The sequence below is a fragment of the Sphingomonas sp. So64.6b genome, assembly GCF_014171475.1.
GTDB classification, from domain to species: domain Bacteria; phylum Pseudomonadota; class Alphaproteobacteria; order Sphingomonadales; family Sphingomonadaceae; genus Sphingomonas; species Sphingomonas alpina_A.
Map to the genome: position 1 here is coordinate 1,994,564 of NZ_CP048817.1, position 114,338 is coordinate 2,108,901.

Consider the following 114,338-nt stretch of genomic DNA (forward strand, 5'->3'; position numbering starts at 1 on the left):
GCTCCGCCCATCCCCGCTCAGACTGTTACTATGAATTACCTGTATCAACAGAAACGGTCGGATACCGTCGAGGAGCGGGATATTGGCGGAATCGACAAGATTGTCGGCTTCCATATCCGCCTCGCGCACGGTGCGGTGTATCGCCATTTCACCGAGACTTTCACCGATCTTGATCTGACGCAGAAACAGGTTTCGGTGCTGTGGCTGATCGATGACCATCCCGAGATCGCCCAGGCCGATATCGGCCGACGGCTCCAGATGGACCGGGCAACCGTGATGGCGATGGTCAATCGCCTTCAGGAACGGGGCTTTGTCGAACGCAACCCGTCCAAGATCGATCGGCGACGCCAGACGCTGCACCTGACCGAGGCCGGTCATGCCGCTTTGCTCGCCGCGCGCGAATGCATTCTCGATCACGAAGACTGGCTCAAGGCGCGCTTCACTCAGGCGGAGACCGCCTTGCTGGTCGAGTTCCTGCGCCGGATCCACGAATAACACCCAGCAACCGCGCCCCTTCGAGCCCGCTCTCAATCGAGATAATCGCCGATCGCGTCGAGTCGCGCGCCGCCGAGCGTCGCCAGCCGCGCCTCGACTTCGGCACGAGCCTCAAGTTCCGCCAGGAAAAAGCGCGCAGCCGCCTTGATCCGGCGCCCGACCGCATCGTCTCCGGCGAAGCGGGCGAGACGAGTCGCGACCCATCCGCCGACCGCCAGTCCGCATAAGTCGAGAAAGGCGGTCGCGCCGGCTTCCGCATCGCGTGCTTTATCCTGCCAGCCTGCAAGGACCCCCGCGACATTTTCCAGGCGATCGAGCACCGGCCCGAGCGTCATTCCGTCGGCATCCACCGAAATGTCGGCGCGCGCCAATGCCAAGAAGCGATTTAGGCCGTCCCCGCGCTCCCGCCACAGCCGGCGATGGAGCAAGTCGATCGCCTGGATACCGGTCGTACCCTCGAACACGCCGAACACGCGCGCGTCGCGGAGCCGGCGTTCGACCGGCCATTCCCGTGTATATCCGGCGCCGCCCAGCACCTGGAGCGACTCGCTCGCTACATCGAACCCGAGTCGCGCTGAATAATCCTTGGCGATCGGCAGCAGGAATTGCGCGAGCGCCAGCCAGCCGGCGCGTGTGCCGGCATCGGCGCACCGCTCACCAAGGTCCATCACCACCGCCGCGGCAAGCGCGATGCCACGCCCAACTTCCACTCGCCCGGCCATGCGGAGCAACTGACGCTGGACATCGGCATGCGCGACGATCGCCACCGGGGGCGCCGCGGGATCGCCGCCCTGCCGCCGATCCCGGCCATAACCTGTCGCTGTGGCCAATGCGGCCTCTGCGACGCCCACACCCTGTGGTGCGCATGACAAGCGCATCAGCAACATCATGTGGAACAGTGTCTGGAGCCCGCGTCCTGCTTCGCCAACCAGCGTCGCTTCGGCCTGTTCGAAGCCCATAACGCAAGTCGGCGAACCGTGCAGGCCCAGCTTCTCCTCGATCCGGCGGACATGGACGCCATTTGCCGCGCCGTCGTCGCGCGTGTTCGGGACAAGGAACAGGCTTAGCCCTCGCACGCCAATTGCATCCGAACTTCGTGCCAGCATGCAATGGCCGATCCGCGCGGCTAGGTCGTGATCGCCAAAGGAAATCCAGCATTTCTCGCCGGTGACGCGCCAGATGCCGTCGCGTTCACAAGTCGCACGCGTCCGGATACGCCCGACATCGGACCCCGCATCGGGTTCGGAGATGCAGATCGTCGCGGTCCATTCGCCCGATGCCAGCCGCGGCACCCAGGCGGCGCGGGTGGCGGGATCGGCCGCATTCTCCAGCAACGCGGCGGCGGTACGATTTGGCGTGGGTAGCATGGTGAAGGCGGGCGAAGCGCGGTTGAACAATTCCTCGCATGCCGTGAGCAGCACCAATGGCAGCCCCTGCCCGCCTGCCGCTTCGGGCAAGGCCAAAGTGAGCCAACCGTCATCGGCAAAACGCCGCCACGCGGCGGCGTGGCCGTCGGCCGTCACCACGCGCCCGTCGCACAGGCTGGCGCCCTGGCGGTCGAGTGCGGTATCGAGCGGATCGATCACCCCTTCAGCAAAGCGCGCCGCCTGCGCGACGATCGCCGCCCAGGTTTCGGGGTCGACGCTGCCCGGCGCTTCCGCTTCGAGCACATCCAGAAAGGGTGCGATCTCCAATTGGCGGACGAGCGCCTCGGTCTGTCGGCCATAGGACATGGTGAACGACGCTATTTCGCGCCGTCGAAGCGCAACTTCACCCCGGCGAGCGCGAAGGCGGCAATCAGCGACCCCAATGCCAGCGCGATCGCCACGCCGGCGAGCGGTAGCCCGGCTTGAAACAGGACGCCGGCGAGGATCGGTGACAGCGCCGCCCCGCCCCGTCCGACGCCGATCGCGAAGCCCGTGCCGGTCGCGCGGACATGCGTGGGAAAGGCACGCGCGAAGATCGTGTAGAGCCCCACCACCGCGCTGTTGGTGAACAGTCCCGAGGCGCAGGCGAGCGCCGCCAGCCCGCCGAGTGAGCGCACGCCGGCCGCACCGAACAGCGCAACCATGACCGACGAAATGGCGAGAACCACGATCGTCATCGGCTTGAGCGCAAAGCGTTGCGCAAGGAGCCCGAAGATCGCGCCGCCGACCGCGCCGCCGACATTGGCCCACACCAGCACGTCCGCCGCCTGTGCCGGCGGATAACCGAGATCGACGACGATCTTCGGCACCCATTTCAGGATGAAGTAGAAGCTGACGATGTGCGCGAAATAAGCGAGCGTCAGGAGCAGCGTGATTCCGCGCAATCCGGGCTTCAGGATATCGGCAACCGATCCGCGCTCCTCCTCCCGTGTCGGGGCGGGAAGTGCATCGACCGGTTCATGCCCCATGCGCGCCAGCGTGCGGTTGACCTTATCGAGCGCACGCGCCGGGCGACGCGAGACGAGGAACTGGACCGGCTCGGGCACGAAGAACCACACAAGTGGAATGAAACAGGCGGTGACGATCGCGCCAAATTCGAACACCGCGCGCCAGTCGCCATCCTGTAGCAGAACGGCCGAGAACTTGCCGCCGATGACCGCGCCGATCGGATAGCCGATCACCATGATTGCCAACGCCAGGTTGCGACGGCGGACATTGGCGAATTCGGCGGTGACCGCGTTGATCGCGGCGAGCATCCCGCCAATGCCGATGCCAGTCAGAACACGCCAGATCGACAGCGATACGATCCCGCTCGCATGTGTCACCATCAACATGCCGATCGCCATTACGACAAGACAGCCAAGGATCGTCCAGCGCCGTCCGATGCGGTCGGCGACTCCGCCGAGCAACACTGACCCGACCGCCATGCCGATCAACTCCATCGACAGCACGATGCCAAGCGCGGCGCGGTTGATTCCCCATTCCGCGGCGATGCCCGGCGCGGCGAAACTGATCGAGAGCACGTCGAACCCGTCGAGTGCATTGAGCCCGAATGCGACCGCGATCGCCGCGATCTGCAATCTGCTCATCGATGCCTGGTCTATGATCGTGCGTGGATCGTGCGTCATAATCGATCTCCCCTGTCTGGCCCTATTAGCACCGCGCAGCATTTTACAGCCTGAACAGCCATTCGGTTATCGTCGGTCGCGCCTGGCGACCCAAGTTTCGACACTGTCGGCAGAATTTCCCGGCATTAGCGGCCGAATTTATTGTATGTAGTACATACGATTAATTGCGACTTATAGATGGAGCGGAATCACCTCCTGCCAAGCCGACTATTTGCCTGCCCCAATCGCAATGGCCTGGCAGATTCGATGAACATGACTGTGTAAAATATCACTCAGACTAACAGGATGAAGAATGACATTATCGGGGCCAATCCGACCCCGACTACCATCATTCGGAGTTGGGTCGGACCGGTGCATGGGCATGAGCATTGCCGTTAGAACCAATAGGCGATCGCGCGTATCTCGATCGACGCACGCGGCGGGACATCCGGGGGACAATCGGGGTCATCGAACGCCACATGCGGCACGCAATGTGCCCGTGCCGGATCGCTATCATTGGTCTTGAAGACGATCGCCTCGTCGCGACTCAGATCGCGGAACCAATGCCAACGATGGTCGTCCGAATGGGCCACCACCAGCCCCTCGAACGACCAGACATCGACCCCGTCGCGGTCGAACACGGCGTCGGCCGCGATCAGGTCTTCCGGACCGACACTGCGCGCATCACATAGCGCGAGCGGCACATCCTGCGGCGGCGCTGAAAGGGCACGCCATATATTATAATGTACTGTTCTTCTGGCACTTTTCTCTGTTCCAGGCTGCGACCGGAGCGCGAATTCGGCGGCCGTTCGATCCGACACATCGACATGAGCGAAGCGCGCCGGGCGTGAATTATCCAGCGCGCCGGAGAGCGACGAGCGCTCCGCGAAGCGCCGCACCCCGGTTCCCGTGATGATGATCGCATCGGCCCCGGTGAGGTCGCGGAGCAGAGCCGTGATCTCGTCCGGATAGACGCGATTGACCTCATCGACATCGGCAAAATCGGTGACCGCGCTGCGATGACCAACGAGCTGAAAACCATTTCGATCGAGCTGCATATCCTGGTCGCGCGACTCGGTGATTGTCATTGCCCGGGGTGCCAAAACGACCGTGTCGCGAGTCGAATCATTGGCAAAATAGCGCATTCGCGTCGGGGTCTGCGCGACATAATTGATCATCGCCTGCACGATTTCATCCTCTCCGAATTTACCGTTCGACTTATGCCCAACCGTATGCTTTTCATACACTTGATGCCCCGCCAGCCAGCGCGGCGCAAGGGGCGTCGAGGTGCGTGCGGCGCGTTATGATTGCGCCACAAAAAAGGGTCTCTTGCCAGCCGAGAAATTGTATGCCTTACTAACAATCGACGCTCACAAGAACGTCGCGGCCGGTCGCGTTTCAATCAGAAGCGGATCGTAGCCAGATTCAGGAGAGGAACCTCAAGATGCAGAACATCGATCGTTCGCGCTTTCAACGAATCCTGCTCGCCTCCGCATCGGTATCGGCGATTTTCGTCGGGAGCCCGGCGCTAGCGCAGAGCGCGGATCCGCAAACCAACAGCGCCCCCGTACAGACCGTCGCTCCGGTTCAGGCCGCCCCTGCTCAAGCGGAGGCACCGCAAGCAGCGCCGGAGCAAAACACCGAAGCCGATCTGTCGACGCAGGACATCGTCGTCACCGCGCAGTTCCGCGAGCAGCGCCTGCAGGATATTCCGATCTCGATCACCGCGGTCAACGCAGCGCAGCTTGAGGCGCGCAGCCAGACCAATCTGGCGCAGGTCGCCGATGCCGCGCCGAACGTCTCGCTGAAGCCGCAGGGCGCCTCGTTCGGCCCATCGATCAGCGCATCGATCCGCGGTGTCGGCCAGACTGACTTCAACCCGGCTTATGAACCAGGTGTCGGCATTTACATCGACGATGTCTATTATCCGCAGCTGACCGGCGCCGTCTTCGACTTGCTCGATGTCGACCGGGTGGAAATTCTCCGTGGGCCGCAGGGCACGCTCGCCGGTCGCAACTCGGAAGGCGGCGCGATCAAGCTCTACTCGCGCAAACCGACCGGTGAAAATGGCGGCTTCGTCGAAGCCACCTACGGTTCCCGCAACCGTATCGGCCTGCGCGCCGCAGCCGATTTCAAGATCACCGATACCCTGTCGGGACGCCTTTCAGGCGTGTTCAAGCAGCAGGAAGGGTTTGTCGACCGGATCGATTATGGCTGCGCCAATCCAGGGAGCGGCGTCGCCACGGCTCGGGCACCCGGCGATTGCACAATCAGCAAACTGGGCGGCGTGGGTTATCAGGCGATCCGCGGCATCTTGCGTTGGCAGCCGAGCGACAAGCTCGAAGTCACGCTGATCGGCGATTATACCCATGACGAACACACGATTGCCGGTGAAGTGCTGCTGACCACTGCGACCGTGAACTCGCCGAACACCAATGCGGCGCCCGGCGTCCCCTATGACAATCGCTTCGTCTGCGGCCCATATTGCAATTATATCACCACCGGTCAGCCGGCGGGGACCTTTTCCGCACCGCCAGTTGTCCCCGGCGCGAACGGCAAAGCCCTCGCCGCGACCTCGGGCACCGATCGCAGCCTTTACGACGGCTGGGGTGTGTCGGGGCAGATCAATTATAATGTGAACGACACGATCTCACTCACATCGATCACCGGCTATCGCTCATTCGACACGAGGTTCGACAGCGACGACGACCTGTCGCCGGCGAACATCGGCTTCGGCACGAACCACCTGACCAACTGGAGTTTCAGCCAGGAGCTGCGCGCGAACGCGAAGGTTGGCGATACGATCAACCTGACGCTCGGCGGCTATTATTTCAAGCAGGAGTCGGTCTATGACTCAGTCCAGGATATCCGCTACGTGCCGGTCTATCCGCTGCAGTTTCGCCAGCCCGATCCCACCAATGCCGAGGCCAAGGCGCTGTTCGCCCACGCCTCTTGGGAACCGATCGAGAACCTGACGCTCAGCGGCGGTTTGCGTTACACCAGCGAGACTAAGGATCAGACCTATTACCGCCTGAATTATGACGGCACGATCAACCGCTTCCTCGATCCGTTCGGCGCTACTTATGGCTTTGGCTATTCCGGACCCGATACCCTGGATGCCAACGGCAATGGCAACACGACCGAGACCGTCACCGCTCTGTCCGGGCTGACTGCGCATTACGAAGCGAAGCGCTGGGACTATCGTCTCGCAGCGGACTATCGCCTGTCCGATGCGCTGTTGGTCTATGCAAGCTTCTCCACCGGCTTCAAGGGCGGTGGCAGCAACCCGCGGCCGTTCAATGCCAACCAGGTCATCCCCTTTGAACCCGAAAAACTGACCGCTTATGAGGTCGGATTCAAGAGCGATTTCTTCGACCGCAAGATGCGCTTCAATGTCTCGGCATTCCTCAACAACTATAAGGACATCCAGATACCGGTCAGCCTGTGTCCGGGTGCGCCATGCGCAGCGCGTTTCAATGCGGGTGATGCCCGGGTGAAGGGTTTCGAGGCCGAACTGACCGCCTTCCCGGTCCCGGGCCTCGCGATCGACGCATCGCTCAGCTATCTCGATTTCCATTATATCGCGTCGAGCCTCAACCCGCTCGCCGCTTATCCCACCAATCCCGGCGGCGTCGTCGCGGATGACCCCTCGGGGGCACCAAAGTGGAAATTCAATGCCGGGGCGCAGTATAAGATCGACCTGGGCGAAACGGGCAGCCTGACGCCGCGCTTCGACCTCAATTATCAGGACAAGCAATATACCGGTCCGACCGTGATTGCCGGCACCCGCATCCGCAACTTCATTCCTGCCTATGCGCTGCTCAATGCACGCCTGACCTGGCAGAATGCCGACAAGGATCTCGAGGTGTCGCTGGAGGGCACCAACATTACCGACAAATATTATATGCTGACGATCTTCGATCTTCGCGCCACCGGCGCCGGTTTCCGTAAAGGGCGGCCGGGAACGCCAAGGGAGTGGGCGCTCTCGGTCAAGAAGAAGTTCTGAAAAGGGGCGACCGCCCGGCAAGGGCGGCCGAGATGGTGACGGTCGCTAGGGCGGCCGTCATCGTCTGGTTTTTCCCACCCGCGTTATGACGAATATATTCCGGGAGCCCGTTTTCGCATGACAGATGTCACGCTCTACCACTGGGAGCCGAACGCCAATTCGGGCAAGCCGATGCTGGCGCTGATGGAGAAGGGCGTCGCGTTCGACAGCCATTATCTCGATCTGCTCAATTTCGACCAGCACAAGCCCGACTATCTCGCGGTCAACCCGCTCGGCACCATCCCGGCCATGACTCATGGCGGCCGGGTGCTGACCGAATCGACCGCCATCATGGAATATGTCGATGAAGCGTTCGACGGACCCCGGCTGATGCCCGACGACCCGGTCGATCAGTGGCGTGTGCGCTGGTGGATGAAGTTCATGGATCAATGGCTCGGGCCGAGCTTTTCGATGATCGGCTGGAGCGTGTTCATCGGCCCGTCGGTGCGCCAGAAGGATCCCGCCGAACTGGAGGCGGCGATTGAGCGTATCCCGATGCCGGAGCGACGCGTGGCGTGGCGCAAGGCGATCGGCGGCACTTTTTCGGCCGAGGAGATGGCTGAATCCCAGCGCCGGGTCGGGCTCGGCATCACCTTTCTCGAAGAGGCGCTAGGCAAACGCGCCTGGCTCGCCTCGGACAGTTACAGCCTGGCCGACATCAACGGCTTCAATCTCGCTTATGCCCTGCCGCTGTCTCAGCCGACGCTATCGAACGATGAGCTGACGCCCAACATCATGCGCTGGCTCCGCACGATTTATGCGCGCCCTGCAACCAAGGCGTGCTGGGCGCTGGGCAAGACCGACATGGCGAAGCGCGTGACGATCCTGGAGAGCGAACCGGCATGACGACCAGATTATATCATGGCGAGCCGAACGGTCCGTCGCTGACCGTGCTCGCCGCCGCCTTTGAAAAGCAGGTTGATGTCGAACTGGAACGGATCGATCTCGCCGCCGGCGAGCGTCATTCCGACCGCGTGCCGCACGGGTTTGAGGTCGATCAGTCGATCGAGGGTGAAGGTCCCGTGCTCGTCGTCGACGGCATCGCGATGACCGACAGTGTGTTCGTCGCTTGTTATCTCGACGATGTCGGCAGCGGCCCGGCATTGCGCCCCGCCGATCCCTGGGAGCGGTGGCAGACCATGGCGTGGTGCCGTCACATCATCGAGCGTGTCGCGCCCGCCGCATCCTATCTCGGTCTCGAACGGACGCCGCCGGTGCATGTGCCGACCGGGATCACCAGCGTCGATCTGGCCGCGCGTTGGCGCGATGCTCAGGCCGGTCGGTTCGACCAAGCCCAGCTGACTGACAGTCGCGCCAAGATCGCCCATGCGGCCGACAAGATCGAAGGACAGGTCGCCGACGGTCGCGACTGGTTGATGGGGCCGTTCGGCATTGCCGATCTCGAAACCTATGCCTGGCTCGCGGGGATGCCCTCGCTCGTGCCCGACGCGTTTGCCGGCAAGCCGCACACCGCCGCCTGGCTGGCGCGCGTTGCGGCGCGCCCGTCGGTCGCGCGCGCTCTGTCACTGGCGAGCGTCGATGCGCCGGAAACGGTCTGGGCACCGGGTCCTGAAATCAACCGCTGGGGCTGAGATGCGTTCAATCGATTATTTCGACCGCGGGCATGACCGCGATCCGACACGCGCCTGCCTGATCGATACCGCCAGCGGCGAACGGCTAACCTTCGCCGAGGTCAAGGCGCTGACCGAGCGGATCGCGACCGCAATGTATGCGAACGGCTTCCGCAACCAGCAGCCAGTTGCGCTTTACGGCCCGAACAGCGCAACGATCATGGTCGCGTTGCTCGCGATCTGGCGTGCCAATGGCCAATGGGTGCCGGTCAACACCCGCAACGCGATCGATGCCAATGCGGGTTATCTCAACTATGTCCGCTGCGGCTGGCTATTCTACCATTCGAGCCTTGAGGCGGATGTGGCGGCATTGCGCGCGCAGGCGCCCGTACTGACTCGCTTCGTCTGCCTCGATCGCCCGTGCGGCGATGATCCTTCGCTCGACCAGTTCATCGCCGACACGCCGGCGGGCGCCCTGCCCGACATGTCCGATCCGTTCGGCAAGCCCGACGATGTGGTCGGCCTGTTCCCGACCGGGGGTACAACCGGGCCGTCCAAGGGTGTGGTCGTCACCAACCTTGGCTGGGGAACGATGATCGAGACGCTGGGTGATGCGGTCGGCGGGCGGACCGACGATCCGGTGTCGCTGGTGGTGGCGCCGGTCACTCACGCGGCGGGGCCGGTCGCGCTCGGCACGATGGCGCTCGGGGCGACTCAGGTGATCCTGCCCGGCTTCGATGCCGATACCGTGCTGAAAACCATCGCGGCGCACCATGTGACCCATATGTATCTGCCGCCGACCGCGCTTTACGGGCTGCTCGCTTCGCCCGAACTCGGCCGGCAGGATACCAGCTCGCTCAAGATCTTCATCCTGGTCGGCTCACCGGTGTCGCCGGAGAAACTGCGCCTCGCGGTCGAGAAGTTCGGACCGTGCATGTGCCAGTCCTATGGTCAGGTCGAATCGCCGATGATCACCACCTGGCTACCGCCCGAAGTGGTCGCCGCGGCGGCGGCGGGCGATCATCCCGAACGGTTGGCGAGTTGCGGCCGGCCGACCCGGTCGGTTCGTGTCGGGCTGATGGACGATGCGGGCAATCTGCTGCCCGATGGAGAACGCGGCGAGATCGTCGTGCGCGGGGTGCTGGTGTCGAAGGAATATTTCGAGATGCCCGAAGCGACCGCCGAGGCGCGCCAGTTCGGCTGGCACCACACCGGCGATGTCGCCTATCGCGACGCGGACGGTTATTTTTTCATCGTCGACCGCAAGAAGGACATGGTGGTAACCGGCGGATTCAACGTCTTCACCGCCGAGGTCGAAGCCGTGGTGACTGAACTGGCCACGGTACGGGAGTGCGCCGTGATCGGAGTCCCACACGAGAAATGGGGCGAATCTGTCCATGCCATCGTGGTCGCCGACGGGGTCGACGAAGCGGCGATCATTGCCCATGCCAAGGCACGGCTGGGGGGCGTCAAGGCGCCCAAGAGCGTCGCCTTTGTCGACTCGATTCCGCGCACGGCGGCTGGCAAGATGGACAAGAAGACGCTCAGGACCGCCTATTGGGGCGACGGTCGGATGGTGAATTGACCGGACGGCGGAAAGCGCCGCCGGTCCTTGAGAGGATGCGGATGATGCGGATCGACCGGCAACGCGCGGGTATCGGAGTGCTGATGGCGGTGGTTTCCCTGGCGCTGGCGGTGGCCGGATGCGGGGGGCCAAAGGACGCGGGCGAGGTACAGGCCGGTGGCGTGGATGGCGCGCGGATCGCCGCCGGCGCGCCGGGCGAGTGGTTATCGACCGGGCGCACCTATGACGAACAGCGTTTCAGCCCGTTGACGCAGATCGACCATGACGATGTCGGCACGCTCGGCCTGGCCTGGTCGGCTGATCTCGACACGGCGCGCGGGCAGGAAGCGACGCCGCTGATGATCGATGGCACGCTCTATGTGTCGACCGCGTGGAGCATGGTGAAGGCGTATGACGCGCGAAGCGGCAAGCCGCTATGGTCCTATGATCCCGAGGTGCCGCGCGAGACATTGGTCAAGGCGTGCTGCGACGCGGTCAATCGCGGTGTCGCCGCCTGGGGCGACAGGATCTTTGTCGGCACGCTCGATGGGCGCCTGATCGCGCTCGACCGCGCCACCGGCAAGGCGGCATGGAGTGTCGTTACCGTCGATCAATCCAAAAACTATACCATCACTGGCGCGCCACGCGTGGTCGGCGGCATGGTGCTCATCGGCAATGGCGGGGCTGAATTCGGCGCGCGCGGTTATGTCACCGCTTATGACGCCGCGACCGGCCAGCAGAAATGGCGCTTCTACACCGTCCCTGCGCAACCCGGCACCGAACCGAACGAGCCCGCCTATCTCAAGGCGGCGGCATCGACCTGGTTCGGCGATTATTGGAAACAGGGTGGCGGCGGCACGGTGTGGGACGCGATGGCGTATGACCCTGCGCTCGACCTGCTTTATATCGGCGTCGGCAATGGCAGCCCGTGGAACCAGGCCTATCGGTCCGAGGGCAAGGGAGACAATCTCTATCTGTCGTCGATCGTCGCGATCAAGGCGAGCACGGGGCAATATGCCTGGCATTATCAGACTACACCGGGCGATTCATGGGATTTCACCGCGACCCAGCATATCGTGCTGGCCGATCTGACGATCGACGGCAAGCCGCGCAAAGTGTTGATGCAAGCGCCCAAGAACGGCTTTTTCTACGTTCTCGATCGCACCAACGGCAAGCTCCTGTCGGCGAAGAACTTCGTGCCCGTGAACTGGGCGACCGGGGTCGATATGGCGACCGGACGGCCGATCGAAACGCCCGAGGCGCGCTATTACAAGACCGGCAAGCCGTTTATCGGATCGCCGGGCGCGACCGGCGCCCATAGCTGGCAGCCAATGGCGTTCGACCCGAAGAGCGGCCTGGTGTTCATTCCCGCGAACCTCGCCGCTTTCCCCTATATCCCTGAAACGGGCTGGAAGCCGTCGAAGCTTGGCTTCAATGTCGGGGTCGATATGGGCAAGGCAGCGATGCCCGCGATCCCAGCGGTTCGCGATGCGGCCGCGGCGGCAACGACCGGCGCGCTGATCGCATGGGATCCCGTGGCGCAGAAGGAACGCTGGCGCGTCGCTTATAAGGGCCCGTGGAATGGTGGCATATTGGCAACTGGCGGAGGCCTCGTTTTCCAGGGTAATGCGACCGGCGAATTCGCCGCCTATTCAACCACTGACGGACGGAAACTATGGTCGTTTGCGACCCAGACCGGCGTGGTCGCCGCGCCGATCAGCTATGAACTCGATGGAGAACAATATGTCGCGGTGCTTGCCGGTTGGGGCGGTGTTTGGGCGCTGGCGCCGGGCGTACTGATCGACAAGAGCGGACCGAACCGCAACATCAGCCGGCTGCTCGTCTTCAAACTTGGCGCGAAAGGCACCCTGCCCTCTGCCCCGCCATTCGACAAGACTCCACTCGATCCACCACCATCGACCGCTTCACCGGCTGTGATCGCCGCTGGTGGCGAGCATTTCGCGCGCTATTGCGGCGTCTGCCACGGCGATGCCGCCGTGGGCGGCAGTCTCGTGCCTGATCTGCGCCGCAGCGCCGTTCTGAACAACGCCGCGACATGGCGTCAGATCGCCCATGACGGCGCGCTCAAGGACAATGGTATGGTCGCGTTCCAGTCGGTGATGACCCCGGAGGAAATCGAGACGATCCGCGCTTATGTCATCAAGCGTGCCAATGAGGACAAGGCGCTGGAGAATAAGGCGCTGAAGAACAAGCCGGTCGGAGTACGCTGACGGTGGACTAAACTGTATCCAAGGGATACTGTTTAGCGTATCGGATCACGTGAAGGCGCCAGTGCCATAGGGCGGGGCCGCACGATGGACAGGAGAGATGCGATGAACGAGATGACCCAGGTTTCCTATGCGCAGCACGCCTATTCGGACGGCGCGAAAAAGGCGTTGAGCCGTCGCCCGCAGCTGTTCATCAATAACGAATGGGTCAATTCCTCGCACGATGCGACGCTTGCGGTGATCGATCCGTCGAGCGGCAAGGAAGTCACCCGAATCGTCGACGCAAGCGACCAGGATGTCGATCGCGCGGTGGCCGCCGCGCGCACCGCGTTCGACGATGGCCGCTGGTCCGATCTGCCGCCGATCGTGCGCGAAGGGATGATGCACAAGCTCGCCAGCCTGATCGAACGGCACGCCGAAGAATTCGCCGAACTCGAGGCGATCGATAACGGCAAGCCCAAGGGCATGGCGGCGGCGGTCGATGTACCGGGCGCAATCGGCATGCTGCATTATATGGCCGGTTGGGCATCGAAGCTCTCGGGCGAGATGATCGAACCGATGTCGGCACCGCGTGGCGCATTCCATAGCTACGTTCGCCGCGAGCCGGTCGGCGTCGCCGCGCAAATCGTGCCGTGGAACTTCCCGCTGCTGATGGCGGTGCTCAAGATCGCGCCTGCACTGGCGGCAGGCTGCACGCTGATCCTCAAGCCAGCCGAGCAGACCTCTCTCACCGCGCTGCGCCTCGCCGACCTGATCGCCGAGGCGGGCTTTCCCGCCGGCACGATCAACATCATTACCGGCAATGGCCACACCGCGGGCGACCGGCTGGTCCGCCATCCCGATGTCGACAAGGTCGCGTTCACCGGGTCGACCGAAGTCGGCAAGATCATCAACCGCACCGCGACCGACACGCTCAAGCGCGTCACGCTCGAACTCGGCGGCAAGTCGCCGGTGGTGGTGCTGCCCGATGTCGATGTCGAGGCGACCGCGCCGGGTGCGGCGGGGGCGATCTTCTTCAATTCGGGTCAGGTCTGCATCGCCGGTTCGCGGCTTTATGCACACCGTTCGATCTTCGACAAATTGCTCGAAGGCGTCGCCAACGCCGCCGCCTTCTGGGCGCCGCGTCCGTCGCTCGATCCGGCCGGCCATATGGGGCCGCTCGTCTCGTCCGAACAATTCGATCGCGTCATGGGTTATATCGACGCGGGCAAGAAAGCGGGTGCCAGCGTTGCGGTCGGCGGGGATTCTCCCTCGTCGGACGGCGGTTATTACGTCAACCCGACGGTCCTGGTCGATGTGCGCCCCGACATGAGCGTGGTGCAGGAGGAAATCTTCGGCCCGGTTGTGGTCGCGCAGCGCTTCGACGATCTCGACGAGGTAGCGAAGTCCGCCAACGACACGTGCTTCGGGCTCGGCGCAGGTATCTGGACGCGCGATATCGCAGCGATGCACAAGCTCGCCGCGAAGATCAGGGCGGGCACTGTGTGGGGCAATTGCCATGCGGTGATCGATCCCGCGTTGCCCTTTGGCGGCTTCAAGCAATCGGGCCTGGGCCGTGAACAGGCACGTCAGGGTGTCGAGGCCTATACCGAACTCAAATCGGTCATCATCAAGCTGTGACCGTCACGCGCCCGATCGGGCGCGAACGAGAAGACTGAACACCATACCCCGCCGCCGCGAAAGGCGGCGGGCAAAAGGAGAGGCCATGCCCGTCGATCCAACCAAGGTCGTCGCGATCGACGTCCACGTCCATGCCGAGGTGTCGTGCCACGATCCGGAGGATCCGGTGATGGCGAAATACTTCGACGCGGCATCCGCTTATTTCAAGGCGGACCGCAAACGCCCGACCGTTCCCGAGACGATCGCCTATTATCGCGAACAGAATATCGCATTCTGCCTGTTTACGGTCGATTGCGAGAGCGGGATCGGTGCCAAGCGGGTGAGCAATTACGAGATCGCCGAACTGGCGGCCGAACATGATGACATCGTCATCCCCTTCGCCTCGATCGATCCGCGCAAAGGCAAATACGGCGCGCGCGAGGCACGCGACCTGGTCGAGAATTATGGCGTCAAAGGCTTCAAATTCCACGGCATCATGCAGGATTGCCACCCGGCGGATCGCGTCGCCTATCCGATTTATGAAGTGATCGCCGAATACGGCCTGCCGACGATCTTCCATACCGGGCATTCGGGCATGGGCACGGGCATGCGCGGCGGCGGCGGCGTGCGGCTGAAATATGGTCAGCCGATGCTGATCGACGATGTCGCGGTCGATTTCCCCGACATGAAGATCATCCTGGCGCATCCGAGCTGGCCATGGACCGATGAAAGCCTGTCGATGGCGCTGCACAAGGACAATGTCTTTATCGACCTGTCCGGCTGGTCGCCGAAATATTTCCCGAAACAGGTGATCCAGTACGCCAACACCCAGCTGAAACATAAGATGATGTTCGGCAGCGACTTCCCGTTAATCCGCCCCGACAAATGGCTCGCCGCCGCGCAGGAGGCCGGGTTCCGCGAGGAGGTGCTGCCGCTGATCATGAAGGACAATGCGATCCGCGTGCTCGGGCTGGCGTGATCGGTCGTCGCATCTTCACCAGAATCACCGTTGGAGGCTGAAACCATGACGCTCAAATATTATCATGCCGAACCGGTCGCCAATTCGCTCAAGTCGATGATCCCGCTGAAGGAGAAGGGCCTCGATTTCGAAAGCGTCTATGTCGATCTTCACAAGTTCGAACAGCATCAGCCCTGGTTCGTCGCGATCAACCCGGAAGGGCAAGTCCCCGTGCTCGACCATGACGGGACGATCATCACCCATACGACGGTGATCAACGAATATCTCGAGGATGCCTTTCCCGACGCCCCGCCGCTGCGCCCCAACACGCCGGAGGGCAATGCGCGGATGCGATACTGGAACAAGTTCATCGACGAGCATGTGATGAATTTCGTCTCTATGCATGGCTGGCACCGGATGGTCGGCGTGATTGCGCGCGGGGTCGATAGCGGCGAATTCGAGAAACTGGTCGAGCGCATTCCGCTTCACGAGCAGCGCGAGAAATGGAAAACCGCGCGCTCGGGCTTCAGCGAGGCCGATCTCGCCAATGCGACGCGCAAGATCGAGGTCGCGGTCGACAAGGTCGAAGCGCAACTGGGCGAAAACGACTGGCTTGCCGGCGAGATGTTCACGCTCGCCGATATCAACTTCTACGCGCATTGCGGGATGATGGTCGAACGCATGTTCCCGGAACTGGATATCGCCACGCGCACACCGCGTTTGGTCGCCTGGCGTGACCGGATGACCGCGCGGCCCGGCGTCGCCGCGGCACTTGGCATGCCCGATCACACCGCCCCCGGGCTGCGCACCTGGACGGGTCATGCGCGCTGATATTAGGGTCCGACGATAAGAAAGAGCGAGCCGGTGCAGGTCCGGCATAAGATACCAGACCACATGCCATGCCATGGTTGAATCACGACGCGCGACAAAGCTGAGAGGTTGAGCGGCAGGAGATATAGGACACCGGGAACGTCCCGTTTCTCAGGCTGCCGCTTCAGACGAAATCAGTATAATTCTTTATATATCATATATTTAAATTCAAACAGCCAATATTTGGCGGCACCAGCGTTTCAGGAGATATGGGACATCCCCGGAGTCGATCGGGCTCCTGCACGTCGAACCCAAGCGATCTCCGCTCAGCACGAGTGTATCGGATTAAACGCTGCTCCAAAGCCTCAATCGCCGAAGAAGTTCAGCTCCAGCAGCACCTGATCGGGATCGGCCACGAAGATCTGCCGCAGCCCGATCGCCGCGATATGGTTGCGGTGATGATCGAGCCCCATCGCTTCGATCCGCGCAAGAATATCATCATGACCGGTACAGCGCAGCGCGACATGATGCAGCGCGCCGGTCGGCCCCGGCGCCATATCGCGATCGACATGGCGCGGCGCATCGAGGCTGTTGAGGTGAAGCACAGCCCGCCCGCCCGCGTCGTACATCCAGCGCGCGGTCGCATGGGTCAGCGGCGGCGGCGCATCCCGACGCTCCAGCGACAGCAGGTCGCGATAAAAGCCCTCGGCGCGATCAAGGTCGCGCGTCACGATATTGATATGGTCGAGCGCTTCGACAGGCATGCGATCAGTCCCTGAATACCACGGTGCGCGATCCGTTGAGCAGCACCCGGTCCTCGATATGATAACGCACCGCGCGCGCGAGCACGCGGCGTTCGATATCGCGTCCCTTGCGGACCAGCGTGTCGGGGCTGTCCGAATGGCTGATCGCCTCGACATCCTGATGGATGATCGGACCCTCGTCGAGGTCGGCGGTCACGTAGTGCGCGGTTGCGCCGATCATCTTCACGCCGCGCTCATAGGCCTGATGATAAGGCTTGGCGCCCTTGAAGCCGGGCAGGAAACTATGGTGGATGTTGATGCAGCGTCCCGACAGGAAGCCCGCAAGGTCGTCCGACAGGATTTGCATGTAGCGCGCGAGCACGATGAGGTCAGCGCCGGATTCGGTCACCAGCCGCTGGATCTCACGCTCCTGTTGCGGCTTGGTATCGCGGGTGACCGGCAAGTGGTGATAAGGAATATCACCGAGCAAGGTGAGATTGAGCGCCTCGCGCGGGTGGTTCGAGATGATCCCGACGGGATCGATGTTCAGCTCGCCGATGCGGTGGCGATAGAGCAAGTCGCCCAGGCAATGATCGAACTTCGAGACGAGCAGCATCACCCGCGTGCGTGCGCCATTGTCGCGCAGCTTCCAGGTCATCGCAAACCGCTCGGCAAGCGGCGTGAAGGCGGCGCGCAGCGCGTCGAGATCGCAGGCACCCTCCATCCGCTCGAACACAGTACGGAGGAAGAAGCGCCCTTCGGGCACGTCACCGAATTGCTGTGATTCCAGAATGTTGCAATTCTGATCGGTGATCAGTCCGGCGACTGCGGCGACGATGCCGGGCTGATCGTCGCAGGACAGCGTCAGCGTGCATATGGTGGACATTGGTCTCCCCTCCGTGATCACAGCACGGGCCCATGACCGGACCTCGCGCGAAATTCGTTTGCGTTGCATACAAACTTTAGTATGAAAGGCGAACCGAAATTTCGCCGCGCGACAGCTGCGCCCGGCGTGCACGCAACACCCGGCGACCGTGAATACGGCGGACGGAAATAGGAGAGTATGGATGGCCCAACGCAGTCTCGAAACCGTGCTGGAACAGGCGGGCAACCCCGTCGAGCTGCTGCGCAACTCGCAACTCGGCGCCTATGTCTATCCCGTCGTGGCGGCAGAGTTCCACAATTGGCGCTCCGAGCAATGGGCCTGGCAGCATTCGGCGGTCCTGTTCGACCAGTCGCACCACATGGTCGACCTGTTCATCAGCGGCCCGGACGCGCTGAAGCTGATCAGCGACACCGCGATCAATTCGATGAAGGGCTTCTCCGTCAACAAGGCGAAGCAGTACGTCCCGACGACGCCCTATGGCCATGTCATCGGCGACGGCATCCTGTTCTATCTCGCCGAGAACGAGTTCGTCTATGTCGGCCGCGCACCGGCGGCGAACTGGCTGATGTTCCATGCCGAGACCGGCGGCTATGACGTCGAGATCCTGAAGGACGACCGCAGCCCGTCGCGCCCGATGGGCAAGCCGGTCAAGCGCGTCAACTGGCGCTTCCAGATCCAGGGACCAAGGGCCTGGGAGATCATCGAGAAGCTGCATGGCGGCCCGCTCGAGCAGCTCAAATTCTTCAACATGAGCGAGATGAACATCGCCGGCCGCAAGGTCCGGACGTTGCGCCACGGCATGTCGGGCGCGCCCGGCCTGGAAATCTGGGGTCCGTATGAGGAGCAGGAGGAAATCCGCGCCGCGATCCTGGAGGCGGGCAAGGAATTCGGCATCGTACCGTGCGGCAGCCGCGCCTACCCTTCCAACACGCTTGAATCGGGCTGGATCCCCTCCCCGCTTCCCGCGATCTACACCGGCGACAAGCTGAAGGCGTATCGCGAATGGCTCGGTGCCGACAGCTACGAGGCGACCGGGTCGATCGGCGGCAGCTTCGTCTCGGACAAGATCGAGGATTATTACCTCAATCCATGGGAACTGGGCTATGGTCCGTTCGTCAAGTTCGACCATGAATTCCATGGCCGCGAGGCTCTGGAAAAGATCGATCCGGCGACGCAGCGCCAGAAGGTGACGCTCGCCTGGAACGCCGAGGACATGGCGAAAATCTTCGCCTCGCTGTTCGATCCCGATGGCGAGCAGTACAAGTTCTTCGACCTCCCGCTCGCCAACTATGCCTCGTCGAATTACGATCGCGTGGTCGATGCCGATGGCCGCACCGTCGGGCTGTCAATGTTCACCGGCTACAGCTTCAACGAGAAGAGCGCGCTCAGCCTCGCGACGATCGATCATGGCATCCCGGTCGGCACCGAATTGAAGGTCGTGTGGGGCGAGCCAAACGGCGGAACCAGGAAGACGACGGTCGAACCGCACAAGCAGATCGAGGTTCGCGCGATCGTCAGTTCGGTCCCCTATTCGCGCGTCGCGCGCGAAACATATCAGGAAGGCTGGCGCACCCACCAGTCGGCATAAGGACCAGGAGCGAAGGATCCCCGATGACCGACTATGTCCTGGTACATGGCGCCTGGGGCGGGGGCTGGGCATATGACGGGCTGGCGCAAGAGCTACGACGACGCGGGACACCGCGTCGTCGTAGCCGCGCTGACCGGGCTCGGCGCGCGGGCGGATGAGCTCTCGCCCGCGATCGACCTGTCGCGCCATATCACCGATGTTGTTGCCGGGATCGAGGCGGCGGGCTTCGATCGTTTCGTCCTTGCCGGCCACAGCTATGGCGGAATGGTGGTGACGGGTGTCGCGACACGGCTCGGCGCGCGGATCGATGCTTTGGTCTATATCGACGCCTTCCTGCCGCGGGATGGTCAGTCGCTATGGGACATCAGCGGCGAATTCGAACATCGCCATTATATCGACGGCCAGCGCGACACGCCGGGCCTGGTCGCGCCACTACCGGGGCTGGAAGCGCCGCGGCTGGGTCGCCATCCGTTGCTGACGCTGCTCGAGCCGGTGCGTTTCACTGGCGAGGAAGAGAAAGTGGGCCGCCGCGTCTACGTCTTTGCCGAAAGCTGGTCGCCCACCCCGTTTATGGGTTTCCATGATAGCGTCGCAGCGGACCCCGCCTGGGAAGTCCACCGCGCCGATGCCGGTCACGACGTCATGGCCGACCAGCCCGAACAGCTCCTTGCGCTGATGCTGGCGCAGGCGCGGTAGGACGAGGCAGGCCGGATCCCCGTATCGGCCGCGATCAGCTTTGGATCGGTTCCTTCTTCTTCTGGCCCCCGGGCACACCGTGCGCGGCGCGCTGTTCATATTCGGGATCGTCCTCGGGCTGGGCGAGCGCGGTCATCACGCGCTCGTGAATCTCCTCCAGCGTACCGCGGAACTCGGGATAGGGCAGGATGTAAAGCTGGTCGTCCTCGACCCCTTTCAGGACGTAACGAGCGAGCGTTTCCGGCTCCATGCCGACCGAGATCACCTTTTTCAGATGCGCCAGCACGTCCGGGTCCGCGCCATAATAGCCGGTGTTCTGGAGATGCGCCGGGCGGGTCAGTACCGCTTCATGAATATTGGTATTGACCGCGCCGGGGCACAGCATCGACACGCCGATGCCGTGATCGGCCAAGTCGAGCGCGAGGCATTCGGAAAGCCCGCGGATCGCCATTTTCGACGTGCAGTAGATGCCGGTGCCCTTGAGCGCGACAAAGGCGGACATCGACGCGGTGTTGACGATATGGCCGCCATTGCCGCGCTCGATCATGCGCGGCACGAAAGTCTGGATGCCGTTGATCACGCCGTTCAGATTGACGTTCAGCTGCCAATCCCAATCGTCATAGGTCGCGTTCTGCAGCGGCCCGAAGATCGACACGCCGGCAGTGTTGAACAGCAGTTCGACCGGGCCGAGCTGCGCCTCGACCGCATCGGCCGCGCGCGCATAGGCGGCGCGATCGGTGATGTCGAGCTTGACCGCCATCACCTCGAAATCACTGTCATCGAAATAGGCTTTCGCCTCGTCGAGATGGTCCTGGCGGATATCGGCGATCGCCACCTTGCAGCCGGCCTCGGCGAACACCTTTGCCTGGCCGAGCGCAACGCCCGATCCGCCGCCGGTAATAAAGGCGGTGCGTCCTGCGACCTTGGTCATTTCACGGCCTTCCTTGCGGCGTTGCGCCGGGCGAGTTGTTCATCGAACACGACATTGCCCAGCAAAAACGAAATCCCGTCGGCGCGAGGCTGGTTGATCGGCTCGTCGGGAAAGGAGGCGAGGATCGCGTCGAAGCGAGCGCGCATGCCGGGCGCGAATTCGGGATGGGTCAGGATGTACAGATCGTTGGCGCGGATGCCGGCGAGGACGCGCTCGCCCACTTCGTCGGCTTCCATCCAGAGCGGCGAGTTCGGCCGTTTCTCCAACGCCTCTTCTCGCGCGCGGTAACCGCTGTCGCCCTTATACGCTTCGGGGCGCAGCTCGCCCGACATGGCGATGTTGCTCTGGACCGGGCCCGGCATGAAGGCCGAGACGCCGATATTCTCCGGCGCCAGTTCGCCTCGGATAGCCTCGGACAGACCGAGCACCGCTGCCTTGGCGGCGGTGTAGATCGCCGAATAAGGGATCGGGATCAGCGAGGATTGCGATGAGGTGGTGACGATCTGCCCGCCCTCACCATGCGCCTTGATCCGCGGCAGGATTGTGACCAGGCCGTTGATCACCCCGCCGAGATTGACCCCCATGCCCCAATCCCAATCGTCGTAGCGCGCATCGATCACGGGCCCCATCACGCCGACACCGGCATTGCCGATCAGCATGTGGATCTTGCCGAAGCGCGCTTCGGCCTGATCGGCGGCGCGGGCGAAGCCGGCACGATCGGTCACGTCGAGCTGGACCGTCTCGACCTGATCGTCAGAGCCGAGCGACGCCTTTGCCTCGGCCAGCGCGCTATCGCGGATATCGGCAATCACGACGTTCGCGCCCGCCTTGACCAAAGCGCGCGCGATGCCGAGGCCGATGCCGTTCGCGGCACCGGTGATGAAGGCGGTCCGGCCGCTAACATCGGCCATGGGTGTTGTCGTCATGTCATGGTCCTTGAAGGAAAGTATCAGGTGCGCAGGCCGAGCATCGCGCGTGTTTCGGCGACGCTGGCGAGGTCGCCGCCGAGCCGGTCGATGATCTCCACACCCCACCGCACCAGATCGGCATTGTCCTTCGCCTGGCGCTCGCGGCGCAGGTACACCGTGTCCTCGAACCCGACACGGACATTGCCGCCGAGCAGCACCGCTTGCGCCGCCATCGGAAAGGAATGGCGGCTGACCCCGAAGCCGGTCCAGCGCGCGCCGCGCGGAATCTGGTTCTTCGCGTACATCATCGCCTCGGGCGTCGCGGGAAGACCATATTTTGTGCCCAGCACGAACGAGAATGGCGCATTCTTCGGCAGCGCGCCCTTCGCCATCAGATCATCGGCGAACACGAAATCGCCTGCCTCGAAACATTCGATTTCGGGCAGCACGCCGGCATCCTGGATCATGTGCCCCATCCTGGTGATCATCGGATCGAGGTTGATCGCGACGCCGCCCCACAGCTGCATCGTGCATATATCGAGCGTGCAGATATCGGGCTTCAGATCGAGAATATGTTCGAGCCGCCGTTCAGCGGTGAACATCAGCGTGCCCGGACCGGCCACCGCCGGATCTTCCTCGCTTTGCATCCAGGTGCAGCCCGGACCGGTGGTGACGTTGAGGATCACTTCGTCATTCTTCGCGCGGATCAGGCCGACGACTTCGCGATAATCGTCGAGCAATTGCGATGGTTCGCCCGTTTCGGGATGACGCACATGCAGGTGGATGATCGCCGCCCCGGCCTCGGCCGCCGCCAGCGCTTCGGCCGCCACATGGGCCGGCCGGAACGGAAAATCGGGGTGCGCCGGCATCTTGGCGCTACCTGTCACCGCGCAGGTGATGAAGACCTTGTCAGCCAAGCTCGCTCTCCTCTCCACCGTCCGCTATGGTATCGGCGTCGGGGAGAGGCTTACACACACCACGATGGCCGGACAGGCCGCTGCATCTGCCATTATTGAAAGTAACTGGATACGCCATGGCGCACCGCGAAGAACTGACCCGCTTTCTCAAAAGCGCGCGTGCCCGGCTCTCCCCGACCGATGTCGGCCTGCCCCCGGGCGAGCGCCGGCGCACGCGCGGGCTGCGGCGCGAGGAGGTGGCGACGCTCGCCGGGATGAGCGTCACCTGGTATACCTGGTTCGAGCAGGGTCGCGACGTCCAGCTTTCGGTGCCGATGATCGAGCGGCTCGGCCGCACTTTGCGGCTCGACGGCAATGAGCGCGAATTTCTCTTCGCGCTGGCGCAGCATCGCCCACCCCCGCTCGAAACCCAGATCGACGAGGAAATCCGCCCGGCCACACAGCATCTGATGGACAGCCTGTCGATCCCGGCCCTGGTCATCGTCGAGGACTGGACGGTGATCGGATGGAACACCCTCGTCGCGCGCGCCTTTCGCGATTACGGCACGATGCCGCGCACCGAACGCAACCTGTTCCGCATCCTGATGCTGAGCGATCGTTACCGCGAGGACCCCGTGCATTTTCGCGAAATGGCCCAGCGGCTCACCGCGCGCTTCAAATGGGATTATAGCCGCACCTCGAAACCCGAGATTTTCGACGCGATCATTGCCGAAATGCTCGAACAATCGGAAGTATTTGCCGAATGCTGGCAGGAAGCGGAAATCCTGGCGCATTTCGAACACGTCAATAAGGCCACCATGCCCGGCGTCGGGGACATAGGTTTCCGGCACACTTCCTATGCGGTCGAGGGAGCGCCCGGCCAGCGCCTGATCCTGTTCGCGCCAATCGACGCGATCAGCGCCGAAAGGCTGGCGGAACTGGCGAAACGGGTGACCGCCTGACAAGGCGAGCTGACGGCGGACGGGACCGTCGCGCAACTCAGCGTATCGACGATCATAGCAGAACAATCCTCTCACCCGTTCGTGCTGAGCTTGTCGGGCCGAAGGCGGCCGTAGGCCAACCACCGCTCTTTCTTTCCCAACGGCGGAAGAAAGAAGAACGCCCCCCTTCGACTGCCTGCCAAGGCAGGCGCTCAGGGCAGGCTTCGACAAGCTCAGGGCGAACGGGTTTTATCGAACGCTGGTCGCCCCTAAGACGCCAGCGCAGCCGGTAATTGCGTGCCAAGGATCAGGTCGGCGGCGCGTTCGCCGATCATGATCGTCGCGGCATTGGTATTGCCCGAGACGATCCGGGGCATGATCGACGCATCGATGACGCGTAGCCGATCGATCCCGCGCACGCGCAATTGCGGATCGACCACCGCGCCTGGGTCCGTGCCCATCCGGCATGTCCCGACGACATGATAGAGCGTCGACCCCGCCATGCGCGCATAACCCAGCATGGAATCATCGGTGTCGCCGAACGGATCGTCGCCGGACACCAGATAGGGCCGGATCGCAGGCTGGCTCATCACCTTGCGGATCAACTTCACCTGCGCCACCGCGACATCCTGGTCGATCGGATCGGAGAGGTAGTTCGGGACGATCCGCGGATAAACTGTCGGATCGGCGGAGGCGATATGGATATGGCCACGCGATTCAGGACGGACCTGGCACGGCGTGCACGTCAGCCCCGGTGTGCGTTCCAGATCGAATGCCTGATGGTCGTTCAGCTTCTGCAGGTCGACCGACGCCGCCATCAAATGAAGCTGCACGTCGGGGCTGGCAAGTTCGGGCCGCGTCCGGGTGAAGGCGACGAGATGCGCGACCGCATAGCTGAGCAGACCGGTGCGGTTGATCGCATATTTCGCGATCTCCTTCGCGAGCCCCCAGCCATGCGCCATCTGATTGACGGTGTGATGGCCCGGCTTCACCGCCCATTGCGCGCCGATCATGTAATGGTCCTGCATATTCTCGCCGACGCCCGGCGCTTCGTGAAGCAAGGCGATGCCGTGTTCGCGCAGCACGTCGCCACGGCCGATGCCGGACAGCTCCAGCAGCTTGGGCGATTCGACCGCGCCAGCCGCCAGGAGGACCTCGGCATTGGCGCGGGCGCGCACGATCTTGCCATTCTGTTCGAATTCGACACCGATCGCGGTCTTGCCATCGAACAGGATGCGCCGGGCATAAGCGCGCGTTTCGACGCGCAAATTGGCGCGTCCCTGAACCGGGTGAAGATAACCAACCGCGGTCGAGCAGCGCCGGCCGTTACGCGTGGTCAGCTGGAACCAGCTGACCCCTTCCTGGTCGCGCGCGTTGATGTCGGGCGAATAGGGAATACCGGCTTCGACACAAGCGTCGAGCAGTGCCTGGCTGACTTCGTTATGCTCGGGGAAGTCGGCGGTATTCAGCGGGCCGCCGGCGCCATGAATATCGCATTCGCCCCGCTCCTGATTCTGCGCGCGGCGGAAATAGGGCAGCACGTCGTCGTACGACCAGCCCGTGCACCCCATCTGGCGCCAGCCGTCAAAGTCCTGAGCCTGGCCACGGACGTAGAGCAGACCGTTGATCGACGACGAACCGCCGAGCACCTTGCCCTTGGGCCATTTATGGACGCGGTCCCCGGTTCCCGGATCGGGCTCGGTTTCGTACATCCAGTTGACCTTGCGATCATTCAGCGTCCTGCCGAAGCCGATCGGAGTGTGGATCAGCATATTGGATATGAACTGGCCGGGCTCTTTCAACGGCCGATCGTCGCCACCCGCCTCAAGCAGCAGCACGCGGTTGCCGGGGTTGGCCGACAAGCGGTTCGCCAGCACGCAACCGGCGCTGCCGGCGCCAACAACGATATAATCGGCCTCTATGTCGAACGGTGCTGTCATGAATTCTCTCCGATTTTATGACGGTGGAAAACCGGTCCCCAAGTCGGGGTTTTATCGCGTGAAATAGGCCAGCGCGCGGAACTCGTAGCTCTCGCGGGTGTGTGCGTCCGGCCGGCCGGTGTCGTGGAATGCGGTATGCGGCGCGCGCCATGCGCGGTCATGGTCGCTGTCATGGAACTTGATGAAGATCACCTCGTCCACGGTCATGTCCGGATAATAGCACCAGCGATGTGCCGGGTTGTGGCGGAAGATGGTGGCGGCCATCATTTCGTCCTCGCCCTCGATCGGCGCGAACAGCGCATCGCCTTGCGGAATCTCGTCGACATCGACCTTGACGTTGGGCACGCCGTCATCGTCGCCGACGCTGGCGAATTCGCACAGCGCCAGCGGCCAGTCCTGCGGCGGCTCGGAGAAAGTGCGCCACAGGCTGAAGGCGATGAAGCGGCTATAACCGGGTCCGTCGGGAATGTTGCGTTCGTAGACCGCCTTGGCGAGACGGTTTGCGGAGGGTGTGTTGAAATCGACATGCGCCTCGGCGGCGGGCGGCTGGATCCCGCTGCCGGAGATGATCGGTGAACGCAATTGACCGCCCATCGGTACCACCAGGTCGCAACCGGTCAGCGCCTTGGCGATCGCCTCCACCTCGGCGGGATAGTCGCGCTTCAATTCGGCCTGGTCGCGAAAGTCCCTGATCCCGCTCGGCCGGCGTGAGATACAAAAGCCATGCGTGTCGAGCGTCATCGGTTCGGGCGCCAGCCGCGCGTTGCGGATGGTGACCGGATAGGGCTGGTACATGCCGGTGTTATATTCCTTGCCCGGCGCCCAGAAACGGCGGTTGATGCGCGAAGTCGGGATCAGATAATCGATCGTCGTGTCGATCGCCGCCGGCGCCGTGCTCCTGTTCAATGTCGTCGCCATGGTCCCTCTCCTTCTTTTATTTTCGCGCGAACAATGCCCGGATCGTATCGGGCACGCGCTCCGCCTTCAGGCCGCCGGGACGGTCCGTCGCCGGCACGGTCCAGACGCGCTTCTCGGTACACTCGACGCAGATCACATCATCCAGCAGCAGCCGGTGCTCGACCGTGAAGCTGGCATTGCCGAACACTGGCGCGGCGCTCTCGATCGTCACGTCGTCACCATAGGCGGTCGGGCGCAGGAAACGCGCCGCGACATCGACCATCGGAAAGCCCGCCACGCCCATCTCGCGCAGCATGTCACGCTTGCGCGGCAAGCCTGCGGCTTCGAACAACAGGATCGTGCTCTCCCCGAACATGTCGAAATAACGTGGCGCGTAGACGATCCCGGCCGGATCGCACTGGCCCCATTCGATGCGGACGCGGCGCGTGAGGAAGGGCATCACCCGCGCGGCTCAGGCGAGAATATTCTTGCCCTGGCGGGTGGTTTTCTCCGCCATTTCCTCCGCGCTGGGCGGTGTGGGCACGAGCAACCCGCGCTGCACGGCCGGCCGCGCCGCGATCAGATCGAACCAGCGCTTGAGATTGGCAAACCTACTCATGTCGACACCGGCCCAGTCATGGCCGCGCACCCAGGGGAAGCATGCCATATCGGCGATCGAATAATCGCCGGCGAGATAGTCGTTGTCGGCCAGCGCCGCGTCGAGCACGCCGAACAGCCGCTGACTCTCGCGGACGTAACGGTCGATCACCTTGGGCAGTTTTTCGTCGAAATAACGGCTAAAGACGGTCGCCTGCCCCATCATCGGCCCAAGGCCCGACATCTGCCACATCACCCATTGGATCACGCGGCTGCGTCCCTTGGTCTCAGCGGGCAGGAAACGGCCGAACTTCTCGGCGAGGTAGATCAGAATCGCGCCGGATTCGAAGATCGCGAAATCGTCTGCGTCATGATCGATCAGGGTGGGGATGCGCCCATTGGGATTGAGCGCGACATACCAGTCCTGTTTCTGTTCAAGGTTGGTCAGCGAGATCGGCGTGACCTTGTACGGCTCGCCCAGCTCTTCGAGCAGGATCGCGACTTTCCAACCATTGGGTGTCTCGGACGTCAGCAATTCGAGCATTTGATCCCTCTCCGGTTCGGCAACCCGCGATGGGGGCGACCGCGTATCGCATGGCGGTCGCTTCGACCTGCCATGCCCACGCCATCGATGAAGCAAAGTACCACGCACGCGGCAAGGCGACTGCTGGCGCTATCATCAGGAGTGACAGGTTGGCGCGGTTTCAAGCAAGATCAATGTACCACCCTCCGTTCGGGCTGAGCTTGTCGAAGCCCAAGCGCTGCGCATGCCCTTCGACAAGCTCAGGGCGAACGGGAGCTGGGATCTCAGACGGACTCGCCTCCGGGCCAGTTAGTCCGGCTGATAGTATAGCGACACGACTTGCGGCACCGAACCGGCCGGGCCACCCACCATCGGCAACGCGTAATCGCGCGATCCGGAGAGGAATGATGCCCGCATGTTGACCCTGTACAGCTTTGGACCGGCGGCGAATTCGCTTAAGCCGTTGCTCGCGCTTTATGAAAAGGGCGTGGATTTCACCCCGCGCTTCGTCGACCCGAAACGGTTCGAGCATCACGAGGAATGGTTCAAGAAGATCAACCCGCGCGGCCAGGTTCCGGCGCTCGATCATGACGGGCACATCATCACCGAATCGACCGTGATCTGCGAGTATCTCGAGGACGCATTCCCCGACGCGCCGGCGCTGCGCCCGGCCGATCCCGTCGCCATTGCGGAAATGCGGGTATGGACCAAATGGGTCGATGAATATTTCTGTTGGTGCGTCTCGACGATCGGCTGGGAACGGATGATCGGTCCGCAAGCGCGCCAGCTCTCCGACGCCGAATTCGAGGACAAGGTCGCGCGCATCCCGGTCGCCGAACAGCGCGCCAAATGGCGCAACGCCCGCGCCGGTTTCCCGCAGGCGACGCTCGAGGAGGAGATGCGCAAGATCCGCGTCTCGGTCGATCGGCTGGAGGCGCGGCTGGCGGAGAGCCGGTGGCTCGCCGGCGATGATTACACGCTGGCCGATATCTGCAACTTCGCGATCGCCAACGGCATGCAATTCGGTTTTGCCGATATCGTCAATACACAGGCAACGCCCAATCTGGTCGCCTGGATCGAACGGATCAACGCGCGCCCCGCCGTCCAGGCGATGTTCGCCAAATCGAAGACCGAAATGGCGCCGCGCGAGCCTGCCGAGACCGCCTGAACCCGCGCGCATACGGAATCCAATATCATGGCCATTACGCTTTACGACCTTCAGCTCGCCTCGGGCTGCACGATCAGTCCATTCGTCTGGCGCACCAAATATGCGCTGGCGCACAAGGGCCTCGATGTGGACATCGTACCCGGCGGCTTCACCGGCATCCTCGAACGCACCGGCGGACGCTCCGAGCGGCTGCCCGCGATCGTCGATGGCGACAAATGGGTGCTGGATAGCTGGGTGATCGCCGAATATCTCGACGAGACCTATCCCGACCGCCCGATGCTGTTCGAAGGCCCGAGCATGAAGGCGCTGACCAAGTTCATCGACGGGTGGCTGTGGCGCACCGCGATCGGGCCCTGGTTTCGCTGCTACATCCTCGATTATCATGACCTCTCGCTGCCGCAGGACCATGAATATGTCCGCACCACGCGCGAGAACATCTTCCTCGGTGGCCGCAAGCTGGAAGAGGTGCAGGCGGGGCGCGAGGACCGGCTGCCACTGGTGCCGCCGACGCTCGAGCCGCTGCGCCAATTGCTGCGCGAAACGCCATGGCTGGGCGGCGATACGCCCAATTTCGCCGACTATACCGCGCTTGCTGTATTTCTCTGGACGGGATCCGTCGCAACCACGCCGCCACTCACTGCGGACGACCCGCTGCGCGACTGGCTCGACCGCGGATTCGATCTCTATGGCGGGCTGGGTCGGCATCCGGGCATGCACAGCCTGTTCGGGCTTGAACTGCGCGAGGGCGACCCCGAACCGTTCCTGAATCTGGCGACCGGCACCGCGCCGGCGCCGATCAATCGCGGCGCGGGCACGACACCATTGCCCGAGCCGGTAAAAGCGGCGTGACACAATCGACAAGGATCGATCGATGAGTTGGAGTGAAGAGCCGGCCGATGGCCAGCTGAGAATGTATCATATTCCGGGCTGCCCCTTTTCCGAACGGGTCGAGTTGCTGCTCGATCTCAAAGGGCTGCACGGCATCATGGCCGATCATGAGATCGACATATCGAAGCCGCGCCCCGACTGGCTGCTGCGCAAGACTCGCGGCACCACCGCCCTCCCCGCGCTCGAACTCGACAATGGCGAGACGCTGAAGGAGAGCATGGTGATCATGCGTTATTTCGAGGATCGCTTTCCCGAGCGCCCGGTCGCGCGGCGCGACCCATATGAGCATGCGGTCGAGGCGATGCTGTGCGCGACCGATGGCCAGTTCACCGGCGCGGGTTATCGCATGATCCTTAACCGTGACGCCGCCGAGCGCGATGAACACGCCGCCGAGGTCGATGCGCAATATGCCCGGCTCGATGATTTCCTGCGCTATTACGCACCCGAAGGCGATTTCCTGTTCGACGAATTCGGCTGGGCCGAAGTCGCCTTCGCGCCGATGTTCAAGCGGTTGGCGTTCCTGGAATATTACGAAACCTATCAGGTGCCGCAGCATCTGACCCGCGTGCTGCGCTGGCGCGAGGCAAGCCTGACGCATCCGGTGGTGCAGCGGCATCACGGCCATCGCGAGCTGATGACGCTCTATTATGATTATTCGCGGGGCGGCGGAAACGGACGCATCCCCGAGGGGCGCGCCGTGTCGAGCTTCACGCTCGATCCGCCATGGAGCGACCGACCGATGCCGCCCCGCGACAAATGGGGCACGCCCGCCACCGACATTGCGCTGGGTCTGATCCCCGCCTGAATCTTCCCTATCGAGGACCATATCATGAAGAGCTACCCACAGCATTATATCGACGGCCGCTGGGTCGACAGCATCGGCGGCCGCAAGCTGCAAGTGATCAACCCCGCGACCGAGCAGCCAGCGTCGGAAATCACGCTCGGCACGGCTGAGGATGTCGATGCCGCCGTGATCGCCGCGCGGCGCGCGTTCGAGAGCTTCTCGCAGACCACCCGCGAGGAGCGGATCGCGCTGCTCGAACGCGTGATCGCGGAATATCAGAAGCGCGTGCCCGATATCGCCGAGGCGATAGCGACCGAGATGGGCTGCCCGATCTCGGTCGCCAAGACCGCGCAAGCAGGTTCGGGCATGGGCCATCTCGGCCATGCGTTGCAGGCGCTCAAGGATTACAAGTTCGCCGAGAAGATCGGCGCCAACACCGTGGTGCGCGAGCCGATCGGCGTCGTCGCGCTGATCACGCCGTGGAACTGGCCGATGAACCAGATCGTCGCCAAAGTCGGACCATGCCTCGCCGCCGGCTGCACGATGATCCTGAAACCCTCGGAGGAAGCACCAAGCTCGGCCGCGATTTTCGCCGAGGTGATGGACGCGGCGGGCGTACCGGCCGGCGTGTTCAACCTGGTTCAGGGTGATGGTGCCGGTGTCGGCACTGCGCTCGCCAAACATCCCGATATCGACATGGTGAGCTTTACCGGCTCGACCAGAGCCGGAATCTTGGTGGCGAAGAACGCCGCCGACACGGTCAAGCGCGTGGCGCAGGAGTTGGGCGGCAAATCCCCCAACATCATCCTGGAGGGTGCCCCGCTCGATCAGGCGCTGCCCGGCGGAGTCGGCGGCGTGCTGCTCAATTCGGGCCAGAGCTGCGTCGCGCCGACGCGGATGCTGGTCCATCGCTCGCAACATGACGAAGCGGCCGAAAAGGTCGGGCAGATGTTCTCCGCCAAGCAGGTCGGCGAGCCGCTGGTCGAGGGCGATCATATCGGTCCGGTGGTCAATGCGAGCCAGTGGCAGCGCATCCAGGGCCTGATTCAGAAGGGCATCGATGAGGGCGCGACGCTCGTCGCCGGTGGCACCGGACGGCCCGAGGGCAAGGAAACGGGTTTCTATGTGAAGCCGACCGTCTTCGCCGATGTGACCCCCGACATGACGATCGCCAAAGAGGAGATCTTCGGCCCGGTGCTGGTGATCATGCCCTATGACGATGATGCCGATGCGGTGCGGATCGCCAATGACACGCCCTATGGACTCGGCGCCTATATCGCGGGCGACCCGGCACGGGCGAAAAAGATGGTCGGCAAGATCCGCGCCGGTGCGGTGTTCGTCAACGCGGGCGGGCTTGCCTTCGACATGCCGTTCGGGGGCTATAAGCAGTCGGGCAATGGCCGCGAATTCGGCAAGTTCGGGCTGGAGGAGTTCCTTGAGGTCAAGTCGGTGATCGGCCAGCTTCCGGAGGACTGAAACTGATCCGAAAGGCGCAGCGGGCGGACATCCCGCACGCTGCGCAATTTTGTCCTTCCCCGGCGAAGGCCGGGGGCCCAGTAGCGAAGCGGGTGATAACTGTCGCTGCGCTTCATTATCTCGGACATTCCGACTGGGCCACGGCCTTCGCCGGGCAAGAATAAAGGGTTGCAGGGCGGTCAAGCCTGGGGTCTGAACCCCCGGGATCAATAACCAACGGTAAAGCGCGCACGCGAATGGCGCGGCGTTTCCACCTCGTCGAGCAGCGCGATGGCATAATCTTCGTAACTTATATGGCTCTGCCCGTCTTCGGCAGTCAGCAACGTATCGGTGCCGAGCCGGAATTTTCCCGTCCGCTCGCCGGGGCCAAACATCATCGACGGCGACAGGAAGGTCCAGTCGAGCGCGCCCTCTTCGCGTAACCGGTTCAGTGCCTGACGTGCGGGCTCGGCCTCGGGCTTGATGAAGTCTGGAAAGTCAGGCGTATCGAGCAGCACTTGCCCCGGCGCCACTTCGAGCGACGCGGCACCACCAACCACCAATAGCCGTCCGACCCCGGAGCGACGGATACCGTCAAGAGCGCGGTCGAAGTCGGTCGTACGGAACGGCACCGACAGGATCGTCACCTCATGTCCCGCAAGCGCCGCCGTGATCGCGTCGGGGTCGGCCAGATCGGCGGTCTTCCAGTTGACGCCGGTATCACCATTGTTCGGGCCGGAATGGCGCGCAATCGCGGTCACTTCATGGCCACGGCGCCGTGCTTCGGTCAGGATTCGGGTGCCGGCATTCCCGCTGGCGCCGATAATCGCAATCTTCATCATGCTCTCCCTTGCCTCGCGCAAGACTCGCGTTATTGTGCGCCTGGCGTACAATATAGCAGGGGCGAGGATGTGCAAGTCGGCGTCCCCGGTCCGCGTGTGAAATCTGTGCCGGCACAGCGCATCGAGGATGCGTGGTGCGGCCCGTTGGAGAAGACCGAGCGATGAGTGACAAGGATGTAGTATCGTACCGGGTCGAGGACCGGATCGCCTGGGTCTATTTTGCGCGGCCGGAGAAGCGCAACTCGATGAGCCCGACGCTTAATCGGCGGATGATGGACGTGCTCGACGAGCTCGAATTCCGCGACGATGTCGGCGTGCTAGTGCTCAGCGGCGAAGGGACGGCATGGTCCGCGGGCATGGATCTCAAGGAATATTTCCGCGAGACCGAGGCGCTGGGCCTGCGCGGCGTGCGCCAGTCGCAGCGCGAAAGCTATGGCTGGTTCCGCCGGCTGCGCTGGTTCCAGAAACCCACCATCGCGATGGTCAATGGCTGGTGCTTCGGCGGTGGCTTCGGCCCGCTTTTCTCGTGCGATCTCGCCATCTCGGCGGACGAGGCACAGTTCGGCCTGTCCGAGATCAACTGGGGCATCCTGCCGGGTGGCGGCGTGACCAAGGTCGTGGTCGATCTGCTGTCGATGCGCGACGCGATGTGGATGACGCTGACCGGCGAACTGATCGACGGCAAAAAAGCGGCGGAGTGGCGGCTGGTCAATGAGAGCGTCCCGCTAGACCGGCTCGAAGCGCGCGTGCGCGAGGTCGCCGAATTACTGATCAAGAAGAACCCGGTCGCGCTGAAATTCGCCAAGGACGCGGTGCGCCGCGTCGGGACGATGACGTATGACGAGGCGGAGGATTATCTCGTCCGCATGCAGGAGGCGGCCAACTTCCACGACAAGACCGAAGGACGCAAGGAAGGCATCCGCCAGTTCATCGACGAGAAAAGCTACAAGCCCGGGCTTGGCGCCTATGATCAGGAAAGAACAAAGGCCTGAGATTTGCGGCCGGCCTGGCGTCGTCATCTCGACGCCAGGCCTCCGTTCTAATGTGCGTCAGAACACCGCCTTCGCGGTCGGTTCGCCCATCATCGCCTGGCGCACCAGCGGGATCGGCGGTCCGCCATATTTCAGGAACTCGTCGTGGAACGCCTTCCACGCCTTGCGCCCGCCGCGCGTCGCGACCCAATCGTCACGCAGCTTGCGGATCAGCAACTTACCCATCGTGTAGTTGAGATAGGCAGGATCATAGGTGCCGCGTGCCGATTGCTGCTTGGCGTTACCCTCGTCCTGGTAGCATTCGTCGATGAACATTTTGCGCGACTGTTCCTGCGTCATGCCGCGCGCATGCAGGCCGATCGCCGACAGATAGCGGCAATTGCGCAGCAGCGCGTTGGACAGCTGACCGATATGCGTCTCCGGGTCGCCATTGTTGAGGCCGGCGTCCCACATCATCTCCTCGGCATAATGCGCCCAGCCTTCAGCAAAGGCATAGCCGACGAACAGCCGGCCGAAGAGCGACGGCGAAGCGTTGGCGTGGCGGAACTGCAGGAAATGGCCCGGCATCACTTCGTGGACCGAAGTGAACAGCAGATCCATCTTGCCCGGCACAAAGCCGTCCTGCTCCGCCTTGGTCCATGAAGGGTCAGGCGGGGAGATATAATAGATTGACGGGATACCTTTCTCGAACGGCCCGGGCGGGTCGATATAGGCGGAATTCTGCCGATTATAGGGCGGGCTTTCTTCCACCAAAGCCTGTTCGTTGTCGGGAATCGAGACGATGTCCTTCTCGATCACGAACGCTTTCAGCAGCGGGATCTGCTTGCGTGCCTCCGCCACGGGCCCGCCTTCGGGCTTGTTGGCGTTCATCTTCGCCATGCAGGCGATGATCGTCGCACCCGGCGCGAACTGCGCACAAGCGGCCTTCAACGCGTCCTGGTTGCGCTTGAGGTCAGCCCGGCCCGCCGCCTCGAGCTGATCGAGCGGCACGTCGACGCCTTCGGTCATCTTGATCATGCGCGAGAATTTGTCGGCGCCGAGCGCGAAGTCCTGCGTCGCGCTGCCCCTTTGGCCTTCAAGCCAGTTGGCCAAATCTTTCATCGATTTCGACGCCGCACCGGCGACCTGATCGAACTCGTCCTGCAGCGCCGGGCTCTGCACGCCAGCAAAGGCCTTTTTGGCGTCACCGGAATAATAATCGGCAAAGCCGTTGAACCCCGCGACGCCATAATTGAGATAGGAGAGCGGCATCGGCGTTTTCAGATTCGCGCGGATATTGGCCGCCGCTCCTGGCACCTGGCGCAGGAACTTGATCATCGCTTTCATACGTGTCGGCGCATCGGCATAGTTGCGCGCGATATAGACATTGGGGTCGAGCCCGCCGCCGACATACCAGGCCGGATTGGTGTGCGGCTGATCCGCATCCTCCAGCCAGAACAATTTTCCTTGCGCCACGCCGACCAGATAGTCGCGTTCGAACGCGTCCTGCTTGGTCATCTTCGCCGTATCGAAGGCCCGCGCCTTGACGATCGCGTCGCGCAGGAAATCGCCCTGACGTTTCAGGCCGGCGGCGCTCCAGTCGGCCAGCCCGCCATCGAAATCATGCCGTCCCTGATAGACCGCGTTGCCCGGATCGATCTTGAACCATCCCTCGACGAACGCGTCGCGAAAGCCCGCCCAACTGGTTGTCGGCAGCGCTACCTCGGTCGTCGTGTTGCTCACGGTGGTCGACGGCGAACACGCCGCCAGCGCCAGCACCGCGATGCCGGCCAGCAATGTCACACGCATGGAAATCCTCTCGATTCGCTGATGGCGATGATGCTGGCAGGTTGGCGCGCGCCGCGCCAGCCCAGGCGGAACAGCGCGTGACGCGGCTCGTTCAGGATACTCCATCCGCGTAATCGGAGAGTTTCCCATGCCCTATATCAAAACTCGCGACGGCACCGACCTCTACGTCAAGGATTGGGGCAATGGCCGCCCGATCATCCTGATCCATGGCTGGCCGCTCTCGGCCGATAGCTGGGATGCACAGGCGCTGGCCCTGGCCGAGTCAGGATTTCGCGCGATCGCCTATGACCGGCGCGGCTTCGGGCGTTCGGGCCAGCCATGGAGCGGCTACGATTACGACACGCTGAGCGACGATTTGGCGGACGTCATGAAGGAAACCGGCGCGGGCAATGATGCGGTGATTGTCGGCTTCTCGATGGGTGGTGGCGAAGTTGCCCGCTATATGAGCCGTCATGACGGCAAGGGCGTGGTCGGCGCCGGCCTGATCTCGTCGGTGGTGCCGTACATGCTCAAGACCGACGACAATCCGCACGGCGTGCCCGAGGATCAATTGCACGCGATCGGCGAGGGCATCAAAAAGGATCGCTACGGCTTCTTCGCCGGCTTTTTCAAAGATTTCTACGGCATTGGCCTGGTCTCGCACCCGGTCGGCGCGGAACAGTTGCAATGGGCGCAGAATGTCGCGATGCAGGCCGGGCTGAGGGGCGTGCTGCAATGCGCCGACGCCTTTGGCCACACTGATTTCCGTGGCGATCTGGCGGCATTCCGCGTGCCGACGCTGGTGGTCCATGGCACCGGAGACAAGACCGTGCCGATCGATGCCACCGGCCGCGAGGCGGCCAGAGGCATCGCCGGATCGCAATTGGTCGAATATGACGGCGCCCCGCACGGCCTGACCGTGAGCGAGAGCGACCGCTTCACCAACGATCTGCTGACCTTTCTCGGCGCAAAAGGTGCCACGCGGGTGACGGAGCATGAGGCAAGCCTGATCGAAAACTGAGCGGGTCTAGGTACGGGCGGCCAAGTGCCGCCCGTACCGGATGTCAGCCGGTTATCCCCGTCAAATAGAGCGCGATCCCGGCCAACGAGGTCGCCGCCAGCGTCGGAATGGCCCCAACCTTGAACCGGATCATCGCGACGATTGCGGTAACCGACAGCAACAGCGCCCAGATATCGACACTCGACAGGATTGGTACGTCGCAACGTATTGGTCCTGCGCGAAACGGCGTGACGGCGCGGAAAATCGTGTGGATCGCGAACCAGATCGCCAAGTTGAGAATTACGCCGACCACAGCGGCGGTGATCGCGGATAATGCGCCGGCCACCGCACGGTTGCCACGCAGGCGCTCGATGAACGGGGCACCGAGGAATATCCACAGGAAGCAGGGCACGAACGTCACCCATGTCGCGAGCAATCCGCCAAGCGTGCCGGCAAGCAGCGGCGAGAGCATACCGGGCGAGCGATATGCGCCCATGAAACCGACGAATTGCAGCACCATGATCAACGGCCCCGGCGTGGTCTCCGCCATGCCAAGCCCGTCGAGCATCTCGCCGGGTTTGAGCCAGTGATAGGATTGCACCGCCTCCTGCGCGACATAGGCGAGTACCGCATAGGCCCCGCCGAACGTGACCATCGCCATGGTCGAAAAGAAGGTGGCGATCTGGCTGAACACATCGTTCGGGCCGAGCCACAGGATCAATATGGCGACCGGCACGAGCCATAGCGCCAGCCAGACGATCGCCGTGCGCAATGCGTCGCGGACCGACATTCGCGCATGCGCGGGCAGCTCTTCGCCGAGCAGCGTTTCGGCGTCCTCAACGATCCGGCCCTTGGCGGCGCCATGCCCGCCACCGACCTGGAACGCGGGCATGCCAGCGCGACCGCCGAAATAGCCGATCATACCGGCCACCAGAACGATCAGCGGGAACGGTATGCCGACAAAGAAAATCAGCACAAAGGCGGCCGCCGCCATGCTCAACATGACCCGGTTCTTCAAGGCACGACCAGCGATGCGCACCACCGCCTGGAGTACGATCGCCAGCACCGCCGCCTTCAACCCGAAGAACAATGCCGAGATGATCCCGAGCTTGCCGTAGATCGCGTAGATCCAGCTAAGCGTCATGATCGAGATCATACCGGGCAGGACGAACAGCCCACCCGCGATGATCCCGCCGCGCCTGCGATGCATCAACCAGCCGATATAGGTCGCGAGTTGCTGCGCTTCGGGGCCGGGCAGCAGCATGCAATAGTTGAGCGCGTGCAGGAATCGGTGCTCGCCGATCCAGCGTTTCTCTTCAACCAGCACGCGGTGCATCAGCGCGATCTGCCCGGCCGGTCCGCCGAACGACAGCGACGCGATACGCAGCCAGACCCATAACGCCTCACGCAGGGAAACGCCGTGCGGCGCACCCGCGCGGGGCGCGGCGGGCGGAAAATTGTCTTGAACAGCATCCATCACACGCGCTCCCTCACCTTGGTGGGAACATGCGAGGTCCAGCTATGCGTCTCGCCGATCGCATCGCGACACCAGCGATAGAGCGCGCCATAGACTTGCAGCCCGGCGTCGAGCTGTTCGAGATCGTCGCCATAGATGCGCGACAGGCCGGGCGAGATGGCGAGCAACTCGGCTGCCTCCGGCGCCAGATCGGCGTGACCGGTATCGGCGCCGCGCACGATCGTGGCGAGCCGGGTCAGCGGTTCGTGTCCGGCAAGGCCGAATTCCTCGACCATCACATCGAAGGTGCAGCGCTCGCCGCGATGGTTCCACTCCGCGCCCTCGCCTTCCACGTCGAACGGTGTCGCGCCCATATTTTGGGCGACGCCCGGTACCTCCGGTGCCGATCCGAACAGGAAGAGCGCAGCCGGATCGATAAAGCGCCGGATCAGCCAGGGGCAGGCGAAGCGATCGACTTTTGGCCGCGCCCTGGTGACCCACAAGGTCCGGCCGGTCGCGTCGCGTGGCGGCACCGCCGCATCGGCGATGGTCGGTAGCCCTGCCGCCTTCCAGCCATCGAACCCGCCTTCCAGCGGCTCGGCCGGCACGCCGGCCTGAAGCAACCAGGCAGCAACGCCATGGTTCGACGCGCCGCCATCCTCGCACACGATCACCGCCGTGCGTGCGGCAAAGTCCCCCGCCCATGCGGCGGGCGCGGCGGCCGAACGCCGCTGCGCACCGGGAATATAATATGGGTCGATCGCCCAATGAGCATCATCGCGAATGTCGATGATCGCAGGAGACCGGGCTGTACCGATCAGCCGGGCAAGCTTGTCGATGGTTATACTGTTGATTGCGGGCATGATGCGTCCTCGAATTCAGGGACGCGATACTTCAGCCTGTCGCCTCATGGGGCGATCGCAGGCCCCATGCGCCTAAACTCAACTTCTGCCGCCCGATGTCAAGCGTTTGCGTTGTCGCCGCGCTTTCCTCGCCCACAGATATCTGCAATCCCGCGCTGATGACGCGATATTTTCCGATCGAGATCAACGTGCCGTTGAGGGCCAGCCACAGCGAACTTCTTGCATTTCATTGGCGCAGTAATGGGATCACTGCCGAGTTCGCGCTGCCTGGCGATGACGCACGGGCATTGCTTGTGACTTTTGATCGCGAGTGCATCGTCAGAATCGTGGACGAGTTCCCTCTGAGTACCGAAGACACCCTGGTGGAGGGGCTGGTATCCGAGCATTTTTCTTATCGCGTCGAGGGAGCAGCATTTGCTCGGGCTCAGTCAAAACCATGGAAAGAAACTAATTCGGCGGTGCACTATCAGTTCGTCACGGGAAGCGCTTGCCTAGACGTATTATCCGGCGGCACGCCAACCTTCGAGGTGGTTGCGCGGCGCGGTGACCGGGAGCTTGGCGCCCCTGAGTGCCGCTAAGGCTTCATCGGCAGGATGACATCGTCGGGATGCGCGACGTTCAATTTCTTGCGCACCAGCTCGTCGACCATGTCCGGGTCGGCCTTGTTCGGGTCGAGCAGATTGACCCGGTTCTGCCACTCGGCGCGCTTCTGCTTGAGCGCGGCGAGTTCGACGTCCCGCTTGCTCAACTGACGCTTGATATCGCCATAAGCGCGCGCGCCATTGGGGCCGAGCACAGCGTACATCCCGAAAACCGCCATCACGATCAATAGAACCGCCGGACCAATGGCCCGGCGGAGCATGAGGCGTAAGGGAGAACGCTTTGTCATTGCGTGATTCTTAACCCGCGCGACTCGCGGATCAAGCTTTAATTTACCATGTTGCGGCGATTGCTTAGCCGCGCAGCACGTCGCGACCGGCATAACGACCGGCGTCACCCAGTTCTTCCTCGATGCGGATCAGCTGGTTGTATTTGGCCAACCGGTCGGAACGCGCGAGGCTGCCGGTCTTGATTTGCCCGCAATTGGTCGCGACCGCGAGGTCGGCGATGGTCGAATCCTCGGTTTCGCCCGAGCGGTGCGACATCACTGCGGTGTAACCGGCGCGATTGGCCATCGAGACCGCTTCGAGCGTCTCAGTCAGCGTGCCGATCTGATTAACCTTGACCAGCAGCGAATTGGCCAGGCCATCGGTGATGCCCTGCTTCAAGCGCTTGGGATTGGTGACGAACAGATCGTCGCCGACCAATTGCACTTTCTTGCCGACCAAGTCGGTAAGCGCTTTCCAGCCTTCGAAATCATCCTCGGCCATGCCATCCTCGATCGAGAAGATCGGGTAGCGGCGGGTCAAATCGGCGAGATACTCCGCCATTTCATGGCTCGACAGGATCTTGTTCTCGCCCGAGATGTCGTATTTGCCGTTTTTGAAGAACTCGGTTGCGGCGCAATCGAGCGCGATCATCACATCGTCGCCCGGCGTATAACCCGCCTGCTCGATCGACTTCATGATGAAATCGAGCGCATCGCTGGTGCTGGCGATGTTCGGCGCGAAGCCGCCCTCGTCGCCGACCGAGGTCGCCAGACCCTTATCGTGCAAACCCTTTTTCAGTGTGTGGAAAATCTCCGAACCGCAACGCACCGCCTCGAACAGCGAATCCGCGCCCACCGGCACGATCATGAATTCCTGGAAATCGATCGGATTGTCAGCATGTTCACCGCCATTGATGATATTCATCATTGGCACCGGCAGAACATGCGCGGCGACGCCACCGACATAACGGTACAGCGGCAGGCCGCGAGCGTCCGCCGCCGCCTTGGCGGTTGCGAGGCTCACGCCGAGGATCGCGTTGGCACCAAGCCGCGCTTTGTTAGGCGTGCCGTCCAGCTCGATCATCGCCCGGTCGACATCGGCCTGGTCCTCGGCGTCGATGCCGAGCACGACCGATGCGATCTCCGAATTGACCGCGTCGACCGCCGCCTGCACGCCCTTGCCGAGCCAGCGGCTCTTGTCGCCGTCACGCTTCTCGACCGCTTCATGCGCGCCGGTCGAAGCACCCGAGGGCACCGCCGCGCGACCGAAGCTGCCGTCCTCAAGCATGACATCGACCTCGACCGTCGGGTTGCCGCGGCTGTCGATGATCTGGCGAGCATGAATGTCGATGATTGCGGTCACGGAACGATCCTTCTAATCGTGGGCGGGCACCAGCGTTGCGGTGAATTCGGCCGAGCCTCTATCGGCTAACCGCGCATGCGGCAATTCGCAGGTGGCCGATGGAACCGGAAGCCGGTCTTGCCGGTTGATCGTAACGACACTCGAGAAAGGGTTCACATGGCCGAAGACGCTCCCAAAGCTCCGAAGCCGGCCACGCCGGTAAAGAAGGCCGCCACCAGCGCCACGCCGAGGAAAGCGCTCAACGGCGCCTCATCGGCCAAGGCGAAGCCAACCCCCAAACCGAAGCCCGCAAAACCGCTGAAAGGTCCCACCGTGGATACCACCACCATCGAAAACCCGACCACCGCCAAGCCAGCCACGGACGCCAGCCCGATTTCCGCACAGGCACTGAAGGACGGAGCGGCGAAATTCACCAAGGATGCCGGCACCAAGGCACGCAGCTATGCCGAGGACGGCAAGGCGCGCGCGGGCGGCGCGCTCGACGAATTGTCGAAGATGATGAACGACGCCGCCGGTACGGTCGATGAGAAGCTCGGCGCGCAATATGGTCAATATGCGCGCTCCGCCGCCGAGGCGGTGTCGGGCTTTTCCGAATCGCTGAAGTCGAAGGGAATCGACGACCTGATCAGCGATGCGCGTGGCTTCGTGAAGAAAAGTCCGGCGATCGCAATCGGCACGGCGGCGGCGGTCGGATTCGTGCTCGTTCGGCTGATCAAGTCGGGCCTTGATGCAGCGGATCGCACGACCGACGATAAAGCCTAGTTCGAGTTTCGGGGGTAATATGGACGATCAACCGTCGCCCGACGAGAACAGCATTGCGGCGCTGTTCTCGCGGTTGATCGACGATGCCGAGCGTTTCGTGCGGGCCGAGATCCGGCTTTATCGCGCGCAATTGTTCGACCGGATCGGCGACGCCAAGGCCGCGATCCTGCTTGGCGTAACCGCCTTTCTGCTCGCGCAGAGTGCGTTTATCGCACTGTTCGTCGGGCTGGTGCTGATCCTGGTACCCGTGATCGGTCCGGCCTGGGCGATCGTCATCGTCATCGGATCGGGGCTGGCCATTGCCGGGGTGCTGGTCAAGATCGCGATCGACAAGATCCGCAAGGTCACCGCGATCAAGGATCATGCGGAATGAGCGCCGGGATCGACCCAGACGAACCGGACCTCGTCTTCGCGAAGATGCGCTCCGTGGAAGCGCGCGAGCGGCTCGCCGGCACGCTGGTCGAGTTACAGGCACGGCTCAACCCCAAGGCGCTGGCGCGCGAGGCGATCCAGGAGTTGAAGGAAACCGGTCAGGAAATGGCGCGCGAAGGGCTGGAGGCAGCGAAACGCCATCCCCTGACCCTTGCCGGCGCTGCGACGGCGGTCGGCATCTTCCTGGCGCGCAAGCCCCTGTCTAAGCTGATCAGCGAATTGAGCGAGCCCCCATCCGACGTCGACACCAATGCAACCCCTGCCCCGCCAACGAGTTTGACCAATGAACGGGCCAGCGCCCGTGGCAAGAGGACCGAGACATGACCGAAGCGACCGCAACCCATGCCGCAAAACCCGTGAAGCGCAGCGCGATGGAAAAAACCTATGACAAGGCGGCCAAGGCGCTGCGCAAAAGCCGCAAGAATGCGCTGGATACCGCACGCAGCACGGCCGACAGCCTCCAATCCAATCCCGTAGCGGTGCTCGCCGGCGGAATCGCGCTGGGTGCGGTGCTCGGCGCGCTGCTGCCGCGCAGCGAGCGCGAGGGTAAATTGCTCGCACCGGTCGGCAAGCGCATCGCCGACACCACGGGCGCCGCGGCCAAGGCGGCGCGCGATGCCGGCAAGGCCGAACTCGACTCGCTTGGCCTGAACAAGAATGCGGCGCGCGATCAGGCGGGCAAGCTGCTTGGCGGCGTGGTCAAGGCGCTGGCGACCGCCGGTGCGGCGGCGGCAAAGACCACCAAGAAGGAATAGCGCTTCAATCGAGCGCAACCACTCTCTAAGGACATGCGCGACTCCTTCCCCGGGAAACGCATATGAGCAAACTCCACCTCGTCTTCGGCGGCCGCGTCAGCGACCCGCGTACTCTCGACTTCGACGATCTCGACTCGATCGAGATCGTCGGCATGTTTCAGGATTATGCCAGCGCCGAAAAGGCATGGCGCGCGGCTGCGCAACGCACGGTCGATGATGCCGGTATGAAGTTCGTGGTGGTTCATCTCCACCGCCTGCTTGAGCCGGATTTGTTGGCGCCACCTGCTTAATAGCTCCTCCCCGGCACGGGGCGGATTTAAGCCTTGCGGTACTGCCAGGCGAGCAATGGCTTGGCGAGCGCGACGCCCGCGATGAGTCCGCCGATCGGTTCGACGATCGAGACCGACATCTCGAAATTCTGCGCGACGACCTGAAAAACGATCTGGATCGCCAGCCAAATGCCGGCGAGGATCGCGATCTGGATCGAGCGGCTATGCCCTTGCGCGATCGGAATCGCGCGCGGCACGCCATAGAGCATGAAATACGCGCCGAGCACCGCGAACACCGCCGGCTCAAGCCCGGCGCTGGGCAGCAGCGAGTTCGGTGTCAGGATCAGCCGCGCAAGCGCGCCGCCATAGGCTCCGGCGAGGAAAACGATGCCCAGCCCGACGGGCCTGATCGCCTTTTCAACGAAGCGTCCGGCGATCAGCAGGAAAATGAGGTTAAAGATCGGCGACACGAAATCGCGCGCCAGAAAGGCCGAGGCGAGCGGCGACAGCCACGACCAGAACGGATCGTCGCGCCACGCGCCGGCCAGGAACAGCTGCGGGCTGAAGCCGAACATCATCGACGCCGCGAGCAGACCGAAGACCGACGCGGACAACAGCAATACGAACACCGACAGCGCAATCAGCGCATCGGTGAAGCGTCCGCGGGGAAGATCGATCCCGTTCAGATGAATTCGATCTTCGACACGACGTACCAACGGTCGCCCGAGGGCACGGTCACTTCGACCTCTTCATCGACCTTACGGCCGATCAGGCCACGGCCGAGCGGCGAATTGTACGAGATGCGACCGCCCTTGGCATCCGCCTCGGTCTGACCGACGATCTGATACTTTACCGGCTTCTCATCCTCGTCGAGCAGCGTGACGGTTGCGCCGAACACGACCTTGTCGCCCGACAATTCCTTCGGATCGATCACCTGAGCGCGGGACAATTTGTCCTCGATATCGCTGATCGACGCTTCGATCTGGCCCTGCCGCTCCTTGGCGGCATGATATTCGGCGTTTTCGGAAAGGTCGCCATGCGCGCGCGCTTCCTCGATCGCATCGACGATCTGCGGGCGTTCCGCTTTCAGCCGTTTCAGGTCCGCATTGAGCTTCTCATAGCCTTCTTGCAGCATCGGCATTTTTTCGACGGTCGCCATCCCTTACAGTCCTTCGTCTTCGAAAAATTCCCCGTTGGCCGACCCTGAGGGGCCCGCCCGCACGTTGTTCTCATGTGGGGAATTAGTTGTGCGAGTGCGAATAATAGGATTGCAACGGCCTTACTTCAAGGTCGTGCGTTGCAAGCGCCGCAATCGCCTGTGCCGCTTCGACACTGGCGGGTGCGGTGGTGAAGTGCGGAATCTTCTGCACCAGCGCCGCGGCGCGGATCGGTTGCGAGTCTTTCAGCGACTGCCACCCCTCCGTGGTGTTGAACACCAGGTCGATCCCGCCGTCCTTCATCCGGTCGACAATATGCGGCCGGCCTTGCGCCACCTTGTTGATACGCTCGACCGGCACACCGTTCGCCGCAAGGAAATTGGCCGTCCCGTCGGTCGCGACGATCTTGAAGCCAAGCTCGGCAAGCTGCTTCGCGCCGGGCAGGATAACCGATTTGTCACTCGGCTTGACGCTGACGAAGACGGTTCCCGAACGCGGCAGCACGGTGCCCGCGCCGAGTTCGGCCTTGGCAAAAGCGATCGAGAAATTACTATCAATTCCCATGACTTCGCCGGTTGACTTCATTTCCGGTGAGAGCACCGGATCGACCCCGGGGAAGCGATTGAACGGGAAGACCGCTTCCTTGACCGCATAATAATCGATGTGTCGATCGATCTTCGGCAAGTCGGCGAGCTTCTCTCCCGCCATCACGCGCGCGGCGATCTTGGCGACCGGCGCGCCGATTGCCTTGGCAACGAACGGCACGGTGCGGCTGGCGCGCGGATTGACCTCGATCAGGTAAACCAGGCCATCCTTGACCGCGAACTGGATGTTCATCAGCCCGACCACCGACAGCGCATGCGCCAACGCGACGGTCTGGCGCTCGATCTCGGCGATGATCGCGTCGGACAGGCTGTAAGGCGGAATCGAGCATGCGCTGTCGCCCGAATGAACGCCGGCTTCCTCGATATGCTGGAGCACGCCGGCGACGGTCACGTCGGTACCGTCGCAGATCGCATCGACATCGACCTCGATCGCGTCGCGCAGATACTGGTCGATCAGCACCGGCGAATCGCCCGATACCTGAACCGCGGTCTGGATATAGTCGTCGAGCTGCCCGGGCGAATCGACGATCTCCATCGCGCGCCCGCCAAGCACATAGCTTGGCCGCATCAGCACCGGATAGCCGATGCGCTCGGCGACCGCGATCGCCTCGTCGCGGCTACGCGCCATGCCATTGGCCGGCTGCAACAGCCCGAGCTTGGTGACCAGCGCGGAGAAACGCTCGCGGTCCTCGGCCAGATCGATCGCGTCGGGACTGGTGCCGAGGATCGGGATGCCCGCCGCTTCGAGCGCGCGCGCCAGGTTGAGCGGCGTCTGGCCGCCGAACTGGACGATCACGCCGACCAGCTCGCCCTTTTGCTGCTCGACATGGAGGATTTCGAGCACATCCTCAGCGGTCAGTGGTTCGAAATACAGCCGGTCCGACGTGTCGTAATCGGTCGACACCGTCTCCGGATTGCAGTTGACCATGATCGTTTCATAACCCGCCTCTTCCAGCGCGAAGCAGGCGTGGCAGCAGCAATAATCGAATTCGATCCCCTGCCCGATCCGGTTCGGCCCGCCGCCCAGAATGACGATCTTCTTGCGATCGCTCGGCTGGCTCTCGCATTCCGGCTCGCCAAAGCTCGGCGCTTCATAGGTCGAGTACATATATGGCGTCTTGGCGTCGAACTCCGCCGCGCAAGTGTCGATGCGCTTGAACACTGGCCGCACGCCGAGCTTGTGACGCAGGCTACGCACTTCATCCTCGGTCACGCCGCCGGTCATCGCCTTGACCGCTTCATGGATCAGCCCCGACCCACGGGCGATGCCACGCGCGCTGCCGCCGCGCAGATTGGCCGATTGCAGCGCGAGATAGGCCAGCCGTTTATCGCTGAAGCCCATCGACTTGAGCTTGCGCATGCCACCTGCGTCGCGCGGCAGGCCGTTGGAGCAGATATGGTTCTCGGCCGCGATGATCTCGGCAATCCGCTCCAGGAACCATGGATCGTACTTGGCGATCGCGTGGACTTCGGCGACAGTGAAACCCTCGCGCAGCGCCTGCGCCGCCACGAGCAACCGGTCGGGCGTGGCGCGCGCCAAAGCCGCCTCGATTTCCGCACGTGGCGCGCCCTGCAGCGCCTCGATCATGTTGAAGCCCGACAGGCCGGTTTCCAGCCCGCGCAGTGCCTTCTGCATCGATTCATGGATGTTGCGGCCGATCGCCATCACTTCGCCGACCGACTTCATCGCGGTCGACAGGATCGGTTCCGCGCCCTTGAACTTCTCGAATGCGAAGCGCGGGATCTTGGTCACGACATAGTCGATCGTCGGTTCGAACGAGGCCGGCGTCGCGCCGGTGATGTCGTTGGTGATCTCATCGAGCGTGTAGCCGACCGCCAGCTTCGCCGCGACCTTGGCGATCGGGAAGCCGGTCGCCTTGGAAGCGAGCGCCGAGGAGCGCGACACGCGCGGGTTCATCTCGATCACGATCAGGCGACCGTCCTTCGGATTGACCGCGAACTGCACGTTGGAGCCGCCGGTCTCGACGCCGATCTCACGCAGGCACGCGATGCTCGCGTTGCGCATGATCTGATATTCCTTGTCGGTCAGCGTCAGCGCCGGCGCGACGGTGATGGAATCGCCGGTATGGACGCCCATCGGGTCGATATTCTCGATCGAACAGATGATGATGCAATTGTCGTTGCGGTCGCGCACGACCTCCATCTCATATTCTTTCCAGCCGAGCAGCGATTCCTCGATCAGCACCTCGGTGGTCGGCGACGCGTCGAGGCCCTTGCGGACGATCTCCTCGAATTCCTCGCGATTATAGGCTATGCCGCCGCCCGAGCCGCCCATGGTGAAGCTGGGGCGGATGATCGCCGGCAGGCCGGTGCGCTCAAGCCCGGCGAGCGCTTCATCGACCGTATGCGCTATCGCCGAGCGCGCGCTTTCAAGACCGATACGGTCCATCGCCTCGCGGAATTTCTGCCGATCCTCGGCCTTGTCGATCGCCTCGGCATCGGCACCGATCATCTGCACGCCGTATTTTTCCAGCGTGCCGTCGTTGAACAGCGCCAGTGCGGTGTTGAGCGCAGTCTGCCCGCCCATTGTCGGCAGCACCGCGTCAGGGCGTTCCTTGGCGATGATCTTGGCGACGATCTCGGGCGTGATCGGCTCGACATAGGTCGCATCGGCCAGTTCGGGATCGGTCATGATCGTCGCCGGGTTCGAATTGACCAGGATGATGCGATACCCCTCCTCGCGCAGCGCCTTGATCGCCTGCGTGCCGGAATAATCGAACTCGCACGCCTGGCCGATCACGATCGGACCGGCGCCAATGACGAGGATGGAGGAGATGTCGGTACGTTTTGGCATTATCGCGTCTGTTTCTTTGTTTTGTGCCGAGGGGCGAGGTCATCGAGCGTTGTCGCATAGCCGGGAGGCGCGACAAATTGAATCGCACCGTCGCGGCGCGGAAAGCGGCCATCGGCGGGAGATATGGCACACCGGAATGTGCCACATCTTTTGGTGGGGCCGACCGAATTCACGGCCATATCATTTAATTTCAATAGGTTGCGAAATATATTGGGCAAGCGCTGTGGAGAAATGGCGAGGCTTTGAGCCATTGTCCGGGCCGGATTAGGTGCATACATTGACTGCAATGCATTCATTGTATGCAGTGGATGCACTGCCGGCAGCGGATGATGCTGGGAGGACGGGCGATGGGTTTCATTACGGTTCGAAATGTCGATGATGCCGTCAAGGAAAGCATCCGCGTGACGGCCGCCAGGAACGGCCGCTCGATCGAGGCGGAGATCAGGGCGCTGCTCGAGCGGACTTATGCCCCGACGGACGCCGACCGCGCCGCACGCATCCGGGCGATGTCGGGCGAGGCGTGGGTCGACCATCTGATCGCGATCGCGGACGGCGTCGAACTGCCGCAGCCCGAGCGCAGTGGCAAGGCCACCGAACAGCGCGAGATATTCGGTGCTGATTGATACCAATATCTGGATCGAACTGGCGCGGCGCCGGCCCGAGCCGAAAGTGGTCGCGTTCCTGGCCGAGAACAGCGCGCGCTGTTTCCTGTCGACCATCGTGCTTGCCGAAATCGAATATGGCATCGACAGTGCGCCCGACCCGGCGCGCCGCGACCGGATGATCGGCTTCCTCGACGCTATTCTTGCGCGATGCGGCGACCGTGTCCTCAGTCCGGACATGGCGACCGCGGTGGTGTGGGGGAAGACCAAGGCGGGCCTGGAGGCGATCGGCCAACCCATCGCCGATATCGACTTGCTGATCGCGTCACAGGCCATCGCGGCGGAAATGCCGTTGGTGACCGGGAATGTCTCCGACATGGCGAGGACAGGCGCGGCCATCATCAACCCGTGGGACGATTGATCGACGGCGCGGACGTACGATCGAACGCGCTCGCCTGACCGATCGGGCCGGAACCGACGACGAATAGTGAGGAAATGTCGGTGCGCTTGGGCATTACTGGCTGTTGCCTTCGACGACGTACTGTTCGTTGCCGACAAAGCCCAACTTGGGAAACTTCGACTTCCGCAGTTCGGTCAGCGCACAATCGAACGACTCGTACCTGGCGGTCGGAGGAGGCTGGAAGTGAATATCATCCTCACGTTCGAGCGTGAGCGCAGATTGAGGCAAACCGCACTTTTGAGAAATGGCGTTTAGCGAAGCGATTTTTTGTTGACGCACGGAGACGGATTTATCGTTGGTGGCCGGAGGTGTGCATCCGGTCGACAGACCGGCGAGCGCGAGAAGCCAGATCTTCTTCACGTCAACGAACTCACGAACTTTTCGAACAGGTACAGGCTATCCTGCGGACCCGGGCTTGCCTCGGGGTGATATTGCACGCTGAAGGCGGGCCGGTCGGTCAGTTCAAAGCCGGCATTGCTACCGTCGAACAGCGAGACATGCGTCTCGCGCGCCGTTGCCGGCAGCGTCTCGCTGATCACTGCGAAGCCGTGGTTCATGGAGGTAATCTCGACCGCGCCGTCGCTGAGACGCTTGACCGGGTGGTTGGCGCCGCGATGGCCCTGGAACATCTTGGTCGTCTCTGCGCCGATCGCGAGGCCGAGCAGCTGGTGGCCGAGACAGATGCCGAACAGCGGGATGCGCGTTTCGAGCAATTGCCTGATCACCGGCACGGCATATTCGCCAGTCGCGGCGGGATCGCCCGGGCCGTTGGACAGGAAGATGCCGTCGGGCTTGAGCGCCATGACCTGGTCAAAGGTCGCGGTCGCGGGAAGGACGCTGACCTTGGCGCCTGCGGCGACGAGGTTGCGGTAGATGTTGCGCTTGGCGCCGTAGTCGATCGCGACGATGTGGGGTCTATCGCCTCCCCTCTCGCTTGCGGGAGGGGATTGAGGGGTGGGCTCGCGCTCACCGCCAGCGTTGTCGATCGTGGAGGTCGGGAGCCCACCCCCGGCCCCTCCCGCGAGCGGGAGGGGGGAAGAGGTGTCGTCGTAGCCGGCGCCGAGGCGCCAGATGCCGCCTTCCCAGCCGTAATGCGTCTGGGTCGTGACTTCGATCGCCAGGTCCATGCCTTCGAGACCGGGCCAGCTGCGGGCCATTTCGAGCAGCTTGGGAATATCGAACTCGCCGCTCGCGGAATGCGCGATCACGCCGTTGGGCGCGCCGCCGGCACGAATGCGCCGCGTCAGCGCACGGGTGTCGATCCCGGCCAGGCCGATCCGGTCGTGCGTCTTCATCCAGCTGTCGAGCCGCTCGACCGCGCGGAAATTGGATGGTTCGGTCACATCCTCGCGCACGATGATGCCGAGCGCATGCGGGTCGTTTGCCTCGAGATCCTCAGGGTTCGCACCGACATTGCCGATATGCGGGAATGTGAAGGTGATGATCTGCCCGGCAAAGGAGGGATCGGTCATCACCTCCTGGTATCCGGTCATCGCGGTGTGGAAGCAGACTTCGCCAACGGCGGTCCCTTCCGCGCCGAAACCACGGCCCCACGCCACGTCCCCGGATGCGAGGACCAAGACCCCCGTGGCTCCTTCGGGCACAGCAATAGGTTTGGCGTCGGCCATCGTGGCGGGCACTCCAAGTGTTTCAATGTCGCTAAGGGGCGGGAGCTAGAGGTGTGCGCCCCATGCGTCAATCTGTTAAAGATACGCGGCTTCGGCTAGGTGCAAGGATTGCCTTCGAAGGACGTTAAAATGATTCGCGACGACATCAAGACCGCGCTCGTCACCGCCATGAAGGGCGGGGACAAGGCCGGCACTGCCACGCTCCGCCTTGTCCAGTCGCAGATCAAGAATCGCGACATCGAAGCGCGGGTCGGCAAAGCGCCCGAGAGTGATGACGCGCTGGTCGTCGAAGTGCTGCAGAAAATGGTCAAGCAGCGCCGCGAATCGATCGAGATGTTCGTCAAGGGCGGGCGTCAGGAGCTGGCCGATGCGGAAGCGGCGGAAATCGCGGTGATCGAGGCGTTCCTGCCGCAGCAAATGAACGAGGCGGATACGTCGTCGGCGATCGAGGCGATCAAGGTTGAGCTGGGTGCGAGCGGCATGAAGGATATGGGGCGCGTGATGGCGGAGCTTAAGGCGCGGCATGCGACGACGCTGGATATGAGCAAGGCGAGCGGGCTGGTGAAGGCGGCGTTGGGTTAATTCTCCCCTCCCGCCTGCGGGAGGGGTTGGGGGGAGGGCATGTCGGACAAGGGTTACGCAAGACCAACGATGCGCGCCCGCGAATTGCGCGCCAACGCTACTGATGCCGAGCGCCGGCTCTGGGCGCATCTCAGCGCGCGAAAAATCGCGGGCGCCCGTTTTAATCGCCAAGTGCCGATCGGTCCGTTCATCTGCGATTTCGTCTCACGCGGCGCGAAGCTGGTGATTGAGGTCGATGGCGGCCAGCATGACTGGAATGCCGAAACTGACCGCACGCGAACCCGTTATATAGAATCACATGGATTTCGCGTCATTCGGTTCTGGAACAATGACGTGATGGAGAGCATCGAAGGCGTGGTGGCCAAAATTGAGCAAGCATTGGCGGACAGGCCCTCCCCCAACCCCTCCCGCGAGCGGGAGGGGAGCTTTGGTGCGCGCTCCACGATCGTCGGGGACAAATCGTGAGTCTTTCCCCGCAATTCCTCGATGAGCTCCGCACCCGCACGCTCCTGTCGGCGCTGATCGGGCGCACCACCAAACTGCAAAAGGCCGGCAAGGAGTATCGCGCCTGCTGTCCGTTCCACAATGAGAAGACGCCGAGCTTCTATGTCAACGACGACAAGGGCTTTTATCACTGCTTCGGCTGCTCGGCGCATGGCGATGCGATCAAATGGCTGACCGACCAGCGCGGGCTACCGTTCATGGATGCGGTCAAGGAGCTTGCCCAGGCCGCCGGCATGGAATTGCCCGCGATGGACCGGCAATCGGCGGAGAAGGCCGAGCGCGCCAAGGGGCTGCATGAGGTTTGTGCCGATGCCGCGACCTGGTTCACCGACCAGCTGAACGGCATCGCCGGCGCCGAAGCGCGCGCGATCCTCGAAAAGCGCGGCATCAAGGCGGCGACCGCCAAGGAGTTCTCGCTTGGTTTCGCCCCCGATTCGCGCGGCAAGCTGAAGGATGCGCTGAAAGACTATGGCGATCCGCTGCTGGTCGAGTCCGGCCTGCTGATTTCGGTCGAAGGCAAGGAGCCGTACGATCGCTTCCGTGGCCGGCTGATGATCCCGATCCGCGACCCGCGCGGGCGCACGGTGGCGTTTGGCGGGCGGATCATTGGGGATGGTGAGCCGAAATATCTCAACTCGCCGGAAACGCCGCTCTTCGACAAGGGGCGCACGCTCTACAATCTCGACAAGGCCGCCGCCGCGAGCCGCAAGGCGAACCGGATCCTCGTCGTGGAGGGTTATATGGACGTCATCGCGCTCGCCCAGGCCGGTTTCGGCGAGGCGGTCGCGCCGCTCGGCACCGCGTTGACCGAGGCGCAGCTCGAACGGCTATGGCGCCTGTCCGACGTGCCGATCCTGTGCTTCGATGGCGATTCGGCCGGGCAAAAGGCCGCGATCCGCGCCGCCAACCGCGCCATGCCGATGCTCGGCCCGGGCCGCAGCCTCGCCTTCGTGACTTTACCCGAAGGCCAGGACCCCGACGATCTGGTCCGCGCCAAGGGCGCGCCTGCGTTCGAGGCACTGATCCAGGCCGCCGAACCTTTGGTCGATCGGCTCTGGTCGCATGAACTCGCCGCCGAGCCGCTCAACACGCCTGAACAAAAGGCCGGGTTCAAGCGGCGCTTCACCGAACTGGCCAATGCGATCGCCGATCAGGACGTGCGCACCGAATATCTTGCCGAATTCCGCCGTCGCTTCGAAAAACTTTATGAGCGCGAGCGCAAGGAATGGACGCCGCGCCCGCCCTTCCAGCCGGGCAAGCGCGGCGGCCCCAAGGACAAGTGGAAAGCGCCGATCGGCCCCGTCTCCGAACGCGTAAAAGGTGTCGGCGTCACCGGTATCGACCGGATCCTGGCCAAGGCGGTGCTCGCCGGCCTGATTCGTCATCCAGCCGAAATCGCGCGGCACATGGAGGTTCTCGGATCACTGAAACTGGCCGATGGCGCGCTTGGGCGATTGTTCGAAGCAGTGATAGATTTGGCGGTCGAAGATGCAAATAATGGCGGGGCGCTTGATAGCGAGGGCCTTCTCACCATATTGGCGTCATCTGAATTTGATATAATCGCGCACGACCTGCTGCGGGCCGATCAATTATCGTGTTCGTTTACGCAAAAGGATGCAGAGCCGGAAAGGGCTCGCGACGACCTCGACGAGGCGATCGCGATCCTGGTGGCTCGACCTGAAGTGGATGCGGCACTGGCCGAGGCAACGGCGACGATGCAGGCGCGTTATTCTGATGCGGCGTTCGATTGGAACGCGGCATACGAACGACAGATCGCGCTGGTGAAGGAACAACAGGCGCTCGACGCTCGGCTTGCAAATCTGGTGCAGGCGAACGAAGACGCCAGGGCTTTTAGTACCGAGGGCAATTAATGGCGAAGACTGATATGGCGGACGGCGCTGACACGACCGAAAACAGCGACGCTCCGCTGATCGACTTGAACGACGCGTCGATCAAGAAGCTGGTCGCCCGCGCCAAAAAGCGTGGCTACATCACGTACGAGCAGCTCAACGAAGCGCTGCCGCAGGACCAGATGTCTTCCGATCAGTTGGAAGACGTCATGTCCGCGCTCAATGAAATGGGCGTCAACATCGTCGAGAATGACGAGGCGGGCGAAGATGGCGAAGACAATGAGCAGGCCGAGGATGAGGTCGAATCGGTCGATACCGCCGAGGAAAGCGCCCCCGCGCTCGACGTAAAGAAAAAAGAAGTCATCGATCGTACCGACGATCCGGTGCGCATGTATTTGCGCGAGATGGGCGCGGTCGAGCTGCTCAGCCGCGAGGGCGAAATCGCCATCGCCAAGCGGATCGAGGCCGGCCGCGACACGATGATCCTCGGGCTGTGCGAAAGCCCGATCACCTTCAACGCGATCATCGACTGGTCGAACGCGCTGAACGAAGGCACGATGCAGTTGCGCGAGATCCTCGATCTCGACGCCATGCTGTCGAAGGATCCCGCGCCCGAATCGCTCAGCGACGACGATGATGGTTCAGCGGGCGAAATCTCCGAAAAGACCGCCGGCCCGTCCTTCAAGGAAGAAGAAGAGCCCGAGGAATCCCCGGCCGAAGAGGAAGAGGATTCGATGCAGGAGCGGCGTACGCCGCGTCCGTCCGATGACGAGGAGGAAGACAACACCCTCTCCCTCGCGCAGATGGAAGAGCAGCTGAAACCGCAGGCGCTGGAGCGTTTCGCGAGCATCACCGCGCTGTACAAGAAATTCTCGCGCGTGCAGCAGCAGCGCCTTGAAGCGATGGGTGCCGGCGGCGAATTGTCGTCCGCGGACGAGCGCAAGTACCACAAGCTGCGTGAAGACCTCACCGCGGAAGTGGAGAGCGTCCAGTTCCACAATGCCAAGATCGAATATCTCGTCGATCAGCTCTATGCCTTCAACCGGCGCCTGACCGCCCTGGGCGGTCAGATGCTGCGCCTCGCCGAGCGCCACAAGGTGCCGCGCAAGGATTTCCTCGACCGCTATATCGGCCATGAGTTGGACGAGCAGTGGATCGCCGGCCTGGGCAAGCTCGACAAGAAATGGACTGCCTTCGTCGAGAATGAGACCGACGCGGTCGACCGGATTCGCATGGAGATCGCTGAGATCAGCCAGGCGACCGGCATGAGCCTCGCTGAGTTCCGCCGCATCGTCAACATGGTGCAGAAGGGCGAGCGCGAGGCGCGGATCGCCAAGAAGGAAATGGTCGAGGCGAACCTGCGCCTGGTCATCTCGATCGCCAAGAAATACACCAATCGCGGGCTGCAGTTCCTGGATCTGATCCAGGAGGGCAATATTGGCCTGATGAAAGCGGTGGATAAGTTCGAATATCGCCGCGGCTACAAGTTCTCGACCTATGCGACGTGGTGGATCCGTCAGGCGATCACGCGTTCGATCGCCGATCAGGCGCGCACCATCCGTATTCCGGTGCACATGATCGAAACGATCAACAAGCTGGTGCGGACCAGCCGCCAGTTCCTCCACGAGCAGGGCCGCGAGCCCACGCCCGAGGAAATGGCTGAGCGCCTGTCGATGCCGCTCGAAAAGGTCCGCAAGGTGATGAAGATCGCCAAGGAGCCGATCTCCCTCGAAACGCCGATCGGCGACGAGGAGGATTCGCATCTCGGCGATTTCATCGAGGACAAGAACGCGATCATTCCGGTCGATGCGGCGATCCAGGCGAACCTCAAGGAAACCGTTACGCGGGTCCTGGCGAGCCTGACCCCGCGTGAGGAACGCGTGCTGCGCATGCGCTTCGGCATTGGCATGAACACCGATCATACGCTGGAAGAAGTGGGCCAGCAGTTCAGCGTGACGCGCGAGCGTATTCGCCAGATCGAAGCCAAGGCGCTGCGCAAACTCAAGCATCCGAGCCGTTCGCGGAAAATGCGCAGCTTCCTCGACCAGTAATCGTCTCGCCAACAGGCCGGGCACGTCAACGATACTGCCGGCGACGGCCGCACACAGAGCCGGACAGGGTGCCATCAAGGCCCCTGGCCGGCTCTTTCGCATATGCATCATTTGAGGCGGGACGTGCCGCACGGCGTTCGGTCAGCGGTCGCAATGAAACCCCGGCGGAAGGGGACCATTCTTCCGCCGGGGCCGCACGTCCCCCGTTGGGAAGATGTGCCGGCCATTGTGCCGAGCGCGCGGGATGTGCGCCAGGCTAAAGGACCTCGGCCCGGGATGCCCGGCGCCTGCCGTTCTCCCTGCCGTGGTCTTGTTGTAGAATAGCTATCTTTACCGTGACGGAACCATGCGCCGGCGGCTAAATTCATATTTTGCGACGCCGGATCAACGATCTCCGCAGCTTTTGGAGTGAACTTGGTCCATTACGGAGGAATTCTCCGATAACCATGTAGCGATCTCGACCGCTTTGGATGGATCGCCTTGCGCCGATCGATCGGGAGGGTCTCAATCACGCCATGAACACCACCGCAGAGATCATTTCGTTCGATCCGCCCCGTGATCATATCGTCACCGCATCGGATCTCGTCCGCCATTTCGGTATCTGGCAGGAGCGCGCGATGCGCTCGCCAATCTATATACTGCATCGCGGCCGACCCCGGCTGATCCTGACCTCGGTCGATGTGATGGACGCACTGTGCGCACCGCACGCCGCCGGTGCCGGTGATCGCGACATGGGCATCACAGCGTTGCTTGATGCGGTCGACGATATGATCGTCATCGCCGATGCCGATCTGCGCATCACCGCGGCCAGCCGGTCCGCACGCGGTTATTTTGGCGCATCGGTCGAACCGGGCCGTGCGATCGACCTGATCGGACCGGATGCCGCGCGTCTTTTCCTCGCCGAGGCGATCCACCGCGTCGCAAGCTCCGGACTTGAGGAATCGCTCGACTTGCCCTCGGCCCGCTATGGCAATCGCAGCCTGACGATCGCGATCAAGCCGCATCCCGGCGGCGTGGCGTTGTTCGTCCATGACGTGACCGTCACCAGCGATCTGCGCGATGCCGAGGCCGAACACCGCGCCACCAGCGAGACGATCGCCGCGATCCCGGGTATGGCCAGCGTGCGGATCAACCTGCGTGGTTATATCGACCGGCCCGACGCGCCGCTCGCGGGCCTTTCCGGCCTGTCGACCGAGGCCTTGTCCAGCGTCCGCTTCGTGACGCTGCTCGACATCGCTTCGCGTGTTGCGGTGGCAGAATCGATCGAGGAGGTGATCGCCGGTGGTCACCCGCGGGCAGTCGCCGGCACGCTGTTGGTCAATCGTGGCGAGCCCGTGCCGGTCCGAATCGGCCTGGCCGCGCTGCGGCGCGGTGCGGCGATCGAGGCGGTATCGGCGATGATCGTCTCACAACAGGCAGCGTGAGCGGTCCACCAATCAGCCCGCGCCCAGGCACGCTGGCTCAAGCAATGTAGTTGAGACAGGCTTAATCGCTAATACACCAGGTCTTTACGTGCTTCGGTATATCCACTGACCCGACAGAGAGGTTCGAGCCGGTATTGTCCGGCTCGTACACACAGCACTCGGGGAAACATGGCTTTCGATTCGGCACACAGCTTAAGGCGCGACAGCGGTTGGGGGGTCATTGCCCTGCTCGCTGACGCCGATGGCAGCGCGACGCATCCGATGCCGCGAACCCTTGCCAAGCGGCAAGTCGCGGTGCGCGATTTCGCAGATTGCGTCCATACGCTCTGTGCGCTCCACGGCGCGCATCCCGGCGTGATCGATCTTGCCGCGAGCCGCAACGCACAACCGCGGGCGCTCGACTGGCTGGTCGAAGCGGCCGACGGCTTCGCGGTGGAACGCAATTATCTCGCCACGCTTACCGCCGCTGCGGGCCCCCTGCCCTCCACACCCGGTCAGGCCGAATCCGAAGCGGCCGTGGTCGGCCAGCGCCACGCGCTGGAAATGCTCGCCCAGTCCGAACGCGCCGGCTGCGCAACCGGTGCAGCGATCGCGCTGATACTCGACTGGAAAGCGATCCGCGTCACGCTGGACGCCGCCGCCGACCGGTTCGGCGTCACGCCCCCGCCCTCGGCGCTGCCGATCGAAGCCGAGATCGCCACCGTAGCCGCTTCGCTTGGCGAAACACCCGGTGTCGAACGCGCGATGGCATTCGGCGCGCAGCAATTGCTCGCTCAGCATCGCGGGCTCTGGGACTTGCTCGAAGCCCGAGCGAGCGCACGCGATCATCTATAATCGCTAAAATAGCGCGCTTGCGCCGCGGGCCTAAACCCCTCTATCGCCAAACCCGGTATTCAAATGAAACGGGATTGCGGCATGAAGCGCTTCGAGGGCACCCAGAGTTATGTCGCGACCGACGATCTGAAGGTCGCGGTCAACGCGGCGGTCACGCTGCGTCGCCCACTGCTGGTCAAAGGCGAGCCCGGCACCGGCAAGACCGTCCTCGCTTATGAAATCGCCAAGGCGATCGATGCCGAGTTGATCGAGTGGAACATCAAGTCCACCACCAAGGCGCAGCAGGGCCTGTACGAATATGACGCGGTCGCCCGGCTGCGCGACGGTCAGCTCGGCGACGAGCGCGTCCACGACATCGGAAACTATATCCGCCGCGGCAAATTATGGGAGGCGTTCACCCGTCCCAAGCCGCCGGTGCTGCTGATCGACGAGATCGACAAGGCGGACATCGAATTCCCCAACGACCTGCTCCAGGAACTCGATCGCATGGAATTCCATGTCTATGAGACCAAGGAGACGGTGAAAGCGGCGGAACGTCCGATCGTCGTGATCACCTCGAACAACGAAAAGGAATTGCCCGACGCGTTTCTGCGTCGCTGCTTCTTCCATTATATCAAATTCCCGGACCGCGACACGATGCAGGCGATCATCGACGTCCATTTCCCTGGAATCCAGAAGATCCTGGTCAACAAGGCGATGGACATTTTCTACGACGTTCGCGACGTGCCCGGCCTGAAGAAGAAGCCCAGCACCAGCGAGCTCCTCGACTGGCTCAAGCTGTTGCTGCACGAGGACATGCCGCTTGAGGTGCTGCAGAACCGCGATCCGACCAAGGCGATCCCGCCGCTGCACGGCGCGCTGCTCAAGAACGAGCAGGACGTGATGCTGTTCGAACGCCTCGCCTTCATGGCCAAGCGGCAGCAGAACAAGGGCTAAGCCCTGGCGACCACCCTTCCGACGCTCGACCGGTGAAAATCGACGCTCGGCCGACATTTAATTGCCGCCCGGCGCGATTGAGCTAGCCAGACGCCCTGTTCAAGGGAGTTTCGCCATGCGGATTCTGCAAGTGCCGCTCTTTCTCCTGGCCGGCATATGTGCGGCCGGGTCGGCGACAGCGGAACAGTCAGGTGGCTCCGCAAGCGCAAAGCCGGCAAAGGAAAAGAAGATTTGCCGCCCGATCGTCGGAACGGGCACGATCCTGTCGCGCTCCTTCTGTCTCAGCAAGGCGGAATGGGAGGAATTCGACGCTCGCAACGAAGCGGATGTCGAGACGGTGCGGCGGTCGAGAGGATCAGGCATGGACAGATACCCGGCCAAATGACGATACGGATGACATCCCGCTCATGTCGCGTTCGAGGCGATCGGCCATGATGGTAACCAGCTTCTAAACCACGCCTCCGAACGCTTTCACCACGCGAAACCGGCAAGGATTTGCCGGTATGGGACGCTTATCTTCCCGCCTTGTATGGCTCGCCGTCGCGGTTTCGACCGTCAGCACCCCCGTGGGCGCAACATCCCTGCTCGATTATGTCGGCGAATGCGTCCCCTTTGCGCGCGCCGCGTCGGGCATTCAGATCTATGGCGATGCTTGGACGTGGTGGAACGCGGCCGAAGGCAAATACCGACGCGGCGACACCCCGAAGGTCGGGGCGGTCATCGTCTTTCGCCAATCCTCGCGATTGCGCCTCGGCCATGTCGCGGTAATCAGCCGCGTCGTCACCAAACGCGTGGTGATGGTCACCCACGCCAACTGGTCGCGCCAGAATGGCGAGCGCGGTCATGCCGAGCAGGACGTGACCCTGACCGATGTTTCGGCCGATAACGACTGGAGTGAAGTGAAGGTCTGGTACCGCGACACCGATGGTCTCGGCAGTACTGCCTATCCGGTTTACGGCTTCATCTACGGCATGCCGGACAAGACCGCCGGCCGGGCCGTCACCAAGGCGCATGCGGCGCCTGAGCTCAGCGGCAACGACCCCGACTATGTCGGCGCATTGATCGACGTCTATCGCTGATCCGCTTGCGCGAACCGGCCGGCTCCGGCACGCTATCCCAGCAACAGGGAGAAGCTTGGATGAGATTGTTGGTCGTCGGTGTTCAGGTGGCTGCGGTGCTCTTCTTTTCGGCGCCCGCCGTAGCAGCCAAGAAAACACCGCTGAGCTGGCAAGCCTCGGGCAACCGTATGGCGCTGCCGACCGCGCATCTTTCATTATCCAAAACCGCCGGTCCGGCGGTGATGACCGAAACCCATGAATTCTCTCACAAAGGCGAGGGATTGGACAATGTCGCGCAATTCGAAACGGCTGACCGCAAAATCTTCGGCACGGTTTATGTCTATCTGCCGGCCTATCCCGACGCTGCGCTGACCGCGTATCAAACCGATAGAAGTATCCGCGATCGGTTCGGCGCGATCACCTTCACTGATCAGAGCGTGGTCGCATTGGATGGGCGCCCCGGTACCGTTATTCGTCTGGTTTATTCCGACGGCAGGGCCGAAAAGGTCAATGGTGGGGAGCCTGTTGCAACCGCAGCAGCGTTTCTGCGTGTGTCGGGATGGATCGTGAAGCTGCGCGCAAGCGGCCCCGCAGAGCGCCGGTCTGAGGTCATCGCCGTACTCGACGGGCTTATCGCAGGGCTGCGCATCGACAAGGGCGCCTATGTCCATCGGGTCAGCCTGTTTCAGCTCGCCGCACCCTGCCCCGCCGCCGATCGTCCAGCGGCGGTCTCCCCCAAAACTGAAAAAACTTCGGCCCGAGTTCTTGGCGCTGCAATGAACTCTGCCGTCATCACGATAGATCCCAAGGGCAAGAAGGACGATCTTCCCCGGCCATTCCCAAATAACGGTCTCCAGCCGGCCTGTGTGCGCGGCACCGTCAAATATGGGGATAGCTCGATCGACTTGCTTCAACCGGTCGGATCGGCGGATCCGGATACGATTGTCGGCGTCATTAACGATGCCGGATCGATGCTAGTCATCGAAAAAGCGCTCATTCCGCCCGGTTATGATTTCAAGATGACTCAGATCGGCGTCGCAAACGTCTATGGCAGTTATGATGCCATTCCGTCAGTCACCCAGATAAACGCGCTTTTCTCCGGCACGACGACGGAGGGTACGGCGCGCCAGGCAAGCGTGAAGTTCCTAGCGACCGGTGACACCCGCATGGATATCGTCATGGACGGCGCGAAATGACCTCGCCGGTGAAGGATTCACGATGTTCCTGAACTTCCTCGACGAGCTCCGCGCCGCAGGCATTCCCGCCAGCATGAAGGAGCATCTCCTTTTGCTCGAGGCGCTCGATGCCGATGTGATCGACCGCACGCCGGAGGATTTCTATTATCTTTCGCGTGCCGTGTACGTGAAGGACGAGGGACTGCTCGACCGCTTCGACCAGGTCTTCTCCAAGGTCTTCAAGGGCATCGCCACGACCTTCGGTCAGGCGCCGACCGATGTCCCCGCCGACTGGCTCAAGGCGGTCGCCGAGAAATATCTCTCGCCCGAGGAGATGGAGGCGATCAAGTCGCTCGGCTCCTGGGATGAAATCATGGAGACGTTGAAGAAGCGGCTCGAGGAACAGCAGGGCCGGCACCAGGGCGGCAACAAATGGGTCGGGACCGGCGGCACCTCGCCCTATGGCAATAGCGGTTATAATCCCGAGGGCGTGCGCATCGGTGGCGAGAGCAAGCATAAGCGCGCGCTGAAAGTGTGGGACCAGCGCGACTTCAAGAATCTCGACAGCACACGCGAACTGGGTACGCGCAACATCAAGATTGCGCTGCGCCGTCTGCGCAAATTCGCGCGCGAAGGTGCTGCCGACGAACTTGACATCGACGCGACGATCGACGGCACCGCGCGCCAGGGCTGGCTCGACGTCGTGATGCGCGCCGAGCGGCGCAATGCGGTCAAGCTGCTGTTGTTCCTCGATGTCGGCGGCTCGATGGATCCATGGGTCAAGCTTTGCGAGGAGCTGTTTTCGGCCGCGACCACCGAGTTCAAGAATCTCGAATTCTTTTACTTCCACAATTGCCCGTACGAGGGTGTGTGGAAGGACAATAGGCGCCGTTTCACCGAACGCACGCCGATGTGGGATGTGCTGCACAAATTCGGCCACGATTATAAGCTGGTGTTCGTCGGCGACGCCTCGATGAGCCCATATGAGATCACCCATCCCGGCGGCTCGGTCGAGCATTTCAACGAGGAATCGGGCGCGGTGTGGATGCACCGCATGACCACCACCTACCCGGCGGCGGTATGGCTCAATCCAATCCCCGAACAGCAATGGGGATATTCACAGAGCGTGCGCATCATTCGCGAGCTGATGAACGACCGCATGTATCCGCTGACTCTTGCGGGACTGGATGACGGGATGCGCGAGCTGACGCGGAAACGGTAGGGTCGGAGACGGGTGATGAGCATGCTCGGCAAGTTGTTCGGGGGAAAACCGGAAAAAAAAGCGCCGGACGAACTGCTCGTGCCACACCCCATTCCCGCGCTGGTTTCGATACTATATCGTCTGGAGCAGGATAAAGGCGCCTCTCTGACCGAAGCTGAGGTGGTCAGCGCCCGGGACAATGCCGTGTGCATCATGCTGCCGGTTTCCAAAGCGACGCAACTGGCCGAGAAGCGCGGCTATGACGATGTCGATCTGGAAGATGTCTGGGATAGCTGGTGCCGATATCGCACAGCGATTGCCGCCGATCAGGACCGGCCACTCAAGCTATAGATGAGCCAATGACGCGGAAAAATCAGGCGCTCAAAGCCTCAAGCTTGGCCTGAAACATCAGCGCCAGTGCAAGCCTGCGACTGCGCGCCTCAGCAGTTACTGCCGTCCGCGCCGCGGCATGTTCCTGCATTGCCCGCCGTGCGTAATAATGAAGATTGGATTCCACTGAACTCGTCCCCGCAAACGACTCCCCTGTCGCCAGCGTGATGATGCATAAATATTACCAAAAACATTACTTTGGGCCGGAATGTCGTGAATCCGCGCCGAATGGTTGTGCGGCGCGTCAATAAAGCAGGAATCGTCGGCGTTCGGTCGCCCACGCGGCTTCATCCGGGTCAGTGACCGCGTCGAAATCGCCCGACTCGGCTGCATCATCATCGACCCATGCACGCAACCCCGGACCTGCGTTGATCACGTCGATCGCGAGCTTGCCGAATTCATATTCGTATGGAAAATCGCGCCACAGGTCATAATCCGGATAGAGCCGCCGGATCGCCTTGAAGCCCAGCGCTTGCAACCGCCATGGCCTGAAGTCCGCGTGATTATATCCTGGCCCCTCGGCATGGATGAACACGCCGCTGCACAACTGCCCGACATGTTTGTGAAAGGTCGGCTGGAACCAGATGTCGCGTAGCGTGCACCCGCCAAGCCACTCCGGTGCGAACGTCCGCATCTCCGCGATCACCGCTTTGGCATCGATATCGGGTGCGCCGAACAGTTCGAGCGGTCGCGTCGTGCCGCGCCCTTCCGACAGATTCGTGCCCTCCAGCATCACCGTACCGGCATAGGCGCGCGCCATGTTGATATTGGCGGCATTGGGGCTGGGATTGATCCACACCCGATCCGCCGGCCAGCCGAAGCCGGGCGCCGCATCGAGCTCCCAGTCTTCCATCGCGATCACGCGATAATCGACGTCCAGCTTGAAATGGTCGATGAACCAGTGCCCCAGCTCGCCGAGCGTCAGCCCGTGGCGCATCGGCATCGGCCCCGCGCCGACAAAACTTTCCCAGCCAGGCAGCAAGGTCAGTCCCTCAATCGGCCGTCCCGCCGGATTGGGCCGGTCGAGCACCCAGACCGACTTGCCATGCTCGGCCGCCGCTTCGAGCACGTAGAGCAGCGTGGTGACGAAGGTATAGATACGGCAACCGACATCCTGCAGATCGACCAGCATCACGTCGAAAATGCCCATGGACTGGCCGGTCGGGCGGCGCACTTCGCCGTACAGGCTGAATACCGGCATGCCATAGGTCGGGTCAGTGAAGTCGGGCGACTCCATCATATTGTCCTGCAGATCGCCGCGCACGCCATGTTGCGGCCCGAACACGGCCGACACGTTCAATCCGCTGGCGACCAGCGCATCGATCGAATGCGTCAGGTCGGCGGTGACCGAAGCTGGATGCGCGAGCAAGGCAACGCGCTTGCCGACAAGCGGTGCGCGCAAAGATGGGTCGGCCAGAAGGCGATCGATACCGAATTTCATATGGGATCAGGTGCCGCGAGGGACGCAGTAAAGCAATCCCGGTTGTGGAAGTCGGGCGGCCCCGGCGCATGAGCGAGCGCCCAATAGGATTTGGTGCCGTCCTTCGCCTCGATCACCGCCGAAAGCCCCGCAAACCAGGATTGATTGGCCGGCAAGTCGCTCACATCTGACATATCGAGCGAGATCGTCACGGTGAACCTCTCGCCGTCACGATCAACGTCGAAGATGGGCGGCGGAAGCGCGAGCGTGTCACAGCCCTGACGATAGGATTTGAAACGATAGGCAGCCCATGCGGTCGATGGCACAAAGTTGAATTCCAGATAGCCTTTGTCGGCCAGATCGCCTCTGTCGCAAAGTATGAATGCTTCGAAACAGGTCGTTTTCCACAGGTCATCGCGACGGACCGCGTAGCCGTCGGGAGCCGGAATCTTGACCCGAGCTATGTCCCCATCGGTGACATATCGGAGTACGAAGCCTCCTTCCACTGTGCGGGATATATCCACCCGGATGTCGATGTCGGGATGGGACGCGGACGGGTGTGGTATCAGTTGATACATCGAAACTCCGTTCGGGCTGGCGTGTCGAAGCCCTGCTCTTTTCGTTGCACAATTCTAGAGATGAGAGCGGCCCTTCGACAACCTCAGGACGAACGGCAGGCGGTGTGACTGGAAAAACCCGCCGACTTCGCCTATGTGACGCGCTTCCCATGGCAACAATCCTCCCCACCCCGCCGAAAATCGGCATGGTTTCGCTCGGCTGTCCCAAGAATCTGGTCGACAGCGAACGCATCCTGACCAAGCTTCGTTCCGATGGCTATGCCATGTCGCCCGACTATGCCGGTGCTGATGTGGTGCTGGTCAACACGTGCGGTTTCCTCGATTCCGCCAAGGAAGAATCGCTTGAGGCGATCGGAGAGGCAATCGCCGAGAATGGCCGCGTCATCGTCACCGGCTGCATGGGCAAGGAAGCGGAGATGATCCGCCTGCGCTTCCCTAAGGTGCTCGCCGTGACCGGTGCGCATCAATATGAGGAAGTGGTCGGCGCGGTGCACGATGCGGCGCCGATGCCGCCCAGCGCATTCCTCAATCTGGTCCCGGAAAGTGGCCTGAAACTCACCCCGCGCCATTACAGCTATCTGAAGATTTCCGAGGGCTGCAATCATCGCTGCGCCTTCTGCATCATCCCGAGCCTGCGCGGCGACCTGGTCAGCCGGCGCCCCGACGCGATTCTGCGCGAAGCCGAGAAGCTGATCGAAGCCGGCACCAAAGAGCTGCTGGTGATCAGCCAGGACACCTCGGCCTATGGCGTCGATATCCGCCACCAACCACGCCAGTGGAAGGGCGAGGAAGTTCGCGCCCATATGACCGACCTGTCGCGCGAACTGGGCAAGCTCGGCGCTTGGGTGCGGCTGCACTATGTCTATCCTTATCCGCATGTCGACCAGGTCATTCCGCTAATGGCCGAGGGGTTGATCCTCCCCTATCTCGACATCCCGTTCCAGCATGCCAGCCGCAACGTGCTGAAGCTGATGAAGCGCCCCGCGAATGAGGCGAAGGTGCTCGAGCGCGTCAAGAACTGGCGCACCATCGCACCCGATATCGCGATCCGCTCGACCTTCGTCGTCGGTTTCCCGGGCGAGACCGAGGATGATTTCAAATATCTGATGGACTGGCTCGAGGAAGCGCAGCTCGACCGTGTCGGCGCGTTCCGCTTCGAGCCGGTCGAAGGCGCGGCCGCCAACGCCCTGCCCAACCAGGTGCCCGAAGAGATCAAGGAAGAACGCTACGCCCGGCTGATGGAGCTGACCGCGCGGATTTCCGCCGACAAGCTGCAGGCCAAGATCGGCCGCACACTCGAGGTGATCATCGACGCGGTGGACCAAGACGGCGCGACCGGCCGGTCAAAGGCCGATGCACCGGAAATCGACGGCGAGGTCCATCTGCGCGACGCCGGACATCTCAAACAGGGTGATATCGTCAGCGTCGAGATCGAGGATGCCGACGACCATGACCTGTTCGGGGTTCCCGTCAGCCCAGCCTGATATCGGGCCTGACCGCCAACACGTTGCGGAGCAACGCGGCATCGGGGCCGCCGAGCCGATCGCCGGTCGCGCATAGATAGATACGGTTACGACAGGCCGGGCCAACCGGCGTCAGGCCGAACGTGCGTGCCGCGTCGCCCGGCGCGATCGTCACGCCGCGCCCGGCAACGACGCTCAGCAACGCTTCCTCCAGTTCGTCGCAATGATCGTGGCGGATCATCGCTTCCGGCTGGCGTCCATGGATCGATGCGAACCACCGCGCGAAGACATATTCATGCTCGTCATAAGTGATGAAGCGCAAGCGCTCGATCTCGTCCAGCGATGCGGTCGCTGCGGCATCGCCGACCAGAACAAGGTCTTCCTCCGCAATCAGGTCGCTTTCGACCTGCACCACGTTGACCGTGCGATAGGTCAGCGCCAATTCGATCTCGCCCCGCACCAGTTGCGCCACCACATCATCATGCGTTCCCATGCGCAACCTGATCGGCCGCTCGACCAGTATGTCGCGGAACAGGTGTGGAGCAAGGCGATAGCGGCCGAAGCCCGTCACCGCGCCAATGCGCAGCGGCAAGATGCGCGGGTCGGTATCGCGAAGATGTGCGCTGGTCCGCGCGATATCGTCGAGCGCGCGGCCGATCGTCTCGAACAACGCGCGACCCTCGATGGTAAGTTGAAGACCGCGCCCGACCCGTTCGGTCAGCGGTGCGCCGACATCGCGCTCAAAACGGCGCAGGTCGCTATGGATCGCCGGCGCGGACTTGCCGATCGCACGCGCCGCACCGGCGATACCGCCATGCGATGCCACGGCATGAAAGACCGCGGCGCGGCGTAGATGACTGCCCTCCATTATTCGCTCCAGTCGAATGATTGGCCCTCAACTTACAAATAGTTGAACATCCGTCGAGCGGCTATTTCCAGTGCGAAGGAGATCGAGCATGCATTTGAAAAAGGTGCTGATGGCTATCGCTCTGGCAGCATGCGGGTCACCGGCATCCGCCGACGAACCGGGGGCCAACAAACCAGGCGTCGCGCGGCTCTTCTCCTACACTTTGACTAATCGAGCAGCATTCGAGGCAGGATATCGGAAGCATCTCGGCTGGCATGCTGACCGCCATGATCGCCTGGTCTGGTATGCCTGGTATGTGACCGAGGGCGATCGCCGCGGCAGCTTTATCGACGGCACCTTCGGCACGACACCGGCCGAACTCGATGCGCGGCCGGATCCTGAGGGGGATGCTGCCGATTTCAGGGCCAGCGCAGGTCCTTTTGCGCAGGCGAGCGGGATCACGAGCTGGTCGCTCTGGCCACAGCCGACCACCGCCACGCCGCTCGAACTGCGCCATCCGGGTGACCGGCTGATCGCGTTCTTCGTTACCGTGAAAGCGGGCCAGGTCGATACGTTCGAAGCTGCGGCGAACAGACTGGCGAAGACTGCGCGCGGCATTGGGCAAGTGAGCTGGTACCGCAGCGGTAACGCCGATACGGCCCGCGACTATATGCTGCTATTCCATGGCGCGTCAGACGGGGCACTGCCCATATTGTTGCGCAGTGCCTATCACGCCGACCCAGACACCGTTGTCGACCAGATCGATACCGTTCGTGCTGAAAGCTGGCGCTACGTACCGCGCCTTTCACTCATTCCGGGGCAGCCGCTGGTCCGTTGAGCAGCGGCCAAACACGATCAGCTTTTGGGCAACGCATAAGCCACCACCTCATCTCCAATCGGCGTTTCCATGAAATGATGCCCGCCGGCCATGATCACGAGATATTGGCGTCCGCCCTGTTCGTAAACCATCGGCGTCGCCTGCCCGCCCGCCGGCAGCACGTCGGACCACAGGACCTTGCCGGTACGCATGTCGATCGCGCGGATCAGATTGTCGGTCGCCGCCGCGACGAATACAAGACCGCCTCCGGTCACCACCGACCCGCCATTATTGGGCGTGCCGATATTGATCGGCAGCATCGACGGGATGCCGAACGGCCCGTTGGTCCGCGCGGTGCCAAGCGGGCGATCCCAGATCGTCTTGCCGGTACGGATATCGATCGCACGGATGCCGCCATAAGGCGGCTGTTTGCACAGCAAGCCGGTGAACTTCATGCGCCAGCCGGCATTGACGTCGACCGCGTAAGGCGTGCCCGCCTGCGGATCGCCCGCCCCTTCCGCGCCCGGCGTCGGGCCGCCGGCCTGCTCGCGCGTCTTCCAGCCGCGCTGATCGGCGATCTTGCGCGGCACCAGCCGGACATGGTTTGGCATGTCATTGTAATTAGCGATGATCACGCCCCGTTGCGGGTCAACGGCGATGCCGCCCCAGTCGCTGCCGCCATTATAACCGGGATATTCGACGGTATATTTGCCCGGCTCTGGCGGCGTGAAATACCCTTCGTAACCCGCTTGACGAAACTGGATGCGGCAGGCCATCTGGTCGATCGGAGACATGCCCCACATGTCGCGCTCGGTCAGCGGCTCCTTGCGCAGCGTATGCCAGAGCGAGACGATCTGCGTCGGGGAACGCTGTGCCGGTTCGATTCCGCCGCCGGGCACCTTGATCGTGCCGATCGGCGTCAGCGGTCGGCCGGTGCGCCGGTCGAGCACATAGATATCGCCCTGTTTCGATGGGAGCAGCAGCGCGGGCACGCCGCCATAGTCGATCAATGTCGCCTGGCTACCGAGATCATAGTCCCACACATCCTTCCTGACCGTCTGGAAACGCCAGCGCGGCTTCCCCGTCGTCACATCGATCGCGACCAGCGAATTGGCGAAGGCGTTCTCGGTCGGGCTGCGCAGGCTGCTCCAGTAATCGACCGCCGAATTGCCGAGCGGCAGATAGACCAGTCCAAGCGCTTCGTCGCCGCTTGCCGTGGTCCACATATTGGGCGTGCCGCGCGACCATTCCTGGCCTGCGGGCGGCGCGCCGGTCCAGTCGGGCTTGAGCATGTCCCAGCCCCAGCGCAGCGCGCCGGTCACCGCGTCGAAACCCTGGATCACGCCCGATGGCGCATAGCGTTCCTGCCCGTCGAGAATCTGGTGCCCAACCACCGCGACACCGCGCACGATCGTTGGCGGCGAGGTGATAGAGACGAGGCCCGGATAGACCTCGCCCATGCCAATCTTGGTATCGACCTGGCCGTTCGCGCCGAAATCCTGACATGGCTTGCCGGTCGTCGCATCGACCGCGATCAGTCGCGCGTCGAGCGTGCCTTCGATGATGCGGGTCGCACACGCCTGACCGACGGTCGCATTGGGGACGGCGTAATAACTCACTCCGCGACAAGCGGCGGTATAGGGAATCCATTTGTCCGGCACCTTGGGATCGAAGCGCCATTTCTCCGCACCCGTGGCGGGATCGAGCGCGAGCATGATGCCCTTGGCCGAACAGAGATACAGCGCATCGCCGATTTTCAGCGGCGTGGTCTCCGCGCCATACATCTTGGCCGCGTCGGGTGTCGCCGGCATGTCCCCGGTATGCGCCAGCCATACGCGCTTCAGCTTGCCGACATTGGCAACGTTGATCTGTGACAGCGGCGAGAAGCGGCGCGCGCTGTAGGTGCCGCCATAGGCCGGCCAGTCGGCGCCCACTGTCTGGCCGGAAGTATCGGCCATACCTGGCGCGGTCTGTGAGGGCAGCGCCGCCAATACCGGCGCTTCGGCGCCACGACCGATCACCACGCCACCGATCAGCGCCACAACCAGCACCGCCGCGGTCGCGCCCAGTCCGACGCGCCAGCGATTGGCCGCGCGGCTCAGGGTCGGCATGACCAGCAGCGCCGCGATCAGCAGGACCAGTGGCGCGATCACGCGCGGTACCAGCGCCCAGGGATTGGTCCCGACTTCCCAAAATGCCCAGAGCAGGGTCAGCACGAAGATCGCGATATAAAGCCACACGCCGGCCATTCGCCCACGCACGAGCAGGAAGCCGGCCACGACCATCGCGATACCGGTCAGGACATAATAGAGCGACCCGCCCAGTAGCGCGAGCCATGCGCCGCCGATCGCCAGAATGAGCCCGATCAATCCGATCACGATCCCAAGGACCATGGCTGCCCAGCTACGGCGTATCGGCATGGCGGGAATCCTCGACTTAAGCGTGCCCGGCTCAAACGAAAAAGGACAGCGTCGGTTCCCTATTCCGGAGTGGCCGCCGGGTCGATCGATCCATCGAGAACGAGTGATCGGGACGCGATGGGCGACCCAGGGAGACGGCAAGGCTCAACACCGTCTCCCCCGACCGACGGCAGCGATTCAGCCCTTGTTGCTGAGACCGCCAATGCCATCGACGATGCTGCCGGCGAACACACCGCCGGCCAGCGCCGTTATCGTTGTGGCGAAGAAACCGGCCTCGCCGATTACCGGATGGAACACGGTTGCGGCAATGATGCCGCCGATCGCGCCTGCCAATCCGACGATCCACCACCAGGGATCGGGCTGCGGTGGCCGTGGCCCGCGCCACCAGCCGGGCCATTTGGTCCCGCACCAACCGATCATCGCGAAGAATGCATATTCCATCGACAACCTCCCTGCTTTGACGGGCACCCGCTTGTCTCCGCCATGCCCCGCAACATCATCCTCTCATTCGTGAGTGATTCAAGGAGAGTTAGGACCGATCCGGCTTTTATTTATGAGCTATTTGGCGTGAACAGGAATCAACTTGCAATGGACTCTCGACTCACTCGGCCGTCATCGATTGCCGTTCGCTGCGATAATAGCTGAAGGTCAGCCATAAGGACGTCGCACCGAGCAGGTGCCAGACCGCATGCCCTTGCACCAGGCTGTGCGGCGAACAGACCAGGCCGTGCTGGTCGAGGTTCCAGATCGTGAAGGCGATCGCCTTGGCGAGAATGCCAGCAAAGTAGAAACCGACCTTTACCTGCGGCCGTTTCGGGCGGGCGAAGGCCAGTTCGACGACGATCGCAACGATCAGCAATACCGCGAACAGCCAGCGCCGGACTTCGGGCGCCGCGATCAGCAGCATGACGAGCGCAGCACAGAGCAGCATAAAAAGCAAAATCGCCTGGCGATCGGGGATGCGCAACCAGCGGCTCAGCGCGCTTACCAGCATGAATGAGCCGACCAGATACATGCCGAGCACATCGAAGAACTGGCCCCACAAGGTCAGCGTCGCATGGAGCAGGACCGACCCCAGCCCGACCGAGATCGCGGTGACGCCGAACGCCATTGCTGCGACCGGCGGCATTGCGGAAACCCAGCCCTTGTCGCGCGCCAGCACGATCATCAGGAAACCGACAAAGACATAACCATAGGAAGACCAGCTGTTCGCCGGCTGCGCGATCAGCACGCCGAGCCGCGGCAGCTCGCAGAAGCAGCGCGTGGCGGTGCAAGTGGCGGGCGTATAGGCCGCCCAGTCGGGGCCGAGCTGCAACAGCAGCAGCACGATGCCGAGCGCCGAAAGCGCGGCGAGCGCGAGCGCGGTCAGCACATGACGCGATGTGATGGTCTGATCCAAGCCCGCCCCTATCTTCTTCTGTTATGAACGAAGGCTAGGCTGGTTAGGCGATAACACCAACCGCGATCGGACGGGGCTGTCGGACGGGGGCTGGCAGCGAAGGCGCGGCTCGTGCATCTAGGGCGTTCCCGTTCTTGCCCGAGGATTTCGATGACCCCCCGCCCCCTGTTCGCGCGTCCGCTGCTAACTCTCGCCTTGCTGACCGCCGCGCCGGCCGCTTATGCTCAGGCGCTGACACCGGCCGAAACCACCCAGGTCGATACACTCGTCACCAAGACCCTCGCGAAGACCGGCGTTCCCTCGGCCTCGATCGCGATCGTGCGCTGTGGCGAGATCGTCTTCGCCAAGGCTTATGGCAAGCAATCGGAAACGATGAAGACGGCAAACACGGACGCGCCGTATCAGATCGCGTCGGTATCGAAACAATTCACCGCAGCAGCGCTATTGCTGCTCGAGAATGAGGGCAAGCTGAGCCTCGACGACAAGGTGTCGAAATATGTGCCCGGCATCACCGGCGGCGACACGATCGCGCTGCGCCAGTTGCTCAGCCATACGTCGGGCCTGCAGGATTACTGGCCGCAGGATTACAGCTTCAAGGCTATGGCGACCCCGGTGACGCCGCAAGGCATCGTCGATCGCTGGGCGAAGAAACCGCTCGACTTCGCACCCGGCGAGCAGTGGCAATATTCCAATACGGGTTATGTCGTGGCGGGCATGATCGTAGAGAAAGTCGCCGGGGAACCGTTGCTGTCCTATCTCGACCGCAAGATCTTCAAACCGCTCGGCATCAAGGCGATCGATCAGGACCTGGCGATCGGCAAAACCTTTCCGCAGGGTTATGGCCGCAATGCGCTAGGGCCAGTGCGGGTCACCACGCCGGCGGCGGCGGGCTGGTTGTTTGCAGCCGGAGAACTGGCGATGAGCGCGCGCGACCTCGCCAAATGGAACGTCGCCCGGCTCAATCGCAGCATTTTGCCGGCTGAGGATTGGGCGGCGCAGGAAACCGCGGTGCGGCTGACCGACGGATCGACCAATGGTTATGGCCTGGGCGTGTCCACCGGGACGGCGAACGGGCGGCGCTATGTCGAGCATAGCGGCGAGGCGGTCGGCTTTCTTAGCGAGAACATCGTCTATCCCGACGACAAGGCCGCGGTAACGGTGCTGACCAACACCTGGTCGAGCGACGCCTTCACGCAGATCGCGCAGGACATCGTCAAAACGATCCTGCCGCCGCCACCGGCCGATGCCGCCGATACGGCCGCCGCGACCAAGGTCCGCGCGGTGTTCGATCAATTGCGCGGTGGCACGCTCGACCGCAGCCAATTGACCGAGGATGCCGATTTCTACTTCACGCCGGTCGTGCTGGCGGACTTCAAGGCGAGCCTCGCCCCGCTCGGTGAGACGGCGACGTTCGTCCAGACCGGCAAGGCGCGGTTGCGCGGCGGGTTCGTAAATCGCAACTACCGCGTAACCTATGCCGAAAAAACGCTCTCGGTCAGCACTTATGCCGAACCGGGCGATGGCGGCAGGATCGAACAATTCCTGGTCAACGAGACGCAAAAATGACTGAACTCAAGACCTTGTTGCAGGCCGATCGCGGCCAGCCCGCGCGGCTGATTCATATCGTCCATCCCGACGCCTTCACCGGCTGGCTGGCCGACCAGCCGGTCCGGACGCGGACAGCGGTCGCCTCGCACCGGCTGACCGGCAAAGCCGGCAACCGCGCCATACTGCCTGGCGACGGGCCGGAGGACTGGTCGGCGTTGCTGGTGTGCAACGAACCGGAAAGTTCGCCGTGGCGGATCGCATCGCTAGGCGAAACACTGCCTGAAGGAACTTATCGACTCGCATCCGGCGAGCCCGGTGCGGCGATGCTTGGCTGGTTGCTCGCGCAGCATCGCTTCGAACGCTATCGCAAGGGGGAGAGCCACGGGCCGCGCCTCCTGCTCACCGGCGAACCGGCCAAGATCGAGGAGGCGGTGCGCCTCGCCACCGCCACGGCGCGGGTTCGCGATCTGGTCAATATCGCCGCCGCCGATCTCGGCCCGGCCGAGCTGGAAGCCGAAGCGGCGGCCATGGCCAAGGCGCATGGCGCGACCCTCACGGTGACCAAGGGCGAACCGCTCGCCAAGGGCTATCCGATGATCCAGGCGGTCGGCCAGGCCGCCGCCAAGGGTCGCGAACCACGGCTAATCGAACTCGAATGGGGCGACCCGAAGAATCCGCGCATCGCACTGATCGGCAAGGGCGTGTGTTTCGATTCAGGCGGGCTCGACATCAAACCGAGTTCGGGCATGCGGCTGATGAAGAAGGACATGGGCGGCGCGGCGCACGCGCTGGCGCTGGCCGGGCTGGTGATGGCGGCGCGGCTCAAGGTGCGGCTCCATTTGCTCATCCCGGCGGTCGAGAACAGCATTGCCGGCAATGCCTTCCGGCCCGGTGACGTGCTCGCGACGCGCAAGGGGCTGACGGTCGAGAACACCAATACCGATGCCGAGGGACGGCTGGTGCTCGGTGACGCGATCACCAAAGCGGCAGAGGGCGCTGGAGATATCCGGCCGGAGCTGATCATCGACTTCGCTACCCTCACCGGCGCCGCGCGTGTGGCGCTCGGGCCCGATCTGCCGGCGACCTTCGTCAATGACGAACCGCTGGCGGAAGCGCTGTTCGCGGCGGCGGCGGCGGTCGGCGACCCGTTATGGCGCATGCCGCTGTGGGACGGTTACGACGAACTGCTCAAGTCCGACATCGCCGACATGGTCAATTCGGCCGATAGCGGCTTTGCCGGCGCGACCACCGCAGCGCTGTTCCTGCGCCGCTTCGTGCCCGAAGGCACCGCCTGGGCGCATCTCGACACGTTCGCCTGGCGACCAACTGCCAAGCCGGGCCGACCCAAAGGTGGCGACGCGCTCGGCCTGCGAGCGACCTGGGCAATGCTCAAAACGCGCTACGGCTGAGCCCCAACATCGGGTGTTCAATGTTCAACCGTTCAATTCCCTATACATTTTGAACGGTTGAACATCGAACACCCGTCATCCGCTGGGTGGCGCTGATTCAACTGATCCGCGCCTCCTGTCAGTGGTCGGCCAGCGTCGGCCATTGCGCCAGCCAGGCTCGGATCCAGGGGATCGGGGTCATGTAGGGGGCTGTCTCGATCGGTTCACCACCAAGACTACTACCCCGGCTCGATGGTCTATCCCAACGGAGGCTGGGTGAACTGGCCGCGCTCTATACCGATGGCGCACGCCCTATGCCTCGCCCAGCGTTCAACGTTCAACCGTTCAATCTGTATAGGAGATTGAACAGTTGAACATTGAACACCGGGTCATTGCACGACGATCTTGCCGGTCATGCCGAAGGTCGAGTGCATGAAGTGCGAGCAATGCATTTCGTAGGTGCCGGGCGCGGGTGCGACCAGGCGCACGTCGATCGTCTCGCCGCCGTCGAACGAAATCGCCCCTTTGGAGATCAGCTTGCGATCCTCCGGCGCGATCGATGCCGCGGCGAAGAAGGATTTGGCGACCAGATCATGACTGCCGCTCGCCGTGTCGGTGATGTGCAGCGTATAGGCCTGGCCATGGAGCAGGGTCACGATCGATGGCGTGAACTTGAAATTCGACAAGGCGATATCGACGCGCTTCGATGGCGTATCGGCCGATGCCGGCGCGACGAGTGACGATGCAAGTATGACGGCGGTAAGCAAGGTTTTCATCGTACGACTCCGCAAGACCAGCCCCCGTTCTACAATACGACATTGCGCGCGCGGTGACAGCATTTGCCGCAGGTGCGCGTGCGGGTCCATTGTCCGTCCTCATGGTACCAGACGAACAAGCGGATTGATCCCGGCCAATCCATCGGACATTCCCTTCATACGGAGGCCCTTGGTTATGAACTGGCACGACGCGGCGCTCGTATTTGCAGGGATCATCGGCAGCGGTGTCGCGGTGGTCCATGGCATCCTCACCCAAAAACTCATGGTGCGGCCGATCGAGGCGGCATTCCTGTCGGACAAGCGGGCATCCGCGCCGACCCGACGGCTGGTGCCGCTGCTCCTGCATTTCAGTACGTTCAGCTGGTTTATCGGCGGCCTCGCCCTGATCGCCGCAGCGATCTGGTTCGGGCCTGAGGCACGGCTCGTCACCGGACTGCTGGTCGGCAGCCAGTATCTGTTCGGCGCGCTCGCCAATCTCTGGGGAACGCGCAGTCTGCATCCGGGCTGGATGCTCTACGCTCTGGCGCTGGTCCTGACTGGCTTCGGCCTCAGCTAGGGTCAGGCCGGTATAATCGCCGCGGCGGTGATGATCGGCACGAACTTCGCCGCCGTCAGGCTCGCTCCGCCGACCAACGCGCCATCGACATCGCCCGCGCCGAGCAGGTCCATGGCATTGTCGCCGGTCACCGACCCGCCATAAAGCAACCGCACCGCATCCGCCTCTTCACCGATCAGCGCGCGCAATTTCGCGCGGATCGCGCCGTGCATCGCCGCCACATCGGCAACCGTCGGCGTTCGTCCGGTTCCGATCGCCCAGACCGGTTCATAGGCGACCGACAACCAGGCCGCACCCGCCCCGTCCGGCAACGAACCGGCCAACTGCCCGGTCACCACCGCCTTGGCCTGCCCCGCATCGCGTTGCTCCAGCGTCTCGCCGACGCACAGGATCGCGTTCAGCCCATAGCGGTGCAACGTCTCCGCCTTGGCCTTCACTTCGGCATCGCTTTCATGCTGGTCCGCACGCCGTTCGCTATGCCCGACAATCGAGAAACGCGCGCCCGCCTCGCGGATCATCGCCGCCGAGATACAGCCGGTATGCGCGCCCTTGTCGGCGGCATGAACGTCCTGCGCGCCGATCGCGAGATCGGGACCGCGCCCGGCCGCCGCCGCGATCAGGGTCGCGGGCGCCGCGATCGCGACATCGACACCGGGATTCGCGGCGGCCGCTGCGGCGATGCCATCCAGCTCGGCCAGCGCCGCCAGATCGCCGTTCATCTTCCAATTGCCCGCGATCAGTTTGCGTCGTGTCATCTGCGCCCTCCCGTAATCTGCCCCGCCCGATAGAGCGTCCCCATCCCGCTCGACAAGGCCCGTTCCACAACGCCACGCGTCACACGCTTGAAGCCGCGGGAAGCTGCCCGTAAAGCGGTGTCGATTCCGCGCGTCCAACAGATCGGTCCCCCATGCTCAGCCTTATCCGCCGCCTGATCAATTCGAAGGTCGGTCTGTTCATCACCTTCGCCTTTCTCGCGATCATCGGGCTGGCGTTCGCGGCTGGCGACATCTCCGGAATAAACGGTCAGGCTGGCGCGCCGACGGGTGACACGGTGGCGACGGTCGGCAAGCACAAGTTGACCGAGACCGACCTGCGCCAGCGCGCCGAGAACGAGATGGAGAATTTCCGTCAGCAGCAACCCGGGCTCGATATCGTAACCTTCGTGAACGCCGGCGGGCTTGACGGCGCGCTGAACCGGATGATCAACAATTTCGCAATGGAGCAATTCGGCCAGTCGCAAGGCATGGTGGTGAGCAAGCGGGTCGTCGATGGCCAGATCGCGAGCATTCCCGGCCTGCAGGGGCTGGACGGAAAGTTCAGCCCGCAAATCTATCAGCAACTGCTGCAGCAGAAGCGGCTGACCGACGCGCAGATCCGCGCCGACATCGCGCGTGAAACGCTCACCCAGCAACTCACTTTCCCGATGGGCCGCGCCAGCCAGGTTCCGCAGCAGCTCGCTTTGCCTTATGCGTCACTGCTGCTCGAAAAACGCCATGGCGAAGTCGGTTTCATCCCGACCCAGGCGATGGGCGAAGGCGTGGCACCGACCGATGCGGAGGTCGCGACCTTCTACAAGCGCAATATCGCGCGCTACACCATCCCGGAACGCCGCGCGATCCGTTACGCGATCGTCACGCATGATCAGCTCACCGCGTCGACCACGCCGACCGAAGCCGAAATCGCCGCCGCCTATCAGGCGCAGCGTGCCAAATATGCCGCGACCGAAAAGCGTACGCTGGTCCAGGTAATCGTGGCCGATCAGGCCGCCGCCACCGCGCTGGCCGCCAAGGTCAAGGCGGGCACGTCGATCGAAGCCGCGGCACGTGCCGCCGGCCTGGAGCCGGCCACGCTGACCGGCGTCGAAAAGGCCGCTTATGCGGGTCAAAGCTCGACCGCGCTCGCCGATGCGGCGTTCGGCGCTGCCCAAGGCGCCGTGGTCGGTCCGTTGCGTTCTTCGCTCGGCTTCACCATCGTTCGCGTCGATGGCATCGAAAAGATCCCCGGAAAGACGCTCGAACAGGCCAAGGCCGAACTGGTCCCCGCGCTGACCAAGGAAAAGACCACGCAGGCGCTCGGCAAGATCCACGACGCGATCGACGATGCGGTCTCCGCCAAGGCGACTTTCGACGAACTGATCGCCGGCCAGAAGCTGACCGCCAAGTCCACGCCACCATTGCTGTCCGACGGGCGCAACCCCGACGACGCGACAGTCAAGGCCGCGCCGGACTTCCTGCCGGTGGTCGCCGCAGCCTTTGCCGTCGAACAGGGCGACAGCCCGCAAATGGTGCCGATCGATCAGGAAGGCGGCTTTGCGGTCGTCGCACTGGAGCGTATCGTTCCCGCCGCCGCACCGCCGCTGACCCAGATTCGCGCCGCCGTGGCACGTGATTTCGCGATCGACCGTGCGCGCCGCGCCGCGCGTCAGGTCGCCGCCACGATCGTCGCCAAGGTCAATAAAGGCATGCCCGTCACACAGGCATTCGCAGAAAGCGGCGTGAAGACGCCGCCGGTCCAGAAGCTCGACGCGTCGCGTGCGCAGCTGGCCGCCGCCGGTCGTCAGGTTCCGCCGCCGGTCGCGCTGATGTTCAGCATGACGGAAAAATCGGCCAAACTGCTCGAACTGAGCGAAAATCAGGGCTGGTCCATCGTCTATCTCCGCCAGATCGAGCGCGGCAACGCTGCCAGCCAGCCGAACATCGTCGCGGCGACCCGCAACGATCTGGGCAAGGTGATCGGCCGCGAATATGTCGAACAGTTCAGCCAGGCGGTCCGTGCCCAGGTCGGCGTGAAGAAAAATGGCAAAGCGTTCGACGCGGTAAAGGCCGCGCTGACCGGCCAGAGCAGCGCCAATTAATCCTGAGCTTTCCCGCGACGGTAATGACCCGGTCGGCGCGCTGACGGCGGGCCGGCCGGCGCTGGTGTGGCGTCGCCAGATCGCCGACACCGAAACGCCGGTCGCCGCCGCGCTCAAGCTGATCGAGCCCGGTCGCGGCGACTTCCTGCTCGAATCGGTCGAGGGCGGCGCGATTCGCGGGCGGCACAGCCTGATCGGCCTGGCGCCCGACCTGGTGTTCCGCGCCAACGGTAACCGCGCGGAAATCAATCGCCACTGGCTGACCGACCGAGACGCCTTTACGCCGAGCGACGCGCCAACACTCGACACGCTACGAGCGCTGGTCGCCGATTGCAGGATGGATGTGCCGCCCGAACTGCCGCGCGCGCTGGCCTGTCTGGTCGGCTATTTCGGTTATGAGACCATCGGGCTGGTCGAAAAACTGCCGCGCCCGGATGCCGATCCGCTCGGCTTGCCCGACATGATGTTCGTGCGCCCGACCGTCGTGCTGATCTTCGATCGTCTGGCCGACGCGCTGTTCCTCGTCGCGCCGGTATGGCCCGACGCAACGCGCGAACCGGCCGCGATCGTCGCCGAGGCTGAGGAACGCATCGACGCCATTGCCGCGCGGCTCGCCAGCGTCGGCCTGCCGCCATCGGCGCGTGCGATCGACTTGGCCGAGGCAGTGCTCGAGCCGGTGCTGCCTCCCGGCCGCTACGGCGAGATGGTCGCCCGGGCGAAGGACTATATCGTCGCCGGCGACATATTTCAGGTCGTCCTCGCGCAGCGCTTTACCACGCCCTTCACGCTGCCGCCGATCGAACTCTATCGCGCGTTACGCCGCATCAACCCCTCGCCCTTCCTCTACCATCTCGACTTGCCGGGCTTTGCCCTGACAGGATCGAGCCCGGAAATTCTCGTTCGCGTGCGCGACGGCGAAATTACCATCCGCCCGATCGCCGGCACGCGACCGCGTGGCAAGACGGCGGCGGAAGACCAGGCCAACCGGACCAGCCTGCTCGCCGATCCGAAGGAACGTGCCGAGCATCTCATGCTGCTCGATCTCGGCCGTAACGATGTCGGCCGCGTCGCGGACGCCGGCACAGTCACCGTCACCGATAGCTATACGGTCGAATTCTACAGCCATGTGATGCACATCGTGTCGAACGTGGTCGGCCGGCTGGGCAAGGACCATGACGCGATCGATGCGATCCTGGCCGGCTTCCCCGCCGGCACGGTGAGCGGCGCGCCAAAGGTCAGGGCGTGCGCGATCATTGCCGAACTGGAATCCGAAAAACGCGGCGCCTATGCCGGCGGGGTCGGCTATTTCTCACCGGACGGGTCGATGGACAGCTGCATCGTGCTGCGTACGGCGGTGGTCAAGGACGGCATGATGCATGTCCAGGCCGGCGCCGGCATCGTCGCCGACAGCGACCCGGTTTATGAACAGCGCGAATGCGAGGCGAAGGCGGGCGCGCTATTCGCCGCAGCACGCGAGGCTATCACGCGAGCGGGCGAAAGCGGTTTCGGCCAATAAAAGCGGTTTCGGCCAATAATTGCCTCGGTTTCCCGAAGCATGACCTTTCGTCCCCTCAGGGAATGCTCGATTCCTGCCTTTTCTTTTCCACCTTCTCCGCGGTGTAATCGCGCAGCATCTTCGTGATGCACCCGGTCTGGCCACCGGTGCCGACCGGCGAGCAGGTATTGGGCAGGCCCCCGGCAACACGTCCCGCCTCATCGATCGTTGCGGCGCGATTGACCCAGGACTGGCTGGCCGCATCGGGCTTCGATTCGCGCAGAGATTTGGGAATGCGATACGGTTCTTCGATCGTGCCGCACACGACGATCTCGTCGCCGACCGCCGGTGGACATTTCTCGCCCTGATTGAGCTGCACATTGCGAATACGCAGCGGCGACTTGCCGTTTTCGGCAGCCGGCTTGTCCTGCGCGAGGGTCGCGGCGGGAACGGCGAGCAGCATCAAGGCTATCGGAAAACGGATCATTGGTGCGACTCCTGTGGCGATATCAACGTCCGCCTCTGCCGATTGCTCCACCCTGAATGAAGCAGCGCGACGCCCTAAACATGGCAATCGCGAGGCGAGCATTCAACAAGGGGAGCAATACGAAATACGGGGAACCGCACCGCGACGGCGCGCGGCGGTTGCACCTCGGCGCGCATCGGCTATGGCGGCGGCATGATCCTCGTCGTCGACAATTACGACAGCTTTACATGGAACCTGGTCCATTATCTGATGGAGCTGGGCGCCGAGGTGAAGGTCGTGCGCAACGATGCACTGACCGCGCGCGACGCGATCGCGAGCAATGCACAGGCATTCCTGATTTCACCCGGGCCGTGCACCCCCAACGAAGCCGGCATCAGCCTCGACCTGGTCGCCGCCTGCGCCGAGGCGCACAAGCCGCTGCTCGGGGTCTGCCTCGGCCATCAGGCGATCGGCCAGCATTTCGGCGGCAAGGTCGTGCGCGGGGGCCTGATGCACGGCAAGACCAGCCCGGTGTCGCATGACGGCACCGGGCTGTTCGTGGGGCTGCCCAGCCCATTCACCGCCACGCGTTACCATTCGCTGATCGTCGAGGACGCACCCGATACGCTGATCGTCAACGCCACCGCTTCCGATGGATCGGTGATGGGCGTGCGTCACGAAACGCTGCCGATCCACGGCGTGCAATTCCATCCCGAAAGCATCGCCACTGAACATGGTCACGCCTTGCTGGCCAATTTCCTGCGCATCGCAGGGTTGCCGGTAAAGGCGCTGGCGTGACGAGTCTCGCCTTGTTGCCGGATCCCAGCACGCCGCTGTCGCACGAAAGCGCGGCGCAGGCCTTTGCCGATATCCTCGATGCGAAGACGTCGGAGGAAGCGATCGCTGACTTCCTCATCGCGCTGACCGATCGCGGCGAAACCAGCATCGAGATCGCCGAGGCGGCGCGTGCGCTCCGTGCGCGTCTGATCCCGATCGCCGCGCCGGCCGGCGCGGTCGATGTCTGCGGCACCGGTGGCGATGGCCATCACACGCTCAACGTCTCGACCGCGGTCTCGCTGGTCGTCGCGGCGTGCGGCATTCCGGTCGCCAAGCATGGCAACCGCGCCGCATCGTCCAAGGCGGGTGCCGCCGATACGCTTGAAGTGCTGGGACTCGACATGGAGCGTGCCGGGCTGCTGGCCGAGGCGAGCCTGCGCGACATCGGCATCGCGTTCCTGTTCGCGGGCAATCATCATCCCGCGATGAAACGCATCACCCCCATTCGCAAAAAGATCGGCCGTCGCACGATCTTCAACCTGATGGGCCCGCTCGCCAACCCAGCGCGCGTCGGACGTCAGTTGATCGGCATCGCCCGGCCGGATTACGCGACGGTCTATGCCGAGGCGCTGGAACAGCTCGGCACCGAGGCCGCCCTGGTCGCTTCGGGCGAAGAGGGTCTCGACGAATTGTCGGGTGCCGGTCCCAGTGTCACGATCAGCGTCGGGAGCCTGAAGATGCCGGCGCGCCTCACACCCGAGGATGCAGGCCTGCCGCGTCATCCGATCGCCGCGATCCATGGTGGCGATCCTGCCTATAATGCCGCGGCGTTGCGCCGATTGCTTGACGGTGAACCCGGCGGATATCGCGATGCGGTACTGCTCAACACCGCCGCCGCGCTGATGGTTGCAGGTCATAGCGATACGCTGAGCGAAGGCGCCGATGCCGCACGCGAGGCGATCGATTCGGGCGCAGCCAATGCGCTGCTCGACCGCTGGATCGCTTATTCATGACCGATATCCTTGACCGTATCCTGGAGACCAAGCGCGCCGAGGTGACCGCGCGCAAGGCGACCACGTCGCTGTCCGAACTCGATGCGCGCCGTGCCGAACAAACCGCACCACGCGGCTTTCGCGCCGCGCTCGACGCGAAAGCGACGACCAGCCACGCGCTGATCGCCGAGATCAAGAAAGCAAGCCCCTCCAAGGGCCTGATCCGCGCCGATTTCGATCCCCCCGCGCATGCCCGTGCCTATCAGGCCGGCGGTGCCGCCTGTCTTTCAGTGCTGACCGACGAGCCATGGTTCCAAGGTGCCGACCATTATCTGACCGAAGCACGGGCAGCCTGCACGCTGCCCGTGCTGCGCAAGGATTTCATGGTCGATGTGTGGCAAGTGCCGGAGGCGCGGTCGATCGGCGCCGACGCCATCCTGCTGATCATGTCCGCGCTCGATGACACGCTGCTCGCCGAAATCGAAGCGGCAGCGATCGAATGCGGCATGGATGTGCTGGTCGAGGTGCATGACGCCAAGGAACTCGACCGCGCGATGAAACTCCAGTCGCGGCTGATCGGCGTCAACAACCGGAACTTGCGCGATTTCACGGTGGATTTCGCGCGCACCTATGAACTGGTGTCGAAAGCACCCGCCGATTGCACCTTCGTCGCCGAAAGCGGCCTGACGACGCGCGCCGATCTCGATGCGATGGCCGAGCGTGGCGTGAAATGCTTCCTGATCGGCGAAGCGCTGATGCGGCAGCAGGATATCGAGGCGGCGACACGGGCGCTGGTGGGATGAGCAAGCTCACTCATCTCGACCAGGCCGGTGCAGCCCATATGGTCGATGTATCGGGCAAGGCGATTACCGCGCGCGAGGCGATCGCCACTGGACGCATCACCATGTCCTCTGCCGCGATCAGCGCGATCCGCGATGGTGCGGCAGCCAAGGGCGATGTGCTCGCGGTCGCGCGGGTCGCCGGCATCATGGCGGCCAAGCGCACCAGCGAGCTGATTCCGCTCTGCCATCCATTGCCATTGTCGCGCGTCGCGATCGAGTTGAAGATCGACGAGAGCGGCGTCGAGGCCATTGCCACCGCCACCACCGACGGCAAGACCGGGGTCGAGATGGAAGCGCTGACCGCCGTCTCGGTCACGCTGCTGACGATCTACGACATGGCCAAGGCGATCGACAAGGCGATGACCATTGGCGGTGTGCGCCTATTGTCGAAGACCGGCGGCAAATCGGGCGACTGGTCGGCCTGATCAGTCTGCCCGACCGGCCGACCCATTGATCACCGATCCCGGCCGCGATCAGGCCGTAGTGGCCCTGCCGGGCGTGCCGCGGGCACCGGCCGAGCCGCAACACGCGCCTGCATTTGCGCTGCGCGGGCCTGCATTTGCGCTGCGCGGGCTTGGGCTTGCACCTGTTGCCGTTGCGCCTGAGCGGCACGAGCCTGCCCCTGAGCCTGTTGGCGCTGCTGCGCCTGGACTTGGGCTTGCTGGCGCTGTTGAGCTTGCGCCGCGCGTGCCTGGCCTTGTGCTGCCTGACGCTGCTGAGCCTGCATCGCGCGCGCCTGAGCCTGCTGGCGCTGTTGCGCCTGTGCGGCACGCGCCTGGCCTTGAGCCGCCTGACGCTGCTGAGCTTGCATCGCGCGAGTCTGAGCCTGCTGGCGCTGTTGCGCCTGCGCGGCGCGGGCCTGGCCTTGAGCCGCCAGCCGTTGCTGGGCTTGCACAGCGCGTTGCTGGATCTGCGCCTGGCGCTGCTGCGCCTGTGCGGCACGCGCCTGACCCTGTTGACGCTGTTGAGTCTGGGTTTGCGCAAGCCGCTGGCGACGTTGCTGCGCTTCGGCGGCGCGCGCCTGACCCTGACGGCGTTGCTCGACCTGCGTCCGCTGTGCAGCGCGCGCCTGCAATTGCGCCTGCTGGCGTTGGCGTACCTGTACAACGCGGGCTTGCTGGTCATTCTGCGCCTGGATGCGCCTGGCTTGTTGCGCCGCCTGGACCGACCGATCCCGCTCGAGCGTTGCGCGGCGCTGTTGCATCGCCGCGGCGCGCGCCTGTTGATCGCGCTGTGCGGCGTCACCGGCCGCGACCTGTCTGGCCCGTTCGCCCTGGCGGCGCGCCATTTCGGCCTGGCGTTGCGCCTGAAGGCGCTGCTGATCGGCATTACCGCGGCCCGCGAGCCGCAGGTTTTCCTGCTGCTGGCCAAGCGCGCGCTGTCGATCGATCGCGGCGCGGCGCACCTCGTCGCGCGGGTTGACCGGTCGTGCCGCCAGGGTGGCGACGCGACGACGCTCGATCGCAACGGCGCGCTGCTGCTCGGCCCGGTCGCCGGCAAAGCCGCGCGCAGCCGGGGCATAACGGTTGGCATCACGTGCCCAGGGCGCTTGCGTCCAGGCGGCCGGAATGGCGCGCGGTGGTGGCGGGGTGCGGAAGCGCTGGTCGCGCCACGTGTCGTAGCGCACGATATCGGCACGACGGCGCACCTGTTCCTGGCCCCAATGGCGCTGTTGCCGCTGCTCCACGCCGGCATGGTAACGTTGCCAGTCTGCCTCACGCGAGCGCTCCGCCGACCAGCGCGCGCGCGCGACCGCAATGGCATCGCGGCGTTCGGCCCAATTGGCGGCGATCACCGGGCGGCGCTGACGCGACGATCGATAGAGATTGCGGCCGCGCTCATAATAGCGCGCGGCATAATCCTGACGCGGTCCATAAGAGGCATAGGGCAGAACCCCGCCGCCGGCGGCATAGACCACGGCCAGCTGACCATCGTCATAGCCATAGCCATAATCGCCATCGCGCACGAAATAAGGCGAATCGGCGCCGGGGCGATAATAATAATAGCGGTATCCGTCATCGATCGGCTCGGCAAAGGCGATCGAATCGTCATAACCCTGCCACGCCCATGGCTCGACATCATCATAGTCGAAGCCGTAATCGGGCGGCGCGTCGCCGAGCGCATCGGCAAAACCCCAGGCATCGTCGGCATAAGCATAGGATTGGCCCGGATCGGCCAGCTGCACCGCCCTGATCGGGCGTGCCTTGGGAAGCGAGGCGATCGCCGCCGCAGGGCGGATCGTCGTCGCATCGCCAGCCGCGAGCGGCAGCGTCGCGGGCAGGTCGGGCAATTGATAGGCCGCCTTGTCCTCGGTCGCGGCCTTGGGATTGCATCCGGCAAGCATCAGCGACGCCGCAATGGCGATTGCAGCACTGGCCTGACGAACGCCTGGAGACAGGCGGTTGAGGTGTATTCGCTTGGTCATGGCATCCAACTCCTGGTGCCCCCCAAAGCGTGCACCATGGCGCAATGTTCCTGAACCCGGCGTGGCACGACCGTTCATCGGAGAGTCGGTGCGACCGCAGCGGCTTATACTTGTTCGGCTTTTCCTCGTTCAGCATGGTGGACGCGGGCGCAGCATGCCGGGTACATCACCGCGTGTGAACCCGCCTGCTCTTCTCCCCCTCGCCGAAGCGCAATCGCGCCTCTTCGCGCTCGCGCCCCGCGTTTCCAGCGAAACCATGCCGCTACGCGCCGCCGCAAATCGCTGGGCAGCGGCCGACATCGTCGCTTTACGAACTCAGCCAACCACCGACCTCTCGGCAATGGACGGTTACGCGATCCGCTTCGCCGATCTGCCCGGCCCTTTTACGCTGGTCGGCGAGAGCGCCGCCGGCCGACCGTTCCCCGGCACCGTCGGTGCGAACGAAACCGCCCGCATTTTTACCGGCGCGGCGATGCCTCAAGGCGCGGATACGGTGATGGTCCAGGAGGAGGTCGCACGCGACGGCGATATAGTGACGTTAGCCGGAGAAGGCCCCCGCCGGCTCGGCGGCAATACTCGCTTGAAGGGGCTCGACTTCTCGACTGGCGACATCCTCGTGGCGCGTGGCGAACGTCTCACGCCGGCGCGTATCGCAGTTGCCGCGACCGGGGGGTATGGCGCGCTTCAGGTCGGCCGCCCTATCCGCGTGGCGATCAATGCGACCGGCGACGAATTGACCGCGCCCGGCGCAGCGATCGATAGCGCGGGCCTTCCCGAATCCAATGGCGTGATGCTCGCCGCGATGCTCGCCGACTTGCCGGTCGAGGTGATCGATCTCGGTATTCTCCCCGATCGTCTCGACGTGATGACCGCGGCCCTGAGCCGGGTCGATGCGGATATCCTCGTCACCACCGGTGGCGCGTCGGTCGGCGACCATGATCTCGTCCGCCCCGCGCTTGAGGCCGCAGGAGGTAGCATCGATTTCTGGCGCCTCGCGCTGCGCCCGGGGAAACCGATGATGGCGGGGCGGCTCCGTGAAACGGTCGTGCTCGGCCTGCCTGGCAACCCGGTGTCCGCCTTCGTCACCGCAACCCTGTTCCTGCGCCCGTTGATCGCCGCGATGAGTGGCGCGGCCGATCCGCTGCCGCGCACCACGCCGGCGATGCTCGGCGAAGCTCTCGCCGCCAATGACCATCGCCAGGATTTTCTGCGCGCGGAAACGCGTGATGGCCGGGTCTTTGCCTCGACAATCCAGGACTCGTCGATGCTGCGCACCCTCGCGCGCGCCGACTGTCTGATCGTTCGCGCGCCGCATGCGCCGGCCGCAGCTGCAGGAGAAATCGTCGACACCCTGCGCATCGCTTGACAAGCCGGGGGAACATTGCGACAACGTTCCCAGTCTGTTCCGACGGAGGAATTTCGGATGTTAACGCGCAAACAGCATGAGCTGATCTGCTTCATCAGTGATCGTCTCGCCGAAACCGGCGTGTCGCCTTCGTTCGAAGAAATGAAAGAGGCGCTCGATCTCAAATCGAAATCGGGCGTACATCGCCTGATCAGCGCGCTCGAGGAACGCCAGTTCATTCGCCGCCTGCCCAATCGCGCCCGTGCGTTGGAAGTGCTGAAGGTGCCGGAACGCGGCGATGTTGCACGGAAAACGCCTGCTGCGCCGGCCAATATCCGCATCCTGCCCGAACCCGCCAACGATGTGATCGAGATCCCGTTGCACGGCCGCATCGCCGCCGGCGTGCCGATCGAAGCGTTCGAGGGCAGTTCGATGCTTGCTGTCCCCGCCGCATTGCTCGGTGGTGGCGAACATTATGCGCTCGAAGTGTCGGGCGACTCGATGGTCGAGGCGGGTATCCTCGATGGCGATTATGCATTGATCCGCCGCGCCGATACGGCGCGCGATGGGGAGATCGTCGTCGCCCTGATCGACGACAGCGAAGCGACGCTCAAATATTTCCGCCGCGAAGGTGCGATGGTTCGGCTCGATCCGGCCAACCGCGCCTATGATGCGCAGCGTTATTCGCCCGCTCAGGTCCGCGTTCAGGGTAAACTCGCCGGGCTTCTGCGCCGTTACGATTGACCGGCGAACCCTTTGACGGGTTAGGGCGAACGGGAGGAAGTGCGTCGGTCAAAGCGTCTTCGTGCCAGTCTGCCGGCGGGTAACTTACCGGCCACCACCCAGGGATGCGCGTCGGCCGGGCTGAATACGGTGCGGACCGCGGCATCCTGCAATGTGATCGCAACACCGCCGGTCTGCGCCAGCGTCGGCCGGTCGAGCTTCAACCAGCGCGGTGTGCAGGCCATGGGCAAGCGCCGCTCGCTGACCACGATATCCGCGCCCTTGCATGCCGCGATCAATTCGCCCGCCGGCACCAGATAGGCGCTGCGCGTGGCGAGGATGCGCCAGGTTCGGCTGCCGATACGCCGCTCGGTCAGGCACAAATCGCGATTGCACCGCGCGTCGGGCTGATCGGCCAGCAGCAGCGGCTCGCCATCGACCCCGCTATTTTCGGTGAGCATGTCCGACGTATAGTCGCCGACCCGGTCACGCAGCAGTGCCAGCCCGCCATTCGTCGTGCGGATCGCGACGTGGCGCCCATCGCCAGTGACCAGCAGATCGGGCGCCGGCGTCGTCAAGGCCCACAAGATTCCGATCGCAAGCGGGGCGAGCCCGAGCCGCCGCCATCTCGTGCGCCACAAGGCAATCCATAATCCGCCCAGGACCATCAGCGCATAGGCGCCGGCGGGCATGGCAGGCAGCGCCGCGACCGATCCTGGCAAACCGGCGGTCGTCCGCGCCAGCCATAACAACAGGTTGAGCGAATGATCGGTAAGCCACCACAAAGGTGCGCCAAGGCCGGCGGTATCGAGCAACAGCGCCAGCGCTTCCAGCGGCATCACGACGAACGTGGTCCAGGGAATCGCGACGATATTGGCCAGCGCACCGTAAAAGCCTGCCTTGTGGAAGTGGAACAACGCAATCGGCATCAGCGAAAATTCCACCGCCAACCCGGTCAGGATCAGCGACCCCAGCCCCCTGCCGATTTTGGCGATCCAGCGCTCGCCACGCGGCGCAAACCAGGATTCCACACGCGGCTGTTCGTGCAACGCGATGATCGCGGTGATCGCGGCAAAGGACAGCTGGAAGCTCGGCCCGGCGAGTGATTCGGGCCAGAGCAACAATACGACTACCGCACCCGCCGCAACCAGCCGCAAGGTCATCGCCTCGCGTCCCATCGCCAGCGCGGCCAGCACGAGCAGCGCCGCGACGCATGAGCGGATCGTCGGCACCTGCGATCCGGTAAGCAGCGTATAGCCGATCGCGGCAGCGGCACCGGCCGCCGCGGCGATCAGCGGTAAGCGGAAATGCAGTGCAAGCCAGGGGCTCAGCGCGAGCAGGCGCAGCACGACCAGCATCGTCGCCGCCACCACCGCGGTGATGTGCAGGCCGCTGACCGACAACAGATGCGCAAGGCCCGAACGACGCATCGCCTCGGCATCCTCCTCGGCGATCGCGCCTTGGTCGCCAGTTGCAAGCGCGCTGGCGATCCCGCCTGCGCTGCCCTCGACGCGGGTCTGGATATGGCGCGAAAGCCGGTCGCGTAGGCCAGCGCCGGGTGCATCACCCGCCGCGATCACCGCGACCGGAGCGAAGCCACGCCCTGTGCCGCCGATCCCGTCAAACCAGGCGACCCGCGCATAATCATAGGCGCCCGGCACCGCCGGCTGGGGCGGTGGCATCAACCGGGCCTTCAACCGGATCGTCGCACCTCGGGTAAGCGCTGCGGGCACGTCGCCCTCGGCCAGGTTGACACGCACATGCTCCGGCAGCCTGGTCGGCTTTCGATCTGTCGGCTGATCGATCACCTGGATCGGCGCGAGCCGCAGCCGGACCAGTTCACGCGCCGCCAGCGGTTCGATCGTCTCGACCCGCGCCTCGAACGCGACGATCACCGGCCGCGTAAGCACGATTCCGGCGGCGTCGCTCGCCCGCAACCAAATTAGCGAAAAGCCGAGCGCCGCCGCCAGCGCACCGATGCCGACCGCCCTTCCCGCCCGGCCGCCGCGCCCAACCGCGAGTGCCAGAAATGCCACCCCACCCGCCATGAGCAAAGCGGCGCGCCATGCCGATGGGTCAGGCAGCATCAGCCACGCCGTCACCCCAGCACCGACTGCTACCGGAAACCATAATATAAGCTGGTCGCGCTCCGCTTCGAGCCAGCGTTCGAGCGCGTTACGAATACCGGACAAATGCCATCCCTGGCCGATTTGAAGCGGCCAAGGTCGCGTGCTAGGGGCGTGGGCGGCTGAACTGGCCATCTGATACATGTGTGAAAGGATGCGCGCTTGAGCGCAATTACTGATGCCGCCGTCCCGGGTACATCGGGCGACAATTCGGCGGCCGCGCCGGCGTTTGGGCAAGTCATTACCCGTTTCGCGCCGTCGCCAACCGGCTTCCTGCATATTGGCGGCGCGCGCACCGCGCTGTTCAACTGGCTATTCGCCAAGGCGAATGGCGGCAAATTCCTGCTCCGCATCGAAGATACCGATCGCGCGCGTTCGACTCAGCCGGCGATCGACGCAATTCTCGATTCGATGACCTGGCTTGACCTGAATTGGGACGGCGATGCGATATTCCAGTTCGAACGTGCGCCACGCCACGCCGAGGTCGCGCATCAACTGCTCGCCTCGGGCCATGCCTATAAATGCTACGCCACCGCTGAAGAGCTGACGGCGCTGCGCGAAAGCCAGAGGGCCGCGAAGCTGCCGATGCGTTATGATGGCCGCTGGCGCGACCGCGATCCGGACGAAGCACCGGAGGACGCGCCTTTCGTCGTGCGAATCAAGGCACCGAAGGACGGCGCCACGACGATCAACGACCAGGTCCAGGGCCCGGTCACCGTACAGAATTCGGAACTCGATGATTTCGTATTGCTGCGCTCGGACGGCACGCCGACCTATATGCTCGCGGTGGTGGTCGATGATCACGACATGGGCGTGACGCATGTCATTCGCGGCGACGATCATCTCAACAACGCATTCCGTCAATTGAGCGTGATCCGCGGAATGGGCTGGCCCGAACCAATCTACGCCCATGTTCCGATGATCCACGGATCGGACGGCGGCAAGCTGTCCAAGCGTCACGGCGCGGTCGGGGTCGATTCGTACCGTGACGAGCTCGGCATCCTGCCCGAGGCGCTGAACAATTATCTGCTTCGGCTCGGTTGGGGCCATGGTGACGATGAGATTATCAGCCGTGAACAGGCGGTTGAGTGGTTCACCCTTGATGGCGTCGGAAAATCACCATCCAGGTTCGATCTGAAAAAACTGGAGAACCTTAATGGTCATTATATCCGGCTCGCCGATGACGCACGGCTTGCCGAGATGGTCGCCGGCCGGCTGGACTTCGAACCCGACGCTCGACAGCGCAATCTTTTGCGGCGCAGCATGGCGGCGCTGAAGCCTCGGGCTGCCAATTTGATCGAGCTGACCAGCGGTACCGCCTTCCTGTTCCGCGCCCGTCCTCTTGAAATCGACCCTGCCGCCGCCGATCTTCTGACCGCCGATGGGCGCAGAATTCTCGCACTTGCACATAGCAAGCTTGACGCGCTCGACGGCTGGGATACGGAGAAACTTGAAGACGCGGTTCGGCAGATTGCCGAGGAGGCGGGGACGAAACTGGGTCAGGTCGCGCAACCGTTACGCGCGGCATTGACCGGCAAGAAGACCTCGCCCGGGATTTTCGAAGTGCTCGATTTGCTCGGGCGTGACGAGAGCCTCGGCCGGATCGCCGATCAGATGGCCGCCTGAGCCGTAGAGAAAAAGGACGTAATCGATGAGCGACACCGCAAAGCTGAGCGTCGGCGGCAAAGATCTTGATTTTGCCGTGATGCCGGGCACCGTCGGCCCTGACGTCATCGATATCCGCAAGCTCTATGCCCAGACCGGCAAGTTCACCTACGACCCCGGCTTCACCTCCACCGCGAGCTGCGATTCGGCGATCACCTATATCGATGGTGACGAAGGCATCCTGCTCCATCGCGGCTATACGATCGGCGAACTGTCCAAGCAGTCGAGCTTCATGGAAGTCTCGTACCTGCTGCTCAACGGCGAACTGCCGACCAAGGCCGAACTGGACAATTTCAGTTACACCATCAGCCGCCACACAATGCTGCATGAGCAGCTCGCGACCTTTTACCGCGGTTTCCGCCGCGACGCGCATCCGATGGCGATCATGTGCGGCGTGGTCGGCGCGCTGTCGGCCTTTTATCATGACTCTGCCGACATCACCGATCCGCGCCAGCGCATGATCGCCAGCCACCGGCTGATCGCGAAAATGCCGACGATCGCCGCGATGGCGTATAAATATTCGGTCGGGCAGCCTTTCCTCTATCCCGACAACTCCTTGTCCTACACCGGCAATTTCCTGCGCATGACGTTCGGCGTTCCGGCCGAGGAATATGTCGTCAACCCGGTGGTCGAGCGCGCGCTCGACCGCATCTTCATCCTTCATGCCGATCACGAGCAGAACGCGTCGACCTCGACCGTCCGTCTCGCCGGTTCATCGGGCGCCAATCCCTTCGCGTGCATCGCGGCCGGCATCGCCTGCCTGTGGGGTCCGGCACATGGCGGCGCCAACGAAGCCGCGCTCAACATGCTGCGCGAGATCGGCACGGTCGACCGGATTCCGGAATATATCGCCCGCGCCAAGGACAAGAACGATCCGTTCCGCCTGATGGGTTTCGGCCATCGCGTGTACAAGAATTACGATCCGCGCGCGACCGTGATGCAGGAAACTGTGCGTGAAGTGCTTGGCGAACTCGGCGTCACCGATCCTGTGTTCGACGTCGCGCTGAAGCTCGAGGAAATGGCGCTCAACGATCCGTATTTCATCGAGAAGAAGCTGTTCCCCAACGTCGATTTCTATTCCGGCGTGATCCTGTCGGCGATAGGGTTCCCGACGACGATGTTCACCGCCCTGTTCGCGCTCGCTCGCACCGTCGGCTGGGTCGCGCAGTGGAACGAGATGATCGCCGATCCGGAGCAGAAGATCGGCCGGCCGCGCCAGCTCTATACCGGCCCGGCCAAACGCGACTACGTGCCCGTCGGCGAGCGTTGATGAAGCGGGCCCTGCTGCTCGCCGGTGTCGTCGTGACGCTGATGGGTCTGTTCTTCGGCGCGCAGGGCGGCGGCATGATCATGTGGCCCGCGTCGAGCTTCATGCTCGCTCAGGGCGAATGGGTGATCTACGGCGCAATCATCGCGGCGTTCGGCGTCGGGCTGATCGTCTGGTCGCGGCGGGCCTGAGCCGGGTCCGCTATTCCCGATACGGGAGCGTAAACACGAAGCGTGCGCCCTGCCCCGGTGCGCTGTCGACGGTGATGTCGCCGCCCATCGCCCGGGCGAGACGGCGCGCGATGTAGAGGCCAAGGCCGCTGCCACCCGCTTCGCGCGGATCGACGCGTTCGAATTTCTCGAAGATGCGCTTCTGGTCGTCGAGCGCGATGCCCTTGCCCTGGTCGGCGACGATCACCGCAGCGATATCGCCTTCGCGTTCGGTGCGGATCCACACCATGCCGTCGGCGGGCGAATACCGCACCGCATTGCCGATCAGATTGACCAGCACCTGTAGCGCGCGACGGAATTCGCCGGTTGCGGGCAACATGTCCTCGGGCGCCGGCTTGTCGATCTTCACTTTCGCATCGCTCGCCCGCACGCCGAGCAGGCCGGCGGCACGGCGCGAAACATCGGCGAGGTCGACCGCTTCGCTCGCGACGCGGAAGTCGGGACGCTCGATCGCCTGAAGATCGACCAGATCGTCAACCAGGCCCATCAGATGGCGACCGGCGCTGGCAATATCGGCGGCATAGTCGGCATAATCTTGGCGTAGCGGGCCTTCCGATTGCGCATTGATGCTGTCGGCATTGGCGATGATTCGGCCGAGCGGATTGCGCAATGCCGAATCAAGCCGCGCCGCGAATGCGCCGGATATGCCTTCATTCTCCGGGAACGGGGCTGCCGCGACGGGTTCCGGGTCGATCATGTGCGTGGCGCCGATGAAACCGGCGAACGCGCCTTGCCGATCGGTGCGCGGCGTGGCGGCGAGTCGCACCGCCTGTCCGGTCGCGCGGATCGTTGCGCGCTGATCGTCGAAGCGCTGGCGCATCGCGAGGCTGCCGAGGATCGGGAATTGCCCTTCGCGATCCTCGCCGAGCACGAACAGGCGAGTCAGCGGCTGGCCGAGCATGTCGCCAGCATCGAAGCCATGTTTGGCGCCCGCGTTGACTGACAAAAAGCTCAGCCGCAGGGCCGCGTCGGTTTCCCACAACCAGTCCGCACCGCTGCGCAGGAAATCGCCTTCGCGCTCACCCTCGGGCGCGCCGGGCCGCCATGGCGAGCGAGCGCGCCAGCCGGTGATTTCCAGGCGAACACCTTCCGCACCCGGATTGGCGCGCACCCACAGATCGATATCGCCGTCGTCATCGCCGGCCACAGCGCCGCGTGAGATAAGGATGCCGAGCCGCTGCGCCAGCCGCGCCAACGTGGCGACCTGCGGAATGGCGATCGGCATGCCGATTGCACCGCCGGCGCGCGTGTTGAGATCGTTGAGGCGCTGGTCGGCCTCGATCAACCTCCCGTCGGGATCGAGCAGGCCGCGCACCGGCGGCAGGCTGGAATCGACCGCGTTCATGCCGCCCGCCCGCGGGTAAGCGCCAGTTGGGCGGCACGATAATCAGGGTGAAGCTTGAGCGGCGCAAGCGCGGCACGCGCGGCATCGGCCGGCACCGCGACGATATCGCCGATCGATTCGGCAAAGCCTTCGAGATCGCGGCGCGGGTCAGCTTCGCACAGCGCCAGACCGATCCGGGCGATCGGTTCGCGGTCCAGCTCCAGCGCGCGCAGCACCAGCCACAACCGGTCGGCCCGGGGGTCGATCACCACTTCGCGCGCCTGACCATAATCCAACCCCATCGCATGCGCGATCAGCGCAGTGAACAGGGCAATGCGGCGGTCGCCAAGCGCCTCGACCAGCAAAGCGGGCAGTTCGCGCGGCGTCGCTTCGATCGCGACGGCGAGGCGCATGGCGGTCGCCTCGAGTCGATCGCCTTCGTCATGTGCGGCAAGGCTGCGTACCGCAGCTTCGGCCAGTGCACGATCCAGTGCCGCGACCGCCTCGGTCGCACCGGTTGCGAACCGCTCGCGCAGGGCGGCGGCGACCCACCATACCAGGCGGTGATGCAAATCGGCAGGCAGGTCCGTGTGCGATCCGGTGCCGCCTTCGCTCGCGCCGCGCCGTCGGCTTTCCGCGGTGAGCAATGCCATCGCGCTCGTCGCGACGACGGAATCGGCTTGATTCACCAGACGCGAGAGCAGGCTTGGCTTTTCAGGTTCGTCTGGGGCGGTCGAAGGCAAACCGTCACCCAGCGCGTCCTGTTGCACCCGCGCAATCAGTTCGCGCATCAGGTCGGTATCGCGGAGCAGCCCCGCGGCAACGAGGCGGTCGAGTACCAACATGCCCGGCGCGGTCAGCGCCGCAGCCAGCGCCAGTTCCTCGCGCGCGGTCAACAGGCGTGAGGCATGCTGCCGCAGTGCGCCGTCGATCGCCGCGACCATACCGGCAAGCGCGGATCCCATCGCCGATCGCGACCGATCGTCGAGCCGTGCTTCGTCGGGCAGAAAAAAGTCGTCGATCGCCACCGCAAGGCGCTGGGCGGCACGCGCGTCTGCGCCCGCTGCGCGTACGAGCAGCGGGCTGCCCCCCCTTTGAGGGCCGTCATCCATGTCGCGAACGGTAATCGACATGCAAGGAGACTTAGGGAAGTGCGGTTAAAACGACACTAAGGCTTTTCGCGAAACGCCTCAATCGCGACAAAAAGCGTCACCGTCGCATAAAGCGCGGCAAGCGCGAGGCCGATCAGCGGATAGCCGGCCCCGACCGGCACCAGCATCGCGATGAGATAAGCGACCGGGCTGCCCCACCAGCGTCGCCGCGTGCGCTCGCTCGCCGCGCGCTCGACCAGCGCGGCGGCGGCGATCAGCGCGAACGATAATGTCCAGCCGGTCGCGGTGCCGGCCTGCATGCTCGCGACATGCCCCAGTTCGAGCGCCGCAAGCCCCGAAAATGCGGGGATCGCCGCCTGTTGCAACCGTGAATGCTTCTCCTCGTCGCGGAGCCAGGCGAGCGCCGCACCGATCGTCAGCGCCAGCGCCGCGACGAGGGTCAGCGCGATTCCGGTGCCTGGCCAGCCGAACCAGATTGCCGCGAGGGCGCCGATGCCAAGGGCGACACCGACTGCGCTCAGCACCCAGCTCGGCACGCTGCGCGCCATCAGGCGTGGCAGCGCGAGACGCGCCAGCGGTGCGAGCAGGAAACGGTCGGCCCAGGCGATCGGTTTCGACACCAATGCCGCGAGAATCACGTTGCCGCGATCCGCCAGGGTGCGCGAATCGCGCTCGATGCCATGCGCGCCACCCGCCGCGCCGGGCGGCATGGCGATATGGGCGACCTGTGCTTGTGCTGCGACGCGCAGCAGCGTCGATTGGAAATCATAATCCCGGGGCATCGCCGCGACCTCCGCGATGCGTTTGGGGTCGAGCAGCGCCAGTCCGGCCCAGGCCGCATCAGCGCCGACGCGCTCGAAGCCGGGCATGGCATCGCGCTCGGACATGGTCAGCAGCGCATCCTGGCTCGCGCTGACCAGCGATTCGACCACATCACCGGTCGTTACCAGGCCATCGGCGACGACCAGCACGCGCGCCAGCGGATGAATCTTCTCCAGTGCTTCGACGGCATTGCGCACAACATCGACCGATACGCCGCGCCGCCCGATCCGGCTGATCGCGCCGAGCAGTTCGGGCGTGAGCCGTGCGACGACGACGATCAGGTGCGAAACGCCGGCAGCAACCACCAGCCGCGCCTGGAATTCGATCAGTGTCAGCCCGCCGAACGGCAAGGTCGCCGCCAATGTACCGCGACGGTCCTCGGCATCGTCGGTCGCGAAAATCAGTCCAGCCAGCATCATGGCGCTGTTAGGGGGTTGGGGCGGAGATGGCAAAGGCCGGGTTGCCAGGAATTCCTCATGCTGAACTCGTTTCAGCATCCATGCGCGGCCATTCGCCTCATTGCCGCCACTCGTCGGATAGCTGGCTGGCTTTGCAAGCGAGTGAGACCGTCCCACTCAAACCGATATCAGAGCCGCTCCACCGCGCGGCGAAGCTTGCGCAGCAGGACCACGTCCTGTGGCGGCACGGTTGCCGCTTCGGTGGCGATCGCCATCAGGCGGATCGCGCCGAAGCTTGCCGCCAGGCCTTTCAGCCGCCAAGCGGCGGACTGCCAGCTGTCGGAATCGCGTGCACATTCGAGACCGTCCAGCCCACGCCGGACACTGTCGAGGAACGCTTCGCGCAGCTCGGCGATCAGCGCGGGCTCGTCGCCCACCGCAGCCGCCAGCGTCGCATCGATTGCACCGGGATCATACGCCATGTCGCCTTTCATACGGGCCAACCCTTAAGGCGAGGTTTCGCTATTCGCTTTCCGACGGCGCAAATCATGGTAAACGAGTGACATGACTGGGGGATCGCGCATTTTCGATATACGCGGGGGACAAGGCAAAGCCGCCCCTGAGGAAGAGCTTGTCCTGTCCGATCCCGCTCCGCCCGAAACACCCGAATCGACCTATGAAGTCGATGAATGGGAAGGTGAGGAGTCGCTGGAGCGGTTTGGATGGGTCGTGCCGACGCTGGGCGCGCTGGTGTCGGTCGCCTGGGTCGCGGCGATGCTGTGGCTGTCCTGGCCGAGCCTGGTCATCGCAGCGCCGATAGCGCTGACCAGCTTCATCGCCGCCTTGTGCGTGCCGCCGGCGCTGATCGGCATCCTGCTTCTACTGAGACTCCGCACCAGCACCGCCGAAGCACGGCGGTTCGGCAACACGGCCCAAGCGATGCGCGCCGAAGCCGCCAGCCTGGAACGCACGATCGCCGTTCTGTCGCGCACGATCGACGCCAATCGTGACCGGCTCGCCGAACAGACCACCGCGCTGATGGCGATGGGCGATGGCGCCGCCAACAAACTGACCATGATCGGCACCGGCCTCACGGCGCAGGTTGCCGCCGCCGATGCACATGCCAGTACCCTGGCTGAAGCCGCGACCATCGCCCATGCCAAGCTCGACGTCCTGATGGCGATGTTGCCGCGCGCGCATAGCGAGACGGTCGAAATGACCAAGGTGCTGGAACGCACCGGTCTCAGCGCCACCGAGTTCGCCGCGGCGCTTGATGCGCAGCTGACCGCGCTGGCCGAACGCGGACGCGAGGCCGATGCGGTGGCCGGCGGTGCGGCACAACGCCTTGCCGCGCACATCGCGCGAATGGAAGCGACCGGCGAGACCGCCGGCACACGACTGGAACAGGTCACCGGCAGCATGTCGGAAGCCGTCGACGGCTTGCTCGGCCGTACCGCCGATGCGGTGGACGAAGCGCGCAAGGGCATCACCGCGCAGGGCGAAGCGTTGCTGGCGATGCTCGGCACCAACCAGGCTGCGCTCGATCGTGCGGGCCAGGACGGCGCCGAAGCGCTGGCGGCGCGGATGAGCACGATAGAAGCGCTGATCGACCGAATCGCCGCGCGGCTCGACGAACAACGCGGCACGAGCGACGAGATCATCACTGTCCTCGACACCGGCATCACTCATGTGTCGGACCGGCTCGATATATTGCATTCGCAGGGCGTCGATCGCTCGCAGATGCTCGCCGCGTCGATCAGCGCGCTGGGCGGATCGGCCAATGCGATGACCGAGGCATTACGGGCCGGCGACGTGATGGCGCTGGGCGTAATCACCCGGACGGAGCATCTGCTGACCGCGCTCGATGCCGCCGCGCGCGAAATCGACGAAACCATGCCCGACGCGCTCGCCCGGCTCGATGCGCGCGTTGCCGACAGCCGGCGCGTCGTCGGCGAGGCCAAGCCGGAGCTGCTCGCCCTGGTCACCGCCGCGGAGAGCACGCACGATGCGATCGAGGCGATCGCCCATGTCATTTCCGGTCAGCGCGACACAGTCGAGAAATTGTCGGGCACGCTGCTCGAAACGCTGACCAGCGGCCAAATCAAGGCCGATGCGCTCGGCCAGATGGTCGACGACACGATCGGCCGCACGCACCGCTTCGCCGAAGAAGCCGCACCACGCCTGGTCGAGGCGCTGCTGCGCGTCCGTGATACCGCCAGCGCCGCCGCCGATCGCGCGCGCGAGACGCTGGCATCGGTCATCCCCGAAGCCGCACAGGCGCTCGAAACGGCCAGCGCCGAAGCGATGCAGCGCGCATCGGGCCAAGCGCTGCAGCAACAGATCGCCGCGATCGGCGAGGCGGCCGACATGGCGGCTGAAGTCGCGCAGCGCGCCTCCGAACGGCTCACGCGGCAGATGCTGGCGATCGCCGATTCGACCGCGATGGTCGAAAGCCGGATCGAGGACGCCCGGGCCGAGCGCGAGAATGCCGATCAGGACACGTTCGCTCGCCGCGTCTCGCTGTTGATCGAATCGCTCAATTCGGTGTCGATCGACATTACCAAGTCGGTCTCGGCCGAAGTTTCCGACAGCTCCTGGGCAGCCTATCTGAAAGGCGATCGCGGCGTCTTCACGCGCCGTGCGGTGCGCTTGCTCGACGCCGGCGAAGCGCGCGAAATCCTGCGTCACTATGACGAAGACCCCGTGTTCCGCGAACAGGTCAATCGCTACATCCATGACTTCGAGGCGATGCTGCGCGCGATCCTGGCGCAGCGTGACGGCTCGCCGCTCGGCGTGACCTTGCTGTCGTCGGATATGGGCAAATTGTACGTTGCACTTGCCCAGGCGATAGAGCGGCTGCGTACCTGACTGCCACCCAAATCGGCGAACGACGGCGCTGGACCTGGAGCATCAAGTGTTATCTCGGAGAAATGGATAGCGCTCAGGCCATGCGCGAGCCCATTACGCTCGCACCGTGGCAATCCTGTTTCGACATTAAGAAAAAGCGCGCCGGTATAGGGCCGACAAGGGATGGCATGCCAAATCCCATATCATAGTTGAATCGCCGCTTGCGACGAGACGGAAAAGACGAGCGGCGGGAGATATGGGACACCGGTTGTGTCGTATCTTCTCCCGCCGCCTTGGTGAGAAACTTACATAATATCTTTATATATGAGATACTAAGTTGGAATTGTGCGCGTTAGGTGCGAGCTTCGCCAAGCCATCCTCACTGAGCACAAACGGATCGGATTTTGGGTTCGATGCTCCGGCGCGAGCGTCTAGTCCCGTTCGTGCCGAACAGCCAAAAGCGTATCGAGGGCACGTGCCCTAGTGCCGGCGAAGCGAGCAACGCCCGTTTCGCGACAGCGCTTTCGACAAGCTCGATCGCTACCCAGCACAAACGGCGGAATATAAGGGCCGAAGCCCCGCCCTATCCGGCCTCGTTGGCCAATGCATCGAACAGGTCGACGGTCTGCGGCGTGACCCAACCATAATGATAGTTGAGCATGAACAGCCCGAACAGGATCGTCGCGACGATCGTCACGCGGATCGCAACCTTGCCGGCCTGGAAACTATGCGGTGCACTATCGGCCTGTCCCGGCACGCGCGCGACACCGGCCTCGTCCGATGTGCGCACGCCGAAGGGCAGCACGAAGAACACCGAAAAGGCCCAGAACAGGAAATAGATGGCGAGCGCCGAGGTCCACCGCATAACGGACTCAAGCCTCGATCAGCAGCACGTCGACGATCGGCTTCTTGCCGGTCCAGCGCGTCGCGACACGGCGCACCGAAAGGCGGATGCCCTCGCGCAGCTTGGCCCGATCGCGCCCGCCCGAGCGGACCGCATCGACCGCGGCATCGATCGCTTCGAGCACGAACGGATCGCGATCTTCCTCGACCGGGATACCCTGGAGCTGGACTTGCGGTGCGCCAAGCAACGCGCCGTTCTTGCCGATCGCAACCGCGACCGAGATCTGGCCGAACAGCGAGAGCTTGCGCCGCTCGTTGATCGTCGCGCCGTCGCCCGGCAGGATCACATCGCCGTCGAGCACGAGGCGGCCGACCGCCGCATGGCCAATCTTCTGCGGATCGCCCGGCGCGAGCCGCACGATGTCGCCATTGGTCTGCACCAGCGCCTGTGGCACGCCTTCCGACAGACCGAAGCGCGCCTGTTCCATCAAATGACGCATTTCGCCATGTACCGGCATCAGGATTTCGGGTTTCATCCAGCGGTACATCTGCGCCAGTTCGGGCCGTCCGGGATGGCCGGAGACATGGACATGCGCCTGACGGTCGGTGATCATCACCACGCCCTTGGCGGCGAGCTGGTTCTGGATTCGGCCGATCGCGACTTCGTTGCCGGGGATCTGCTTCGAGGAGAAAACGACGGTGTCGCCGGCGTCGAGGCTGATCGGATGCTGGCCATTGGCGACGCGCGCCAGTGCGGCCCGTTCCTCGCCTTGCCCGCCAGTCGCGACGACCAGCACCTTGTTGCGCGGCAAGCGCATCGCAGCTTCGGCGTCGATCGTTTCGGGGAAGTTCTTGAGATAACCGGTCGCGCGAGCGACCTTCAGGATGCGATCGAGCGAACGGCCCTGGACGCACAAGGCGCGGCCAGTCTCACGGGCGACTTCGCCCAGCGTATGGAGGCGGGCGGCGTTGGAGGCGAAGGAAGTGACGAGCACCCTGCCCTTGGCCTTGCCGATCGTCTCCATCAGACCGAGCAGCACATCGCTTTCCGAACCTGACGGTTCGGGATTGAAGACATTGGTCGAATCGCACACCAGCGCGAGCACGCCGGCATCGCCGATCGCCGCAAGCTGATCGCCGGTCGCCGGATTGCCGATGACGGGCGCGGCATCGAGCTTCCAGTCGCCGGTGTGGAAGACGCGGCCATAGGGCGTATCGATCAGCAGCGCGCTCGCCTCGGGAATCGAGTGCGACATGGGTACGAATTGCACGCCGAACGGGCCAAGATCGAAGGGCTCGCCGGGTTGCTTGACGTGCAGCTTCACACGAGCCGCATTACCTTCTTCTTCGAGCTTGCCGCGGATCAGACCGGCAGTGAACGCGGTCGCATAAAGCGGCACGCCGAGATCTTCGGCGAGATAGGGCAAAGCGCCGATATGGTCTTCATGACCATGAGTCAGAACGATGCCGACCAGATCGTCGAGCCGTTCCTCGATGAATTGCAGGTCGGGCAGGATCACGTCGATGCCGGGATATTGCGGATCGGCAAAGGTGATGCCGCAATCGACCATCAGCCATTTGCCCTGGCAGCCATAGAGATTGACGTTCATGCCAATCTCGCCCGAGCCGCCGAGTGCGACGAACAGGAGTTCTTTCTTTGGGTTAGTCACTAAAATTATTGTCTTTCTGATTCGGCCAGCACCGCGATAGCGGACGGCCATAGGAGTGCGCGGTCAGCGCGATAATCTGGTTGAGGATGGAGCGGGGCGCCGTTCCCGGGCGCGCTCTCGCAAATCTCTACGCCCTTATATGGGCGCGATCCCACAACATCGCCAGCCCCTGAATGGTCAGATCGCTTTCGATGCAGTCGAAAACATTGGTGTGTTGCTCGAATAGCGTGGCCAGACCGCCGGTCGCGATGACCTTGACCGGCCGACCGACCTCTTCCTTCATGCGCGCGACGAGCCCCTCGATCATCGCGATATAGCCCCAATAGATGCCGATATGCATCTGGCTGACGGTATCGCGGCCGATCACCGAGAGATTGCCGGTCGGTGCCTCGATCGCAATGCGCGGCAGCTTGGCAGCGGCGGTGACCAGGGCATCGAGCGACAGGTTGATACCCGGCGCAATGATCCCGCCCTTATAGGCGCCGGAATAGTCGGAGAAATCGAAGGTCGTCGCCGTGCCGAAATCGATCGTGATCAGGTCGCCGGGATGGAGTGCATGTGCCGCGATCATGTTGACCGCGCGATCCGCGCCCACCGCATGCGGTTCCTCCACATCGAGCTGCATGCCCCATTCGACCGGCGGTTCACCGGCGATCAGTGGTTCGCCGCCGAAATATTTACGCGCCAGCGTTTGAAGGTTGTGCAGCGCGCGCGGTACAACTGTAGCGATGATCACGCCGGTGACGTCCTTGCGGTCATAACCCTCGAGCGTGAGCAACTGGCTGAGCCACACGGCGTATTCGTCCGCGGTGCGCCGCGGGTCGGTGGCGATACGCCAACGCGCCTTGATCGTGCCGTCGGTATCGACCAGCGCGAACACGACATTGGTATTGCCGGCATCGATCGCGAGCAACATGTGGCGGCCTTTCAGATCAGGAAGACATCGGCGGCGTGAATGACACGGGTCGTGCCATCCGCCAAGCGGAGGATCAGTGCGCCGTCACTATCGAGTCCGGCGAACAGGCCGTCGGTCGCGCTGCCATCGGGTAGCCGGGCGGTCAGCGCGGTGCCCGGTGCATGAGCGCGCTCGAGCCAGCGCGCGCGGATCGGTGCCAGCCCCTCGCCACGCCAGCGCGCGAGCCAGAGCGCGAACGCCTCGGCCAGCGTGTCGAGGAAATCCGCCGGGTCGGGCGTGACGCCGTGCGCGGCGAGGCTGGCGGCTGGACGATCAAGGTCGGTTGGATGATGCGCCAAGTTGACGCCGATGCCGATCACGACCGCATTCCCTGCCCCTTCGAGCAGGATGCCGGAGAGCTTCGCGCCATCGAGCAGCAGGTCGTTAGGCCATTTAAGCTGGAGCTGAGATTTCCCCACGTCATTCTCGCTTTCGCGAGAATGACGTGGGGGGAGGTAAGCGCGCACCACCTCTTCCAGCGCCACGGCGGTGACCAATGCCAGCGTCGCCGCCTGCGGGTCGCTGGCGCGCAATCGTACCAGGGTCGAGGTATAGAGATTGCCGACCGGCGAGGCCCAGGCCCTGCCTTGCCGTCCGCGTCCGCCATTCTGGCGCTCTGCGCGCAACCAGACGCCTTCCTCTATGCCGCTCCTGGCAAGCGCCAGCATATCGGCGTTGGTCGATCCCGTCTCGACGACGGTTCGGATGCTATGGCTCAGAACAGCGACCGTGCGGCAGTCAGGGTCAGCGCACCGAGCGGCGCGAGCAGCACCCAGCCGACCGGTGAAACGAAGACTGCCGCCGCCGCGATCAGTCCGCCTTCGACGATGCTGTCATTGCGTTCGAATTCCGGCGCAGGATCGTCGAAATACATCACCTTGACGATACGCAGGTAATAAAAGGCGCCGATCACCGAGGCGACAAAGCCGACCACGGCCAGCGGATAAAGTCCGGCACCGATCGCCGCATTGAACACCGCCAGCTTGGCGTTGAAACCAAGCAGCGGCGGGATGCCGGCGAGCGAGAACATGAATGTCGCCAGCGCCAGTGCGAGGGCCGGGCGAGTCTGCGACAGGCCCGACAGGCTGGCGATCGTTTCGACCGGCTGCCCATCGGCGTCGCGCATCTGCAGCACGACCAGGAAACTGCCCAGGGTCATGACAACATAGACGGTCAGATAGAATAGCACCGATGCGATGCCCGCTTCGGTGCCGGCGGCAAGACCGACTAGCACGAAGCCGACATTGTTGATCGACGAATAGGCAAGCAGCCGCTTGATATTGCTCTGTCCGATCGCCGCGACCGCACCGAGGACGATCGAGGCAAGTGCGGCGAAGATCACGATCTGACGCCATTGATCGGTCGCCGGGCCCATCGCCTCGACCGCGACGCGCACTGCCATGGCCATTGCCGCGACCTTGGGCGCACTGGCGAAGAAAGCGGTAACCGGGGTCGGTGCGCCTTCGTACACGTCGGGCGTCCACATATGGAACGGCACGGCGCTGATCTTGAAGGCGAGCCCGGCGAAGACGAACACCAGGCCGAAAGTCAGGCCGAGCGAATGGCCCGCGCCATAAGCCGTGGCGATCTGGTCGAACATGGTGCTGCCGGAGAAGCCATAGACCAGCGAGATACCGTAAAGCAGGATGCCGCTGGCGAGCGCGCCGAGCACGAAATATTTGAGGCCCGCCTCGGCCGAGCGCGTGTCGCGGCGCATGAAGCTCGCCAGCACATAGGCAGCAAGGCTCTGCAGTTCGAGACCGACATAAAGCGTCAGCAGGTCGCCCGCCGACACCATCATGCCCATACCGGCCGCCGAAAGCAGGATCAGCACGGGATATTCGGGACGCAGATCGTCACCGGTAGTGCGCGCGAAGAAGCGCGGCGCCATGATGATCGCCACCGCAGCGGCGATATAGATCAGCACCTTGGCAAAGGCGGCGAAAGCATCGGCACGGTACAGGCCGTAGAACGCCTCACCGCCGCTGGAGGCCGGGCCGATCAGCGAGATGCCGGCACCGGCCAGGATCGCGACCGCGGTCCAGGACACCGCGCGGGTCGACGCCTGACCGCCCCAGGCGGCAACCAGCATCAGCGCGATCGCGCCGATCCCGAGCACCAGCTCAGGCAGGGTCATGAGGAGTGAAGCGCTGTAATCCATCAGTGAGCGCCCTCATGCGCGGCAGGTACGGCCCCATGCGCCGCGGCGGGCGCGGGCCCGTTCGGTTTCGCTTGGCCGAGTTTCAATTGCGAGTCGCCGGGCGGCGTGGCGCGTGCCACGCGGGCGACCAGGGTCTGCACATCGCCGCGCATCGGCGCGATAAAGCTTTCCGGATAGACGCCCATCCACAGCACCACCGCCGCGATCGGCGCGAGCAAGGCGATTTCGCGCAGGCTCATGTCCGGCATGGCGCGGACATCGTCCTTGGTCAGATCACCGAACACGACGCGGCGATAGAGATAGAGCATGTACGCCGCACCGAGGATGATGCCGGTGGTGCACAACAGGGTGATCGTGGTCGACACCTTGTACGTGCCCGCGAGGCTGAGGAATTCACCGACGAAACCGCTGGTTCCGGGCAAACCGACCGACGCCATGGTGAACAGCATGAAGAACAGCGCATATTTCGGCATATTGATCGCAAGGCCGCCGTAACGGTCGATCTCTCGCGTGTGCAGCCGGTCGTAGATCACGCCGACGCACAGGAACAGGGCGCCCGAAACAAGGCCGTGCGAGAGCATGACGATCATCGCGCCTTCGATGCCCTGCTGGTTGAAGGCGAACAGGCCGATCGTCACGATCGCCATATGCGCGACCGAGGAATAGGCGATCAGCTTCTTCATGTCGGACTGCACCAGCGCGACCAGCGAGGTGTAGATCACCGCCACCGCCGACAGGCCGAAGACCAGCCAGACGAGCTGCGCCGAGGCTTCCGGAAACATCGGCAGCGAGAAGCGCAGGAAGCCGTAGCCACCGAGCTTCAGCAGCACGCCGGCCAGGATGACCGACCCCGCCGTCGGCGCCTGGACGTGCGCATCGGGCAGCCAGGTATGGACCGGCCACATCGGCATCTTGACCGCGAACGAGGCGAAGAAGGCGAGCCACAGCCAGGTCTGCGCCTGAACCGGGAAGTCGTAGTTGAGCAGCACCGGGATGCTGGTCGTGCCGGCTTCCTGCACCATCCACAGCATCGCGATCAGCATCAGCAGCGAGCCGAGCAGCGTGTAGAGGAAGAATTTGTAGCTGGCGTAGATTCGGTTCGCGCCACCCCAGATGCCGATGATCAGATACATCGGGATCAGGCCGGCTTCGAAGAAGATGTAGAACAGGAACAGGTCCTGCGCCGCGAAGGTGCCGATCATCAGCACTTCGGTGATCAGGAACGCGGCCATATATTCGGGCACGCGCTTGGTGATCGCGCTCCAGCTGGCGCCGATGCAGATCGGCATCAGGAACACGCTGAGCATGATCAGCATTAGCGCGAAACCGTCGATGCCGAGCGACCAGCCGAACACCCCGAACAGATGTTCATGATGTTCGACGAACTGCCATTGCGGCCCGCCGATATCGAACTGCGCCCACAGGCAGATGCCGAGCAGCAGATCGACCAAAGTCGCGCCAAGCGCGAGCCAGCGCGCCGTATTCGCATTGACGAACAGGCAGGCGATCGCGGCGATCGCCGGGATCGCGAGCATGACGGTAAGGATCGGGAAGCCGCTCATCGTGTGATCGCCCAGGTAATCGCGGCGGTCAGGCCGATCAGCATGACGAAGGCATAGCTATAGACATATCCGGATTGGAACCGTCCCGCGACGCGCGTGCCCTGCTGGACTAGCCAGGCCGAGCCATTGGGCCCGAACCGGTCGATCGTCTTCTCGTCACCACGGTGCCAGAACAGGCGGCCGATGGCGAAGGCGGGGCGCACGAACAACAGGTCGTACAGTTCGTCGAAATACCATTTGTTGAGCAGGAAGTCGTAGACCACGCGGAATTGCTCCGCGACTTGCGCGGGGAAGCGCGGTGCGCGGATATAGGCCATCCAAGCGCCCCACAGGCCAAGCGCCATGGCGATCGTCGCGCTGAGTTTCACCAGCAGCGGCACCTCGTGCATTTCGTGCATCAGATGTTCGCTGAACGCGATGCTGCCCTTCCAGAAGATCTCACCCGCCTGCGGCTCGATGAAGAAGCCGTGGAAAGCAAAGCCCGCCGCGACCGCGCCAAGCGACAGCAACAAGAGCGGCGTAAGCATCGACCAGGGGCTCTCATGCGGATGATAACCGCCGGTGCCGTCGCCATGGCCATGATCGGCATGGGCATCATGACCATGATCGACATGCATCGCGGCGTGATCGTCATGCGCGTCATGCCCATGCGCGTCATGCAACGCGTGCTGGATATGCTCCGACTGAGTCCAGCGCGGCTTGCCGTAGAAAGTCAGGAACATCAGCCGCCAGGAATAGAAGCTGGTCAGCAGCGCGACGATCATGCCGACGATCGATGCGCCCGACTGGCCCGAGGCCCAGGCCGCTTCGATGATCGCGTCCTTGGAATGGAATCCGGCAAAGCCGATCGCGAGGTGATTTCCGAACACCGCGGGGATACCGACACCAGTGATCGCCAACGTGCCCGCCATCATTGCCCAGAAGGTGATCGGAATGCTTTTACGCAGCCCGCCATAGTAACGCATGTCCTGCTCATGGTGCATCGCATGGATCACCGAGCCGGCGCCAAGGAACAGCAGAGCCTTGAAGAAGGCGTGCGTGAAGAGGTGGAACATCGCCGCGCCGTACGCGCCGGTGCCGGCGGCGAAGAACATGTAACCGAGCTGCGAGCAGGTCGAATAGGCGATCACGCGCTTGATGTCGGTCTGTACCAGGCCGACCGTCGCGGCGAAGAAGCAGGTCGCGGCGCCGACGGTCGTCACCACGCTCAGTGCGACCGCGCTGGTCTCGAACATCGGCGACAGGCGGCAGACCATGAACACACCGGCGGTGACCATCGTCGCGGCATGGATCAGCGCCGACACCGGGGTCGGGCCCTCCATCGCGTCGGGCAGCCAGGTGTGCAGGCCGAGCTGCGCCGACTTGCCCATCGCGCCGACGAACAGCAGCAGGCACAGGATCGTCATCGTGTCGAAACGGTGGCCGAGGAAACCGATGGTCGAGCCGGCCATGCCGGGCGCTGCCTCGAGGATCGCCGGAATCGACACCGTGCCGAACACCAGGAACGTGCCGAAAATGCCGAGCATGAAGCCGAGATCGCCAACGCGGTTGACCACGAACGCCTTGATCGCGGCGGCATTGGCACTGGGCTTCTTGAACCAGAAACCGATCAGCAGATAGGAAGCGAGACCGACGCCTTCCCAGCCGAAGAACATCTGAACCAGATTGTCGGCCGTCACCAGCATCAGCATCGCAAAGGTGAACAGCGACAGATAGGCGAAGAAGCGCGGCTGGCTGTCGTCCTCGGCCATATAGCCCCAGCTATACAGATGGACGAGCGCGGAGACCGAGGTGATGACCACGAGCATGACCGCGGTCAGCGCATCGACACGCAATGCCCAGTCGACCTGCAGGTCGCCCGAGCGCAGCCAGTGAAGCACCGGCACGACGCTTGGTTCGGCGCTGCCGGCGATGAAGCTGAAGAAGATCGGCCAGGACAGCGCGCAGGATAGGAACAACGCGCCGGTCGTGATGACCTTGGTCGGCACATTGCCGAGCATGCGGTTGCCCAGGCCGGCGATAATCGCGGCGAGCAGCGGCAGGAAAACGATGAAGAGGATCGACGTCACGCTGCGATTACCCCTTCATCCGGTTGACGTCGTCGACCGAAATCGTGCCGCGTCCGCGGAAGTAAATGACCAGGATCGCCAGGCCGATCGCCGCTTCGCCCGCGGCCACGGTCAGCACGAACATCGCGAACACCTGTCCGACCAGATCGTGGAGATAGGCCGAGAAAGCGACGAAATTGATGTTCACCGACAACAGGATCAGCTCAATCGCCATCAGCATGACGATCAGGTTCTTGCGGTTGGCGATGATGCCCAGCACGCCGAGAGCGAACAGGATCGCCGCGACCACCAGATAATGCGTCAGCCCGATCACAGCTCCACCCCCTGCCCGACGCCGGGCTGCGTATTGCGCGTTGCGTCCTGCGGACGGCGGGCGTTCTGGCGCGACACATTCTGTGCACGTACCCCGCCGCGTTCGCGGTGCGTGAGGACGATCGCCCCGATCATCGCGACCAGCAGGACCAGGCCAGCGCCTTCGAACACGAACAGATAGCGCGTGTAGAGCAGCCGGCCGATCGCCTCGATATTGGGTATTGTCGCGTCGATCGGCGCAGCGCGCCGGCTCAGCTCGATCGCTCCGGCGCTCCAGGCACCGAAGGCGACCATGATCTCGGCCGCGAGTGCGATCGCGAAGACCACGCCGATCGCCGCATAACGCGCGAAACCGGCACGCAGCTCAGCGAAATCGATGTTGAGCATCATCACCACGAACAGGAACAGCACCGCGACCGCGCCGACATAGACGATGATCAGCAGCATCGCGATGAACTCGGCGCCGACCAGCACCATCAGCCCCGCCGCGTTGAAAAAGGCGAAGATCAGCCAGAGCACGGCGTGGACTGGGTTACGCGCGGTGATGGTCAGCGCGCCGCTGACGATCACGAGTGTCGCGAACAGGTAAAAGGCGATTGCTTGGATCACGGAATCGGGAGGCCCCTATAAGTCGGCTGGCGCTTAACGGTACGGTGCATCGGCGGCAAGGTTCGCGGCGATCGCGCGTTCCCAGCGATCGCCGTTATCGAGCAGCTTCGCCTTGTCGTAGATCAGCTCTTCGCGCGTTTCGGTCGCATATTCGAAGTTCGGACCTTCGACGACAGCATCGACCGGGCATGCTTCCTGGCACAGGCCGCAAAAGATGCATTTGGTCATGTCGATGTCGTAGCGCGTGGTGCGGCGGCTGCCGTCCTCGCGTGGTTCGGCCTCGATCGTGATCGCCTGCGCCGGGCATACCGCTTCGCACAGCTTGCACGCGATGCAGCGTTCCTCGCCGTTGGGATAGCGGCGCAGCGCATGCTCGCCGCGGAAGCGCGGGCTGATCGGGTTCTTCTCGAACGGATAGTTGATCGTCGCCTTCGCCTTGAAGAAATACCGCAAGGTCAGCGCGTGTGCCTTGAGGAATTCCCACAAGGTGTAGGATTTGATGATCTGAGCAAGGCTCATGACGGAACTCCAACGCGGGTCAGCATCAGGAAGCCCGACACCAGGAACACCCAGAACAGCGACAGCGGCAGGAAGATCTTCCAGCCCAGACGCATCAGCTGGTCATAGCGATAGCGCGGGACGGTCGCCTTCACCCAGCTGAACAGGAAGAAGAAGAACAGGATCTTGGCGAACAGCCAGATGATGCCCGGCACCCAGTAGAGCGGCGCCCAGTCGAACGGCGGCAGGTAACCGCCCCAGAACAGAGTTGCGTTCAAGGTGCACATCAGGATGACGTTGGCATATTCGCCGAGCCAGTAGAGCGCGAAGCTCATCGACGAATATTCGGTTTGATAGCCGGCAACCAGCTCGCTTTCCGCCTCAGTCAGATCGAACGGCGCGCGCTGCGTCTCGGCGAGTGAGGAGATGAAGAACACGATCGCCATCGGGAACAGCAGCGGGTTCCAGATGAAGCCGTTGGCAAAACCGTACAGCCCTTTCTGCGCCTCGACGATCGCCGACAGGTTGAAGCTGCCAGTCCACAGCACGATCGAGATCAGCACGAAGCCGATCGCGACTTCATAGCTGACCATCTGCGCCGCGGCGCGGATTGCCGAGAAGAATGGATATTTCGAGTTGGACGACCAGCCGGCCAGGATGATGCCGTAAACACCGAGCGAGGACGCCGCGAGGACGTAAAGCAGGCCGACATTGATGTCGGACAGCATCACGCCGACCTGGAACGGTACCACCGCCCACACGATCAGCGCGACCGTGAAAGTGATGATCGGTGCGAGCAGGAACAGGCCCTTGTTCGCAGCCGTGGGCACGATGGTTTCCTGCAGGAACACCTTCAGGCCGTCGGCGAAACTCTGCAACAGGCCGAACGGACCGACCACGTTGGGGCCGCGACGCAATGCCATCGCCGCCCAGATCTTGCGATCGGCGTAAATGATCATGGCCACTGCCAGCATCAGCGGCAGTGCGATGACCAAGATGCCGACGATCGTGGAGGTGAACCACGCCCATTCGAAGGACAGACCCCAAGATTGGAATAACGCGGTCATTGCGCGCACTCCTCAACCAGCGTCACCCCAGCGAAGGCTGGGGTCTCTGGCGATTGTGCGGGACAAGAACCGCTTGAGATCCCAGCCTTCGCTGGGATGACGGTGAGAAAGGTCATCATCACTCCGCCGCCTCCGCGAATTCCTGGCCATGGACCAGTTCGGCCGAACAGCGCTGCATTGTCGGCGATGCGCGGCAGATCGCGTTGGTCAGGTAGAAATCCTTGATCGGATAGCCGGTCAGTTCGCCCTCGCCCTGGGCGTCGAGCGCCGGCGGGTTCCAGGCGAAGCTGCGCAGGCCAAGCGTTGCGAGATCAGACGTGTCCACGCCCATCGCCGCACGCAGCTCCTCGATCGTGTCGAATGGCAAGGTCTTGCCCAGCACAGCCGACAAGGCCCGCAGGATCGTCCAGTCCTCGCGCGCGTCGCCTGGCGGGAACACCGCGCGCTCGCCGCGCTGCACGCGGCCTTCGAGATTGACCCAGGTGCCGGATTTCTCGGCATAGCTGGCGCCCGGTAAGATCACATCGGCATGCGCCGCGCCCTTGTCACCATGATGGCCGATATAGACCTTGAAGCTCTTCGCGAACGCCGCAAAATCCAGCTCGTCCGCACCCAGGAAGAAAGCCAGCTTCGGCTTGGCCGCAACGAGGTCGGCAATGCCGCCGGGCTGCGCCCAGCCAAGCATCAGCCCGCCCATGCGGCTCGCCGCCATATGCAGGACGTTGAAGCCATTCCACTGCCCCCCGTCTTCAAGGGTGCGAACAAGATTGAGCTTCTTGGCCAGCGCCAGCGCCGCGCCATGCCCGCCCTTGAGCGCCGCACCGCCGACAATCGCCATCGGCTTGGCCGCATCCTTGAACGCATCGGCGGCGGCCTTGGGCAGCTTGCCGAGCAAAGTAAGGTCGCTGCCGAGCCATTCGACCTTATAGGTCAGGTCGGTCTCTGGTCCGATCGCGAAGACCTTCGCGCCCTTCTTGATCGCCTTGCGGATCCGCGTGTTCACCAACGGCGCTTCCCAGCGCAGGTTGGTGCCGACGAGCAGGATCACATCGGCGTCTTCAGTGCCGGCGATGGTCGTGTTGAAATTGACCGCCGCCATCGATGTAGCGTCGTACGCCATGCCTGTCTGACGGCCCTCAAGCAGCGTCGATCCCATCTCGCCAAGCAGCGCCTTGGCCGCGTAGAGCGTCTCGCAATCGAGCAGGTCGCCATGGATCGCGGCAACGCTCGATCCGGCCTTCACCTCAGCGATTGCCGCGAACGCCTCATCCCAGGTCGCCGGAACAAGCTTGCCATTGGTCCGCACATAGGGCCGGTCCAGCCGGCCGCGCACCAGGCCGTCAACGGCATGGCGCGTCTTGTCGCTCGCCCATTCCTCATTGACGTCCTCGTTGATCACGGGGAGCGCGCGCAGCACCTGACGGCCGCGGCTGTCGAGGCGGATATTGGTGCCGACCGCGTCCATCACATCGATGGTCAGCGTCTTTTTCAACTCCCACGGCCGGGCTTCGAAGGCGTAGGGCTTGGACGTCAACGCACCGACCGGGCAAAGATCGACGACATTGCCGGACAGCTCGCTGGTCACCGCGCTTTCGAGGTATGACGTGATCTGCATGTCCTCGCCGCGACCGATCGCGCCGATTTCCTCGACCCCGGCGACTTCCTCGGCGAAACGGATGCAGCGCGTGCACTGGATGCAGCGCGTCATCACCGTCTTGACGATCGGTCCCATATATTTCTCGGTCACGGCACGCTTGTTCTCGTCATAGCGAGACTGGCCGCGGCCATAGGCGACCGATTGATCCTGCAGGTCGCACTCGCCACCCTGATCGCAGATCGGGCAATCGAGCGGGTGATTGATCAGCAGGAATTCCATCACGCCTTCGCGCGCATTCTTGACCATGGCTGAGTTGGTGAAGACTTCCTGATTGTCCGCTGCCGGCAAGGCGCACGATGCCTGCGGCTTGGGCGGACCAGGCTTCACTTCGACCAGGCACATACGGCAATTACCGGCGATGCTGAGGCGTTCGTGATAGCAGAAACGCGGGATTTCCTTACCGGCGATCTCGCACGCCTGCAGCACGGTGGCGCCGGCGGGGACTTCGATCTCGATCCCGTCTACTTTAAGCTTGGGCATTATTGCGTTTCCCGCGCACGGTTCGAAACAATATCGGCAATCGTCGATCGGTAAAGAACTTCCGCCAGCAAGCCCGAAACCACCTGCTTGCTGAACTTCACCTTGTCCCCGATGATGCAATCACTGAGTGCCGGCGAAAGGTTGCTGTAAGCCAAGCGCTCGGAGTCACTGCCGGCCGCGCTCGCGACAACCGCACGGCTGTTAGCGGGATCCTTTTTCACCACACACGCGGCAAATTGCCTCATCGTGACATATTGTGCAGCGCGCGGAGACGTCTCGCCCACGGTGTCCGCCGAATAATCGATCGGCGCGACCGTCACGGCACCCTCCGACGTCGCTGCGGCGCGGTTAAACAGGACAACAAAAAGACTTCCGCGCAACAATGATGGATCGAACCGGAGTTCGCGAACCACCATGCAGCCTTGGTCCGACACATTCTTCATTTCCTGCCGCGCTTTGGACGAGAACGGCGGCAAAGCGAGAAGCCTGATCACCCTTTTATGATCCGCGCGATCAAGGCATTCAGCGAAATTGTTCATTACAGCCCGCGCTTTCTCACGCTCCGAGTGACCATCACCCGGCAGCCGAGCGGGCGCCACATGACCGCGAGAGTTTCGCATCCCCAACTGCGCAGCAGCAGGCAGTGCGGCCACCAGCATCAAGACAGCCGAGACGACGGCGAATTTCTTCACTCGGCTGCCTCCATCATCGGCGACACCCCACCGCCCTGCTTTTCGATGATCCGCC

General features: G+C 63.4%; 108 protein-coding genes (1 of these 108 cut by a window edge). 55 read left to right on the forward strand and 53 right to left on the reverse strand.

The window, feature by feature from the left end; translation table 11 throughout:
* The first annotated feature begins 30 nt into the window (after nt 1-30).
* The gene (locus G4G27_RS09570; RefSeq protein ID WP_183113108.1) at nt 31-495 is read left to right on the forward strand and encodes a MarR family transcriptional regulator; all 465 of its coding nucleotides are present in this window, start codon (nt 31-33) and stop codon (nt 493-495) included.
* Between the two features lie 32 nt (nt 496-527).
* Here the strand turns inward: G4G27_RS09570 and G4G27_RS09575 are convergent, their stop codons facing one another.
* The 3 genes from G4G27_RS09575 to G4G27_RS09585 all read right to left on the reverse strand — a co-directional run bounded on the left by G4G27_RS09575 (nt 528) and on the right by G4G27_RS09585 (nt 4,707).
* Nucleotides 528-2,228 carry an acyl-CoA dehydrogenase family protein gene (locus tag G4G27_RS09575; protein ID WP_183113109.1) on the reverse strand — a complete coding sequence of 567 codons (1,701 nt, stop codon included), beginning with the start codon at nt 2,226-2,228 and terminating at the stop codon, nt 528-530.
* 11 nt (nt 2,229-2,239) lie between these two features.
* Entirely contained in the window at nt 2,240-3,550 is a 1,311-nt protein-coding gene (locus G4G27_RS09580) for an MFS transporter (RefSeq protein WP_183113110.1), read from the reverse strand.
* A 374-nt stretch (nt 3,551-3,924) separates the two neighbouring features.
* On the reverse strand, nt 3,925-4,707 hold the full coding sequence (locus G4G27_RS09585; RefSeq protein WP_244624699.1) for a CmcJ/NvfI family oxidoreductase: 783 nt from the start codon (nt 4,705-4,707) through the stop codon (nt 3,925-3,927).
* 266 nt (nt 4,708-4,973) lie between these two features.
* On the opposite strand from G4G27_RS09585, the gene G4G27_RS09590 reads away from it, so the two are divergent.
* From G4G27_RS09590 to G4G27_RS09625, 8 genes are all read left to right on the forward strand, one after another.
* Nucleotides 4,974-7,535, forward strand: coding sequence for a TonB-dependent receptor (locus G4G27_RS09590; RefSeq protein ID WP_183113112.1), 2,562 nt, complete (start codon nt 4,974-4,976; stop codon nt 7,533-7,535).
* Between the two features lie 117 nt (nt 7,536-7,652).
* Nucleotides 7,653-8,420: a glutathione S-transferase family protein gene (locus tag G4G27_RS09595; protein WP_183113113.1), complete on the forward strand. Its 768-nt coding sequence runs from the start codon at nt 7,653-7,655 to the stop codon at nt 8,418-8,420.
* Nucleotides 8,417-9,166, forward strand: a complete 750-nt coding sequence (locus tag G4G27_RS09600; RefSeq protein ID WP_183113114.1) for a glutathione S-transferase family protein — start codon at nt 8,417-8,419, stop codon at nt 9,164-9,166. Before G4G27_RS09595 ends, G4G27_RS09600 begins: the two co-directional genes overlap by 4 nt.
* A 1-nt stretch (nt 9,167) precedes the next feature.
* Nucleotides 9,168-10,730, forward strand: coding sequence for an AMP-binding protein (locus tag G4G27_RS09605; protein WP_183113115.1), 1,563 nt, complete (start codon nt 9,168-9,170; stop codon nt 10,728-10,730).
* Between the two features lie 41 nt (nt 10,731-10,771).
* A complete protein-coding gene (locus G4G27_RS09610; protein ID WP_244624624.1) occupies nt 10,772-12,940 on the forward strand; it encodes a PQQ-dependent dehydrogenase, methanol/ethanol family in 2,169 nt (722 codons plus the stop codon).
* A gap of 102 nt (nt 12,941-13,042) precedes the next feature.
* Complete coding sequence (locus G4G27_RS09615; RefSeq protein ID WP_275944106.1) at nt 13,043-14,557, forward strand: aldehyde dehydrogenase family protein; 1,515 nt, start codon at nt 13,043-13,045, stop codon at nt 14,555-14,557.
* An 85-nt stretch (nt 14,558-14,642) separates the two neighbouring features.
* On the forward strand, nt 14,643-15,515 hold the full coding sequence (locus tag G4G27_RS09620) for an amidohydrolase family protein (protein ID WP_183113116.1): 873 nt from the start codon (nt 14,643-14,645) through the stop codon (nt 15,513-15,515).
* A 45-nt stretch (nt 15,516-15,560) separates the two neighbouring features.
* On the forward strand, nt 15,561-16,325 hold the full coding sequence (locus tag G4G27_RS09625) for a glutathione S-transferase family protein (protein WP_183113117.1): 765 nt from the start codon (nt 15,561-15,563) through the stop codon (nt 16,323-16,325).
* Nucleotides 16,326-16,669: 344 nt separating this feature from the next.
* Here the strand turns inward: G4G27_RS09625 and G4G27_RS09630 are convergent, their stop codons facing one another.
* Nucleotides 16,670-17,068 (reverse strand): VOC family protein, encoded by a 399-nt coding sequence (locus G4G27_RS09630; protein WP_183113118.1) that lies wholly within the window; start codon nt 17,066-17,068, stop codon nt 16,670-16,672.
* Nucleotides 17,069-17,072: 4 nt separating this feature from the next.
* Nucleotides 17,073-17,933, reverse strand: coding sequence for a formyltetrahydrofolate deformylase (gene purU / locus G4G27_RS09635; RefSeq protein WP_183113119.1), 861 nt, complete (start codon nt 17,931-17,933; stop codon nt 17,073-17,075).
* A 181-nt stretch (nt 17,934-18,114) separates the two neighbouring features.
* Between purU and G4G27_RS09640 the strand changes: the two genes are divergently transcribed.
* The gene (locus G4G27_RS09640) at nt 18,115-19,521 is read left to right on the forward strand and encodes an aminomethyl transferase family protein (RefSeq protein WP_183113120.1); all 1,407 of its coding nucleotides are present in this window, start codon (nt 18,115-18,117) and stop codon (nt 19,519-19,521) included.
* A gap of 72 nt (nt 19,522-19,593) precedes the next feature.
* Entirely contained in the window at nt 19,594-20,217 is a 624-nt protein-coding gene (locus tag G4G27_RS09645; protein ID WP_183113121.1) for an alpha/beta hydrolase, read from the forward strand.
* A gap of 34 nt (nt 20,218-20,251) precedes the next feature.
* Here G4G27_RS09645 and G4G27_RS09650 read toward each other — a convergent pair whose 3' ends face one another.
* The 3 genes from G4G27_RS09650 to G4G27_RS09660 are packed head-to-tail and all read right to left on the reverse strand — an operon-like array spanning nt 20,252 to nt 22,973.
* Nucleotides 20,252-21,148 carry an SDR family NAD(P)-dependent oxidoreductase gene (locus G4G27_RS09650; RefSeq protein ID WP_183113122.1) on the reverse strand — a complete coding sequence of 299 codons (897 nt, stop codon included), beginning with the start codon at nt 21,146-21,148 and terminating at the stop codon, nt 20,252-20,254.
* Complete coding sequence (locus tag G4G27_RS09655) at nt 21,145-22,074, reverse strand: SDR family NAD(P)-dependent oxidoreductase (RefSeq protein ID WP_183113123.1); 930 nt, start codon at nt 22,072-22,074, stop codon at nt 21,145-21,147. The genes G4G27_RS09650 and G4G27_RS09655 overlap by 4 nt, the downstream gene beginning before the upstream one ends.
* 23 nt (nt 22,075-22,097) lie before the next feature.
* Nucleotides 22,098-22,973 (reverse strand): 3-keto-5-aminohexanoate cleavage protein, encoded by an 876-nt coding sequence (locus G4G27_RS09660; RefSeq protein WP_183113124.1) that lies wholly within the window; start codon nt 22,971-22,973, stop codon nt 22,098-22,100.
* Nucleotides 22,974-23,089: 116 nt separating this feature from the next.
* Between G4G27_RS09660 and G4G27_RS09665 the strand changes: the two genes are divergently transcribed.
* The gene (locus G4G27_RS09665) at nt 23,090-23,914 is read left to right on the forward strand and encodes a helix-turn-helix transcriptional regulator (protein WP_183113125.1); all 825 of its coding nucleotides are present in this window, start codon (nt 23,090-23,092) and stop codon (nt 23,912-23,914) included.
* 248 nt (nt 23,915-24,162) lie between these two features.
* Here G4G27_RS09665 and G4G27_RS09670 read toward each other — a convergent pair whose 3' ends face one another.
* Genes G4G27_RS09670 through G4G27_RS09685 form a run of 4 tightly spaced genes read right to left on the reverse strand, consistent with a single transcriptional unit; the run spans nt 24,163 to nt 27,871 of the window.
* Nucleotides 24,163-25,833 (reverse strand): GMC family oxidoreductase N-terminal domain-containing protein, encoded by a 1,671-nt coding sequence (locus tag G4G27_RS09670; RefSeq protein ID WP_183113126.1) that lies wholly within the window; start codon nt 25,831-25,833, stop codon nt 24,163-24,165.
* A gap of 51 nt (nt 25,834-25,884) precedes the next feature.
* Nucleotides 25,885-26,751: a CmcJ/NvfI family oxidoreductase gene (locus tag G4G27_RS09675; protein ID WP_183113127.1), complete on the reverse strand. Its 867-nt coding sequence runs from the start codon at nt 26,749-26,751 to the stop codon at nt 25,885-25,887.
* Between the two features lie 16 nt (nt 26,752-26,767).
* Nucleotides 26,768-27,190 carry an acyl-CoA thioesterase gene (locus G4G27_RS09680; RefSeq protein WP_244624625.1) on the reverse strand — a complete coding sequence of 141 codons (423 nt, stop codon included), beginning with the start codon at nt 27,188-27,190 and terminating at the stop codon, nt 26,768-26,770.
* Between the two features lie 12 nt (nt 27,191-27,202).
* Nucleotides 27,203-27,871 (reverse strand): glutathione S-transferase N-terminal domain-containing protein, encoded by a 669-nt coding sequence (locus G4G27_RS09685; protein ID WP_183113129.1) that lies wholly within the window; start codon nt 27,869-27,871, stop codon nt 27,203-27,205.
* Between the two features lie 394 nt (nt 27,872-28,265).
* Between G4G27_RS09685 and G4G27_RS09690 the strand changes: the two genes are divergently transcribed.
* Genes G4G27_RS09690 through G4G27_RS09705 form a run of 4 tightly spaced genes read left to right on the forward strand, consistent with a single transcriptional unit; the run spans nt 28,266 to nt 32,166 of the window.
* Entirely contained in the window at nt 28,266-29,018 is a 753-nt protein-coding gene (locus G4G27_RS09690) for a glutathione S-transferase family protein (protein ID WP_183113130.1), read from the forward strand.
* Nucleotides 29,019-29,045: 27 nt separating this feature from the next.
* Nucleotides 29,046-29,867 carry a beta-etherase gene (locus tag G4G27_RS09695; protein WP_183113131.1) on the forward strand — a complete coding sequence of 274 codons (822 nt, stop codon included), beginning with the start codon at nt 29,046-29,048 and terminating at the stop codon, nt 29,865-29,867.
* Between the two features lie 22 nt (nt 29,868-29,889).
* Nucleotides 29,890-30,711: a glutathione S-transferase family protein gene (locus G4G27_RS09700; protein ID WP_244624626.1), complete on the forward strand. Its 822-nt coding sequence runs from the start codon at nt 29,890-29,892 to the stop codon at nt 30,709-30,711.
* A 24-nt stretch (nt 30,712-30,735) separates the two neighbouring features.
* Entirely contained in the window at nt 30,736-32,166 is a 1,431-nt protein-coding gene (locus G4G27_RS09705; RefSeq protein WP_183113132.1) for an aldehyde dehydrogenase family protein, read from the forward strand.
* A 206-nt stretch (nt 32,167-32,372) separates the two neighbouring features.
* On the opposite strand, the gene G4G27_RS09710 is transcribed toward G4G27_RS09705, so the two are convergent.
* Entirely contained in the window at nt 32,373-32,984 is a 612-nt protein-coding gene (locus G4G27_RS09710) for an NAD(P)-dependent oxidoreductase (protein ID WP_183113133.1), read from the reverse strand.
* 164 nt (nt 32,985-33,148) lie between these two features.
* Here G4G27_RS09710 and G4G27_RS09715 point away from each other — a divergent pair, with 164 nt between their 5' ends.
* Entirely contained in the window at nt 33,149-33,979 is an 831-nt protein-coding gene (locus G4G27_RS09715) for a p-hydroxycinnamoyl CoA hydratase/lyase (protein WP_183113134.1), read from the forward strand.
* Nucleotides 33,980-34,036: 57 nt separating this feature from the next.
* On the opposite strand, the gene G4G27_RS09720 is transcribed toward G4G27_RS09715, so the two are convergent.
* A complete protein-coding gene (locus tag G4G27_RS09720) occupies nt 34,037-35,767 on the reverse strand; it encodes a DUF885 domain-containing protein (protein ID WP_183113135.1) in 1,731 nt (576 codons plus the stop codon).
* Between the two features lie 127 nt (nt 35,768-35,894).
* Between G4G27_RS09720 and G4G27_RS09725 the strand changes: the two genes are divergently transcribed.
* The gene (locus G4G27_RS09725) at nt 35,895-36,767 is read left to right on the forward strand and encodes an alpha/beta hydrolase (protein ID WP_183113136.1); all 873 of its coding nucleotides are present in this window, start codon (nt 35,895-35,897) and stop codon (nt 36,765-36,767) included.
* A gap of 43 nt (nt 36,768-36,810) precedes the next feature.
* Here G4G27_RS09725 and chrA read toward each other — a convergent pair whose 3' ends face one another.
* Nucleotides 36,811-38,223, reverse strand: a complete 1,413-nt coding sequence (gene chrA / locus G4G27_RS09730) for a chromate efflux transporter (RefSeq protein ID WP_183113137.1) — start codon at nt 38,221-38,223, stop codon at nt 36,811-36,813.
* Nucleotides 38,223-39,065, reverse strand: a complete 843-nt coding sequence (locus G4G27_RS09735) for a chromate resistance protein ChrB domain-containing protein (RefSeq protein ID WP_183113138.1) — start codon at nt 39,063-39,065, stop codon at nt 38,223-38,225. The genes chrA and G4G27_RS09735 overlap by 1 nt, the downstream gene beginning before the upstream one ends.
* 158 nt (nt 39,066-39,223) lie before the next feature.
* On the opposite strand from G4G27_RS09735, the gene G4G27_RS09740 reads away from it, so the two are divergent.
* The gene (locus G4G27_RS09740; protein ID WP_202049679.1) at nt 39,224-39,643 is read left to right on the forward strand and encodes a hypothetical protein; all 420 of its coding nucleotides are present in this window, start codon (nt 39,224-39,226) and stop codon (nt 39,641-39,643) included.
* Here the strand turns inward: G4G27_RS09740 and G4G27_RS09745 are convergent.
* The 3 genes from G4G27_RS09745 to G4G27_RS09755 form a co-directional block, all read right to left on the reverse strand.
* Complete coding sequence (locus G4G27_RS09745; RefSeq protein ID WP_345940681.1) at nt 39,640-39,870, reverse strand: septum formation initiator family protein; 231 nt, start codon at nt 39,868-39,870, stop codon at nt 39,640-39,642. The genes G4G27_RS09740 and G4G27_RS09745 overlap by 4 nt on opposite strands.
* Before the next feature lie 148 nt (nt 39,871-40,018).
* Nucleotides 40,019-41,296, reverse strand: a complete 1,278-nt coding sequence (eno, locus tag G4G27_RS09750) for a phosphopyruvate hydratase (protein ID WP_183113139.1) — start codon at nt 41,294-41,296, stop codon at nt 40,019-40,021.
* Between the two features lie 152 nt (nt 41,297-41,448).
* Nucleotides 41,449-41,625 (reverse strand): hypothetical protein, encoded by a 177-nt coding sequence (locus G4G27_RS09755; protein ID WP_183113140.1) that lies wholly within the window; start codon nt 41,623-41,625, stop codon nt 41,449-41,451.
* Here G4G27_RS09755 and G4G27_RS09760 point away from each other — a divergent pair.
* From G4G27_RS09760 to G4G27_RS09780, 5 genes are all read left to right on the forward strand, one after another.
* The gene (locus G4G27_RS09760; RefSeq protein ID WP_244624627.1) at nt 41,609-42,058 is read left to right on the forward strand and encodes a hypothetical protein; all 450 of its coding nucleotides are present in this window, start codon (nt 41,609-41,611) and stop codon (nt 42,056-42,058) included. The genes G4G27_RS09755 and G4G27_RS09760 overlap by 17 nt on opposite strands.
* Before the next feature lie 19 nt (nt 42,059-42,077).
* Nucleotides 42,078-42,431 (forward strand): phage holin family protein, encoded by a 354-nt coding sequence (locus G4G27_RS09765; RefSeq protein ID WP_183113141.1) that lies wholly within the window; start codon nt 42,078-42,080, stop codon nt 42,429-42,431.
* Nucleotides 42,428-42,814, forward strand: a complete 387-nt coding sequence (locus tag G4G27_RS09770) for a DUF3618 domain-containing protein (protein WP_183113142.1) — start codon at nt 42,428-42,430, stop codon at nt 42,812-42,814. Before G4G27_RS09765 ends, G4G27_RS09770 begins: the two co-directional genes overlap by 4 nt.
* A complete protein-coding gene (locus tag G4G27_RS09775; protein ID WP_183113143.1) occupies nt 42,811-43,245 on the forward strand; it encodes a hypothetical protein in 435 nt (144 codons plus the stop codon). The genes G4G27_RS09770 and G4G27_RS09775 overlap by 4 nt, the downstream gene beginning before the upstream one ends.
* A 62-nt stretch (nt 43,246-43,307) precedes the next feature.
* On the forward strand, nt 43,308-43,535 hold the full coding sequence (locus G4G27_RS09780) for a DUF4170 domain-containing protein (protein WP_183113144.1): 228 nt from the start codon (nt 43,308-43,310) through the stop codon (nt 43,533-43,535).
* A 26-nt stretch (nt 43,536-43,561) separates the two neighbouring features.
* On the opposite strand, the gene G4G27_RS09785 is transcribed toward G4G27_RS09780, so the two are convergent.
* From G4G27_RS09785 to carB, 3 genes are all read right to left on the reverse strand, one after another.
* Complete coding sequence (locus G4G27_RS09785) at nt 43,562-44,230, reverse strand: rhomboid family intramembrane serine protease (protein WP_183113145.1); 669 nt, start codon at nt 44,228-44,230, stop codon at nt 43,562-43,564.
* The gene (greA, locus tag G4G27_RS09790) at nt 44,197-44,673 is read right to left on the reverse strand and encodes a transcription elongation factor GreA (RefSeq protein WP_034161200.1); all 477 of its coding nucleotides are present in this window, start codon (nt 44,671-44,673) and stop codon (nt 44,197-44,199) included. The genes G4G27_RS09785 and greA overlap by 34 nt, the downstream gene beginning before the upstream one ends.
* A gap of 82 nt (nt 44,674-44,755) precedes the next feature.
* The gene (carB, locus tag G4G27_RS09795; RefSeq protein ID WP_183113146.1) at nt 44,756-48,091 is read right to left on the reverse strand and encodes a carbamoyl-phosphate synthase large subunit; all 3,336 of its coding nucleotides are present in this window, start codon (nt 48,089-48,091) and stop codon (nt 44,756-44,758) included.
* A gap of 347 nt (nt 48,092-48,438) precedes the next feature.
* Between carB and G4G27_RS09800 the strand changes: the two genes are divergently transcribed.
* Together G4G27_RS09800 and G4G27_RS09805 are read left to right on the forward strand one after the other, a co-directional pair.
* Nucleotides 48,439-48,714 carry a plasmid stabilization protein gene (locus G4G27_RS09800; RefSeq protein ID WP_183113147.1) on the forward strand — a complete coding sequence of 92 codons (276 nt, stop codon included), beginning with the start codon at nt 48,439-48,441 and terminating at the stop codon, nt 48,712-48,714.
* A complete protein-coding gene (locus G4G27_RS09805) occupies nt 48,704-49,114 on the forward strand; it encodes a PIN domain-containing protein (protein WP_183113148.1) in 411 nt (136 codons plus the stop codon). Before G4G27_RS09800 ends, G4G27_RS09805 begins: the two co-directional genes overlap by 11 nt.
* Before the next feature lie 93 nt (nt 49,115-49,207).
* On the opposite strand, the gene G4G27_RS09810 is transcribed toward G4G27_RS09805, so the two are convergent.
* Nucleotides 49,208-49,513 (reverse strand): hypothetical protein, encoded by a 306-nt coding sequence (locus G4G27_RS09810; RefSeq protein ID WP_183113149.1) that lies wholly within the window; start codon nt 49,511-49,513, stop codon nt 49,208-49,210.
* The gene (carA, locus tag G4G27_RS09815; RefSeq protein WP_183113150.1) at nt 49,510-50,781 is read right to left on the reverse strand and encodes a glutamine-hydrolyzing carbamoyl-phosphate synthase small subunit; all 1,272 of its coding nucleotides are present in this window, start codon (nt 50,779-50,781) and stop codon (nt 49,510-49,512) included. Before carA ends, G4G27_RS09810 begins: the two co-directional genes overlap by 4 nt.
* 129 nt (nt 50,782-50,910) lie before the next feature.
* On the opposite strand from carA, the gene G4G27_RS09820 reads away from it, so the two are divergent.
* From G4G27_RS09820 to G4G27_RS09875, 12 genes are all read left to right on the forward strand, one after another.
* Complete coding sequence (locus G4G27_RS09820) at nt 50,911-51,363, forward strand: GatB/YqeY domain-containing protein (RefSeq protein ID WP_183113151.1); 453 nt, start codon at nt 50,911-50,913, stop codon at nt 51,361-51,363.
* A gap of 39 nt (nt 51,364-51,402) precedes the next feature.
* Nucleotides 51,403-51,828, forward strand: coding sequence for a DUF559 domain-containing protein (locus tag G4G27_RS09825; RefSeq protein ID WP_183113152.1), 426 nt, complete (start codon nt 51,403-51,405; stop codon nt 51,826-51,828).
* Nucleotides 51,825-53,738 (forward strand): DNA primase, encoded by a 1,914-nt coding sequence (dnaG, locus tag G4G27_RS09830; protein ID WP_183113153.1) that lies wholly within the window; start codon nt 51,825-51,827, stop codon nt 53,736-53,738. Before G4G27_RS09825 ends, dnaG begins: the two co-directional genes overlap by 4 nt.
* On the forward strand, nt 53,738-55,768 hold the full coding sequence (gene rpoD / locus G4G27_RS09835; RefSeq protein ID WP_183113154.1) for an RNA polymerase sigma factor RpoD: 2,031 nt from the start codon (nt 53,738-53,740) through the stop codon (nt 55,766-55,768). Before dnaG ends, rpoD begins: the two co-directional genes overlap by 1 nt.
* A 515-nt stretch (nt 55,769-56,283) precedes the next feature.
* Nucleotides 56,284-57,192: a PAS domain-containing protein gene (locus G4G27_RS09840; protein ID WP_183113155.1), complete on the forward strand. Its 909-nt coding sequence runs from the start codon at nt 56,284-56,286 to the stop codon at nt 57,190-57,192.
* 168 nt (nt 57,193-57,360) lie between these two features.
* A complete protein-coding gene (locus tag G4G27_RS09845) occupies nt 57,361-58,026 on the forward strand; it encodes a hypothetical protein (RefSeq protein WP_183113156.1) in 666 nt (221 codons plus the stop codon).
* 81 nt (nt 58,027-58,107) lie between these two features.
* A complete protein-coding gene (locus tag G4G27_RS09850) occupies nt 58,108-58,962 on the forward strand; it encodes a MoxR family ATPase (protein WP_183113157.1) in 855 nt (284 codons plus the stop codon).
* Between the two features lie 115 nt (nt 58,963-59,077).
* The gene (locus tag G4G27_RS09855) at nt 59,078-59,347 is read left to right on the forward strand and encodes a hypothetical protein (RefSeq protein ID WP_183113158.1); all 270 of its coding nucleotides are present in this window, start codon (nt 59,078-59,080) and stop codon (nt 59,345-59,347) included.
* Nucleotides 59,348-59,528: 181 nt separating this feature from the next.
* Entirely contained in the window at nt 59,529-60,041 is a 513-nt protein-coding gene (locus tag G4G27_RS09860; protein ID WP_244624628.1) for a CHAP domain-containing protein, read from the forward strand.
* A 5-nt stretch (nt 60,042-60,046) separates the two neighbouring features.
* Nucleotides 60,047-61,216, forward strand: coding sequence for a hypothetical protein (locus G4G27_RS09865; RefSeq protein WP_183113160.1), 1,170 nt, complete (start codon nt 60,047-60,049; stop codon nt 61,214-61,216).
* 22 nt (nt 61,217-61,238) lie between these two features.
* Nucleotides 61,239-62,417 carry a VWA domain-containing protein gene (locus G4G27_RS09870; protein WP_183113161.1) on the forward strand — a complete coding sequence of 393 codons (1,179 nt, stop codon included), beginning with the start codon at nt 61,239-61,241 and terminating at the stop codon, nt 62,415-62,417.
* Nucleotides 62,418-62,432: 15 nt separating this feature from the next.
* A complete protein-coding gene (locus G4G27_RS09875; protein WP_244624629.1) occupies nt 62,433-62,747 on the forward strand; it encodes a hypothetical protein in 315 nt (104 codons plus the stop codon).
* Between the two features lie 283 nt (nt 62,748-63,030).
* Here the strand turns inward: G4G27_RS09875 and G4G27_RS09880 are convergent, their stop codons facing one another.
* Nucleotides 63,031-64,227 carry a DUF1343 domain-containing protein gene (locus G4G27_RS09880; RefSeq protein WP_183113162.1) on the reverse strand — a complete coding sequence of 399 codons (1,197 nt, stop codon included), beginning with the start codon at nt 64,225-64,227 and terminating at the stop codon, nt 63,031-63,033.
* Nucleotides 64,224-64,712, reverse strand: a complete 489-nt coding sequence (locus G4G27_RS09885) for a DOMON-like domain-containing protein (protein ID WP_244624630.1) — start codon at nt 64,710-64,712, stop codon at nt 64,224-64,226. The genes G4G27_RS09880 and G4G27_RS09885 overlap by 4 nt, the downstream gene beginning before the upstream one ends.
* Before the next feature lie 221 nt (nt 64,713-64,933).
* On the opposite strand from G4G27_RS09885, the gene rimO reads away from it, so the two are divergent.
* Entirely contained in the window at nt 64,934-66,268 is a 1,335-nt protein-coding gene (gene rimO / locus G4G27_RS09890) for a 30S ribosomal protein S12 methylthiotransferase RimO (RefSeq protein ID WP_183113164.1), read from the forward strand.
* Here rimO and G4G27_RS09895 read toward each other — a convergent pair.
* A complete protein-coding gene (locus tag G4G27_RS09895; RefSeq protein WP_183113165.1) occupies nt 66,255-67,115 on the reverse strand; it encodes a LysR family transcriptional regulator in 861 nt (286 codons plus the stop codon). The genes rimO and G4G27_RS09895 overlap by 14 nt on opposite strands.
* Before the next feature lie 88 nt (nt 67,116-67,203).
* Between G4G27_RS09895 and G4G27_RS09900 the strand changes: the two genes are divergently transcribed.
* Nucleotides 67,204-67,932, forward strand: coding sequence for a hypothetical protein (locus G4G27_RS09900; protein WP_183113166.1), 729 nt, complete (start codon nt 67,204-67,206; stop codon nt 67,930-67,932).
* A 17-nt stretch (nt 67,933-67,949) separates the two neighbouring features.
* Here the strand turns inward: G4G27_RS09900 and G4G27_RS09905 are convergent, their stop codons facing one another.
* From G4G27_RS09905 to G4G27_RS09915, 3 genes are all read right to left on the reverse strand, one after another.
* Nucleotides 67,950-70,331, reverse strand: coding sequence for a membrane-bound PQQ-dependent dehydrogenase, glucose/quinate/shikimate family (locus G4G27_RS09905; RefSeq protein WP_183113167.1), 2,382 nt, complete (start codon nt 70,329-70,331; stop codon nt 67,950-67,952).
* Nucleotides 70,332-70,508: 177 nt separating this feature from the next.
* Nucleotides 70,509-70,772, reverse strand: a complete 264-nt coding sequence (locus G4G27_RS09910) for a hypothetical protein (protein ID WP_183113168.1) — start codon at nt 70,770-70,772, stop codon at nt 70,509-70,511.
* 160 nt (nt 70,773-70,932) lie between these two features.
* Nucleotides 70,933-71,730 carry a ceramidase domain-containing protein gene (locus G4G27_RS09915; RefSeq protein WP_183113169.1) on the reverse strand — a complete coding sequence of 266 codons (798 nt, stop codon included), beginning with the start codon at nt 71,728-71,730 and terminating at the stop codon, nt 70,933-70,935.
* Between the two features lie 150 nt (nt 71,731-71,880).
* Here G4G27_RS09915 and G4G27_RS09920 point away from each other — a divergent pair, with 150 nt between their 5' ends.
* Together G4G27_RS09920 and G4G27_RS09925 are read left to right on the forward strand one after the other, a co-directional pair.
* Nucleotides 71,881-73,296 (forward strand): serine hydrolase domain-containing protein, encoded by a 1,416-nt coding sequence (locus tag G4G27_RS09920; RefSeq protein WP_183113170.1) that lies wholly within the window; start codon nt 71,881-71,883, stop codon nt 73,294-73,296.
* A complete protein-coding gene (locus G4G27_RS09925; RefSeq protein WP_183113171.1) occupies nt 73,293-74,687 on the forward strand; it encodes a leucyl aminopeptidase family protein in 1,395 nt (464 codons plus the stop codon). Before G4G27_RS09920 ends, G4G27_RS09925 begins: the two co-directional genes overlap by 4 nt.
* A 368-nt stretch (nt 74,688-75,055) precedes the next feature.
* On the opposite strand, the gene G4G27_RS09930 is transcribed toward G4G27_RS09925, so the two are convergent.
* Nucleotides 75,056-75,442 carry a cupredoxin domain-containing protein gene (locus G4G27_RS09930; protein WP_183113172.1) on the reverse strand — a complete coding sequence of 129 codons (387 nt, stop codon included), beginning with the start codon at nt 75,440-75,442 and terminating at the stop codon, nt 75,056-75,058.
* A 175-nt stretch (nt 75,443-75,617) separates the two neighbouring features.
* On the opposite strand from G4G27_RS09930, the gene G4G27_RS09935 reads away from it, so the two are divergent.
* Nucleotides 75,618-75,998 carry a hypothetical protein gene (locus tag G4G27_RS09935; protein WP_183113173.1) on the forward strand — a complete coding sequence of 127 codons (381 nt, stop codon included), beginning with the start codon at nt 75,618-75,620 and terminating at the stop codon, nt 75,996-75,998.
* Between the two features lie 2 nt (nt 75,999-76,000).
* Here the strand turns inward: G4G27_RS09935 and tpiA are convergent, their stop codons facing one another.
* Nucleotides 76,001-76,753, reverse strand: coding sequence for a triose-phosphate isomerase (tpiA, locus tag G4G27_RS09940; RefSeq protein WP_183113174.1), 753 nt, complete (start codon nt 76,751-76,753; stop codon nt 76,001-76,003).
* A gap of 152 nt (nt 76,754-76,905) precedes the next feature.
* Between tpiA and G4G27_RS09945 the strand changes: the two genes are divergently transcribed.
* The gene (locus G4G27_RS09945) at nt 76,906-78,852 is read left to right on the forward strand and encodes a peptidylprolyl isomerase (RefSeq protein ID WP_183113175.1); all 1,947 of its coding nucleotides are present in this window, start codon (nt 76,906-76,908) and stop codon (nt 78,850-78,852) included.
* On the forward strand, nt 78,848-80,368 hold the full coding sequence (trpE, locus tag G4G27_RS09950) for an anthranilate synthase component I (protein ID WP_183113722.1): 1,521 nt from the start codon (nt 78,848-78,850) through the stop codon (nt 80,366-80,368). Before G4G27_RS09945 ends, trpE begins: the two co-directional genes overlap by 5 nt.
* A 55-nt stretch (nt 80,369-80,423) precedes the next feature.
* On the opposite strand, the gene G4G27_RS09955 is transcribed toward trpE, so the two are convergent.
* Entirely contained in the window at nt 80,424-80,834 is a 411-nt protein-coding gene (locus G4G27_RS09955; protein WP_183113176.1) for a hypothetical protein, read from the reverse strand.
* Nucleotides 80,835-81,026: 192 nt separating this feature from the next.
* Here G4G27_RS09955 and G4G27_RS09960 point away from each other — a divergent pair, with 192 nt between their 5' ends.
* From G4G27_RS09960 to moaC, 4 genes are read left to right on the forward strand one after another with little or no spacing between them, the layout of a single operon-like run.
* On the forward strand, nt 81,027-81,611 hold the full coding sequence (locus G4G27_RS09960) for an aminodeoxychorismate/anthranilate synthase component II (RefSeq protein WP_183113177.1): 585 nt from the start codon (nt 81,027-81,029) through the stop codon (nt 81,609-81,611).
* A complete protein-coding gene (gene trpD / locus G4G27_RS09965) occupies nt 81,608-82,603 on the forward strand; it encodes an anthranilate phosphoribosyltransferase (protein WP_183113178.1) in 996 nt (331 codons plus the stop codon). The genes G4G27_RS09960 and trpD overlap by 4 nt, the downstream gene beginning before the upstream one ends.
* Nucleotides 82,600-83,385 carry an indole-3-glycerol phosphate synthase TrpC gene (trpC, locus tag G4G27_RS09970; RefSeq protein WP_183113179.1) on the forward strand — a complete coding sequence of 262 codons (786 nt, stop codon included), beginning with the start codon at nt 82,600-82,602 and terminating at the stop codon, nt 83,383-83,385. The genes trpD and trpC overlap by 4 nt, the downstream gene beginning before the upstream one ends.
* Entirely contained in the window at nt 83,382-83,849 is a 468-nt protein-coding gene (gene moaC / locus G4G27_RS09975) for a cyclic pyranopterin monophosphate synthase MoaC (RefSeq protein ID WP_183113180.1), read from the forward strand. Before trpC ends, moaC begins: the two co-directional genes overlap by 4 nt.
* Nucleotides 83,850-83,878: 29 nt before the next feature.
* On the opposite strand, the gene G4G27_RS09980 is transcribed toward moaC, so the two are convergent.
* Nucleotides 83,879-85,849 (reverse strand): hypothetical protein, encoded by a 1,971-nt coding sequence (locus G4G27_RS09980; RefSeq protein WP_183113181.1) that lies wholly within the window; start codon nt 85,847-85,849, stop codon nt 83,879-83,881.
* 154 nt (nt 85,850-86,003) lie between these two features.
* Between G4G27_RS09980 and G4G27_RS09985 the strand changes: the two genes are divergently transcribed.
* Nucleotides 86,004-87,215, forward strand: a complete 1,212-nt coding sequence (locus G4G27_RS09985) for a molybdopterin molybdotransferase MoeA (RefSeq protein ID WP_183113182.1) — start codon at nt 86,004-86,006, stop codon at nt 87,213-87,215.
* 57 nt (nt 87,216-87,272) lie between these two features.
* Nucleotides 87,273-87,938 carry a transcriptional repressor LexA gene (gene lexA / locus G4G27_RS09990; RefSeq protein ID WP_183113183.1) on the forward strand — a complete coding sequence of 222 codons (666 nt, stop codon included), beginning with the start codon at nt 87,273-87,275 and terminating at the stop codon, nt 87,936-87,938.
* Between the two features lie 20 nt (nt 87,939-87,958).
* Here the strand turns inward: lexA and G4G27_RS09995 are convergent, their stop codons facing one another.
* Nucleotides 87,959-90,109, reverse strand: a complete 2,151-nt coding sequence (locus tag G4G27_RS09995; protein WP_244624631.1) for a ComEC/Rec2 family competence protein — start codon at nt 90,107-90,109, stop codon at nt 87,959-87,961.
* A 174-nt stretch (nt 90,110-90,283) separates the two neighbouring features.
* Here G4G27_RS09995 and gltX point away from each other — a divergent pair, with 174 nt between their 5' ends.
* Genes gltX through G4G27_RS10010 form a run of 3 tightly spaced genes read left to right on the forward strand, consistent with a single transcriptional unit; the run spans nt 90,284 to nt 93,166 of the window.
* Nucleotides 90,284-91,669, forward strand: a complete 1,386-nt coding sequence (gene gltX, locus G4G27_RS10000; protein ID WP_183113723.1) for a glutamate--tRNA ligase — start codon at nt 90,284-90,286, stop codon at nt 91,667-91,669.
* Between the two features lie 25 nt (nt 91,670-91,694).
* Complete coding sequence (locus G4G27_RS10005) at nt 91,695-92,978, forward strand: citrate synthase (RefSeq protein WP_183113185.1); 1,284 nt, start codon at nt 91,695-91,697, stop codon at nt 92,976-92,978.
* On the forward strand, nt 92,978-93,166 hold the full coding sequence (locus tag G4G27_RS10010; RefSeq protein ID WP_183113186.1) for a hypothetical protein: 189 nt from the start codon (nt 92,978-92,980) through the stop codon (nt 93,164-93,166). The genes G4G27_RS10005 and G4G27_RS10010 overlap by 1 nt, the downstream gene beginning before the upstream one ends.
* A gap of 10 nt (nt 93,167-93,176) precedes the next feature.
* On the opposite strand, the gene G4G27_RS10015 is transcribed toward G4G27_RS10010, so the two are convergent.
* The 4 genes from G4G27_RS10015 to G4G27_RS10030 all read right to left on the reverse strand — a co-directional run bounded on the left by G4G27_RS10015 (nt 93,177) and on the right by G4G27_RS10030 (nt 97,343).
* Complete coding sequence (locus G4G27_RS10015; protein ID WP_183113187.1) at nt 93,177-94,550, reverse strand: HAMP domain-containing sensor histidine kinase; 1,374 nt, start codon at nt 94,548-94,550, stop codon at nt 93,177-93,179.
* Nucleotides 94,547-95,662, reverse strand: a complete 1,116-nt coding sequence (locus G4G27_RS10020; protein ID WP_183113188.1) for a DUF2336 domain-containing protein — start codon at nt 95,660-95,662, stop codon at nt 94,547-94,549. The genes G4G27_RS10015 and G4G27_RS10020 overlap by 4 nt, the downstream gene beginning before the upstream one ends.
* A 35-nt stretch (nt 95,663-95,697) precedes the next feature.
* Nucleotides 95,698-96,879: a hypothetical protein gene (locus G4G27_RS10025; protein WP_183113189.1), complete on the reverse strand. Its 1,182-nt coding sequence runs from the start codon at nt 96,877-96,879 to the stop codon at nt 95,698-95,700.
* 170 nt (nt 96,880-97,049) lie between these two features.
* Nucleotides 97,050-97,343: an Hpt domain-containing protein gene (locus tag G4G27_RS10030; protein ID WP_183113190.1), complete on the reverse strand. Its 294-nt coding sequence runs from the start codon at nt 97,341-97,343 to the stop codon at nt 97,050-97,052.
* 82 nt (nt 97,344-97,425) lie between these two features.
* On the opposite strand from G4G27_RS10030, the gene G4G27_RS10035 reads away from it, so the two are divergent.
* A complete protein-coding gene (locus G4G27_RS10035; RefSeq protein WP_183113191.1) occupies nt 97,426-99,729 on the forward strand; it encodes a hypothetical protein in 2,304 nt (767 codons plus the stop codon).
* 562 nt (nt 99,730-100,291) lie between these two features.
* Here G4G27_RS10035 and G4G27_RS10040 read toward each other — a convergent pair.
* The 14 genes from G4G27_RS10040 to nuoF form a co-directional block, all read right to left on the reverse strand.
* Nucleotides 100,292-100,573 (reverse strand): DUF1467 family protein, encoded by a 282-nt coding sequence (locus G4G27_RS10040; protein WP_183113192.1) that lies wholly within the window; start codon nt 100,571-100,573, stop codon nt 100,292-100,294.
* A 7-nt stretch (nt 100,574-100,580) separates the two neighbouring features.
* Entirely contained in the window at nt 100,581-102,161 is a 1,581-nt protein-coding gene (locus G4G27_RS10045) for a ribonuclease J (protein ID WP_244624700.1), read from the reverse strand.
* Between the two features lie 187 nt (nt 102,162-102,348).
* Nucleotides 102,349-103,137 (reverse strand): type III pantothenate kinase, encoded by a 789-nt coding sequence (locus G4G27_RS10050; RefSeq protein WP_183113194.1) that lies wholly within the window; start codon nt 103,135-103,137, stop codon nt 102,349-102,351.
* A gap of 11 nt (nt 103,138-103,148) precedes the next feature.
* On the reverse strand, nt 103,149-103,844 hold the full coding sequence (locus G4G27_RS10055; protein WP_244624632.1) for a biotin--[acetyl-CoA-carboxylase] ligase: 696 nt from the start codon (nt 103,842-103,844) through the stop codon (nt 103,149-103,151).
* A 47-nt stretch (nt 103,845-103,891) separates the two neighbouring features.
* Entirely contained in the window at nt 103,892-105,337 is a 1,446-nt protein-coding gene (nuoN, locus tag G4G27_RS10060; RefSeq protein WP_183113195.1) for an NADH-quinone oxidoreductase subunit NuoN, read from the reverse strand.
* Nucleotides 105,337-106,899 (reverse strand): NADH-quinone oxidoreductase subunit M, encoded by a 1,563-nt coding sequence (locus G4G27_RS10065; protein ID WP_183113196.1) that lies wholly within the window; start codon nt 106,897-106,899, stop codon nt 105,337-105,339. The genes nuoN and G4G27_RS10065 overlap by 1 nt, the downstream gene beginning before the upstream one ends.
* The gene (nuoL, locus tag G4G27_RS10070; protein WP_183113197.1) at nt 106,896-108,968 is read right to left on the reverse strand and encodes an NADH-quinone oxidoreductase subunit L; all 2,073 of its coding nucleotides are present in this window, start codon (nt 108,966-108,968) and stop codon (nt 106,896-106,898) included. The genes G4G27_RS10065 and nuoL overlap by 4 nt, the downstream gene beginning before the upstream one ends.
* Nucleotides 108,969-108,975: 7 nt before the next feature.
* Complete coding sequence (nuoK, locus tag G4G27_RS10075; protein WP_034161248.1) at nt 108,976-109,281, reverse strand: NADH-quinone oxidoreductase subunit NuoK; 306 nt, start codon at nt 109,279-109,281, stop codon at nt 108,976-108,978.
* Nucleotides 109,278-109,889 carry an NADH-quinone oxidoreductase subunit J gene (locus G4G27_RS10080; RefSeq protein ID WP_183113198.1) on the reverse strand — a complete coding sequence of 204 codons (612 nt, stop codon included), beginning with the start codon at nt 109,887-109,889 and terminating at the stop codon, nt 109,278-109,280. The genes nuoK and G4G27_RS10080 overlap by 4 nt, the downstream gene beginning before the upstream one ends.
* A 33-nt stretch (nt 109,890-109,922) precedes the next feature.
* Nucleotides 109,923-110,408 carry an NADH-quinone oxidoreductase subunit NuoI gene (gene nuoI, locus G4G27_RS10085; protein WP_183113199.1) on the reverse strand — a complete coding sequence of 162 codons (486 nt, stop codon included), beginning with the start codon at nt 110,406-110,408 and terminating at the stop codon, nt 109,923-109,925.
* The gene (gene nuoH, locus G4G27_RS10090) at nt 110,405-111,454 is read right to left on the reverse strand and encodes an NADH-quinone oxidoreductase subunit NuoH (protein WP_183113200.1); all 1,050 of its coding nucleotides are present in this window, start codon (nt 111,452-111,454) and stop codon (nt 110,405-110,407) included. Before nuoH ends, nuoI begins: the two co-directional genes overlap by 4 nt.
* Before the next feature lie 118 nt (nt 111,455-111,572).
* A complete protein-coding gene (nuoG, locus tag G4G27_RS10095; protein ID WP_183113201.1) occupies nt 111,573-113,591 on the reverse strand; it encodes an NADH-quinone oxidoreductase subunit NuoG in 2,019 nt (672 codons plus the stop codon).
* Nucleotides 113,591-114,283 carry a hypothetical protein gene (locus tag G4G27_RS10100; RefSeq protein ID WP_183113202.1) on the reverse strand — a complete coding sequence of 231 codons (693 nt, stop codon included), beginning with the start codon at nt 114,281-114,283 and terminating at the stop codon, nt 113,591-113,593. The genes nuoG and G4G27_RS10100 overlap by 1 nt, the downstream gene beginning before the upstream one ends.
* On the reverse strand, nt 114,280-114,338 hold the 3' portion of the coding sequence (gene nuoF / locus G4G27_RS10105) for an NADH-quinone oxidoreductase subunit NuoF (protein ID WP_183113203.1). 1,246 nt of this gene lie beyond the right edge of the window; the window shows 59 of its 1,305 coding nt (coding positions 1,247-1,305); its start codon lies beyond the right edge, outside the window — the gene reads right to left on this strand; the stop codon is at nt 114,280-114,282. The genes G4G27_RS10100 and nuoF overlap by 4 nt, the downstream gene beginning before the upstream one ends.

Bases quoted from the DNA above. Each gene is read 5' to 3' on its own strand.
- G4G27_RS09575 (WP_183113109.1), bottom strand. From the start codon at position 2,228: ATGTCCTATGGCCGACAGACCGAGGCGCTCGTCCGCCAATTGGAGATC.
- G4G27_RS09640 (WP_183113120.1), top strand. From the start codon at position 18,115: ATGGCCCAACGCAGTCTCGAAACCGTGCTGGAACAGGCGGGCAACCCC.
- G4G27_RS09600 (WP_183113114.1), top strand. From the start codon at position 8,417: ATGACGACCAGATTATATCATGGCGAGCCGAACGGTCCGTCGCTGACC.
- G4G27_RS09615 (WP_275944106.1), top strand. From the start codon at position 13,043: ATGAACGAGATGACCCAGGTTTCCTATGCGCAGCACGCCTATTCGGAC.
- G4G27_RS09735 (WP_183113138.1), bottom strand. From the start codon at position 39,065: ATGCCCGCAATCAACAGTATAACCATCGACAAGCTTGCCCGGCTGATC.
- G4G27_RS09625 (WP_183113117.1), top strand. From the start codon at position 15,561: ATGACGCTCAAATATTATCATGCCGAACCGGTCGCCAATTCGCTCAAG.
- G4G27_RS09880 (WP_183113162.1), bottom strand. From the start codon at position 64,227: ATGAAATTCGGTATCGATCGCCTTCTGGCCGACCCATCTTTGCGCGCA.
- G4G27_RS09960 (WP_183113177.1), top strand. From the start codon at position 81,027: ATGATCCTCGTCGTCGACAATTACGACAGCTTTACATGGAACCTGGTC.
- G4G27_RS10065 (WP_183113196.1), bottom strand. From the start codon at position 106,899: ATGAGCGGCTTCCCGATCCTTACCGTCATGCTCGCGATCCCGGCGATC.
- carA (WP_183113150.1), bottom strand. From the start codon at position 50,781: ATGGCCGACGCCAAACCTATTGCTGTGCCCGAAGGAGCCACGGGGGTC.
- G4G27_RS09645 (WP_183113121.1), top strand. From the start codon at position 19,594: ATGACGGGCTGGCGCAAGAGCTACGACGACGCGGGACACCGCGTCGTC.
- purU (WP_183113119.1), bottom strand. From the start codon at position 17,933: ATGTCCACCATATGCACGCTGACGCTGTCCTGCGACGATCAGCCCGGC.
- nuoG (WP_183113201.1), bottom strand. From the start codon at position 113,591: ATGCCCAAGCTTAAAGTAGACGGGATCGAGATCGAAGTCCCCGCCGGC.
- G4G27_RS09665 (WP_183113125.1), top strand. From the start codon at position 23,090: ATGGCGCACCGCGAAGAACTGACCCGCTTTCTCAAAAGCGCGCGTGCC.
- G4G27_RS09945 (WP_183113175.1), top strand. From the start codon at position 76,906: ATGCTCAGCCTTATCCGCCGCCTGATCAATTCGAAGGTCGGTCTGTTC.
- moaC (WP_183113180.1), top strand. From the start codon at position 83,382: ATGAGCAAGCTCACTCATCTCGACCAGGCCGGTGCAGCCCATATGGTC.
- G4G27_RS09935 (WP_183113173.1), top strand. From the start codon at position 75,618: ATGAACTGGCACGACGCGGCGCTCGTATTTGCAGGGATCATCGGCAGC.
- G4G27_RS09825 (WP_183113152.1), top strand. From the start codon at position 51,403: ATGTCGGACAAGGGTTACGCAAGACCAACGATGCGCGCCCGCGAATTG.
- G4G27_RS09905 (WP_183113167.1), bottom strand. From the start codon at position 70,331: ATGCCGATACGCCGTAGCTGGGCAGCCATGGTCCTTGGGATCGTGATC.
- G4G27_RS09850 (WP_183113157.1), top strand. From the start codon at position 58,108: ATGAAGCGCTTCGAGGGCACCCAGAGTTATGTCGCGACCGACGATCTG.
- G4G27_RS09930 (WP_183113172.1), bottom strand. From the start codon at position 75,442: ATGAAAACCTTGCTTACCGCCGTCATACTTGCATCGTCACTCGTCGCG.
- G4G27_RS10015 (WP_183113187.1), bottom strand. From the start codon at position 94,550: ATGAACGCGGTCGATTCCAGCCTGCCGCCGGTGCGCGGCCTGCTCGAT.
- G4G27_RS09690 (WP_183113130.1), top strand. From the start codon at position 28,266: ATGTTGACCCTGTACAGCTTTGGACCGGCGGCGAATTCGCTTAAGCCG.
- G4G27_RS10025 (WP_183113189.1), bottom strand. From the start codon at position 96,879: ATGCTGGCTGGACTGATTTTCGCGACCGACGATGCCGAGGACCGTCGC.
- G4G27_RS09955 (WP_183113176.1), bottom strand. From the start codon at position 80,834: ATGATCCGTTTTCCGATAGCCTTGATGCTGCTCGCCGTTCCCGCCGCG.
- G4G27_RS09900 (WP_183113166.1), top strand. From the start codon at position 67,204: ATGCATTTGAAAAAGGTGCTGATGGCTATCGCTCTGGCAGCATGCGGG.
- G4G27_RS09910 (WP_183113168.1), bottom strand. From the start codon at position 70,772: ATGGAATATGCATTCTTCGCGATGATCGGTTGGTGCGGGACCAAATGG.
- G4G27_RS09705 (WP_183113132.1), top strand. From the start codon at position 30,736: ATGAAGAGCTACCCACAGCATTATATCGACGGCCGCTGGGTCGACAGC.
- G4G27_RS09570 (WP_183113108.1), top strand. From the start codon at position 31: ATGAATTACCTGTATCAACAGAAACGGTCGGATACCGTCGAGGAGCGG.
- G4G27_RS09980 (WP_183113181.1), bottom strand. From the start codon at position 85,849: ATGACCAAGCGAATACACCTCAACCGCCTGTCTCCAGGCGTTCGTCAG.
- rpoD (WP_183113154.1), top strand. From the start codon at position 53,738: ATGGCGAAGACTGATATGGCGGACGGCGCTGACACGACCGAAAACAGC.
- nuoN (WP_183113195.1), bottom strand. From the start codon at position 105,337: ATGGATTACAGCGCTTCACTCCTCATGACCCTGCCTGAGCTGGTGCTC.
- G4G27_RS09590 (WP_183113112.1), top strand. From the start codon at position 4,974: ATGCAGAACATCGATCGTTCGCGCTTTCAACGAATCCTGCTCGCCTCC.
- G4G27_RS09875 (WP_244624629.1), top strand. From the start codon at position 62,433: ATGAGCATGCTCGGCAAGTTGTTCGGGGGAAAACCGGAAAAAAAAGCG.
- G4G27_RS09595 (WP_183113113.1), top strand. From the start codon at position 7,653: ATGACAGATGTCACGCTCTACCACTGGGAGCCGAACGCCAATTCGGGC.
- G4G27_RS09670 (WP_183113126.1), bottom strand. From the start codon at position 25,833: ATGACAGCACCGTTCGACATAGAGGCCGATTATATCGTTGTTGGCGCC.
- greA (WP_034161200.1), bottom strand. From the start codon at position 44,673: ATGGCGACCGTCGAAAAAATGCCGATGCTGCAAGAAGGCTATGAGAAG.
- G4G27_RS09580 (WP_183113110.1), bottom strand. From the start codon at position 3,550: ATGACGCACGATCCACGCACGATCATAGACCAGGCATCGATGAGCAGA.
- G4G27_RS10020 (WP_183113188.1), bottom strand. From the start codon at position 95,662: ATGTCGATTACCGTTCGCGACATGGATGACGGCCCTCAAAGGGGGGGC.
- nuoH (WP_183113200.1), bottom strand. From the start codon at position 111,454: ATGACCGCGTTATTCCAATCTTGGGGTCTGTCCTTCGAATGGGCGTGG.
- G4G27_RS09840 (WP_183113155.1), top strand. From the start codon at position 56,284: ATGAACACCACCGCAGAGATCATTTCGTTCGATCCGCCCCGTGATCAT.
- G4G27_RS09695 (WP_183113131.1), top strand. From the start codon at position 29,046: ATGGCCATTACGCTTTACGACCTTCAGCTCGCCTCGGGCTGCACGATC.
- chrA (WP_183113137.1), bottom strand. From the start codon at position 38,223: ATGGATGCTGTTCAAGACAATTTTCCGCCCGCCGCGCCCCGCGCGGGT.
- G4G27_RS09720 (WP_183113135.1), bottom strand. From the start codon at position 35,767: ATGCGTGTGACATTGCTGGCCGGCATCGCGGTGCTGGCGCTGGCGGCG.
- G4G27_RS09775 (WP_183113143.1), top strand. From the start codon at position 42,811: ATGACCGAAGCGACCGCAACCCATGCCGCAAAACCCGTGAAGCGCAGC.
- G4G27_RS09765 (WP_183113141.1), top strand. From the start codon at position 42,078: ATGGACGATCAACCGTCGCCCGACGAGAACAGCATTGCGGCGCTGTTC.
- G4G27_RS10005 (WP_183113185.1), top strand. From the start codon at position 91,695: ATGAGCGACACCGCAAAGCTGAGCGTCGGCGGCAAAGATCTTGATTTT.
- G4G27_RS09680 (WP_244624625.1), bottom strand. From the start codon at position 27,190: ATGCCCTTCCTCACGCGCCGCGTCCGCATCGAATGGGGCCAGTGCGAT.
- G4G27_RS10010 (WP_183113186.1), top strand. From the start codon at position 92,978: ATGAAGCGGGCCCTGCTGCTCGCCGGTGTCGTCGTGACGCTGATGGGT.
- G4G27_RS10050 (WP_183113194.1), bottom strand. From the start codon at position 103,137: ATGTTGCTCGCGATCGATGCCGGCAATACCAATGTCGTGTTCGCGCTG.
- G4G27_RS09845 (WP_183113156.1), top strand. From the start codon at position 57,361: ATGGCTTTCGATTCGGCACACAGCTTAAGGCGCGACAGCGGTTGGGGG.
- G4G27_RS09740 (WP_202049679.1), top strand. From the start codon at position 39,224: ATGACGCGATATTTTCCGATCGAGATCAACGTGCCGTTGAGGGCCAGC.
- G4G27_RS09745 (WP_345940681.1), bottom strand. From the start codon at position 39,870: ATGTACGCTGTGCTCGGCCCCAATGGCGCGCGCGCTTATGGCGATATC.
- G4G27_RS09755 (WP_183113140.1), bottom strand. From the start codon at position 41,625: ATGGTGGTGGTATCCACGGTGGGACCTTTCAGCGGTTTTGCGGGCTTC.
- trpC (WP_183113179.1), top strand. From the start codon at position 82,600: ATGACCGATATCCTTGACCGTATCCTGGAGACCAAGCGCGCCGAGGTG.
- tpiA (WP_183113174.1), bottom strand. From the start codon at position 76,753: ATGACACGACGCAAACTGATCGCGGGCAATTGGAAGATGAACGGCGAT.
- G4G27_RS09650 (WP_183113122.1), bottom strand. From the start codon at position 21,148: ATGACCAAGGTCGCAGGACGCACCGCCTTTATTACCGGCGGCGGATCG.
- G4G27_RS09685 (WP_183113129.1), bottom strand. From the start codon at position 27,871: ATGCTCGAATTGCTGACGTCCGAGACACCCAATGGTTGGAAAGTCGCG.
- carB (WP_183113146.1), bottom strand. From the start codon at position 48,091: ATGCCAAAACGTACCGACATCTCCTCCATCCTCGTCATTGGCGCCGGT.
- G4G27_RS09610 (WP_244624624.1), top strand. From the start codon at position 10,772: ATGATGCGGATCGACCGGCAACGCGCGGGTATCGGAGTGCTGATGGCG.
- G4G27_RS09985 (WP_183113182.1), top strand. From the start codon at position 86,004: ATGCCGGGTACATCACCGCGTGTGAACCCGCCTGCTCTTCTCCCCCTC.
- G4G27_RS10055 (WP_244624632.1), bottom strand. From the start codon at position 103,844: ATGCTGGCGCTTGCCAGGAGCGGCATAGAGGAAGGCGTCTGGTTGCGC.
- G4G27_RS09780 (WP_183113144.1), top strand. From the start codon at position 43,308: ATGAGCAAACTCCACCTCGTCTTCGGCGGCCGCGTCAGCGACCCGCGT.
- G4G27_RS09820 (WP_183113151.1), top strand. From the start codon at position 50,911: ATGATTCGCGACGACATCAAGACCGCGCTCGTCACCGCCATGAAGGGC.
- G4G27_RS09675 (WP_183113127.1), bottom strand. From the start codon at position 26,751: ATGGCGACGACATTGAACAGGAGCACGGCGCCGGCGGCGATCGACACG.
- G4G27_RS09585 (WP_244624699.1), bottom strand. From the start codon at position 4,707: ATGATCAATTATGTCGCGCAGACCCCGACGCGAATGCGCTATTTTGCC.
- G4G27_RS09710 (WP_183113133.1), bottom strand. From the start codon at position 32,984: ATGAAGATTGCGATTATCGGCGCCAGCGGGAATGCCGGCACCCGAATC.
- G4G27_RS10040 (WP_183113192.1), bottom strand. From the start codon at position 100,573: ATGCGGTGGACCTCGGCGCTCGCCATCTATTTCCTGTTCTGGGCCTTT.
- G4G27_RS09925 (WP_183113171.1), top strand. From the start codon at position 73,293: ATGACTGAACTCAAGACCTTGTTGCAGGCCGATCGCGGCCAGCCCGCG.
- lexA (WP_183113183.1), top strand. From the start codon at position 87,273: ATGTTAACGCGCAAACAGCATGAGCTGATCTGCTTCATCAGTGATCGT.
- G4G27_RS09855 (WP_183113158.1), top strand. From the start codon at position 59,078: ATGCGGATTCTGCAAGTGCCGCTCTTTCTCCTGGCCGGCATATGTGCG.
- G4G27_RS09605 (WP_183113115.1), top strand. From the start codon at position 9,168: ATGCGTTCAATCGATTATTTCGACCGCGGGCATGACCGCGATCCGACA.
- G4G27_RS09920 (WP_183113170.1), top strand. From the start codon at position 71,881: ATGACCCCCCGCCCCCTGTTCGCGCGTCCGCTGCTAACTCTCGCCTTG.
- G4G27_RS09770 (WP_183113142.1), top strand. From the start codon at position 42,428: ATGAGCGCCGGGATCGACCCAGACGAACCGGACCTCGTCTTCGCGAAG.
- G4G27_RS09620 (WP_183113116.1), top strand. From the start codon at position 14,643: ATGCCCGTCGATCCAACCAAGGTCGTCGCGATCGACGTCCACGTCCAT.
- G4G27_RS10030 (WP_183113190.1), bottom strand. From the start codon at position 97,343: ATGGCGTATGATCCCGGTGCAATCGATGCGACGCTGGCGGCTGCGGTG.
- G4G27_RS09630 (WP_183113118.1), bottom strand. From the start codon at position 17,068: ATGCCTGTCGAAGCGCTCGACCATATCAATATCGTGACGCGCGACCTT.
- G4G27_RS09700 (WP_244624626.1), top strand. From the start codon at position 29,890: ATGAGTTGGAGTGAAGAGCCGGCCGATGGCCAGCTGAGAATGTATCAT.
- G4G27_RS09725 (WP_183113136.1), top strand. From the start codon at position 35,895: ATGCCCTATATCAAAACTCGCGACGGCACCGACCTCTACGTCAAGGAT.
- G4G27_RS09870 (WP_183113161.1), top strand. From the start codon at position 61,239: ATGTTCCTGAACTTCCTCGACGAGCTCCGCGCCGCAGGCATTCCCGCC.
- rimO (WP_183113164.1), top strand. From the start codon at position 64,934: ATGGCAACAATCCTCCCCACCCCGCCGAAAATCGGCATGGTTTCGCTC.
- G4G27_RS09895 (WP_183113165.1), bottom strand. From the start codon at position 67,115: ATGGAGGGCAGTCATCTACGCCGCGCCGCGGTCTTTCATGCCGTGGCA.
- nuoI (WP_183113199.1), bottom strand. From the start codon at position 110,408: ATGAGCCTTGCTCAGATCATCAAATCCTACACCTTGTGGGAATTCCTC.
- G4G27_RS09655 (WP_183113123.1), bottom strand. From the start codon at position 22,074: ATGACGACAACACCCATGGCCGATGTTAGCGGCCGGACCGCCTTCATC.
- G4G27_RS10045 (WP_244624700.1), bottom strand. From the start codon at position 102,161: ATGAACGTCAATCTCTATGGCTGCCAGGGCAAATGGCTGATGGTCGAT.
- G4G27_RS09800 (WP_183113147.1), top strand. From the start codon at position 48,439: ATGGGTTTCATTACGGTTCGAAATGTCGATGATGCCGTCAAGGAAAGC.
- G4G27_RS10035 (WP_183113191.1), top strand. From the start codon at position 97,426: ATGACTGGGGGATCGCGCATTTTCGATATACGCGGGGGACAAGGCAAA.
- G4G27_RS09715 (WP_183113134.1), top strand. From the start codon at position 33,149: ATGAGTGACAAGGATGTAGTATCGTACCGGGTCGAGGACCGGATCGCC.